Origin of the sequence: Actinokineospora terrae, assembly GCF_900111175.1 — a bacterium.
GTDB classification, from domain to species: domain Bacteria; phylum Actinomycetota; class Actinomycetes; order Mycobacteriales; family Pseudonocardiaceae; genus Actinokineospora; species Actinokineospora terrae.
This window is the reverse complement of the sequence record NZ_FOGI01000005.1, coordinates 226,200-341,542: the sequence shown is the minus strand read 5'-3', so window position 1 is coordinate 341,542 and position 115,343 is coordinate 226,200. Positions and strand designations below refer to the sequence as shown.

Below are 115,343 nucleotides of genomic sequence, written 5' to 3'. Positions count from 1 at the left end.
CAAGGCGAACAACACCCCCTACGGCCTCTCCGCAGGCGTGTGGACCGAGAAGGGCTCGCGCATCCTGTGGATGGCCGACCGGCTGCGCGCGGGCGTGGTGTGGGCCAACACGTTCAACCGCTTCGACCCGACCGCCCCGTTCGGCGGCTACCAGGAGTCGGGCTTCGGTCGCGAGGGCGGCCGGGCCGGGCTGGAGGCGTACCTCGATGTCTGACCGCGTGACGGTGTCCAAGACCTACAAGCTCTACCTCGGCGGGGCGTTCCCCCGCTCGGAGTCCGGCCGGACCTACCCGGTCACCGACGGCAAGGGCCGGTTCCTGGCCAACGCCGCGCAGGCCTCCCGCAAGGACCTGCGCGAGGCGGTGGTGGCCGCGCGCGGCGCGTTCGGCAAGTGGTCCGGCGCGACCGCGTACAACCGCGGCCAGGTGCTGTACCGGGTCGCGGAGCTGCTGGAGGGCAGGCGCGAGCAGTTCGCCGACGAGGTCGCCGCTGGTGAGGGCGTGCCTGCCAAGCGCGCGCAGGCGCTGGTGGACGCCGCGGTGGACCGCTGGGTCTGGTACGCGGGCTGGACCGACAAGATCGCCACCGTGCTGGGCGCGGCGAACCCGGTCGCCGGGCCGTACTTCTCGTTCTCGGTGCCGGAGCCGACCGGGGTGGTCGGGGTGCTGGCGCCGCAGCGCTCGTCGCTGCTGGGCCTGGTCAGCGTGCTCGCCCCGGTGCTGGCCGTCGGCGCGACCGCGGTCGTGGTGACCAGCCAGGACCGGCCGCTGCCCGCGATCACGCTCTCGGAGGTGCTGGCGACCTCCGACGTGCCGGGCGGGGTGGTCAACCTGCTGACCGGGCACACCGCCGAACTGGCGCCGTGGCTGGCCTCGCACGCCGACGTCAACGCCCTCGACCTGACCGGGGCACCGCCTGAGCTGCGCGTCGACCTGGAGAAGTCCGCGGCGGGCACGGTGAAGCGGGTGCTGCGGGTGCCGACCACCGAGCCCGACTGGACCGACCGGCCGGACATCGCCCGGCTGCGGGCGCTGGTGGAAACCAAGACCGTGTGGCATCCCATGGGCGTCTAGTACCGGTTGGGATGTCCCCGTCTGTTTCCCACCGGCTCGCCGCGTGCCATCGTGGGACCTCGATTATTGGTCTGGACCTTTGTCCTGCTTGAACGAGGGGATCGGGACATGCGCGGCAGCACGGTCTTACCTGGCACGCCCTGCAGACAGCCCCGCGGCGGGGAACTGCCGATGCACCGGCTCGAGGTGCCCGCGCCGACCGCGCTGCCGTTCGTGGTCGGCACCTTCGAGCAGGTCGGACCGCTGTCGCGGGCGTCGTTCCCGCACCGGCACACCTTCTTCGAGATCGTGCACGTCACCGGCGGCAGCGGCACGCACGTGCTGGACCTGGCCAGGCTGCCGCTGCGGCCGCCGCACCTGTGCGTGATCACCCCAGGTCAGGTGCACCACTGGGAGGACGCGCGGGACCTGCGCGGCTCGGTGGTCCTGTTCACCGACGACTTCCTGCTCGACCACCCGGCCGACCGGGACCGGCTGCGCAGGCTCAGCGAGCGGCCGTGGACCACGCTGAGCCCCGAGGAGGACGACTGCACCGGGCGGCTGATCGAGGAGCTGTCCGAGGAGTACCGCCGCGGCGACGAGGACTGGCACACCGTGCTGCGGGCCCTGCTGCACGTCCTGGTCGTGCGGGCGGGCCGGTTGCCGCAGACCCCGGCCGCGGCACCGGTCGTCCCCGCCCGCGCCGGGTCAGTCGCCGACGAGTTCACCAGGCTGACCAGCCGGGTCGACCTGGACCTGTGGTCGGTGCAGGCCTACGCCGAGCACATCGGCGTCAGCCCCGGCTACCTCACCGAGGCGGTGAAGGCGGCCACCGGCCGCACCCCGTCGGAACTGGTCCGGCAGTCGCGCGCCGCAGAGGCGAAACGGCTCCTGGCGCGCACCGACCTGACCGTGCGCCAGGTCGCCGATCGCGTGGGATTCGCCGACGCCGCGTATTTTTGTCGCTTTTTCCGGCGCGAGGCCGGGGTCAGTCCCGGTGATTTCCGGCGAAGTGGTGAGTCGGTCGAACGGCCGACCTGTGAATGATGAACATGTGAATGTCGGCAACTGTGGCAACAGCCACCCGTGGATTCACCACGTCCGGCCGCCTGAGTCCATCGTCGGCACCGAATCCCGAACGTAGGTTCGTGTTCATTCCCGGCCTCCCCACCCACAAGGAGCTAGGCATGGACGCGCCCCTGCACGGCGAAGGCACGAACGAGCAGCCACCGGCTGACGGCAAGCAGATCAGCCGCAAGGCGGTGCTGCGCGCGGCGCTGGCCGCCGGTGTCGCGGCCCCGATCGCACTGGTCGGCGTTCCGGCGCTGGCCCGCACCAGGGCCGAGGACGCCGCCAACGGCGCCCTCCTGGAACTGACCCCCGACTGCAACGACGGCGACGCGCCGACCATCGAGCAGACCGAGGGCCCGTACTTCAAGCCGGGTTCGCCGCAGCGGACCTCGCTGGTCGAGCCGGGCTACCCGGGCACCGCGCTGACCGTCAGCGGCTACGTGTTCGGCCGCCAGTGCCAGCCGCTGGCCAACGTGCTGCTGGACTTCTGGCAGGCGGACAACGGTGGCAACTACGACAACACCACCTACCGCTTCCGCGGCCACCAGTACACCGACGCCAACGGCCGGTACAGCCTCACCACGATCGTGCCCGGCCTCTACCCGGGCCGCACCCGGCACATCCACATGAAGGTGCAGAACCCCGGCGGCCGGATCCTCACCACGCAGACCTACTTCCCCGGTGAGCCGCGCAACAACACCGACACCATCTACGACCCGCGGCTGCTGATGGCCGTCCGCACGGTGGGCAGCGGCAAGGAGGCGACGTTCGACTTCGTCCTCAACGTCAACGGCGTGCCGCCGACCACCACCACCCGGCCGACCAGCAGCACCACCACGACCCGGCCGACCAACCCGACCACCACCACGACCACCGGTGCCCCCGGCGGCTCGTGGGCGGCGGGCACCAACTACGCGACCGGCGCCAAGGTCACCTACGGCGGCGTCAGCTACACCTGCCTGCAGGGCCACCAGGCCCAGCCGGGCTGGGAGCCGCCGAACGTGCCCGCCCTGTGGCGCGTGGGCTGATCCCGGTCAGCAGCAAGCCACCGCCTCGGTAGCCCTGTGCCGAGGACCAGGTGCCCCGGTGGGTCTTCCCCGACCCACCGGGGCACCGGCTCGTCCGGGCCAAGAACACAGCACCGGCATGTCCGGGCCAAGAACACAGCACCGGCCCGTCCGGTACGGCGCGTTCCGGGCTGGGCTAGGCCCTGCCGACGAGGGCGACGGCGAACTGGTCGGCCAGGGTGTCCAGTTCGCCGACCATGGCCGCGACACAGCCCGCGAGGTAGCGCTCGCGGTCGACGAGACCGAAGTCGACGCGCCACCCGGCGAACAGCGCCAACTGCCGGAAAAAGGCTCTTTGGGTCCGCCCATTGCCTTCGCGGAAAGGGTGGACGACGTTGACTTCGGCGAAGAAGTAGGTGAACCGCTCGAGGAACTCGGGTCGGGCGAGTCCGCCGAGAATCCGCTCGGCGCGCAACTTCGCGAACAAGTCGTCCAACGCCGGTTCCACGTGCCGCCAGTGCGCGAAAGGGGAACCGCCGCGGGTCAGGTCGACCCGTCTCGGTTCACCGGCCCACGCGTAGACGTCGCCGAAGAGGTGGCGGTGGAATGCTCGGAGGTGGTCGGCGTCCCAGGCACCCGGCAGCGGGAACCGCTTGAGTTCGTCGTCGCGCAAGAACGCCAGGTCGCGCTCGGCCTCGGCGAGCACCACGGCGTCGGTGATGTCGTGGATGTTGCGCAGGACCCCGGTGGTGGGGTCGACGTACGGGTCGGTCACGTGCGCGGCCCACACGGGCGCGGCGGGGATAACACCCGGGGAACTTCCTTGTGCTTCAGGCGGTGAGCAGTTCGCGCAATCGGCGCTGGACAGCCTCATCGGTGCTGATGGCGCCGCTGGCGACCGCTTCGGAGGCCGCCAGCGCGCTGGCGGAGACCTCCAGGCCCTCCAGGTGCGCGTTGGCCCTGGCCTCGGCGGTGGCCGTGTCCGGGTCGGTGATCATCCGGCCGAAGAAGCGGGCCATCACGGTCTCGGACAACCGGGCGCTGCTGGGGGCCGTGTCCGGGAGGTCGCCGCGGGCGGTGCGCCAGGGCTCTTCCTCGTGCGTCATGGCGCTGAGTTGGTGGCGGTCGAAACAGCCGTAGCGGTCGACCACGGTGTCGACCAGGTCGGCGTCGGAGGCGGTGAGCCGGTGCCCGTCGCCGTCCGGCCAGGCGGTGACCTCGCGCGACCCCTCGTGGCAGCGGTAGACGTCGGGCACCACCGGGCCCGCGGTCCACGCCTCGATCCGGTTGGGGAACAGCGGCTCGCCGGTGAGGCCGAGGTGCCAGCCCTGGGTGTAGTACAGGAGCTTCTGCAGCTTCATCGGCGACTCCGGACCGGTGCGGTCCAGGATCGCCGCCACCACGTCGTGCACGGACGCCACGCCCACGCTCCCTCGCCCCTCGCGGTTACCCCCCAATGATACGGCCTTTCCCCGGCGGATGGGTCCTGCTGTGGGCAACCGCCCGCCTGGGCGGCGGCTTTGTCCTAACCTGGGTCGGCAGTGGAGGGGAGCCGTTCGCGGGTGGCGCACGTCCGAGTGGTCGGCGGACGGAGAGGGGACAGGCATGGGTGGGGAGTCGGACGCGGGCGAGCGGGTGGTGACCTCGGGGTACCGGGGCGAGGAGGACGCGTTCCACGCCTACACCGCCGGGGTCCGACCGCTGGCCGAGCAGCTGCGGGAGTCAGCGGACCGGGGGTTGGCCGGTCCAGGCGGGTTCCCCGAGCACGCGTTCTCCAAGATCGGCAGCGAGGTCGGCCTGGCCGAGGCGCTGCGGGTGGCCACCCAGCGCCAGCTCGACGGCGCGCACGGGCTGGCCGACAGCCTCGGCGGCACCGCTGACGCCGTCCGCGCGACGTGGACGAACCTGGAGGCCACCGAGCACGACTCCGGCACGGCGCTGCGCCGGGCGGCGGGTGAGCCCGCGTGACCAGCTACGTCCGCGACCTGCTGGACCCGATGGTCCAGCCCGCAGCGACCGCCCAGCGCCACCTGGCCACCGACGACGACGCCATCGACCGCCTCGGCCAGGCGCACGGGGCCATGAGCAGCACGTTCGCCACCGTCGACCACGACGCCACCCGCTACGCGAGCTCGCTGCGCGAGGGGTGGACCGGCCAGGGCTCGGCCCGCCACCAGCAGGACGTGGTCGCGCAGCAGGCCGCGGGCGCCGACCTGAGCCAGTACGGCGCCGACGTGCAGCGCGCGGTGCGGGACGCCTCGGAAATCCTGAAGGTCGGCCAGCGGGTCAACCAGGCCCAGATCGACGAGTTCAACCGGGTCGCGGCCGGGCTGCTGCAAGCGGCGGCCGCGTTGCGCCGGGCCGGGGACCCTGCCGGTGCGCAGCAGAAGCTGACCGAGCTCGCGCAGTACGCGTCCAGGCTGACCGGCGACACGTCGACGAACCTGGACACCGTGATGACCCAGCTCTCCGGGGTCGTCACCACGCTGACCGGCGGCGGGGGCACGACCTCGGCCGCGAGCGCGCCTGCCACCGCTCCACCCCCGCCCGCCGCGTACAACCAGCAGCACAGCGGTGGTGGTGGCGGAGGCGGTGGAGGCGGCGGTTTCGCCGGTGGTGGCGGAGGCGGCGGGGGTGGCCGGGTCACCAAGCGGCGGCTGCCGGTCGCGATCCCGCCGCAGCCGGGCTCCGGGGTGGCGGTCAACCTGCCGGACGGCAGCACGGTGATGGCCCCGAACGAGACAGCGGCCCGTGCCGTGCGCGCGGCCCTCGGGCAGCTCGGCGTGCCTTATGTATGGGGCGGCACCTCGCCGGGCGTCGGCCTCGATTGCAGCGGGCTCACCCAGTACGCCTACGGCGAGGGCGGGCTCGACATCCCGCGCACCTCCCGCGAGCAGGACATCGGCGCCGAGGTGCCGTCGGCCGACCAGCTGCTGCCCGGCGACCTGGTGTGCTGGGAGGGCCACGTCGCGATGTACATCGGCGAGGGCCAGATCGTCGAGGCGGGCGACCCGGTGCAGGTGGGTCCGCTGCGCACGACCAACTCGGGGATGCCGTTCGTCGGCTTCTACCGCCCGACCGGCTGACGCGGGCCATGGACATCGATATCGACTACGAGCTCGACGCCGTCGCGCGCCGGGTCGAGCAGACCGACCAGCAGGCCGCCGCGCACCTGGACCGGGTCGGCCCGGTCACCGGCCAGGCCGCCAACGGCGCCGTCAGCGTCGAGGTCCGCCCCGGCGGGCAGCTCAGCGCCGTCCACCTCACCCCGGCCGCGCTCTCGGGCGGTGCCGAGGCACTGGCCGCGCAGATCATGGCGCTGGCCGCCCAGGCCACCAGGCGCGCCGGTGCCGCCATGCACCAGGCCCTCGCCCCGGTCCTGGGTCCGGACGGTGAGCGCCACCTCGCGTCCCTGGGCTACGAGCCCCTCGACAACGACTCGCCCGACATCGAGGACACCGTCTACGAGAGCCCGCTCGGGCCTCCCCCCAGGAGGCCCCGCCGATGACCGACCGCGTCCCAGTCGAGCGCACTACACGTCAGCTCATCGAGGACGGCCGAGCGCGACAAGAAGCCCTGGCCAACGTCGACACCATCCTCGCTTCGGTACAGGGCACGGCGTATGACAACTACGGCAGCGTCCGGGTCACCGTGGACGGTCGCGGGAAGCTGGTCGAGCTCTGGCTGCGGCAGGACGCGGTGCGGTGGGGGCCGGAGCAGTTGGGCAGCCTCATCGTCGCGGTCGCGGACGCGGCGCTCGCCCAGGCGACCCAGGCGGGCTACAACAAGCTCGGCCCGATCCTGGGGGACTCCATGACCCAGGCCATCGAGATGCTCTCCGGCCGAGCCGCGCCCGCGCGCACCGGCAGCGGGCCCGGGATCACCGCCGAGGAGTTCCAGCGCAGACGCGATGAGCGGATGCACGCGCAGTGGGATCGCTCCCCGGCCGGTGGACCGTCCACCGGGGACGGCGGCGGTCCGGCTGGACAGGACGCGCCCGGCGCGGGAACCATTGGCGGGCAAGCACATCCGGCAGCCGGGGCGGCTCCGGCGGGTGGGACGGCCAGCGCGGCCGCCCGGGCGGGTGACGGGCGCGGCGGGGACGCGGCGGACGACGGGTTCGACCCGGACGACCCGCTCTCGTTCGACCTGTCCTCCCTACGTTCCGACCGGTGATCCGCACCCCGTAGGCTTCCGACGCGCCGCGCGGGTGCGCGCGCACCGTACGCCGATGGCTGCGCGACCAGGAGGACCTCCAATGGCCCAGGACATCGTCCCGATCGAGCTGGGGTTGCCGCAGGGTGACGTCGTCACGCTGTGGGCACCGCGGTGGCGGGAAGACGGTGAGGAGTGGGAGGCGTTCCTCGGCCACGAGGACGACCTCTACGCCTTCCCCGACGCCGCGCACCTCGCGGCGTTCGTGCGCACCACCAGCGAGCACGACCTGTCCGACCACCCGGCCTGGCACCTGGTGCCCGCGCTGGCGGTGGCCGAGCTGATGCCGTCCGAGGACCACCAGTACGACCTGGTCGGCGTCCCGGAGCTGGTGGCCGAGGAGCCGGACACCTGGACCGTCGGCGAGCTCGCCGACATCGTCGCCATCGTGCGCGCGCTCGCCGACGTGTGCGAGCTCGACGAGGTGCACGAGGTGCTCAACTCCGCCGACGGGTTCGCCGTGCTCGAGCAGGGCACCTTCCCGTTCACCGGGCGCGACGGCGAGCGGCTGTGGACCGACATGGCCGAGACCATCTCCGAGCGCTGGGACGAGGTGCTCGACGCGCTGGACTCGGTGGTGACCGTCCCGGACGTGGACGAGGCCGCGCTGGAGAAGAGCGCCGAGGAGCTGGTGGCCTTCCACGCCGACGCCGCTGAGGCCGCCGCGGCCGAGGAGGACGACATCGAGCCGGTCGACGCCGAGGACGGCGACGCCGAGCAGGAGGCCCCGGTCGGCTTCTGGGGCGAGGTGGGCATCGACCCCATCAAGATCATCACCGGCGGCGCCGAGTACTACACGCTGCGCTGCTACCTCGACGACGAGCCGGTGTTCCTCGGCAGCGAGGGCCGGATCCTGACCTCGACCTCGGCGCGCGGCCTGGCCAAGCTGCTGGCCACCGCCGACCTGGCCGAGAACGACCTGGCCGAGGTGTCCACCTGGAACGACGTCGCCGTCAAGGCGACCGACGGCAGCCTGGACGTCGAGGTCGAGACCGACAACACCTACGTGCTGGAGGGCCTGGGCGACGATCTCGCCGAGGGCATCGACGCGGTCGACCCGGTGCAGCTCGACCTGGCCGTCGAGCTGCTCACCGACGCCGCGGACTGGGCTGGCGACGAGTCGGTCGCCGAGGCGCTCAACCAGTCCGAGTCGCTGGGCTGGCTGGTCAGCTTCATCCTCGCCCCCGACCCGACCCGGCTGCCGCCGAGCCCGCCGTTCACCGAGGACGCGGCCAAGTGGAACAAGCTGGTGCAGGACCTGCAGGACCGGATCAGCACCGAGAGCTGACCGCGAACACCGCGAAGGGGGCCACCTCGGTGGCCCCCTTCGCCGCGTCCGCGTGCGCTCAGAAGCCGAGCAGCTTGGCGTACCCGGGCTTGATGGTGTTGTCGATGATGTCGAGGCGCTGCTCGAAGTCGATGAACGCGGACTTCATCGCGTTGATGGTGAACCAGCGCAGGTCGACCCAGTCGTAGCCGAACGCCTCGACCAGCGCCGCCATCTCGCTGCTGACCGTGCAGCCGCTCATCAACCGGTTGTCGGTGTTGACCGTCACCCGGAAGCGCAGCGCGGTCAGCAGCCCGATCGGGTGCTCGGCGATCGAGGTCGCCGCACCGGTCTGCAGGTTCGACGTCGGGCACAGCTCCAGCGGGATGCGCCGGTCGCGCACGTAGGCGGCCAGCGGGCCGAGCACCGGGCCGTCCGGGGTGAGCGTGATGTCGTCGACGATGCGCACGCCGTGGCCGAGCCGCTCGGCGCCGCAGTGCTGGATGGCCTCCCAGATCGACGGCAGCCCGAACGCCTCGCCCGCGTGGATGGTGAAGTGCGCGTTCTGCTGGCGCAGGAACTCGAAGGCATCGAGGTTGCGGGTGGGCGGGAAGCCCGCCTCCGGTCCGGCGATGTCGAAGCCGACCACGCCCTCGGCGCGGTGCCGGACCGCGAGGTCGGCGATCTCCAGCGAGCGGGCGTTCTGCCGCATCGCGCACAGCAGCGTGCCGATCCGGATCACCCGGCCCGCCGCGGCGGCGCGCCGCTCGCCCTCCCGGAAGCCCGCCTGCACGGCGCCCACGATGGTGTCGAGGTCGAGCCCGCGCTCGGTGAACAGCTCGGGCGCGTACCGCACCTCGGCGTAGACGACTCCATCCGCAGCAAGGTCCTCGGCGCATTCGGCTGCCACCCGAACGAGTGCTTCTTGATCCTGCATGACACCGCAGGTGTGCGCGAAGGTCTCCAGGTACCGGACCAGCGAGCCGGAGTCGGCGGCGTCGCGGAACCACCGGCCGAGCGCTTCCGGGTCGGTCGTGGGCAGCGCGTCGTAGCCCGCCGCCGCCGCCAACTCGACCACGGTGGCGGGGCGCAGGCCACCGTCGAGGTGGTCGTGCAGCAGGACTTTCGGGGCGTCGCGGATGGTGTCGGCGGTCAGCGGCACCGGCTGGGGGGTGGCCATGCCGATCACGGTACCCATGCCCCCGCCTCCACCCGATCGGGTAGCGGGGTGGTCACGTAAGGTGGGTCTGGTCGTCCGCGTACCGCTGGATGGACGTCGACCGATCGGGCTAATCCGACGTGTCGGGACCGACTTACGAGCCACGGGTGGTGTATGGACGCGTTCTGGGACTGGCTAGGCTCCCCTGCGTCCGCCCCGACTCCCAGCACTGGCCCATCTCCCAGTCCCGTCCCCTCTCCCCTCCCCAGGACGAAGGTCACCTCCGTGAACGAAAACAACCCCACGGTGTCGTTCGACCGGATGCGCAACATGCTCACCCGCGCGGCCGAGATCCGTGAGAGCGAACAGCAGCAGATCTTCGACGCCCTGGACGAGATCCACGCCAGGCTCGCGCCGCTGGAGTCCATCGGGTCGGTGCGCAAGCGGCTCTCCGAGATGCCCGACCGCACCGAGGTCAGCGTGCTGGCCGAGCGGCTGGACGAGGCGATGGGCAAGCTCGACGCCCAGGACGCGGCGATCGCCTCGATCGGGCGCGCGGTGGAGAGCATCGTGGACAAGCTGGCGACGCCGTTCGCGCAGCTCGACGGGCGCCTGGACGGGGTGGCAGGCCGGTTCGAGGGGGTCGCCGGCCGGATGGACGGGTTGGAGGACAAGCTCTCCAGCATCCACCGGCGCATCGACGAGCTCGACAGCCACCTGGACAAGCAGGACTACCGGCTCGAGCAGGTGCCGAGCTCGGTGCACGGCCCGGTGCGGGAGCGCATCGAGATCCTGGAGACCGCGCTGCGCGGCCGCATCGACGAGGTCGACGAGGGCGTGCACGAGCACCTCGACGGCACCAAGGACGCGCTGGCGCGGGTCGTCGGTGAGCAGTCCGACGCGGTGCGCGCCGCGGTGACCGAGTCCGGCACGCAGGTGCGCGGCGCGGTGACCGAGTCGACCGCCACCGTGCGCGGCCTGGTGACCGAGTCCACCACCTCGGTGCGCACCGCGGTGGGCGAGTCGACGGCGGCGGTGCGCGAGTCCGCGGACTCCCTGCACGGCGCCGTCGCCGAGTTGCGCGGCGCGGTGGGCGACTCCACGAACGCGCTGCACGGCCAGGTCACCGAGACCTCGGACTCCTTGCACGCCAAGCACGACGCCGCCGCGACCGCCCTGGCGGAGCTGCGCGGCGCGGTCGGCGAGTCCGGTGACGCCGTGCGCGGCCGCCTGGACGAGGCCACCGACGCGCTGCAGGAGGCGCTGCGCGAGACCAAGGAGACCGTCGACGCGAGCGACCGGCTGGAGTCCCTGGCGCAGCGGTTGGAGAAGGTCACCGCGCGGCTCGACGAGATGGCCACCCGCCTCGACACCGTCGAGGACGGCTTCACCGCCCGCCTCGGCGAGCTGGGCACCGCGGTCGAGCGCGGCCTGAGCAAGGTCGAGGGCACCCTGTCGCACCGCCCCGACGCGGACTCGGTGGAAACCCTGGTCAAGCGCGGCAACGACGAGTCGGTCCGCCGCATCGGCGGCCACCTGGACGAGGCCATGGCCACCTTCGCCGAACTCATGCTCGGCGGCGGCCAGCCCACCCCGCCCCCGCCCACCACCCTCCCCCGCCAGGGCACCCGCCGCCGCACCAACGCCAAGGGCCCCCAGCCCACCGACAAGCGCGACGACACTTCCGAAGACAACGACATCGCCGCAGGCGCCTAATTTCTCCGCCGGATGGGGCCGCCCTCGGTTGAGGGTGGCCCCATCTGCTTTCCAGCCCCTGCCTGCTTTCCAGTCCCGCCCGCCTTCAGTCCCGCCTGCCTTTCAGCCCCGCATGCTCGATGGGGCGGACTTGTTTTGCGCGGGGTGGCGGCGTCCGTAAGCTCGCCGCGCGTGGGGAGGGCGCTTTCAGGCCCCGCCTTTGTGCTCTTCCCAGGACGCCGCAGGGGCCCCGCGCAAAACAAGTTCGCCCCATCGAGGGCCCCGCCCCCGCACAAAGCCAGTCCACGTCGAGCCCACCCGGTCAGGCTGCCGCTGCTTCCTTCTCCGTCACCGGGATGTGCCGCAGGGCGCGATAAGCGAAGACGGCCAGCAATGCTGCGACCGCAGCAGTAACGGTCGCGGTCACGGTTAACCCGTGGGTGAAGGCCTCCCGCGCCACCGCAACCAGAGCGGAATCCCCAGTAGCCGTAGCCTCCCCCAGCGTCGAAGGACCAGCCGGAAGATCCGCGTGGTAGATCGCCGCGCCGATGGTGCCGAGGATCGCCATGCCCAGTGCGCCACCGAGTTCACTCGCGGTCTCGGACACAGCAGAGGCGGCTCCCGCGTGCTCCGCAGGGGCGGCGGTGAGCATCAGGTCGGAGGTCAGCGACGTGGTCATCAGCACACCCGCGCCGACGCCGCCCGCGCCCAGCAGCACGAGCCACAGCGGGGACGACGGGGTGAGCTGGGTCAGCACGGCGAAGGCGGACGCGAGGACCACCAGCCCGGTGGCGACCAGCGCGGCGACCCGGACCCGGTTGGCGAGGATCCCGGTGACGGTCATCGCGACGATGATCAGCGGCATCGCGGCCAGCGACCAGAGCGCGGCGGTGAACGGGCGCATCCCGAGCACCAGCTGCAGGTACTGGGTGGTGAAGAAGGTCGACCCGATGAAGCAGAACATCGCCACCACGTTGACCACCACGGCCCCGCTGAACGCCCGCACCCGGAACAGCGCCACGTCCACCAGCGGTGAGCGGCCGGTGCGCTGCCCCTGCACGAACACCGCGCCCAGCAGCAGGCCGACCACGACGGCGGCGACCGGCACCGGGGCCAGGCCGTCCACCGCGAGCTTCTTGATGCCGTAGATCACCGCGAGCACGGCGGCCAGCGACAGCAGCGCGCCGCGCAGGTCGAACCGGCCAGCGGCGGGGTTGCGGTACTCGGGCAGCAGGAACGGGCCGATCACCAGCAGCAGCACCATGGCGGGCACGTTGATCAGGAACGCCGAGCCCCACCAGAAGTGGTCGAGCAGGAAGCCGCCGACGATCGGGCCGACGGTGGCGCCGAGGGTCAGGCCGCCGGTCCACAGCGCGATGGCGGTCTTGCGCTGCGCCGGGTCGTGGAACATGGCGCGGATCAGCGACAGCGTGGAGGGCATCAGGGTGGCCCCGGCGACGCCGAGCAGGCCGCGGGTGAGGATCAGCACCTCCGGCGACCAGGAGTACGCCGCGAGCACCGACGCGGCCCCGAACGCGGTGGCGCCGACCAGCAGCAGCCTGCGCCGCCCGATCCGGTCGCCGAGCGCGCCCATGGTGATCAGCAGCCCGGCCAGCGCGAACCCGTAGACATCCATGATCCACAGCTGCTCGGTGCCGCTGGGCTGCAGGTCGGCGCTGATGAACGGCAGTGCGAAGAACAGCACGCTCACGTCCATCGACACCAGCAGGCAGGGCAGGACCAGCACGGCCAACCCGATCCACTCGCCGCGCCCGGCACGTCCCTCGACCATGGCCAACCCCTCACTGTTTATCTCGTACGCACTTTCGTTTATGTTATACGCAGAGGTAGGGTGGGACGTCAAGCCGATCCAGGGAACGAGGACATGACCGATACCGGACTCCCGGCCAGCATCGAGGCGGCGTGGGGCGCGCAGCGCCCGACCCGCGGCCCCAAGCGCGCGTTGAGCCTCGACCGGATCGTCGCCGCGGCGGTGGCGGTCGCCGACGCCGACGGGCTCGACGCGCTCTCGATGAGCCGCGTCGCGGGCGAACTCGGCACCAGCGCGATGTCGCTGTACCGCTACGTCTCGGCCAAGGACGAACTCCTGACCCTGATGACCGACGCCATCTTCATCGACGCCGCCGCGGTCACCTCGTCGGACTGGCGCCCCGCCCTCACCGAACTCGCCTGGGGCTGCCTACGCGCCTACCGCGCCCACCCCTGGGCCGTCCGCATCCCCATCAGCGGCCCCCCGGTGACCCCGCACCAACTCCGCTGGCTGGAGACCGGCCTGGCCGTCCTCTCGCCGACCCCCCTGACCGCCGCCGAGAAGATGAGCACCCTCCTGCTGATCAGCGGCATGGCCCGCAACGACGCCACCCTCGCCAACGACCTGGGCGCGCAGGACAACCTCATGCCCACCTACGCCCAAACGCTAGGCAGAATCCTTCCCCCCCAAGACTTCCCACACCTCCTGGCCATCCTCACCACCCCCGTCATGACCCAGGACGACCACCCCGACGTCGAATTCGCCTGGGCCCTCGCCCGCATCCTCGACGGCCTCGCCGCGTTGATCACAACCAAGTCCGAGTAGCCCGTGGACGCCCGATCGCCTGCATGCCAAGGCCACCCGCGACGCCATCGCGTACTGGCATGAGAGGTCAGGGGCGGATGGTGTCGACGACCAGGGGGCGGGGGGCGGGGGCGGTGGTGCCGATGGTGAAGGAGCCCTCTAGAGACGCCAACGCGGCGGGGAGGGCTTCGGGGGTGTTGGTGTGGAGTTCGAGGATGGGGTCGCCCGCGCGGACGGGGTCGCCGGGTTTGGTGTGGCAGAGGATTCCGGCGGCGGGCTGGACGGGGTCTTCTTTGCGGGCTCGGCCCGCGCCCAGGCGCCAGGCGGCTACGCCTATGGCGTAGGCGTCCAGTGTGGACAGGGTGCCGTCGGTTTCGGCTACCACGGTGTGGACGTGGGTGGGGCGGGGTAGCGGGGCCGTGGGGTCGCCGCCCTGGGCGGTGATCATGCGGGACCAGACCTCGTAGGCCTGGCCGGAGGCGAGGACAGCCGCTGGGTCCACATGGGACAGACCAGCCATGGCGAGCATCTCGCGGGCCAGGGCCAGGGTCAGCTCGACGACATCGGAAGGGCCGCCGCCTTGGAGGACCTCGATGGACTCCGCGACCTCGACGGCGTTGCCGACCGCGCGGCCCAGCGGCACCGACATGTCGGTCAGCAGGGCCGAGGTGCGCACCCCGTGGGCGTGGCCGATGGACACCAGCGCGTCGGCGAGGCGGCGGGCGTCGGTGAGGGTCTTCATGAACGCGCCGGAGCCGAACTTCACGTCCAGCACCAGCGCCGACGCGCCTTCCGCGAGCTTCTTGCTCATGATCGAGCTGGCGATCAGCGGGATCGACTCGACCGTGGCCGTCACGTCGCGCAGCGCGTAGAGCTTCCGATCCGCGGGCGCCAGCCCCGTGGTCGCCGCGCAGATGACCGCGCCGACCTCGCTCAGCTGCCGCTGGATCTCGTCGACGGACAGCTGCGCGCGCCACCCGGGGATGGCCTCCAGTTTGTCCAGGGTGCCGCCGGTGTGCCCGAGCCCCCGCCCGGACAGCTGCGGGACGGCCGCACCGCACGCGGCGACCAGCGGCGCCAGCGGCAGCGTGATCTTGTCGCCGACCCCGCCGGTCGAGTGCTTGTCCACGGTCGGCCGGTCGACTTCCAGCGACAGCACCTCACCGGAGTCGACCATCGCCGAGGTCCAGCGCGCGGTCTCGGCCGCGTCCATCCCGTTGAGGTACACCGCCATCGCCAGCGCGGACATCTGCTCGTCGGCGACCACGCCCCGGGTGTAGGCGTCGACGACCCAGTCGATCTGGTCGTCGGTGAGCCGGTGCCCGTCCCGCTTCGCGCGGATGACGTCGATGGCGGTGAACATCAGGCCCCTTTCGCGGGCAGGTCGTGCGGACCGAACGCGTGCGGCAGGACGACGGTCATCGGCTGCGGACCGTCAGGTGTGTCGACCAGGCAGTCAGGGCCACCGAGCTCGTATATGACCTGACGACAGCGGCCACAGGGCATCAACAGCTCACCCGTGCCGCTACGACAAGCGAGCGCGACAAGCCGACCGCCGCCAGTCAGCCTCAACTGGCCAGCCAGGGTGCACTCAGCGCACAACGCCAGGCCGTAAGAGGCGTTCTCGACGTTGCACCCGGTGATGATCCGACCATCGTCGACCAGAGCTGCCGCGCCAACCTGAAGCCCCGAATAGGGGCAGTAAGCCAGCGCAGCCGCCGATACCGCTGACGCACGCAGTGAGTCCCAGTCGATCGTCATACCGCGTGCCCCTTCCGGTAGGGCTCACCGACGAACTTGGGCGGTCGCAAGCGCTGCGAGGCCAACCCGAGCACCAGCAGCGTCACCACGTACGGGGCCGCGCCGATCAACTCCGGCGGCACCTGGTCGCTGGTGAAGTACCACCACCCGAACAGCACGCCGATCACGGCCGCGACCCCGGACAGCACGTTGTGGCCCGACCGGTACTGCAGCACCGCGACGACCACCAGCGCGATCCCGAGCAGCAGCAAGAGCGCGTGCACGGCGTTAGAGCCGCGCAACGCCATCGCGTCGGTGTACCCGAACAGCCCGGCGCCGGTGGCCAGCCCGCCCGGCCGCCAGTTGCCGAAGATCATGGCCGCGAGGCCGATGAACCCGCGCCCACCGGTCTGCCCGTCCCGGAACTGCCCGGAGCTCACCGCGAGGAACGCCCCACCGAGCCCGGCGAACGCACCCGAGGCGGTCACCGCGAGGTACTTGTACTTGTAGACGTTCACGCCCAGCGACTCGGCGGCCGAAGGCGACTCGCCGCAGGACCGCAGCCGCAGCCCGAACGGCGTCCGCCACAGCACCCACCCGGTGGCGACGATCAACACTACGGCGAGCAGCGTGAGCAGCGAGATCTCCGTCGTAAGACCGCGCAGCACGCCCGCGAGGTCCGACACGAAGAACCACCTCTTGCCCTCGATAGTCCCCATCAGGTCCGAGAAGCCAGGCAGCGTCACCTTCGCCGCGTCTTCAATGCGCGGCGACTGCTTCTGACCGCCACCTGGCGCGTCAGCGAAGTACAGCTTCGACAGGAACAACGCGGCCCCTGGGGCCAAGAGGTTGATGGCGACACCGGAGATGATGTGGTCCACGCCGAAGGTGACAGTCGCGACCGCATGCAGCAGACCGCCGACGATTCCCAAGAACAGGCCGAACACCACGCCCGCCCACGGCCCCCACTGGTAGCCCGCGTAACCGGCGCCGAACGTGCCTAGAACCATCATGCCTTCGAGGCCGATGTTGACCACGCCCGCGCGTTCGGCCCAGAGGCCCGCGAGAGCGGCCATAGCGAGAGGTACCGCTGCCGTCAGCGCAGCTTGCACGGTCCCAGAGGACGTCAGGTCCGTCGCGCCGCTCAGGGCCCGCACGGCCGACAGCACAAGCAGGGCGCCCACCGCGACGAGCAGGTAGACCATGGGCGACAACCGCTTGCCGCGCCGCGTGGGGGTCGTCTCCAGCCCCACGGACAGTCCGCCGACGGTCATGCGGACACCTCCTCAAGCGTCTTGGTGCGACCGAGCGCCTTGCCCACGGCCTGTTGCTCAGCGCGGACCCGGTAGCGGCGAACCAGTTCGTACGCGACCACGACCGACAGCACGATCACGCCCTGCATGATCAGCACGATCTCGCGCGGCACCCCGGAGATGTCCAGCGCGTTGGCGGCGTTGTCCAGGAAGCCCCACAGCAGCGCGGCGACCATCATGCCCACCGGGTGGTTGCGCCCCAGCAGCGCGACAGCGATACCGACGAACCCCAGCCCAGGCGGGAAGTCCAGCGAGTACGTGTAAGAGGAGCCGAGCAACTGCGGCATGCCTACGAGCCCGGCGACCGCCCCCGACAGCAGCATGGAGATGACGACCATCTTCTTCACGCTGACACCGCTGGCCACCGCCGCGGACTCCGATAGCCCTGTCGCCTTCAGTTCGAACCCGAACTTCGTGCGCGACAACACGAACCAGTACACAAACCCGACGACCGCGGCCAGCACGACCAGCCCGAACACCTTGGTCGACGACCCCGACACCTCGATGCCCGGCACCTGGCCGCCCTCGGTGATCTTCGCGGTGCCGATGTTGTTGCTGCCCGGCGTGGTCTCGGCCAACCGGGCCGGGTTGAGCAGGTAGGACACCAGGTAGGTGGCGATGGCGTTGAGCATGATCGTCGAGATCACCTCGGACACGCCCCTGGTGACCTTGAGCAGCGCGGCGAGCCCGGCCCAGCCCGCGCCGACCAGCATCGCCACGCCGATGGTCAGCGCGATCCGCAGGAACGAGGGCAGGTTGTCCATGAACGCGGCACCGGCGAGCGCGGCGGAGAGCATCGCGGCGAGCCGGTACTGCCCGTCGACGCCGATGTTGAACAGCTTCATCCGGAACCCGATCGCGACGGCGACCGCGGCCAGGTAGTAGACGGTGGCGCTGTTGAGCGAGTTGACCAGGGTCCGCGGCCGCTGCGCCGCGGTGGCCATCGCGTCCACGGTGTCGATCGGCGAGTTCCCGGTGGCGGCCAGGATGATCCCGCAGACCAGGGCGGCGAACACCAGCGCGCCCAGCGGGGCGGCGAGCCCGAGCAGGACGGAGCGGGCGGTGAGGTTGCGCATCAGTCTTCCCTCCCCGCGCCGGTCATCGCGGAGCCGAGCTGCTCCGGGGTCACCGTCGCCGGGTCGTGGTCGGCGACGAACCTGCCGCGCAGGATCACCGACAGGGTGTCGGACATGCCGATCAGCTCGTCGAGGTCGGCGGAGATGAGCAGGACCGCGAGCTGCTCGGCGCGGGCGCGGCGGATGTGCTCCCAGATGGCGGCCTGCGCGCCGACGTCCACGCCGCGGGTGGGGTGCGAGGCGATCAGCAGCACCGGGGAGCCGCTCATCTCCCGGCCCACGATGAGCTTCTGCTGGTTGCCGCCGGAGAGCGCGGAGGCGTTGACGTCGATGCCGGGGGTGCGGACGTCGTACTCGTCGACGATGCGCTCGGTGTCGCGCTTGGCGCCCTTGCGGTCGAGCAGCGGCCCGCGCACGTTGGGGGCGCTGGTCTGGTGCCCGAGGATCCGGTTCTCCCACAGGGGCGCCTCCAGCAGCAGACCCTGGCGGTGGCGGTCCTCGGGGATGTAGCCGATACCGGCTTCACGGCGGTGACGGGTCGTCGCGCGCGTGATGTCCCGACCGGACAAGACGATCCTGCCGGTGTTGCACGACCTGATGCCCATAAGAGCCTCGACCAGCTCAGCCTGCCCGTTGCCCTCAACGCCCGCGATGCCAAGGACTTCACCGGCGTGGATCGTGAAGGACACGTTGTCGAGCACGGTACGGCCATCGGCGCCGACGACGGTAAGACCGCTGACAGTCAAGACAGCGTCATCGGTCACTGTGGACTCGCGCAGCTCCGGGACCGGGAGTGCGCTACCGACCATCAACTCGGCCAGCTTGCGCGCCGTGACCCCCTCGGGCGAGACGCTCGCGACCGTCGTCCCGCGCCGGATGACCGTGATGTCGTCGGCGACCGAGAGCACCTCGTCCAGCTTGTGCGAGATGAACAGGATGGTCAGGCCCTCGGCCTTGAGGTCGCGCAGGTTGCCGAACAGCTCGTCGACCTCCTGCGGCACCAGCACCGCGGTCGGCTCGTCCAGGATCAGCGTGCGGGCGCCCCGGTAGAGCACCTTGAGGATCTCCACCCGCTGCCGCTCGCCGACGCCGAGGTCGTCGACCAGCCGGTCGGGGTCGACGCCGAGGCCGTAGGCGGCGGAGATCTCGGCGATGCGGGCCCGCGCGGTGCCGAAGTCGAGCGCGACGCCCTTGCGCGGCTCGCTGCCCAGCACCACGTTCTCCAGGACGGTGAGGTTGTCCGCGAGCATGAAGTGCTGGTGCACCATGCCGATCCCGGCGCGGATGGCGTCGGCGGGCGAGGAGAAGCTCACCGGCGCGCCGTTGACGGCGATGGTTCCCTCGTCCGGCTGCTGCATGCCGTAGAGGATCTTCATCAGGGTGGACTTGCCCGCGCCGTTCTCCCCCACGATGGCGTGCACGGTGCCCGCCCGGACGGTGATGTTGACGTCGGAGTTGGCGACGACGCCGGGGAACCGCTTGGTGATCGCGGACAGCTGGACGGCTGGGGCGGGCGCACCGCCCGCTGGTGGCTCCGTTGACACGGCCGAATCCTTGTCGCTGTGGGGACGGGCTGGATAGCGCGACGGACCCGGGGCCGCTGGTGGGCGGGACCCGGGTCCGTCGGCGAGTGGGGCCCGCTTACTTGGTCGACGGGACCTTGATCTCGCCCGAGGTGATCTTGGCCTTGTACTCGTCGATCTTGGACTTGATGTCGTCGATCTTGCCGCCGCTGGTGGCGTAGTCGATGCCACCGGCCTTGAGGTCGTAGACCTTCTCGCCCTTGGCGAACTTGCCGTCCTTGACCGAGGTGATGAAGTCGTACACCGCGACGTCCACCTCCTTGATCATCGAGGTGATGATGACGTCCTTGACGTCGGCGAGCGCGGGCAGGTTGTACTGGTCGGAGTCGACGCCGATGCCGAACTTGCCGTTGGCCTTGGCGGTCTTGAACACGCCGTTGCCCGAGCCGCCCGCCGCCGCGTAGACGATGTCGGCGCCCGCGTCGAACATGCCCTTGGCCGCGGTCTCGCCCTTGGCCGGGTCGTTGAAGCCGGTGAAGTCCGGCGGCTGGGTCAGGTACTTGACCTGCACGGTCGCGTCGGCCTTGGCGGCCTTGACGCCCGCGGTGAAGCCGACCTCGAACTTCTGGATCAGCGGGACGTTGACCCCGCCGATGAACCCGACGTTGCCGGTCTTGCTCTTGAGCGCGGCGGCCACCCCGACCAGGAAGGAGCCCTCCTGCTCGGCGAAGGTCAGGTTCGCGACGTTGTCGGCCGAGGGGCCCGCGCTGTCGATGATGGCGAACTTGACCTCGGGGAAGTCCTTGGCGGTCTTCTCGACCGCGGTCTCGTAGGCGAAGCCGACCGCGATGATGGTGGTGTAGCCGCCCTCGGCGAGCTGGCGCAGCCGGTCTTCCTTCTGGGCGTCGGTCTCGCCAGCCGCCGCCTCCAGCTCCTTGACGTCGATGCCGAACTCGGACTTGGCCTTGTCCAGGCCGCGCGCCGCCGAGTCGTTGAACGACTGGTCGCCCCGGCCGCCGATGTCGTAGGCCAACCCGATCTTGAGCTTCGCGGCGGCCTGGCTGGTGCCGCCGCCCGTGGTGGTCCCACCGGAGCCGCTGTCGTTCTTGGAGCCGCAGGCCGCCAGGGTGAGCCCCAGCGCCATCAGGCCAGCCGCGAGACGAAGTCCCCGCATTCGGCGCAAGGCTTTCTCCTTCCGGATCTCCACGCGTCCTCGCCAGACGCTGTCGTTCCGCAGGACCGTACTCCCCGGTACAGACCTTTCCCCGGCACGACGCAGGGTGTGACCCAATTGTTGGTTGACACCACCCGGGGTGGCCACTCGGCGACCCGACCGGGTGGCGGGGCGGCTGGTCAGCGACCCCCCGCCGCCTGACCGGCGCCGTTGTCGGTCCTCAGTGGACGGATAGGGGTCGCCGGTAGGGGGCGGCGGCGGTGGAACAGGGGTGGGCCGGAATCGATTCAGCACCACTCGGTCCGCAACCGGGCGGCGCTCGCCACGCTGCGTCACCGGATCCGCCGAGCGGCCCGGGCGCAGTGGCCCCACCAGCGGGGGACGGGGCTCGGGTGCGTGTCTCGTCCGTCACAGAGGGGATCGGCGGGTTGGGTGCGCTCCGCTCGTCGGGTCTAGCATCCGTTGGGTCAAGGCCCGTTTCGTGTGGAGTCCCCACACGCCGCGGCACACCACCAGCAAGTCCATCAGCGATGTTGGAGGCCTGCTACCGATGTCCGACTCGGCCATCGCCACCGAGCAGGTGTCGCCGCGCGGGTCCCGGCGCACCGGGACGCTCTACCGAGGCGACCCGGGCATGTGGTCCTGGGTTGCGCACCGGATCACCGGGGTGCTCACCTTCTTCTTCCTCTTCGCCCACGTGCTGGACACGGCGCTGGTGCGGGTCTCGCCGAACGCCTACGACGAGATCATCGAGACCTACAAGACCCCGGTGGTCAACCTCCTCGAGGTCGGCCTGGTCGGCGCGGTGCTCTACCACGCGCTCAACGGCCTGCGGGTGCTGCTGGTGGACTTCTGGAAGCACGGCCCCCGGCTGCAGAAGCCGATGCTGTGGACGATCCTGGGCATCTGGGTCGTGGTGATGGCCCCCGGCGCCTACTTCATGATGGAGCGCACCGTGCGCGAGATGTTCGGGGGCAACTGACATGGCGCTCGCCCTGGACAAGCCGCGCGCACCGCGCCGCCCCGCCGCCCGCCGCGGCAACTTCGAGCTGGTCAGCTGGGTCTTCATGCGGGTGTCCGGCCTGGCGCTGATCGTGCTGGTGCTCGGCCACCTGCTGATCATGAACATCCTCGACGGCGGCGTGCACCGCATCAACTTCGCCTTCGTCGCCGGGCGCTGGTCGAGCCCCTTCTGGCAGGTGTGGGACCTGCTGATGCTGTGGCTGGCCGAGATCCACGGCGGCAACGGGTTGCGCACGGTCATCAACGACTACGCGCGCAAGGACAGCACCCGGTTCTGGCTGAAGATCATGCTCTACGTGTCGATGGTGCTGATCCTGTTCCTCGGGACCTACGTGATCTTCACCTTCGACGCCACGATCCCGACCACGCACTGAGTGCGCGCCCACCACACCCGAGTCGGAAGAAGCGGTTGACCCATGCAGTTCCACAAGTACGACGTGGTGATCGTCGGGGCAGGTGGCGCGGGCATGCGCGCGGCCCTGGCGGCGGCCACCGAGGCCGGGCACGCGCCGCGCACCGCGGTGCTGACGAAGCTGTACCCGACCCGGTCGCACACCGGCGCGGCGCAGGGCGGCATGTGCGCCGCGCTGGCCAACGTCGAGGAGGACAACTGGGAGTGGCACACCTTCGACACGATCAAGGGCGGTGACTACCTGGTCGACCAGGACGCCGCCGAGGTCATGGCGAAGGAGGCCATCGACGCCGTCCTCGACCTGGAGAAGATGGGCCTGCCGTTCAACCGGACGCCCGAGGGCCGCATCGACCAGCGCCGCTTCGGCGGGCACACCCGCAACCACGGCGAGGCCGCCGTGCGCAGGGCCTGCTACGCCGCGGACCGCACCGGGCACATGATCCTGCAGACCCTGTACCAGAACTGCGTCAAGCACGGCATCGAGTTCTTCAACGAGTTCTACGTGCTCGACATCTGCATCACCGAGACCGAGACCGGTCCGGTCTGCACCGGCGCGGTGGCCTACGAGCTGGCCACCGGCGAGATCCACGTGTTCCAGGCCAAGGCCATCGTGTTCGCGACCGGCGGCTTCGGCAAGGTCTTCAAGACGACGTCCAACGCGCACACCCTCACCGGTGACGGCATGGGCATCATCTTCCGCAAGGGCCTGCCGCTGGAGGACATGGAGTTCTACCAGTTCCACCCGACCGGCCTGGCCGGGCTGGGCATCCTGCTCACCGAGGGTGCCCGCGGCGAGGGCGCGATCCTGCGCAACGCCTCCGGCGAGCGGTTCATGGAGCGCTACGCCCCCACCATCAAGGACCTCGCGCCGCGCGACATCGTCGCCCGCTCGATGGCCCTGGAGGTGCTGGAGGGCCGCGGCGCGGGGCCGAACAAGGACTACGTGCTGCTCGACTGCACCCACCTGGGCGCCGAGGTCCTGGAGACCAAGCTGCCCGACATCACCGAGTTCGCCCGGACCTACCTCGCGGTGGACCCGGTGAAGGAACCGGTGCCGGTGTACCCGACCGCGCACTACGCGATGGGCGGCATCCCCACGAACATCCACGGCGAAGTGCTGCGGGACAACGACAACGTGATCCCCGGCCTCTACGCCGCCGGTGAGTGCGCGTGTGTGTCCGTGCACGGTGCGAACCGGCTCGGTACGAACTCGCTGCTCGACATCAACGTGTTCGGTCGCCGCGCGGGGCTCGCCGCCGCCGCTTACGCCGCCAACCACGACCTGGTCGACCTGCCGGAGAACCCGACCACGGTCGTCGAGAACCAGGTGTCGTTGCTGCTGTCGGACCACGGCCGCGAACGCGTCGCCGACATCCGCACGGAGCTCCAGGCCACGATGGATGCCAACGCCTCGGTGTACCGGACCGAGGAGACGCTCAAGCAGGCGCTGCACGACGTGCAGGCGCTCAAGGACCGTTACGCCCACATCTCCGTGCAGGACAAGGGCAAGCGGTTCAACACCGACCTGCTTGAGGCTGTCGAGCTCGGGTTCCTCCTCGAACTGGCCGAGGTCCTGGTCGTAGGCGCGTTGGAGCGCAAGGAGTCCCGCGGCGGCCACGCGCGCGAGGACTACCCCAACCGCGACGACACGAACTACATGCGGCACAGCATGTTCTACAAGCAGGGCGACAGTCTCAAGAGCGAGATCCGGCTGGACTACAAGCCCGTGACCTTCACCAGGTACAAGCCCATGGAGCGGAAGTACTGATGACTGCGGCCACTGTGGACCGGGAGACCTCTGGAGCACGGGGAGATCAGCCGCCGGTGCCCGACGGTGCGATCACAATCACCGTGAAGATCATGCGGTTCAACCCGGAGGTCGACTCCGAGCCGCGCTGGGAGTCCTTCGGGGTGCCCGCGCTGCCCACCGACCGCGTGCTGAACCTGCTGCACTACGTCAAGTGGTACCTCGACGGCACGCTCACCTTCCGCCGCTCCTGCGCGCACGGCATCTGCGGCTCGGACGCCATGCAGATCAACGGCGTGAACCGGCTGGCGTGCAAGGTGCTGGTCAAGGACCTGATGTCCGGCGGCGGCAAGCACACCACGATCACCGTGGCGCCGATCAAGGGCCTGCCGGTGCACAAGGACCTGCTGGTCGACATGGAGCCCTTCATGGAGGCGTTCCGCGCGGTCAAGCCGTTCCTCATCACCTACGGCAACGAGCCGACCCGGGAGCGGATCCAGTCCGCCGCCGACCGCGAGCGCTTCGACGACACCACCAAGTGCATCCTGTGCGCCTGCTGCACCACGTCGTGCCCGGTGTTCTGGAACGAGGGCAGCTACTTCGGCCCCGCCGCCATCGTCAACGCCCACCGCTTCATCTTCGACTCCCGCGACGAGGGCTCCCAGGAGCGCCTCGACATCCTCAACGACGCCGAGGGCGTGTGGCGCTGCCGCACCACCTTCAACTGCACCGATGCCTGCCCGCGCGGCATCCAGGTGACCAAGGCGATCCAAGAGGTCAAGCGCGCGCTTCTCTTCCGCCGCTGAGTGCTTGTCGCTAGAGGCCGCGTCCCTCGGGGCGCGGCCTCTTTCATTTCCGGAGCTTGGGCACCACAGACTCGGCCAGCGCGCGGGCGCCTTCTCCGGACACTCTTAGGTCTACGGGCACGTCGGGTCGGATTCGGACGGAGACTGTGGATCCACTGATGAGCGCCGGGCGGCCGCCTACGTGGTCCGCGTAGTTGGAGTCGTCTTGAAGGGTGGCCGTTAGAGCTACCTCGTTGCGGCCCACGACGCACTTGTCCTCACCTGGCGCGCCTCTAGTGAGTTCGCAAAGCCGCGCCGTCCGCTCCGACTTGGGCAGATCCACGATGTCGGCGCCCGTGAGGTCGACAGGCGCGGTGAGGACCGGCCGCAACGCCGCCAACACCTTGTCCTCCATCGCACTGTCCGAAGGCTCCACGGTCACGTTCACCGAAGTGGCCCCCAGATCCAACCCAGGCCCCCCGAGCCGCACCGTGACGACCCGATCCCCACCCCGCAGCAAACACGCCCCAGCGACCGTCACAGACCCCTGGACCGGCCCCACAACATCCCCCCACGGCAACGCATGGCACAACACCTGCCCAGCCGTCTCGGGAAACACCTCACCCAACGCGTCCCCGCTGACCAGGTGCACCGGCCGCAGGTCGTACTCCCCCAACACCATCCCGGGCTCCTCGGCCGCGGGCGTGGAACACCCCGCCACCACGAGGAACACCGCCAGCAGCACCTTCCGCATACCGGTGACGCTACTCACGATCAGGTGAACCCGCACCGATGCGTACTCCCCGCCCTGGTGGGACTGCCAGTCTCCGGCACCGGGGAGAGGAGATCCATGGGGAGACCTGATCAACCACGCGGACGCGACGGGAAGTGGATCCCGAGGGGCGCGGGCGCGGGTGTGACCGCAGCGGCCGTGGTGGCGGGCTTCGCGATCGTCGGAGGCGGGGGCGGGGGTGCGGCAACTGCCGGGGGCGCGGCCGCCCGGGCCAATGTCGCGGTGCGCCCGGACGCGGCGGCCAAGCCGAACCGGGGTGCCCGCAAGACCAAGGCGGATGAGAACTGGCGCAGGCTGCGGCTGCGGCAGGTGCGGGAGGCCACGGAGAACGCGCTCGACTGCGCCGTCAACTCCTACGGCCAGGTCCGCGACTTCTTCCTCCGCAACCCGTGCGCCGACCTGGACCGCACCCTGTTCACCCTCGCCGATCCCGCGGGCAACACCTTCGTCGTGTCCGTGTCCTGGGTGCGCATGCGGTCCAAGTCGGACGTGCGGCCGCTGAAGGAGCTCATCGACACCGATGGCACCGGCAGCGTCAAGACGGTCGGCTTCGACCTGCTCAAGAGCCAGGGCGTGCGGTTCACCGGCACGCCGTTCCGCTCGCGGCAGACCAAGGACGTCTTGGTCGTCGCCGAAGGCGCTGTGGTGTCGGGCAAGCCGGACCCCGTGCTGTTCGAGCAGACGGTCGACATCGCGGCGGAGTTGCCGCGGTGAGTCAGGTTCGGACGGCTCTGGAGACGGTGCGGAAGGTGATGCCTGCGGCGGTCAGGCGGGTGGTGAGGGCTTCGCCCATGGCGGTGGCGGTGGTCACCTGGCCCGCGGTCGGGGGGAGGTCGTCGGTGGCGAGGCAGAGGGCGGATTCGGCGAGCATCTTGGCGGTCTCGTCGTAGCCGGGGTCGCCGCCGGTGATCTCGGTGTGGACTCGGGTGTCGGCGCCGGTGCCGATGAACGTGGCCTTGAACCAGGAGCGTTCGCGTTGGGCGGGGGTGGGGCCGTCGCCGGGGGGTTTGCGGTTGAGGAGCCAGGTGCGCAGGGGGCGGACCTGGGAAGCCGCGATGAGGCCCGCGGCGCCGCCCGCGACCGCGAGGGCGGTGGGCAAGCGTTTGACAGCCAGGTGGTGGCCGTAGGTGAACTCGGGTCCGTACTGTTCCAGCGCCCGCGCGGACCGCAGCACCACCTGCGGGTCGATGGTCGGTAGCGGTACCGCCCAGATCCCGAGGTCCGCCACCTTCCCCGGCCGCGCCCGGCCCCGCACCCGCCGCACCGGCCTGGGTTCCACCTTGCGGCGTTCCGCGGCCGCCTTCTGCATGTCCCGCAGCCGGGAGAACGCGTTCACGGCCGATTGGAACGTCCCGCCAGAAACCGAAGCCGACACGGTGATGTAACCGTCGACAGTGAGCGGTACGTCGGCTGGGAGCTGGTTGACGGTGTAGAGCACGCCGAGGTCGTAAGGGATGGAGTCGAACCCGCAGCAATGGATCAGCCGCGCGCCCGTTTCGACCGCCTTCGCGTGGTGGCGCAGGTAAGTCCGGTCGACGAACTCAGGCTCACCGGTGAGGTCGACGTAGTCAGTGCCAGCGACCGCGCACGCACCTACCAGCGGATCGCCGTAGGTGATGTAAGGGCCGACGGTGGTGATGACGACCCGGGTCGCCTCCGCGATAGCGGTAAGCGACGCCGGGTCGTTGACATCAGCGGTCAGTAGTTCGAGGTCGTCGATACCGAGGCGTTCACGTACCGCGGCCAGTTTCGCCGGGTTTCGGCCCGCTAGCGCCCACCGCAGGCCGAGCGGCGCGTGTTCCGCGAGGTACTCGGCGGTCAGCCCGCCCGTGAACCCGGTGGCACCGAACAGCACGACGTCGAACCTGCGACCGGTAGGCATGACCACACCTTACCGGCCGGTAACCCGAATGCTCAGCTCCAGAAGACGGCGAGTCCCACGTTGAGCACCACGAGACCGCCCAGGGTCGCGGGCAGCCAGCGCGGGTTGGACTTCTTGGCGATGAACGCGAACGCCAGCCCGAGGATTACCACGACCACCAGCAACTTGATGCCGAGCTTCATGTGGTTGTACTCAGCTCCGGTGAACGGCGCCAACACCATCAGGGCAATCCCGGTGACCAACTGCAACCCCGCACCGTGCAACCAGCCCTTGTTCACCTCTTCGGGGGTGCGGAACTGCAGCAGCAGCGCCCCGATCAGCGCGCCCATGCCGAGCAGGTGCAGGAAGACGAGCAAGTGCCGGACGAACTCCACGCCTAACTCCTTCTCCAGGCCCGCCAGCCGATGACGCCGATCATGGTGCCGAACAGCAGCGAGGCGGCGGTCAGCAGGGCGTGCACGACGAAGAACCCGGTCGGCCCCGGCGCGAACGAGCGCGGGTCGACCCAGATGTTGCGCAGGAACATGGGCCAGATCACCCACGACCACACCCCGAAGCCCACCAGGAACAACGCCGACCGCCGACTCATACGGGCAGTATCCAGCGCCCGGGACCGGCACCCACGTGTGGGTGACAGGCCGGATCGTGGCCGGATCGTGACAGGCCCTACCCTGCAGGGGTGCGCTTCGCAGCCCGCAGGACCGTGACCGCCTTCGTCGTCCCGCTGTGCGCCCTGCTGTTCGGGGCGCTGCTCGCGACCCCGGTCGCCGCGCAGCCGGTGCTCCGCAAGGGCCAGCAGCAGACCACGGGGACCCAGGCGCAGCCGCAGAACAGCGCCCAGTGCCAGAACCACGACCGGCCGCCGCCCCCGGTGGACACCTCGGAGGAGCCCAAGCCGGGCCAGCCGACCCCGGAGCCGCTCCCGGTGCCCAAGGAGCCGGTCGGCGGCACCCGGATGGGCGAGTGCGGCCTCGTGGTGCCCAACGGCGCCAAGGCCGCCATCGCCGGTGACGTCACCTCGGCGTCGTGGGTGATCTCCGACCTCGACACCGGCGAGGTGCTGGCCGCCAAGGACCCGCACGCCAGGGAGCGGCCTGCCTCGCTGATCAAGACGCTGCTCGGGGTGGTGGTCATCCGGGAGCTGCGGCTCGACGAGGTGGTCACCGGCACCGAGGAGGACGCGAACCAGGAGGGCACCAAGGTCGGCATCGGCCCCGGTGGCCAGTACACGGTCCGCCAGCTGCTGTTCGCCCTGCTGATGCGCTCGGGCAACGACGCGGCGCACGCGCTGGCGGCCAAGCTCGGCGGCGTGCCCAGGGCGCTGGAGAAGATGAACGCCCTGGCCAAGGAGCTCGGCGCGTTCGACACCAGGGCGGCGACCCCGTCCGGCCTCGACGGCCCCGGGATGAGCACCTCGGCGTACGACCTGAGCCTGGTGTTCCGCGCCGCGATGAAGCACAAGGAGTTCGCCGAGGCGATCGCGACCAAGTCGCTCGACTTCCCCGGCTACGGCGCCAAGCCCGGCTACAAGGTCATCAACGACAACAAGCTCCTCGGCCGCTACCAGGGCTTCACCGGCGGCAAGACCGGCTTCACCGACGACGCCAGGCACACCTACGTCGGCGGCGCCAAGCGCGGCACCGCCCGCATCGCGGTCGTCCTGCTGCGCGGCGAGCTGAACCCGAACCCGCTGGCCGAGCAGGCCTCCCGGCTCCTGGACTACGGCTTCGCCCTCGCCGCCGAGAACTCCAAGGCCGTCGGCCAGCTCGTCGACCACGCCCCCGAGGCCCAGCCCAAGCAGGACACCGGCCTCGGCACGACCTCCACCAACGACCCCCAGCAGCCCCAGGGCACCCCCGCCCCGGACGCCGCCCTGCCCCCGGACGCCCAGCGCTCCGCCTTCGGCAACTTCGGCGCCCCCCTGGTCGGCCTGGCAGGCGTCGCGATCCTCATCTCGTTCGCCCTGTGGTTCCGCCGCAAACGAGCCCGAGCCGCCCGCGCCCGCCGCGTCGCCGCAGGCTGACCCGCGTTTTCTCGGCCCCGTCCGGCTGCTGCACGCTGCCGGACGGGGCCTTGTGCTGTGTGGCCCCTTGCTCGGCGTGGCCATTCGGTGGGCACCGACTACCTGCCGGGCCCTCAGCGGCTTGTCCAGCCGCCGGGCGTCCTCAGGACAAGCGGGCCTGTATCGCCCTACTGGGCGAACTTCTCCCCCTCACCTCACCCCCGACCGCCCTCCGCCCAGGTCGCCGCCATCCACAACGCCCCAGTTGTCCACAGATCCCGCCAACCCACCCCGTCCCCCCTTGCCACCCGATAGACTGGCGTCGGGGCCGCCCCCCGGAGAGGGTGGGGGCTGGGGTCGGTGATCTTGGTCGGCGCGGCGGAACTGGGGAGCGTCTCCGCGGGGCAGCGACTCGGCGGGGCAGGGGCGGTCAGGCCAGGTGGGGCCGCCAGGGGTGGTCTGCGGGGAGTGCGGCCGCGAGCCAGTGGCGCTGGGTCTCGGTGAGGACGGGCAGCACGGCGGTGAAGTCGGTCCAGTCCTTGGAGCGGGGAGCCTGGGACTTGTAGAACAGCTGCACCTCCGGCGCGAGGTACGGAATGCCGCGCGCGTCCAGCGCCCCCAGAGTGGCGATGGGGCGGCGTAAGCGCGGGTCGCGGCGGGAGGTCCAGTCGGCGGCTGAGGACTCGTCGATCATTAGTTGGAGTTGCCATGGGCCTTCGCCGCGGCGGCACCAGATGTCGTGGACCGTGGTCGGCAGGGACTGTCCCGACAGCCACGGTCGGAGAGTGCCCGGTGGGTCAGCGGCCCACAGTTCCCAGCCCTCTAAGACCTGCTGCACGGCGACGTGGTCTCGACGCAGCAGTAGGACATCGACGTCGTCGTGTTCGCGTACCGGCCGCTCTAGCGCCAGTTCGATCGCATAGCCCCCAGCGATCCACCAAGGAGCCTCGAACGCCGCGAACAGTCGAGCGACTTCCGTGACGGGCAGAGGCTCCCAGGTCACTTGCGGCGGCGCCAAGCCAGGCCCAACAGCGCGCCGACGCCGACGAGGCCGAGGGCTTCGCGGGCGCGCGGGGCGCGAGCGACCTCCACCACCGGCCGGATGACGGCGGGCGGGGGTGCGGCCACGGGTTCGGTGATGATGTTCTCCTTGGCCGTCGCGGTCCAGGCCGTGACGAGCAGGAGGAATCGGGAGACGAGGTTCGCGAACACGAGCAGACCCACGATCGGGCCGATGATCGCGCCCAGCGGCCCGCCCAGCACAACGTTCAGGTACAGCGCGCCGACCAGCTTCAGGATCTCGAACCCGATGGCGGCGGCAAGAGCCCCGCGAACCGCGCTCTTCACGCTCACCGGCTTACGGGGCAGCCGCGCGATCACCCACAAGAACACGAGCCAGTTAGCGCCAATCGACAAGATAGTCGCGACGATGAACAGCACGACCTTGGCCCACCCGTAGCCGCCTAGCCCTACCGCATCCAACAGCGTGTCAGCCAGACCGCTGCCGATCGCGCTAAGACCGAACGACACGGCCATAGCGGCGCCCAAGCCAAGCAGCGCCAACAGGTCCATCAGCATCCCCTTGAAGAACGGGGGCTGCACGAACTTTTGTCCCCACTGCGCGGTGAGCGCGTCGCGCAGGTTGCTCATCCAGCCGAGGCCGGTGTAAGCGGCGGTGAGCAGGCCTATCACGCCGACCTTGCCGCGTTCGTTGATGGCGGTATCGACGAGGCTGTTCAGCGTTTCGCGGATGCTCGTGGGGGCCGCGTTCACGATGCTCTTGCGCAGCTCTTCCAACGTGTCCGGCTGCCCGGTGAGGACAAAGCCGAGGACGGCGACGCCGATGAGCGTCAGCGGGAACAGCGACAGGACGCTGAAGTAGGTGATCGATGCGGCGAAGTGGTTGCCGTACCGCTCGGTGAACGCGTCGAAGGCCCGGATCAGGTGGTCGATGGCTGGCCGCCTGGCGCGCAGCCGGGTCAGCGCCGACTCGTTCTCGGTCACCACGGGAACTCTAGCCGCCCAGGCCACGGCCGCAACGCGAAAGATCTTCACTCGGGCGGGTTTCGGACCAGACCATAGCCCGAACGGGGACAGTTGGGCGGAGATCGGGTGATGATCGTTCACCACGGGCGGGCCGAAGCCCTAGCGTCGGCGGAATCCGTCTCTGCACCGATCACGAAAGGCCACCATGACGCACACCCTCCAGGGCGTCGACGTCGCCGACCTGGTTCCGTCGCTGGGCGCCCAGCACTCCGTCGCCGTGACCAACCACTCCACTGTGGACGGTCGCAACGCCGTCCTGTTCCAGGGCTCGCCGTCGCTGCCGGACAACGCCGTCCCGCTCGCGTGGCTGGCCAGGCTGTCCCGGCCCGGCACGACCGTCACGCTGGAATGGAGCTTGAACTACTGCTTCGTCCACGGCAGGCAGGGCAACCTGCACGACGGCGTCGACTACGGCGGCGCGGGCGTGCTCGATGCCCGACTCGCCCGCTACAACGTGGCCGGTTTGTCCTACCGCGCCGGAACGTTCGGTTTCCGCCGCGAACAGGGCGACCACCCTGACGGCGTGCTGGCGATCTTCCAGGACGACACCGTCCCCGGCCGCGGCGCGTACCGGCGCGGCTGCGTGGGCATCGGCATGGACGGCGCCGCCACCTTCGTCGCCGCCACCGAGCCCGGGGTCGACCTGACCTTCGACCCGCACCCCGAGTACTGGCTGACCCTGGCCCGCTACGCCGCGGGCGCCGTCGTCGACCCGGCCGCGATCCAGGCGGTGCGGCTGACCTTCCCCGGCGGCAAGACCAGGGCGCACGCCACCTTCACCGGCACGACCTGGACCGTGGACTACCGCTAGGCCAGGAACCCGACCTTGTCGTAGACCCGCGCGAGCGTGGCCGAGGCGACCTCTCTGGCCCGCTCAGCGCCCGCGCGCAGCACCTTGTCCAGCTCGGCCGGATCATCCAAATAGGACTTGACCCGGTCGCGCACCGGCGTGGCGAACTCGGCGACGACCTCGCCGAGGTCCTTCTTCAGGTCGCCGTAGCCCTTGCCGTCGTAGGCCGCCTGCAGGTCGTCGACCGTGCGGTCGGTCAGCGCGGAGTAGATGCCGAGCAGGTTGCTGACCCCGGGCTTGGTCTCGGGGTCGAACACGACCTCGCGGCCGGTGTCGGTGACGGCGGAGCGGATCTTCTTGGCCGAGACCTTCGGGTCGTCGAGCAACTCGATGATGCCGTTAGCGCTAGAGGCCGACTTGCTCATCTTCGCCGTCGGGTCCTGGAGGTCGTAGATCTTGGCGGTGCCCTTGAGGATGTAGGGCTCCGGCGGCGTGAACGTCTTGCCGAACCTGGAGTTGAACCGCAGCGCGAGGTCGCGGGTCAGCTCCAGGTGCTGGCGCTGGTCCTCGCCGACCGGCACGTACTGCGGCCGGTAGAGCAGGATGTCGGCCGCCTGCAGCACCGGGTAGGTGAACAGCCCCACGCTGACCACGCCCTGCTTGGCCGACTTGTCCTTGAACTGGGTCATCCTGCTGGCCTCGCCGAACCCGGTCAGGCACTGCATGACCCAGCCCAGCTCGGCGTGCTCGGGCACCTGGCTCTGCACGAACAGGGTGGCCTTGGCCGGATCGAGACCCAGCGCCAGCAGCTGCGCGGCGGAGACCCTGGTGCGCTTGCGCAGCAGCTTCGGGTCGTGCTCCACGGTGATCGCGTGCAGGTCGGCCAGGAAGTAGAAGGCGTCGTGCGTGTCCTGCAGCGCCACCCACTGGCGGACGGCACCGAGGTAGTTGCCGAGGTGGAAGGAGTCGGCGGTCGGCTGGATGCCGGACAACACGCGCGGCTTGCGCTCCGGTGCCTGGCTGCTGTCGGTGGACACGGCTCCCAGTGTCTCAGGCGCGGCCCCCGCCACCCGCGCTGGCCCAACCGGCGGATTGTGCCCACCGTCCCAAGGTGACAGGTTCTGCGCAGGCCATGCCAGGTGCGTGTGCGCCCGACCGGCGTAGGCAGGGCCTCCCGATCCCCGACCTGGAGGTTCCCCCAGTGCAGAGACGTTCCCGAATCCGCCTGCTCGGCGCCGCGGTGGTGCTCGCCACCGCAGCGACCGGTCCGGCGACCGCCGCGGGCCAGGCCACGGCCGCGCAGCCCGCAACCCCGGCCGCGTCGGCGGCGGGTGGGGCGCACTTCGTCGTCCTCGGTGACGAGCACCGCGGCCTGGCGCAGGTCGAGCGCGCGGTGCGCGACTCCGGCGGCACCGTGGTCAAGAGCTGGCCGCAGATCGGCGTCGTCATCGCGACCTCGACCAGCGCGGACTTCGCCACCGTCGTGCGCCGCAAGAACGGCGTGCGCGGCGCGGGCGCGACCCGCAACCTCGCCGAGCTGGCCACCACCCCGCCCGCGGCGCGCATCGCGGCCGGGGCGGACGCCAAGTCGCTCGAGGCCACCGAGGCCGTCGTCACCAACGGCGGCAAGGGCAAGCCGACCGACCCGGGCGACCCGCTGAGCGTCAACCAGTGGAACCTCGGCGCGATCAAGGCCGACCAGGCGCACGCCCGCTCCGGCGGCAGCCCCAACGTCGTCGTCGGCGTGCTCGACTCCGGCATCGAGGCCACCCACCCCGACCTCGCGGCCAACGTCGACGCGTCCCGCTCGGTCGGCTGCACCAACGAGGGCGTCCCGGACACCGCCCCGGCCGCCTGGGCGCCGACCACCAGCGACCACGGCACCCACGTCGCGGGCATCATCGCCGCGGCCAAGAACGGTGTCGGCGTCGTCGGCGTCGCCCCGAACGTCAAGCTGGCCTCGGTGAAGGTCGTCGACGACGAGGGCTTCATCTACCCCGAGTACGCGATCTGCGGGTTCGTGTGGGCGGCCGAGAAGGGCATCCACGTCACCAACAACTCGTACTTCATCGACCCGTGGTTCCTGTGGTGCCGCACCGACGCCGACCAGCGCGCCGTGATCACCGCCGTGACCCGCGCGGTCGACTACTCGGCCCGCCGCGGCGTGGTGAACGTCGCCGCGCTCGGCAACAGCAACTGGGACCTCTCGCACGACATCACCGACTCGGGCAGCCCGAACAACGGCACCCCGACGACCCGCGAGACCGGCCCGGAGTGCTTCAACCTGCCCAGCGAGATCGACGGCGTCGTCGGGGTCTCCTCGACCGGCGTGAAGAACGAGAAGTCCTACTTCTCCAACTACGGCATCACCGAGACCGACGTCGCCGCCCCCGGCGGTGACCGCATGCAGGTCCCGAGCACGCCCGACGCCAACGGCCGCATCCTCTCGACCGTGGTCGGTGGCGCGTGGGGCTACAAGCAGGGCACCTCGATGGCGTCCCCGCACGCCGCCGGTGTGGTCGCGCTGATCCGCTCGACGCACCGCTACTGGCCCGCCCCGGTCGTCATCGGCGCGCTGCACGTCGGCGCCGACAAGCTGCCGTGCCCGCCCGGCGTGTACGACCCGGACGGCACCGGCGTCTGGGCGGCCACCTGTGAGGGCGGCAAGTCCGGTCGTGGCTTCTACGGCTCCGGCCTGATCGACGCCCTGGCGGCGGTCCGCTAGCACTGCCCTGGCGGCGGTCCGCTAGCACTGCCCTGGCAGCGGTCAGGTAGTTCTAAAGGCTGGTTCTGACGACAAGAGGCCCCCCGCTTGTGGCGGGGGGCCTCTTGCGTGCTCTGGATCAGGCCGGGTTGTCGGCCTGCGAACGCCTCGGCGCGGGCACCTTCAACGGCGCGACCACCACGGGCGTGACGGGCGCCTTCGACGCCTTGCGCCTGCGCAGCAGACCCACCGCGAGCCCACCGGCCCCCACCGCCACCGCCGCGATCCCGACCGGACCGGCCACGGTGAACGGGACACTGCTCTCGACCGTCCCCCCGGTCGCCGCCGACGCACCCTGCGCGGACTCGACCAGGAAGACCGCGGCCACCGACCCGGCGACCGCCACGCGCGACCCCAGCGAGCGCGCAGACCACACGCTCACGAATCGACACCCTTAGACACTGCTGTACCGTCCCTCGATTGGACTAGCACCATCGGCCTGGTCCCCGGAACCCGCGACCGATCGTGGCGGTCAAGACCGCACGTTCGGCTGACGCGAGCGAGACTATCCCCCTCCCGTACCCCTCGCGGCACGGGGTAGTCGATCACCAAACCGCCACCTGGCTGCCCGCCGCGTGTCCCCGCTCACAGCAAGCGCACCCCGACCTGCGGAACACCCAGTGCCCGCCCGACCGCACCTCGTGACCCACAGTCCACCCACAAGAGTGACCCCCGCTCCGGCGCGCCGCGGCCCGCCCGCTCACTCGGCGGGCGGCCAGTCGTAGACGGCGGTGACGGGGGCGTGGTCGGTCCAGCGGGCGTCGTAGCTCTCGGGGCGTTCGACGGTGATGGAGTGGGTGCGGGTGGCCAGGCGCGGGGTGGAGACGTGCAGGTCGATGCGCCAGCCGGAGTCGTTGTCGAAGGCCTTGCCGCGGTAGGACCACCAGGTGTACGGGCCCGGCCCGTCCGGGTGGAGCTGGCGCAGGACGTCGCGGTAACCGGCCTCGTCGAAGACCCGGGTCATCCAGGCGCGTTCGCCGGGGGTGAAGCCCGCGTTCTTGCGGTTGGCCTTCCAGGCCTTGAGGTCGATCTCCTGGTGCGCGATGTTCCAGTCGCCGCAGACCAGGACCTCGCGGCCGTCGGTGGCGGCCTTGGCGCGGAGTTCGACGAGGTAGGGCAGGAAGGTCGCCATGAAGCGCTCCTTCTGGTCCTGCCGCAGCGTGCCGACCTCGCCGCTGGGCAGGTACACGCTGGCCACGACCAGGTTCGGGAACCAGGCCTCCACGTACCGGCCGCTGGCCTCGAACTCGGGGACGCCGAAGCCGACCCTGGTGGCCTCCGGCTCGGCCCGCGAGTACACGGCGACACCGTTGCGGCCGCGCAGCAGGGTGGACTCGGCGTGCACGGCGTGCCAGCCGTCGCTGAGCTCGCCCGGGAGCTCCTCGACGGGGGCGCGCACCTCTTGCAGGCACACGACGTCGGCCTCGGTGGTCGCCAGCCAGTCCAGGAAGCCCTTCTTGGCGGCGGCGCGCAGGCCATTCACGTTGACAGTGGAGACAGTCAGCACGCGAACACCCTAGTGACCGGGCTACCGCCTACCCGCAGTCGCGCCCGTCGAGCGGCTTGAGGAACTCCGTCGCCGCCCACCGGTTCTCGCCCAGCTTCCGGAACCCGTTCTGCACGACCTTCTCGGCGTCGGTCTCCGCCCCGGTCTTGAACTTCCCGACCACCGCCGCAGCCGCCTCAGGAGCAGCCCGCACATTCAGAACGTCAGCGGTCACCGCCACCCGACACCCCCCAACCCCACTGGCAGGCGACGACTGACCACTCGGCGGATCGACCCCCATCGAATAAATGATGGCCACAGCGACGATCCCACCACCGACGAGCAGGGTCCCCTTGGGCAACAACACGACTCACACTCCACAGCGCGCGGACGGCTCTCCCCCACGGTCCCGCACCCCACCACACCAGCGCCAGTGCCAAACACCCGAACCACCCACTGGAGCCAACCCCCAGCACCGACAGTCACAACCCCCGCCCCTCGTGAACGTTGGTCCGAACGGGCCCCAAACAACGTTGGCCCACACCCGCCCCTCACAGGCGCTGGCCCCCAGCGCGCTCCCCTGCAGCATTGGCCTGACGTGCCCCTCTACGACGTTGGCCACCAACCGCTCCTCGGAGTCGCTGGTGCCAACCCGGCTCGATGGGGCGGACTTGTTTTTGTGTGGGGGAACGGCACCCGTAGCGTCGTTCGCGGACAGGGCCACGCTTTTCGGCCCCTGCTTTGCGGTCCTGCCACGGGTGTCGTAGGGGCCCGCACAAAACAAGCTCGCCCCATCGAGCAAAGCTCGAAACTCGCGCCCCCACGCAATGCCGAAGGCGAGCCGTTGACCGTCGACGCCGCAGGCGAGCACGAGAGCCGGACACCCCCCAGCTCAAGATCAAACCCACCACAGCAGCCCCCGATACACAGCTTACCGGCGGCCACCGACAAAACAGGCGCAGCAAGCAGCCACCCTGTGGACAACCCCCGAAAAGCAAACGGCCCCCGCGCCGAAGCGCGAGGGCCGTCTCCACAAACACTCAGCCCGCAGCCTTCTGCAGGTTCTCATCCAGCGTGGCCAAGAAGTCCTCAGTCGTCTGCCACTCCTGGTCCTTGCCGACCAGCAGTGCCAGGTCCTTGGTCATCTTGCCGCTCTCGACGGTTTCGATGACGACGCGCTCGAGGGTCTGGGCGAAGCCGGTGACCTCGGGGGTGTTGTCGAGCTTGCCGCGGTGGGCCAGGCCTCGGGTCCAGGCGTAGATGGACGCGATGGGGTTGGTCGAGGTCGGCTTGCCCGCCTGGTGCTGGCGGTAGTGGCGGGTGACGGTGCCGTGGGCGGCCTCCGCCTCGACGGTGCGGCCGTCCGGGGTGGACAGGACGGAGGTCATCAGGCCGAGGGAGCCGAAGCCCTGCGCGACGGTGTCGGACTGGACGTCGCCGTCGTAGTTCTTGCAGGCCCAGACGTAGCCGCCCTCCCACTTGAGCGCGGCGGCGACCATGTCGTCGATGAGCCGGTGCTCGTAGGTGAGGCCCTTGGCCTCGAAGTCGGCCTTGAACTCCGCCTCGAACACGGCCTGGAAGATGTCCTTGAAGGCACCGTCGTAGGCCTTGAGGATGGTGTTCTTGGTCGACAGGTAGACCGGGTACTCGCGCTGCAGGCCGTAGGAGAACGACGCGCGGGCGAAGTCCTCGATCGACTTGTTGTAGTTGTACATGCCCATCGCGACGCCGCCGTCGGGGCCGTAGTTGGCCACCACGTGCTTGATCGGCTCGGAGCCGTCCTGCGGCGTGAAGGTGATGGTCAGCTCACCGGCGCCGGGGACCTTGAAGTTGGTGGCCTTGTACTGGTCGCCGTGGGCGTGGCGGCCGATGATGATCGGCTTGGTCCAGCCGGGCACCAGCCGGGGGATGTTGGAGATGATGATCGGCTCGCGGAACACCACGCCGCCGAGGATGTTGCGGATCGTGCCGTTGGGCGAGACCCACATCTTCTTCAGGCCGAACTCCTCGACCCGCGCCTCGTCCGGGGTGATGGTGGCGCACTTGACGCCGACCCCGTGCTGCTTGATGGCGTTGGCGGCGTCGATGGTCACCTGGTCGTCGGTGGCGTCGCGGTGCTCGATGCCCAGGTCGTAGTACTCCAGGTCCACGTCCAGGTAGGGGTGGACCAGCTTGTCCTTGATGAACTGCCAGATGATCCGGGTCATCTCGTCGCCGTCGAGTTCGACGACCTTCCCCTGGACCTTGATCTTGGCCATGAGCCGCGGTGCTCCTCTCGCCTTTTGCGCCATAAAACGGTACAAGCGTACTGCTATCCGGGCGCGCGGTGCCTGTGGGCACGGTCACCCGAAGGGTAGGTCCGTCAAGGTATCTTGACAGTCATGGACGACATGGACCTGCCGGGTCACCAGGGCACTATCACCGACCTGAGGCCGCACTGCGACTGCGGCTGGGTGGCCGACCGCCACTTCGCCACCCGCGACGAGGCCGTGGCGCACTGGTTGCGCGGCCACGCCCTGCCCGCCGTCGAGGCCGAGCCACCGGGGTGGCTGCTGGTCAAGTCGGACGTGCTGCGCGAGCAGGTGGAGGTGCTGATCAAGACCCGGCCCGACGTCGCGCTCAAGTTGCTCACCGAGATCGAGTCCTGGCACCGGCCGCTGACCCAGCGCGCCGTCGCCGCGGCCCGCACCGGCGGTGCGTCCTGGAACGAGGTGGGTCAGGCGCTAGGCGTCACCCGGCAGGCCGCGCACGAACGGTTCCGTGGTCTTAGCTGACTCCCACTCGCTGGCGAGCATCGCGTAGACAGCTTCATCGGCCCACCGACCGCGGACGTACTCGTTGCGCACAAAGTGGGCCTCTTTTCGCATACCCAGCCGTTCGAGTAACCGCGACGAGGCAGTGTTAGCGGCGTCGAGTCGCGCTACCACCCGGTGCATGTCGAGGTGGTCGAACGCGATGCGCACCAACTCTGCGGCAGCCTCCGTGGCGTAACCGTGGCCTGCGTGGTCCGGGTGGAAGATGTACCCGATCTCCGCTGTCCGGTTCTCCCTGCTCACCAGGAACAGGGTCAGATCGCCCACTAGGACCCCGGTCTCGGCCAACTCGACCGCTAGCACTACCCGGTCGCCATCGACGGACAGCGCCGTTAGCCCAATCCGCTCAGCCAGCGCCTTCTCGACCTCTTCGCGCGTCCGCGGCCCCCAGTAGAGGTACCTGGTCACGTCCTCGCGCGACTGGACGGCGTGCAGCGCGTCGAGGTCGTCGGCGGCGTAGCGGCGGAGAACGAGTCGGCGGGTCTTGATCGGAAACGCGGGGAGCGGCACCCCCTGGATCCTAGAGTGGGCGGGGTTTGTCGGCTTTCGAGTTTCCTGGGGGTACACCGGTGTCGACCGGTCCTACGCACGCGATGAGCGGGCTGGCCGCATGGGCCGCGGTCACCGCGCTGGCCGAGGGCCACAACCTCGGCAGCCTGTCGGCCAAGGGCTGGCTGGTCGGCGCGGTCCTGGCCACCGGCGCGGCGCTCTTACCCGACCTGGACCACCCCGAGTCGACCGTCTCCTCCACCTTCGGCCCGGTCACCCAGGCCGCCTCCAAGGTGTTCAACAGCATCAGCCACGGCGTCTACCGGCTGACCCGCACCAAGCGCGACTCCAACCGCGACGGCGGGCACCGCGGCCTCACCCACACCCTGGTGTTCGCGCTGGTCGCGACCGTGGTGACCACGGCGATCATCCAGACCAGCCGGTCGTGGGCGCTGCCGGTGCTGATGTTCTTCTTCAGCGGGCTCGCGGTGCGCGGGATCATGCACAAGTGGTGCCCGCGCAACGACGCGCTGTGGATCACCGGGTCCGCCCTGCTGCTCACCTACGCCTGCCTGAAGTGGACCGACCAGACCACTGCGGACGCGGCGGCCTGCGGGGTCGCGGTCGGCATCGGCTGCGTGGCGCACTACCTCGGCGACGCGATCACCGAGCAGGGCTGCCCGATCCTGTGGCCGGTGCCGATCGCCTGGAAGACCTGGTTCCCGGTCGCGCCGCCGAAGATCATGCGGATGCGCACCGGCGGCCGGGTGGAGATGACCCTGGTCGGCCCGGCGCTGACCGTGCTCGCGCTGTGGATGTCGGCGATCGCGCTGCACCGGACCGGGGTGCTGCCGATGCTCGACGGGATACCGCTGGCCCCCTGGTCGACCTGACCGACCCGATCGCCTGCGGTGAATCCGGCCGGACAATCGCCACCCGCGAATCCGTCCGGCGGTGACAAGTTGTTTCGGAGCTCGGCGGCGGCATTGCGTCGAACTGCGCGGCGGCTGTTGCACTCACCCTGCCCGCGCTCCAGGGCTGCGGTCCGCCGACCCCGCTGCCCAGCGGCCTCATCACCGGACCGGGCAACACCCTCAAGCCCCGCACCCCCGGCGACCCGGCCCCACCACCCCGCGCGGTTGGGGCCGGGCCTGCCTCACCCGGGATGCGTCCCCACGGCGTCCCGAATCCGCGCCCCCAACCGGTCGTCGACGGACCGGGCGCAGTGCGCGCAGCAGTAGAAGCGCCCCTCCACCTCGACCCCGTGCCCCAGGATCCGGCACGAGCAGTGCTCGCACACCGGCGCCAACTTCGTCGCCGCGCACTCGAAGCAGTCGAACGTGTAGACCTGCCCGCTGACGGTCCGCACCTCGAACGCCATCCAGTAGTCATTCCCGCAGGTGTCGCAGATCGCCATTCGGACTCCTCTCCTCCCCCGCACCCTGCGCCCCAGCCCGGTCGCGGGCAACCCGGAACCCCCGTCCTCGCCCCAACCCGCACGATCGAGTGGATGTCGCGGAGGCGAGTGGACCGATCCTGATACACCGAGCCGCCTACCGACGACCTAAACCATGGTCATCAGTCGAGGAGGGTTCGTTGACGGCGGTACGGGGTGGGCGAGTGCCCATGACAGCCACGTTCTTGTTGTTGGTCCTGCTGGCGTTCAGCGACGAGTTCCTGAGCGCGGTGGCGGACGCGACGCAGGTGCCCTACGCGATGGTGCACTGGACCCTCATCGTGATCGACACCTTGCTGCTCGTCCTGGTAGCGCAGTTCAAGCGCCGCTTTCGCCTGCGGGTCAACGGAGAGCCCGGGCGCGGGATCATGGCCTGGTGGTTGTTCGGCGCCACGCTGACGCTCACCACTGACGCGTTGGCGATCTGGGTGGTACCGCCACGAACGCTCTGGTTCGACCTGGTGTCCGCGCTCATCTACGCGCTTGGACTGGCGATGCTCGTCAGCACGACTATCGACACCAAGCCAATGCTGCTGGTGAGCGCCAAGACGCGTGAGGCGCTGGTTGACGAGTGGAGCCGCCTGCAGGCAGCCGTACCGCTGCTCGTTGGCACCACTGGCGCATACCTCGCCACGGTCTGGTGGGAGTACATGTTGCAACCAACCAGCGGTGTCGAACAGGAGTTCTTCGCACAGATGAGCCAGGTCATCCCTCTGCTGATCGTCGCGTTGGGACTAGAGGCCCGGTTCTACCATGACACTCTCAACGATCCCACGATCGCGATGTTCTCTCTCGCCATCCTCTGCTTCGGCGAGGTGTTTGCGCTCTCCGCACTCGTGCCGAACACCCGTGCCATCTACGACTGGCACAGCTACGTGGCGTTCTTGGTCACCGTGGAAGCCTGCTTCGTCGCCCTGGTGACGTTGGTGTGGGTGCTCGTGGTGCGAGACGGCGAGAGGCCCGCCGCAGTTCCTGGGGCTCCACCCGCGACGCCAGCCGTTCCACCCGCGCAACCGGCCAGAACAGGCTCGGCCACTGGCGCCGTTGTCGGGGCCGCTGTGGTCGCGGCCGCCGTCGTCGGTTGGGTGTTGCGGCGGCGGTGATCAGCCCTTGCGGGCTTGGGCGAAGTCGTCGATCTTGAGGGTGCCGTCCTGCTGGGTGAAGACGTAGATGTAGGGCTCTTGGGAGGCTTTGCCGTTCTTGCGGGTGAACTTGATCTGGGCGGCTACCCGGTTGCCCTCGGCCTTGGCCTCGACGAGTTCCACGGCGGTCAGGGTGTCGTAGAACTTGGTGAACTTGTCGTAGCCGCCGGACTTGTCGCGGGCCTTGTCGGTGAGCAGGTCCCAAGCGGCCTTCGTGTTCGCGGGCAGGAATGCGTAGTAGTTCCGCAGTGCGCCTTCCACTTCCGCTGGCGTCGGAGCGGCCGACGGTGGCGGAGGCGGGGTCGTCGTCGCAGTGGGGCGCGGCGGGGTGGTGGTCGTGCGGGGGGCGGTGCTGGTGGTAGTCGTGGGCGCCGCTGTCGTGGTGGTGGACAGGCCGCCGCTTGCCTGGGGGGAGTTCTTGGTGGTGAACAGGCTCGCGACCAGGATGCCGATGAGCGCCGCCGCGACGATGGCCAAGACCGTCAGCAGGACCGACCGGACGTCGTGCTTCTTCTTGCGCTCCGGGGCCGGGGGCTGGCGGACAGCGCCACCGGGGGGCGTGCGGGGGCCGTAGTTGCGCGGCGGCTGCTGTGGTTGGGGGACCGCGGGCTGGCGCATCGGGCCGGACGGGTTCGGCTCCGCGAACGGGTTGACGTCCAGGCGGGTTCCGCTGACCGGGGGCAGGGTCTGCGGGCGGGGCGCGGGGACGGTCCGCTGGTTCAGCATGGCCACGGCGGGCAGCGGCTTGCCCGCGGCGACCGCGGCGAGGGCTTCCTTCGCCGCCGTCATCGTCGGTCTTTCCTTCGGGTCGGCGCGCAGCAGCTGCATCAGGAGAGCCGTAAGAGGCCCTGCCTGGCGCGGGGGCGTCACCTTGCCTGCGGCGACCGCGTACAGCAGTGCGAGCGTGTTCTCCGATAGCCCGAACGGCGAATGTCCTTCTACCGCCGTATAGAGCGTCGAACCCAGCGAGAACACGTCCGCGGCAGGCGTAGGCGCCTCGCCCTTGGCGACCTCAGGCGCCAGGTAGGCCGGTGTACCCGCAAGCATGCCGGTGGCGGTAACCGTGATGTCGCCAGTGGCCCGGGAGATGCCGAAGTCGGTGATCTTGACAGTGCCGTCGTCGCCGAGCAGGACGTTGGCGGGCTTCACGTCGCGGTGCACGATCCCGGCCGCGTGCGCGGCGACCAGGGCGGCCGCGATCTGGGTGCCGATCCTGGCCGCCTCGACCGGCGGGAGCACCTCGCGCTCGGTGAGCGCCGTCGCCAGGCTCTTCGACGGCAGGTACTCCATGATCAGCCACGGCTCGTTGTCGTGCTCGGCCACGTCGTAGACGGTGATCGCGTTGGGGTGCGCGAGCCTGGCGGCGATCCGGCCCTCGCGCATGGCGCGCTGGCGGGCCTCCTCGGCCTGGTCGGCGCTGAGCCCCGGCTGGGAGAGCAGTTGCTTGACCGCGACGGTGCGGTGCAGCCGCTCGTCCTTGGCCTGCCAGACCACGCCCATGGCGCCGCTGCCGATGCGCGCGCCGAGCCGGTAGCGCCCGGCCACCAAGGTCTGCTCGCTGGTCATGTGCTGCCGCTCCTGGCTCACTGGGTAGTGGTCGGGGTCGCGCTCGAGTTGTTCGGGTCCTGGGTGGTCGTGGTGACCTGCGTGCTGGTGGTGGTCGGCACCGACGGGGTCGTCGTGGTGGTCGGCACCGACTGCGTGGTCGTGGTGGTCACCACCGTCGTCTGCCTCGGCTGGTTCGTGGTCGGCACGACGACCTTGGTCGTCGGGTCGACCTCGGGCTTGTCGTCGCTGGTGGTGGGCAGCACGACCGAGGGGGACGGGTTGTTGACGGTGTCGGGCTGGTTGGACGGCCCGACGCTGTTGTCCTTGTTGAGGATGAAGAACGTGCCGACGGCCAGGATCGCGGCCAGCCCGACCCCGGCGACCACGAGCGGCATCCGCGAGCGCGGCGGCAGCGGCGGCGGGGCGACCTTGGCCATCCCCTGCCTGCTCGGGGTGCGCCCGCCGACCGGGATCGGGGCGCCTGCGGCGATCAGCCTGGTGCGCGAGTCGGACGCGGTGGGCACCGGCGGCACGTCCGGGTCGTCGCCCCTGGCGACCGCCATCAGCATGTCGCGGGCCTTGGCCGCGCTCGGCCGCGCCTCGACGTCGGAGGCGAGCAGCGCCACCAGCACGTCGGTCAGCGGGCCGGACTGCGACGGCGGGTTGATCTTGCCGGAGGCGACCGCGTGCAGCAGGCCGAGGGTGTTCTCCGACAGGCCGAACGGCGGCTCGCCCTCGGTGGCCGCGTAGAGCGTCGAGCCGAGGGAGAACACGTCGGAGGCGGCCGAGGGGTCGCGGCCGATGGCGACCTCGGGGGCCAGGTACGCGGGGGTGCCCGCGATCAGGCCGGTCTTGGTGACGGTGACGTCGTCGGTGGCCCGGGAGATGCCGAAGTCGGTGATCTTCACCGAGCCGTCGTCGCCGAGCAGGATGTTGCCCGGCTTGATGTCGCGGTGCACGATCCCGGCCGCGTGCGCGGCGGCCAGCGCGGCGGCCACCTGGGCACCGATCGCGGCGACCTCGGCCGGGGCCAGCGGGCCGCGCTCGGTCAGCGCGATCGCCAGGCTCACCGACGGCAGGTACTCCATGATCAGGCAGGGCGCGCCGTCCTCGTCGGCCACGTCGAACACCGCGATCGCGTTCGGGTGGTGCAGGCGGGCGGCGATGCGGCCCTCGCGCTTGCACCTGGCCACCGCCTCCTCGGCCTCGTCGACCGGCAGGCCGGGGGGCAGCAGCAGCTTCTTGATCGCCACCGTGCGGTTGAGCCGCTCGTCGACGCCCTGCCAGACGACGCCCATGGCACCGCTGCCGATGCGTCGCTCCAGCCGGTAGCGCCCGGCGACCAGCCGGCCCTCGTCGCTCATCCCGACCGGAACCTCCCTCACCCGCGAAGCGCTTCGCGGGCTGTTCGTCAACGGCGCGGGTGCGCGCCACCGGAGCGCACCCCGGCACCGGCGTCACCGGTGCGGATCCGGGGTTGGCCGACCGGTCCAGGCTAGGCGTTCACGCAGCGCGCACGAACGCAGTCCCACCACCACGGGGGCGCCACCGGTGACCGCTACATACTGTCACAATCATCCCCGAACGGGGGCAACCACACCGGACCTCAGTCCTGCTGCGCGGAGACCAACTCGGCGTCGACGATGCGCTGCGGCACGGTCTTGGTGACCGTCAGTAGCTGCTGCACCCGCAGGTGGACACCGTCGCGCAGGTGGATCCGGATTACCGCGAGCACTCCGTCGCGCCGCTCCACCACGTCGAGCACCTCGATCCGGCTGACCTCGGTCCACGAACCGAGGAACTCGCCGAGCGTGGTGCCCAGCACGTCGCCCGCGATGAGCTCGAAGGCCGACCGCGGGTTGACCTCGATCAGCCGGTAGTACTCCAGCACCAGTTCGCGGCTGGAGGTGAGCGCCCGCTGGCCGCGCTCGGAGCGCGCCGGGTTGGTGTCCCCGGTGCCCCTGCGCTGGCCGGAGCCCGCCACCGGTGGGCGGCTGGTGGTGCTCGCCGGTGGGCTGATGCTGGCCGACGCCGCGCCGGTGGACTGGGACACCACCTGGGCGTCGACCTGCCCGTCACCGGCCACGACCCGGCCGAGTTGGTGCGGGAGCAATGCGCGCTCGCCGGTGATCTGGCTGCCCGCCACGGCCGAGCCGCGGCCGGAGTCGCGGTCACGGGCCACGACGGTCGCCGCGGCGACCGCGCCGCAGAGCGTGACCACGGCCACGCCGAGACCCGTGAGCTTGGCCAGCCGCGCGGTGCGCGAGGCCGGGTGGCCCGGTTCGCCGACCTCGTGCCCTGGCACCAACCGCACCGACTGGGTGTCCACCGTCGGGGTGAACGCCTCGGGGACGTCCACGGGGTCGGGGCCGGGCTCCGGCTGGCGCCGGATCAGGTCTGCGACGCGAACCGACCCGGAGCGCACCCGGCGCTTACCGGTCGTCGGACGATCCACTGCCGCTTTCCTCCGCCTGACTCGCTCGTCGGGGCAACTCGTACCGTGCTGCCGGGTGCTCACACCACTCTTTCTCGGCGCATCACCCGATCGAGGCGATAGGCGGCGACCAGATTCACTCGAAAAGAGCAGTGGTGACACACGGCTCCGACCGGAACCCGCTGGGTCGGGTGCGATCGGACCAACACCGGGGGCCGCGCGGTCCATCACCTCGGCCCCACCCCGCCCATCATGCCTGACCAGGCGCAAGAGGTGAACCACCCGCCCGCCACGGCTAGTCGGCCACCTTGTCGGCGGTGATGAGCGGGTCCTCGCCGTAGGAGAAGGTCAGCTCCCGCTCCTCGCTGACGACCGTGCCGTCCTTGCGGAAGACCTTGAGCACCGACCGGGTGCGTGCCCTGGTCGGGTCGATCACGATCCGCTCCACCTCGACCCGGCTCACCCCGGCGTAGCGGCGCTGGATCTGCTCCTGGCCCTGGCGGCGCAGGGAGCCGCTGGTCATCGCGTAGGCCGCGTCCGGGTCGGTGACCACGTGCCGGTAGTAGTCCTCGGTGCGGTCGCCCATCGTCTTCGGGTCGTTCGGCGGGACGACCAGCATCGGGGTGACCACGGTGCTGCGCGGTGCCGCGCTCGGCGGCTCGTCGGTCTCGAAGAACGGCCGGGGGGCGCTGGTCGACTGCACGAGCGCGGAGGACCCCGGCCCGCCCGCGGTGGGCGGCGCCTCGGTCGGCGGCGGGGCGAGCGGACCCGGCGCGGGCGAGTCCGCCGTCGTGGTCGTGGGCGCCGGGGACTCCCGCCGCTGGTCCGGGGTCGAGGTGAGGCCGGACGGCGCGTCGGTCAGCGGGCGGGGGAACTGGCTGGGCAACCCGGGCAGCGCCTCGATCACGTCCGGGCGGCGCGGGCCGGACATCAGCGTCGCCGCCGCGTAGGTCAGGCCGATCACCACCAGGATCGCCGAGGTCACCGCGAACCACGCCGCGTGCCGCCAGGAGCGGGGCGGGGTGACCGAGGCCGGGATGCTGCCGAGGTCGAACTTGGCCAGGCCGGTGGCGGGCCGGTCGACCCGGACCGTGGCGCCGATGACCGGGAGCACGTCGGTCTCGTCGGCGGCGCGGGCGGCGCTGCTGAGCGCGTGCGCCCCGGCCCCCCGCACCCGCCGCGCGCGGACCCCGTACGCCCGGTGCTTGCCCTGGCTGTCGTCGGCACCGTCAACGCTGTCGGCGCAATCGGTGTCGTCGGTGTCGTCCTTGGTGTCTCGGTAGAGCGCGTCGGTGTCGGGGGTGTCTTCGTCCTGGCCGTCACTGGGGGCCATCGTGCGTACGACTCCTCTTCGGCGTCTCAGCCGGTGTTGACGACCTGGAACTCCTCGGCAGGCCGCCCCTTGGGCAGGCCGTACCCGGCGGCGGTGTCGGTGAAGTGGGCGCGCGTCCGGGCCGCGGGCTCGGTGCCTGCACCGATCCGGGAGGCGTGGCAGCGCGGCGCGGGCATCCGGCGCTCGAAGGAGCCGGTGGTGTCGCGCAGGTGCTCGGGCGCGCCGAGCGCGCGGTGGTCCGGGTGGGCGGCGGGCACGTGGTCCCGGTTGATCTCGGGGGACCGGCCCGGCACGCGCTGCGGGCGGATGACCCTGGTCGGGTCGGGGCGCGGGGCGGTGGTGGCCTCGCCCCCGGCCGAGGTCCAGCTCGCGACGGTGCCCGCGGCGCCGGAGTCGGCGTCGTCGGGGGGCGCGCAGACCACCGTGGCCCGGCGCACGTCGTCGCGTGGGGTAGATCCGATCACGCGGAGAAGACTATGCGGTTACGCGCTGTTGTCTCGCCTGCGCCGACATCGCCCGACCCGCGCCACACGTTCGCGTGACGCGCGGGCCGGAAATGCGCGCTGGGTTCACCTATCGGTGCGGTAGCGCTCCATCGTGCGGGACAGTTCTTTGCCCGCGACCGCGCCGGAGCCCGCCGCGATCAGGATCGCCACCACGTCGAGGAACCCGCCGCCGCTGGTCAGCAACCAGGCGAGCGCGGCTCCCGCGGTGGTGATCCCGGCGACGGGCCACCTGCTGCGGACGTACGTGGCGACGGCGTTGCCGCTCGCCCCGCGTTTGCGCGCCGCCGAGTTCAGCAGCGCGAGGTACCCGACCAGGCCGAGTGCGGCGACCAGGGCGATGACGGCGACGAGGACCGCGATGAGATCCACCATGGTCCCAGTCTGCCCCACCCCCGCCGTGCGGAAATGGGGGATTCCCCCTAGTCCACCCCTGGTTCGGCCGGGTCAGCGGCCGAGCTTGCCCCGGCTGAGGTCCAGCAGGGCCAGCGCGAGCGTGCGACCGGCCGGGCCGAGCTCGCGGTAGCGGGCGAGCACGTCCATCTCGCGGTTGACCACGATCCGGGGGCCGCCAGCGGCCATCCGGGACGCGCCGATCGCCTTGGACACCTCGGCCCTGCGCTTGACCAGGCGCAGGATCTCCTGGTCGAGGAAATCGATCTCCTTGCGCAGCTCGGCCACTTCCTCCGGCGCGGGCAGTTCGACACTCGGCTTGGCTGATTCGGGCTTGTTCTCGGTGATCGGGCTCATCATCTTCCCTCGGTGATCTCTGGCACCAGGTCACGTTCCCGAGACAACGGAAGCCCCGGGTCCGGTGGACTCGGGGCTTCGCGGTGGTCTGCTGTGTGCGCCTACACCACTACGGGAGCCGGAGTCCGGTTCCCGTAGAAAAACTCGTAGCAGGTCAGCACCAGACGAGCATGGCACACGGCGGGCGCGGGGGTCGAGCGGTTGCGTGAATTCCCGAAGACGATCACGGGGCAGGCGGTGGCGGCGCCGGGGTGTCGGTGACCCCCGGTACCGTGGTCGCCACGATGGAAGCTCTCTTCGACCTCCCCGCCCCCGATCCCGGTCCGGCCCCCGCGCGCCCGGCCAGGGTGGCCGCGCTGATCGACGACCTCAACGACCAGCAGCGCCGCGCCGTCGAGCACGCCGGGACCCCGCTGCTGGTGGTGGCCGGTGCCGGTTCCGGCAAGACCAGGGTGCTCACCAGGCGCATCGCCTACCTGCTCGCCGAGCGGGACGTGCACCCCGGTCAGGTGATGGCGATCACCTTCACCAACAAGGCGGCCGCCGAGATGAAGGAGCGGGTGGCCGACCTGGTCGGCCGCCGGGCGAACGCCATGTGGGTGTCGACCTTCCACTCGATGTGCGTGCGGGTGCTGCGCCGCGAGGCCAAGTCGCTCGGGATGGGGTCGAGCTTCTCCATCTACGACGCCGACGACTCGCGGCGGCTGCTGACCCTGGTGGCCCGCGACCTCGACCTGGACCCGAAGCGGTACCCGGCGCGGACGCTGTCGGTGCACATCTCGAACCTGAAGAACGAACTGGTCGACGCCGAGACCGCGGCGCAGAACGCGGGCAACGACCTGGAGCGCCGGGTCGCCGAGGTGTACGCCGAGTACCAGCGCAGGCTCACGCAGGCCAACGCGATGGACTTCGACGACCTGATCATGCGGACGGTCGAGCTGCTGCAGGCCTTCCCGGACGTCGCCGAGTACTACCACCGCCGGTTCCGGTACGTGCTGGTCGACGAGTACCAGGACACCAACCACGCGCAGTACACGTTGGTGCGGGAGCTGGTCGGCAAGGGCAACGACGGGCTGCCACCGGCAGAGCTGTGCGTGGTCGGTGACGCAGACCAGTCCATCTACGCCTTCCGCGGCGCCACGATCCGCAACATCGTCGAGTTCGAGCGGGACTACCCGAACGCGACGACTGTCCTATTGGAACAGAACTACCGCTCCACGCAGAACATCCTCACGGCGGCGAACGCGGTCATCTCGCGCAACCCGAACCGGCGGGACAAGCGGCTGTGGACGGCCATGGGCGACGGCGAGAAGATCGTCGCCTACGTCGGCGACAACGAGCACGACGAGGCCAACTTCGTCGCCAACGAGATCGACCGGCTGGTCGACTCCGGCGCGGCGAACAACAGCGACGTCGCGGTGTTCTACCGCACCAACAACCAGTCCCGGGTGTTCGAGGAGATCTTCATCCGGCTCGGGCTGCCGTACCGGGTGGTCGGCGGCGTGCGGTTCTACGAGCGCAGGGAGATCCGCGACGCGCTGGCGTACCTGCGGGTGCTGGCCAACCCGGACGACACGGTCAGCCTGCGCCGGGTGCTCAACGTGCCCAAGCGCGGCATCGGCGACCGGGCCGAGGCCTGCGTGTCCGCCTACGCCGACCGCGAGCGGGTCTCCTTCGCCGCGGCGCTGCGCGCGGCCACCGAGGGCAAGGTGCCGCTGCTCAACCCGCGCTCGCAGCGGGCGATCTCCGGGTTCGTCGAGCTGGTGGACGGCCTGCGCCGGTTCGTCGACGACGGCCAGGACGTGGCCGAGGTGCTCGACGCGGTGCTGGAGCAGACCGGGTACCGGGCCGAGCTCGAGGCCAGCGACGACCCGCAGGACGCGTCCCGGCTGGAGAACCTCAACGAGCTGATCACCGTCGCCAGGGAGTTCACCGAGGCGCCCGAGGTGATGGCGCCCGACGACGCGCCCGAGGGCATCGAGCCGGTCGAGCAGACCGGACCGGCCGCCGGGTCGCTCGCGGCGTTCCTCGAACGGGTGTCGCTGGTGGCCGACGCGGACTCCATCCCGGACGCGGAGGACACCGGCGGGGTGGTCACGCTGATGACCCTGCACACCGCGAAGGGCCTGGAGTACCCGGTCGTGTTCTCCACCGGCTGGGAGGACGGGATCTTCCCGCACATGCGCGCGCTGAGCGACCCGGTCGAACTGGCCGAGGAGCGCAGGCTCGCCTACGTCGGCATCACCCGCGCCCGCGAGCGGCTGTACCTGTCGCGGGCCATCGTCCGCTCGGCCTGGGGCCAGCCGATGACCAACCCGGCCTCCCGCTTCTTCGACGAGATCCCCCCCGACCTCCTCGACTGGCGCCGCCTCGGCCCGGAGCGCTCGATGCCCACCAGGGCCACCACCTGGGGCAGCCGCTCCAGTGAGTCGGTCCAGGCCAGCAGGCAGCGCTCCTCCCCGACCCGGGGCTGGCAGGACGCCCCCTCCCTGTCGCTGTCGGTCGGCGACCGCGTCAACCACGACAAGTACGGCCTGGGCACGGTCATCGCCTCCGAGGGCCAGGGCGCCCGTGCCACCGCCACCATCGACTTCGGCACCTCCGGCACCATCCGCCTGATGCTCATCGGCGGCGTCCCCATGGTGAAGCTCTAGCCGGGACTGGTCTTCGGCGGACCCCGGCCTGCGGGCCGGGGTCTTTCTGGCTCGGGTCTTCCGGCGTTTCCGCAGCTCCCTGGCTTGGTCTGGCTGGGGCATCGCCCTGGCCTCGCGCCGCGCTCCCGCGCCGAGTTCACCCGGTTCAGCGACAGAAGTTATCCACATGTGGATCTTCGGCGGGCTGTTTCAAGATCGTCTGTCGGTGGGTGCCGATAGACTGGCACTGGGACGCCCCCCGGTGTGGGTGGGGGCTGGGCAGGGTCGGGACCGCGTGCGCGCGAAGCAGTTGCGGTGGGGGAATCTGCGGCTGGTGGGAGCACCTGCGGCCGGTTGGGTTGCCTGTTGTCGACTGGGACGACTTGGGCGGATGGGTTGTCGGGCGCGTGGGTGGGCGCCGGGCCGGGGACCTGGTGGAGTGGCGGTCCTGGGGCTGGGTCAGTCGAGGGCCTGGTAGGCGGAGGTCAGGAAGTCGGAGTAGATCTTGGGGCCTGCTGGGGAGGTCCAGGCCTGTTGGGTGAGCAGGATGGTGACGAGGTCCTCGGTCGGGTCCACCTGGCCGGAGGTGCCCAGGCCGCCTTCCCAGCCGTAGCGGCCGGGGGTTTTGTGGAGGTCGTCGCGGGTGGTGACGATGCTGACGCCGAAGCCCCAGGTCGAGGTGTCGAAGAAGCCGTCGACCAGGCCGCCGCCCGCTTTCTGGGCGCTGGTCAGCTGGTCCGAGGACAGGGTCAGCACGGACGGGCGGGAGAGCACCGGGGCGCCGCCGCGGCGGAGCATGGTCAGGAAGGCGCGGTAGTCGGCGGCGGTGCTGACGAGGCCGCCCGCGCCGGAGTGGAAGGCGGGCGGGGTGCTCCACTGGCCGCCCTCGGCCGGGTCGTAGACGGCGCGGTCGCCACTGTCCGTGGTCGTGTACGCGGTGGCCAGCCGGGCGATCCTGTCCGGTGCGACGTGGAAGCCGGTGTCGGGCATGCCGAGCGGGGTGAAGATCCGTTCGGCGAGGAACGCGCCCAGCTCCTGCCCGGTCGCGCGTTCGATGAGGACACCCAGAACGTCATAAGCCGTGTCATACCACCACCTCTCGCCGGGGTGGCTGAGCAGCGGGAGTGTCCCGAGTAGCCGGACGACCTCGTTTGAGTCCGGTGTGGACGCCGGGTTCGGCGGTCCCGGTTCGAACCCGGCCGCGGCGATGGCGGCCTGGACGGGGTGGGTGCCGGGCGCCGCCATGAGCACGCCGTGGCCGAAAGTGCTGGTGAGCAGGTGACGCAGGGTGATGGGGCGGCGGGCCGGGACGGTGTCGTCGACCGGGCTGTCGAGCGAGCGCAGCACCCGCGGCGCCGCCAACTCCGGGATGAGCTCGCCGATCGGGTCGTCGAGCCGCAGCACGCACTCCTCGACCAGCACCAGCGCGGCGACGGTCGTCACGGGCTTGGTCATCGACGAGATGCGGAAGATCGTGTCGGCACCGGCCGGGAGGTCGCCCAGGACGCTCACGTGGGCTTCGCCGCGGTGGTCGAGCAGCGAGACGACCCCGGGCACGGCCCCGCTGTCGACGTGGCGCGCCATGACGTCCCGGTGCCGGGTCAGCCTCACCTGGTCCATGGCCGCCAACCTAGCCGCGGCCCCGGAATTGTCGTACCCCTGCGGTTCACTTCTCCCATGGCCATCACCGCGGTTGAAACGTCGGATGGGAACACGGTCGGGTGAAAAAGGGTTTCGTCGGACGCAGGAGGGGGCATTCTGCTAATGGACGGTGAGCAGCAGCGCACGGTGACGGCCGAGCGCCACAACTGAACAGCGCCGAGCAAGACGCCACGCCAGCCGCGGTGGTCATGCCCCGTCGGTCGATACCGGACCGAGGGCGACGAGCAGCGGTTCGGGTTGCTGAGCAGCCTGACCAATTACAGCGCGATCCCGCGCGAGGCCAGCCACGGGGTGGGGTTCATCTTGCGCCCGTCCGTGTCCCAGATCTCGAAGTGCAGGTGCGGGCCGGTGGACTGACCGCGGTTGCCGATGTGCGCGATCAGCTGACCGGCCTTGACCTTCTGGCCCTCGCGCACGACGTAGTCGTTGACGTGGCCGTAGACCGAGATGGTGCCGTCAGCGTGCTGCACGCGGACCCAGAGGCCGAAGCCGCTCGCGGTGCCCGCCTCGATCACGACGCCGTCCGCGACGGACAGGATCGGGGTGCCGATGCGGTTGGCGATGTCCACGCCGTAGTGGGTGACGCCCCAGCGGGCGCCGAAGCCGGAGGTGAAGGTGCCCACGGCCGGGCGGACGTACTTGGGCCGGGCCGCCTCGTCCTGCTGCGCCTTGAGCGCGGCGGCGCGCTCGGCCTTGGCCTGGGTGAGCCGCTCGGTGGTGGCCATCTTCTGGGCCTCGAGCGTGCCGTCGGCCTGACTGGCCAGCGCGAGCAGCTCGGGAGCGGCGGGGGCGTCCCCGCCCATGCCCATCGAGGCGGAGGCCTGGCGGACGCCCGCGACCGGGACGATCTCGTCGGCGGCGGCACCGGTGCTGCCACCGTCGCCGGAGACGGCGTGGATCGTCTGCCCGGCGGCAGCGGCGGCGAAGGCGCCGACCGCGACAGCGGCGACGACCACGCGACCGCGCAGGGCGGATGACGGTGGGGCGATCCGGTGAGCACCCTTCGCGCGGCGGGCGCCGCGGTCGAGCGCTTCGTCGAGCGTGGCGAACTCGTGTTCGCCACCGGTGGAGCGATGTCGGGACAAGACCTAGCCTTCCGCCTTCGGGGAGTTCGATCGCGTCGACACCTGCTCGCCGGGGAGACGGGCGTTGGTGCGGGGCGTACCGGGCGGGGGACCCGGCTGAGGAGGTTTTCCGACTGGATTCCTCCCCGGCCCTATTCGTGACCGGACTGTGACAACGGACCCGGGGACAGTAACGGGGCGGCAGCGCCGCAGGCAACATCGGTCACCCGGATCTCATCGGACGCCCTACGGGCAGACCGCGACACCCAGCGGTAATTACGCAAAGTTAACCCGAAGTCACACCCTTAGTGTGAGCTGCGTCTCCGTTCAATCGGCCATCCGGGTGGCAACCCGTTTTCCGGCCGCCCCCTCGACCGGTCGCCCCAGGTCACGGCCGGTGACACCGCGCAGCGGCAGCCCCGCGTTCACCCACATGCGCTCCTCCAGCCCCACGGAGGCCAGCGGTGGCGCTCACTAATTCTGTGTACGCACCGCACACGCCGAGACAGGCGGCAGAGCGGACAAAAAGGACAGCACCGCCGCGGGCCCGGCAGCACGCTGGGCCGCGCCGGAACGATCTGCTTGCTAGCGTTGCCCGCGATGACTCTGCGGATCACCACCCCGCCCGCCGCCGACTCGGCCGCCGACGCCAGCCCTGGTCCCCGGATCGGGTGGGCGGAGAGCCCGTCCCGGCTGCGGCTCGCCTTCGCGGTGGCCGCGGCGGGTGCGGTGGCCCAGGTCGCGGGCCCCCTTATCGGCCTGGTCGACGCTTCCCCGGCCGCGGCGTTCGCCTCCATCCCGCTGCTGGTCCTGCTGGCGGTGCTGCCGCCGGTGGTGGCGACGGCGCTCGCGGTCGCGGGCAGGCCGATCGTGGCGGCCGGGGTGCTGGTCGGCGCGGCACTGCTGACCCCGGGCCGGTTCCTCGGCGACCTCCAGTTCCTCCTCGACCCGCTGGTCGTGTCCCGCCCGGAGGTGATGGTCCCGACGAGCCTCGCCCCGCTGCGGGCGGGCGCCGGGCTCTGGGTCCTGCTCGTCGGCCACCTGCTGGTGATCGCGGCCGGGCTGATGGCGGCCAACCGCGCGGGCGCGCCCTACGGGACCCCTTACGCCGCCGAGCTCGACGACGAGGTGCGGCAGCGTTCCGCGCCCCTGGGTCTGGTGGCCGGGGTCGTGGCCGCGTTCGGGCTCCAACTGCCCCCGTTCACCTCGGGCAACGCCTTCCTGCTGGCCGAGGGCCTGATCGACAGCCCGTGGCTGCTCCGGTTCGCCCTGCTCGCCGCGGGCGCCGGTGTGGTCGCGGCCGCCCTGGTCGGTGCCGGGTCGCGGCCGTCGGTCGCGCGCGGGGTGAGCGTCGGGGCGGCGCTGGGCGTGCTCGCGATCACCGCTCCGCAGATCGCCGCCGGGCTGTGGGTGGCCCTGCTCGACGCGGCGCCGGGGCCGTACGTGGCCCTGCTGGCCGCAGCGGGACTGGCGGTGTCCTTGTGGGTGACCACCCGGGCGCACGGCCGGTCGGAGCCGGTCCGGATCGCGGGCGTGCTCGGTCTCCTCGCGGGGCTGGCGGGCATCGCGGCGGGCACCACCACCGTGATCGCGGTCAACGGCGTGGCCCAGGAGACCTACTCGAACCGGCTGTTCCTGCCCGCGGGCATCCTCGTCGCCGCGTTGGCCCTACCTCTTCTCTTCAGCAAGACAGCGACCGCGCTGCGACCGGCCTTCGCCGCCGCGCTCGCCGCCATCCCGCTCGCGGGCATGTCCACATTGGACGCGGTGGTGACCGCGACCGCGGTGGACGCCACGGTCGGCACCGGCGCGGCGGTCTGGTTCACCGCGGCAGCAGGCGCGCTCGCCGCGGCCGCCGCCGTGGTCGCGCTGGTCGCGGGCAACGCCGAACGCGGTGAGGTCGAGGAGCGGCCGCTCGACCTGGTGCTGGTCGCCCCGCTCGCGGTCGCCGGACTGCTCGCCATCGGCGCGTTCGGGCTGCCCGTGGTCAAGGCGACCGGCCTGGTCCCGCCGGGCATCTGGACCGAGTTCCGGCTGGCCTCGCTCGGCCTGCTGCTCGCCGCGCTCACCGTCGTGGTCGCGGTGGCGCTGACCCCGCTGTCGCGGCCGCACCGGGCGGGCGCGCTGCTGCTCGGGTGCGCGGGCCTGGTCGGCGTGCGCGTCCTGGAGTACCCGCTGACCGCCGCGCGCGCGGCCGGGTCGGTGCCCGGTCCTGGCCTGTGGCTCTCGCTGGCCTGCACGGCGGCACTGGTCGTCGCCGGGTTGATGGTGCTGAGCCGCCGGTGAGGATCGTGCTGGTCAGCGACAACAGCGCCATAGTCACCTCTATCGCGACGCAGCTAAGAGACCACGGCGTCGAGGTCATCTACCTGGTCGACACAGACCCAACTGGGCTGGTGCGCACGGCAGTGCAAGAGGACGCCGACGCGATCGCGGCACCGGCCGCTCTAGGAGCGATCACCGCCCTGTTGGCGGAGAATGGTGCCGCCGACATCGCCGTGGTCGGCGTGGACTCGATCGTGTCCTGGGTGGTCGACACGGCCGGTGAGTGACGTCACCACCGGTCGTGACGGACCTCACCGGATGCGAAGTGTCAAGCCCCATCCCACGTCGCTAGGGTTCCCGTGTCGTGGCGGCAGCGCGAAGCCAGGCAAGCCTGTCGCCCCTAAGCAGCAGCACGTCGACACCGTAAGTCAGGAGACTGTCGAGTGGACCTGTACGAGTACCAGGCGAAGGATCTCTTCGCCGCCCACGGGGTCCCGGTCCTGCCGGGCGACGTGGCAAGCACCCCCGAGGAAGCACACGCGATCGCGCAGCGCCTCGGGCAGACCGTCGTCATCAAGGCGCAGGTGAAGACCGGCGGCCGCGGCAAGGCGGGCGGGGTCAAGCTCGCCGACGACGCCGATGGCGCCAAGGAGAAGGCCGAGGCGATCCTCGGGCTCGACATCAAGGGCCACATCACCCGCAAGGTGCTGGTGACCGTCGCCTCCGACATCGCCGAGGAGTACTACTTCTCGTTCCTGCTCGACCGCGCCAACCGCACCTTCCTGGCGATGGCCTCGGCCGAGGGCGGCATGGAGATCGAGCAGCTCGCGGTCGAGCGCCCGGACGCGCTGGCCAAGGTGCCGGTGGACGCCATCAAGGGCGTCGACCTGGACACCGCGCGCGACATCGCGACCCAGGCGAAGATCCCGGCCGAGGTGCTCGAGCAGGCCGCCGAGGTCATCGTCAAGCTGTGGGAGACCTTCGTCAGCGAGGACGCCACGCTGGTCGAGGTCAACCCGCTGGTGCGCGACCCGCAGGACAAGGTCATCGCCCTCGACGGCAAGGTGACCCTGGACGAGAACGCGTCCTTCCGCCAGCCCGGCCACGCCGAGCTGGTCGACAAGGAGGCGGAGGACCCGCTGGAGGCCGCGGCCAAGGCCAAGGACCTCAACTACGTCAAGCTCGACGGCCAGGTCGGCATCATCGGCAACGGCGCGGGCCTGGTCATGTCCACCCTGGACGTCGTCGCGTACGCCGGTGAGAAGCACAAGGGCGTCAAGCCGGCGAACTTCCTCGACATCGGTGGCGGCGCCTCGGCCGAGGTGATGGCCAACGGGCTGCACATCATCCTGAACGACCCGGACGTGAAGTCGGTGTTCGTCAACGTCTTCGGCGGCATCACCGCCTGCGACGCGGTCGCCAACGGCATCGTCGCGGCGCTGCAGATCCTGGGCGACGAGGCCACCAAGCCGCTGGTCGTGCGCCTGGACGGCAACAACGTCGACGAGGGTCGGCGGATCCTGGCGGAGGCCAACCACCCGTTGGTGACCGTCGTGGACACGATGGACAACGCTGCCGACAAGGCTGCCGAGCTCGCGGCTGCGGGGGTCTGATCATGGCTATCTTCCTGACCGAGAACAGCAAGGTCATCGTCCAGGGCATCACCGGCTCCGAGGGCACCAAGCACACCGCGCGGATGCTCAAGTCCGGCACCAACGTCGTCGGCGGGGTGAACCCGCGCAAGGCGGGCACCAAGGTCGAGATCGAGGGCCAGTCGCTGCCGGTGTTCGCCACCGTCGCCGAGGCGATCGCCGAGACCGGCGCGGACGTGTCGGTCATCTTCGTGCCGCCGAAGTTCGCCAAGGACGCCGTCCTGGAGGCGATCGACGCCGAGATCGGCCTCGCGGTCGTCATCACCGAGGGCATCCCGGTGCACGACTCCGCCTACTTCTGGGCGCACGCGGTCGCCACCGGGCACAAGACCCGGATCATCGGCCCGAACTGCCCCGGCCTGATCAGCCCCGGGAAGTCCAACGCGGGCATCATCCCGGCGGACATCACCGGCCCCGGCAAGATCGGCCTGGTGTCCAAGTCGGGCACGCTGACCTACCAGATGATGTACGAGCTGCGCGACATCGGCTTCTCGTCGGCGGTCGGCATCGGCGGCGACCCGATCATCGGCACCACCCACATCGACGCGCTCGCCGCGTTCGAGGCCGACCCCGAGACCGAGCTGATCGTGATGATCGGCGAGATCGGTGGCGACGCCGAGGAGCGGGCCGCGGCCTACATCAAGGAGAACGTGACCAAGCCGGTCGTCGGCTACGTCGCGGGCTTCACCGCCCCCGAGGGCAAGACGATGGGCCACGCCGGCGCCATCGTCTCCGGCTCGGCGGGCACCGCGCAGGCGAAGAAGGAGGCCCTCGAGGCCGCCGGGGTCAAGGTCGGCAAGACGCCGTCGGAGACCGCCGCCCTCGCCAGGGAGTTGTTCACCGCGCGCGGTTAGTCCGCCGCGGTGGGTCGTGGGGCCGGGCGCTGGTAGCGTCCGGCCCCACCTCGTTTCACCTGTTCGGGAACCGGCACCGACCGGCCGACGTCGAACGGGCCGGGATGGGCTAGCGTTTTCGCTGGCTCTGATGTTTCTTCGTCGCTGAGGAGAGCACGCGATGACCTACCCAGGTGCGCCGGGCGGATACCCGGGGCCGGGACAACCGCAGCCCCAGCCGCAGCCGGGCTTCGGACCGCCGCCGGTCGGCAGCAGGTTCACCCTGGCGCAGACGCTGAACCTGGTCGTCATCGGGCTCGGCGCGCTGAACCTGTTCCTCGGGTTCGCGCCAGTCGCGGCCTCGATCAGCTTCTACGAGGGCGGCCTTGGCTGGGTGCCGGGGCTGCTGTTCGTCGGCGCCCTGCTGGCCCTGCCCGCGGTGCTGCCCGGGGACAAGAAGGTCGGTGTCCAGTCGGTCGCCGTCGTGCTCGGCGCGGCGCTGGCCTACCTGTTCACCGTGTTCGCCAGCAGCGGTGAGCTGAAGGCGGGCGGCATCATGGTGCTGATCTTCGGCCTGGTGCAGGCGCTGCTCTCGGTCGGCGCGTTCCTCTACGAGGCCGAGCTGCTCAAGCCGCCCGCGCCGCGCCAGCACCACGGCCACTTCGGCCAGCCGGGCGGGTACAACCCGAACCCGCCGTCCGGGCAGTTCCAGCAGCCCTACGGCCAGCCGCCGGTGCAGCAGCAGCCACCGCAGCAGCAGCAGCCGGGCGGGCAGACCACCTTCGCCCCGCAGCAGGGCCAGTTCGGCCAGCCGCCGCACGCGCCGGGCACGCCGCCCGGCGGGTACCCGCAGCAGGGCTGACACACCTCTTCGCCGGACGGGCGGGGTGGCACGGGGAACCGGCCGCCCCGCCCGTTCCGCGTTCCCGGGTCACACCGGCGCTCACCGGATGGGGTCACGGCGGCGTGCCTGACCCGATCGGAGCAACCCGGATGTCAGAGTTGGCGGCATGCCGCACACCGACCTGCTGGAGGCCGAGGACGAGGACCGGGTCGAACTCCCCCGGTCGCTGCGGGTCCGGGTGCTCGCGGTCGCGGCGGTGGGACCGCTGCTCACCGGGTACGCCGCGGTGGCCGCGGTGTTGGCGCTGGTCACCGCGATCGCGCCGCGGGCGCTGTTCACCACCTCCGGGGTGTTGGCGGCGGCGGTGCCCGGCTGGCTCGGCGCGCACCAGGTGCCGGTGCGGATCGAGGGCCACGAACTGGGCGCGTTGCCCCTGCTGCCCACGCTGCTGGTGTTGGTGCTGGCGTGGCGGACGGCGGCGGCAGCGGCGGACCGGTTGTCGGTCGAGACGCCTCGTGAGGCCGGTCAGGTCGTAGGGGCCATCGTCGGCGCGCATGCTGTGGCGGGGTTGTCGTTGGCGTTGTTGTGTTCCGATGGCACGGTCACGATCGATCCGTTGGCGGGGTTGTACTACCCGGCGCTCTTGTCCGGTATCGCTGCTGTGGCAGGTGTGTTGCCGCGCGCGGGGTTGTCGCACATGTTGTCCGACCGGATGGACGCGATAGCGCTTAGAGGTCTCCGGGCCGGTTTGCTCGCCGTGGCGGCGTTGTTGGCGTCTGGCGCGGTTGTCCTGACTCTGGCGTTGGCACTGTCTTTCCCGACCGTGAAACAACTGTTCGCGGTCGAGGGCATCGGCGGCGGCATCGGCATGTTGTTGCTGTCGTTGGGTTACCTGCCGAACGCGGTGGTAGCGGCTACGGCGTTCTCGGCGGGGCCTGGGTTCTCGCTCGGCTCGGTCGTCGTGTCGCCGGTGGACTTCCACGGTGGCGCCGTCCCGCCGCTGCCGCTGCTCGGCGCCCTGCCGGAGCACGGGCAGGCGTGGTGGCTGCTGCTGTTCGCGTTCCCCGCCGCGGTGGGCACGCTGGTCGGCTGGGTGCTGCGGGAGGTCGACGAGTCGCCCGCGGTGCGGGTGCGGGCGGTGGTGGTCGCCTCGGTCGTGGTGGCGATGGCGTTCGCGGTGCTCGGCGGCGCGGCCGGTGGCGCGCTCGGCGGTGGCCCGTTCCACCCGCTCGACCTGCGGGCGGCGTGGCTGTCGGTGGCGCTGGTGGCCTGGGTCGCGCTGCCCGGCGCGGTGGTCGCCTGGACCGCGGGGCCGCAGCCGGTCCGCGCGGAACCGGTGCCGGACGAGGACTCCGACCTCGACGACACCGTGGAGTCTTCGGAGTCTTCGGAGTCCGAGGACCCCGAAGCCGAGCCGGACGACGCCGAGGACGCCGACGGACTCGAGACCGCTGACGGCGAGTCGGCGGAGGTCGAGGACGTGGCGGACCCCGACACCGACCCGACCGGCCCCGATCCCGACCCGGCTGACGACGGCGAGGACCGGGGCGGCGCCGAGGAGCCCGTGGCGAGCGCGGACACCGGGGACGAGCAGGCATCGGGGCGCTGACCAAGATCGACTGCGCACGGCTTACGCTGGGCACACCCCGTTCCGGCCGTCGCAGGAGACCACGCTTGAGCGTTCACCACCCGCCCACCGCGCCTGCCAGGGTCGTCGTCCTGGTCTCCGGTTCCGGCACCCTGTTGCAGGCCCTGCTCGACGAGTGCGCGCGCCCCGGGTACCCGGCCGCCGTCGTCGCCGTGGGCGCTGACCGCACCCGCATCGAAGGGCTGGCCAGGGCCGAGCGCGCGGGGATCGCGACGTTCACCGTGCGCACCCGCGACCACGCGGACCGCGACGCGTGGGACACCGCGCTGACCGAGGCGGTCGCGGCGCACGAGCCGGACCTGGTGGTGTCGGCGGGCTTCATGAAGATCCTGGGGTCGGCGTTCCTGGCCCGCTTCGGCGGCCGGATGATCAACACGCACCCCGCGCTGCTGCCCTCGTTCCCCGGCGCGCACCCGGTGCGCGACGCCATCGAGCACGGCGTGCTGGTCACCGGGGCGACCGTGCACCTGGTCGACGGCGGCGTGGACACCGGGCCGATCATCAGCCAGGAGCCGGTGCCGGTCGAGGTGGGCGACGACGAGGCGGCCCTGCACGAACGCATCAAGGCGGTGGAGCGGCGGTTGCTGGTCGACGTGGTCGCCAGGATGACCGCAGAGGGCTACACCGTGGACGGACGAAAGGTGAGCATCCCGTGACCGTTACCGAGGTCGAGCGGCGGCCGATCCGCCGCGCGCTGATCGGCGTGTCGGACAAGACCGGCCTGCTGGAGTTGGCGACCGGCCTGCACGCGGCCGGGGTGGAGATCGTCTCCACCGGGGGCACCGCGAAGACCATCGCCGACGCCGGGGTCCCGGTGACGCCGGTGGAGGAGGTCACCGGGTTCCCCGAGTCGCTGGGCGGCCGGGTCAAGACACTGCACCCGAGGGTGCACGCCGGGCTGCTGGCCGACATGCGCGACCCCGCGCACGTCGCGCAGCTCGACCAGCTGGAGATCGCGCCGTTCGACCTGCTGGTGGTCAACCTGTACCCGTTCGTCAAGACGGTCGCCTCGGGCGCGTCGCCGGAGGAGTGCGTCGAGCAGATCGACATCGGCGGACCCGCGATGGTGCGCGCGGCGGCGAAGAACCACGCCAGCGTCGCCGTCGTCGTCGACCCCTCGCGCTACTCGTGGCTATTGGAGCAGGTCGGCGCGGGTGGCTTCACCTTGCCCGACAGGCAGTCCCTCGCCGCGGCGGCGTACCGGCACACAGCGTCCTACGACGTCGCGGTGGCCTCGTGGATCGGCAGCACGCTCGCGCCGGACGACGAGGGTTCCGGCTTCCCCGGGTGGGTTGGCGCTACCTGGCAGCGCAAGAACGTGCTGCGGTACGGGGAGAACCCGCACCAGAGCGCCGCGCTGTACGTGCAGGGTGACGGTTCGTCCGGGTTGGCGACGGCGACGCAGCTGCACGGCAAGGAGATGTCCTACAACAACTACGTCGACGCTGACGCTGCCTGGCGCGCGGCGCACGACCACGCCGCGGCGTGCGTGGCGATCATCAAGCACGCCAACCCGTGTGGCATCGCGGTGTCCGACGTGGACATCGCCGAGGCGCACCGCAACGCGCACGCCTGCGACCCGACCAGCGCGTTCGGCGGCGTGATCGCCAGCAACCGCGAGGTCAGCCTGGCGATGGCCGAGCAGGTCGCGGAGATCTTCACCGAGGTGGTCGTCGCCCCCGCCTACGCCGACGGCGCGGTGGAGGTGCTGACCCGCAAGAAGAACATCCGGGTGCTGCTCGCCGAGCCGCCGCGCAGGCTGGGCGCCGAGCTGCGGCCGGTGTCGGGCGGGCTGCTCGTGCAGACCATCGACACCATCGAGGCCGAGGGCGACGAGCCCGCCAAGTGGACGCTGGCGACCGGGCCCGCGGTGGACGACGCCACCCTGGCCGACCTGGCCTTCGCCTGGCGGGCCGTGCGGGCGGTGAAGTCCAACGCGATCCTGATCGCCAAGGGCGGCGCGACCGTGGGCGCGGGCATGGGCCAGGTCAACCGGGTGGACGCGGCCAAGCTGGCGGTGGCCAGGGCCGGGGACCGCACGGTGGGCGCGGTCGCCGCGTCCGACGCGTTCTTCCCGTTCCCGGACGGCCTGGAGGTCCTGGTCGAGGCCGGGGTCAAGGCGATCGTGCAGCCGGGTGGCTCGGTGCGGGACGCGGAGGTCCTCGCGGCCGCCGAGGCGGCCGGGGTGTCGGTGTACCTGACCGGGACCAGGCACTTCGCGCACTGACGCTGTGGTGGGGGCGGGGATGTGCCCGCCCCCACGGTCAGCCCTGGAGGATGCGGCGGGTCTGGCGGCCGGTGGCGACGAGTTCGCCCGCGCGGTTCCACACCTCGCTGGCATCGACGCACCAGCCCGCGCTCGCGTGTTCGGTGTGGATGCGCGCGAACGCCCACTCGTTGGCGTCGAAGGTGTGCGCCGCCTCGGTGAAGTGCACGGCCAGTTCGACCGTGGGGATCGGCACCGGGGTCGTGCGTGTGGCATAGAGCGCGGGAGCGAGTACGTCCAGCAGTACCGTCGCCGCTGACTCGGGTCGAGCGGGCGGGGCGACGAGACGGACCCAAGAGGTCAGGACAGGACTGTCACCGCCGCTGAGCGGAACGCCGCCTACCGGCCGGAACTCGATGTGCTGCGCGAACGGCACAAGACCCGGCGGCAGCGTGAACGGCGCCAAGGTGTCGACATCAGGGACATCCGGCAGTGAGATGGCCGGACTGCCTGGCCCGTTGTCCCCGCCGCCGAAGGTAGCCGTGGCGAGCAGGGCGAGCTTCTCGCCTGCTTGCAGGCGCGCGATGACGGTCGAGCTGCTGCGGCCTGCCTTGACGAGGTCTGCCGATACGTGAACCTCGTCGGACCGCACTGCCGACAGGAACGACACGTGCACGGCTCGGGCCGGTAGCCCCGAGACCAGCCTCCCCGCGTGGTCGAGCGCTATGCCCGCCAAGAGGCCGCCGTGGGCACCGGTCCACGAGCGCCAACTCTCGTCGACGCGTTCGACATCGGCCAGGACGCTCATGGCGGCACACCTCGTGGTCAGTGGTTTTACGCAACCGACCATAGTGCGAGGTAGGGGGTCGGTGCGCCGAGATCTACGTCATGCGCGACCCGCTCCGGACCGGTTTGACAGCGGGTCCGGGTGGGGTATTCTTCGGATGTCGAACACCTGTTCGACTCGGGCGACTGGAGTCGAGGCCGGTCGCCCGGAAAACCGCCGTCTCCCCACGGCAGACCACGCGCGAGATGAGCGGCGCGCGCGGTGGACCCGTGGGAGGTATCGCGGTGTGGTCGCTACCTGGTCCCGGCGCGGGGAAGTACTCGGGAACAGGTAGCGACCACTTTTCATTTCCCGGCGTGCCCACCACGGCACGCGTCACCTCGCGACACCTGACCGGTCCGTCAGCGCTATCGGCGCGCAGCGGTCCTAGAACCCTTCAAGCCCCAACGCGCCCACGGCGCGCTTGCCTCACCCCGCGGCGGCTGAGCATGTCGGCGCACTCGAGCCCACAACCCTTTCGCGTCGAGCCGGGCACTCTTGCCGGTCCGCGCGTTCTCCCTGTCCACCAAGGTTTGTCGAGCCTGTTCCCCTGGGGCGGCTTGCGGCGCGGTGGCACGGTCTCGGTCCAGGGGTCGTCCGGGCTCTTACTCGCTTTGCTCGCAGAGGCAAGCTCACAGGGGTCTTGGACTGCCGTCGTGGGTATGCCCAACCTCGGGATGTTGGCCGCCGCCGAGGCAGGTATGGCTGTCCAGCGCATCGCCCTGATACCGCAACCTGGCGCGGATCTCGCCGCGGTCGTCGCGGCGCTGCTCGACGGGTTCGACATCGTGGCGGTGGCCGCGAACCGGATCGGCGACCAACTCGCGCGCAAGCTGTCCGCGCGCGCCCGCAGCCGGGGCGCGGCGCTGATCGCGGTCGGTCCGTGGCCGGGCGCCGAGCTGGAGCTGACCGTGGCGCACGGGCGCTGGTCGGGCCTGCACGACGGCCACGGGTACCTCGACAGCCACCTGGTCGAGGTGCGCGCCAGGGGTCGCGGAGCGGCTGCCCGACCTCGGCGGACCACGTTCACCTTGCGGGGTGAGACGCCCTTGACGGCACCCTCGTTCGAACATATGTTCGACCACAGCAGCGCTGCCATCAGCGACGACACCGCTATCAGGAGAACACCGTGACCCGCCTGCTCGTCCTCTGGTGCCCGGATTGGCCGGTCGTGGCCGCGGGCATGGCGGCGGGGCTGTCGGCGGACGCGCCCGCCGTGGTGGTCTCGGCGAACCAGGTGGTCTGCGCGAACGCCCAGGCGCGCCGCGAGGGCGTGCGCCAGGGCCTGCGCCGCCGGGAGGCGCAGGGCCGGTGCCCGGACCTCGCGGTGCTGCCCACCGACCTCGACCGGGACGCGCGGCTGTTCGAACCCGTGGCCGCCGCGGTGGAGGAGTTGGCGGTCGGCGTCGAGGTGGTCGCCCCCGGGGTGGTGGCGGTGCCCGCGCGGGGGCCGTCGGGGTACTTCGGGTCGGAGGAGTCGGCCGCCGAGCGGGTGATCGACCAGGTGGCGACCCGCACCGGCGCCGAGTCCCAGGTCGGCGTGGCGGACGGGTTGTTCGCGGCGACGCTGGCCGCGCACCGGGGTCTGGTCGTGCCGCCGGGTGAGAGCGCGCGGTTCCTCGCACCGCTGGACATCCGCGAACTCGCCGACCGCCCCGACCTGGTGGACCTGTTGCGGCGGTTGGGGATCTACACCCTGGGCGCCTTCGCCGCGTTGTCCCACAACGACGTCACGTCCCGATTCGGCGCGGACGCCGGTTACGCCCACCGCCTCGCCAGCGGCTTGGAACAACGGCCCCCTTCGCGCAGACGACCGCCGGTAGACCTATCGGTCACACTCAGCCCTGACCCGCCGATCGACCGAGTCGACGCTGCCGCCTTCATCGCCCGCACCTTGGGCGAGAAGCTGCACAACCTGCTTGCTTCGCACGGCCTGGCCTGCACCCGCCTGGCCATCCACGCCAGCACCGCCAACGGCGAGGAGTTGACCCGCCTCTGGCGCTGCGCGGATCCTCTTACCCCGTCCGGCATCTCTGACCGCGTCCGCTGGCAACTGGACGGCTGGCTCCGCAGCCCCACCCGCCCGTCAGCCGGAATCACCCTGCTACGCCTAGAGCCCGAGGAAACCGTTGACGGCCACGCCCTCCAACTAGGCCTTTGGCAAGGCGGCAACGACGAACAAACCTCCCGCGCCTCCCGAGCAATGATCCACGTCCAAGGCCTCTTAGGCCAAGAAGGCGTCCTCACCCCCACCCTCACCGGCGGCCGCTCCCCCAGCGACCAGGTAACCCTGACCCCTTGGGGCGACGAACAAACCCCCACCACCTCCCCCGACCTCCCCTGGCCCGGCCGATTACCCAGCCCATCACCGGCAACGATCCCCACACAGCGCGTCCCGGCAACAGTGCTGGACCGCGATGGCGGGGAGGTAGGGGTAACCGGGCGATTCACGCTTACCTCGCAACCGGACGAGGTAGCGGTTGCGGGGAGCACTCGGCGGGTAATCGCGTGGGCGGGGCCGTGGCCTGCGGACGAACGCTGGTGGGAGAAGGACAACGGGAGGCGACGGGCGCGGCTGCAGGTGCTGCTGGCCGAGCAGTCCGAAGTGGACAACCAGGATGCGCTGCTCCTGGTACGCGAGAACGAGAAGTGGTCCGTGGAAGGAATCTACGACTGATGTCCCCGACTGACCCGATTCTGGATGAGTGGCTTGATCTGTTCGACCTGGCTGAGTTGATTCCGGTGCAGCGGAGGTCGCCGGAGGAGACGAGGGCGGAGTGAGGGGTGGAGTTGTCCACAGGCTGGTCGCTCGTTCGGCCCGTTCTGGTGGTGTGTCCCGGTAGGCTGTGTATCGGGGGCTGCTCTGGGCGGTTTGATCTTGAGCTGGGGGTGGGCGGCTCTCGATCTCGGCTGCGCCATCGACGGACAGACCTCGCCTTCGGCATTGGCCTGGGCGCGAGTTACGAGCTTTGCTCGATGTGGCGAACTCATTTTGCGCGGGGCCCCTGAATAACCCGTGGCAGAACCGCAAAGCAGGGGCCGAAAAGCAGGCCCTGCCGCGAACGACGCTATGGGCCATTCTCCCCCGCACAAAACGAGTCCGCCACATCGAGCAGTTGGCACCAGCGACTCCGAGGAGCGTGTGGGGGCCAACGTTGTAGCGGGGCGCGTGGGGCCAACGTTGTTCGGGGGTGGGTGGTTGGCCAACGTCTGTGAGGGCCGGGTGGGGGCAACGTGTTTGGGGGCCTGGCAGGGATGCAGAGGAGTTGGGGTGGGGTGGAGTAATCCTCCGGTTCGGTGGTCGGAGTTGGAGAGGATTCTGTCCGGGCGGCCGCCTGTGGTGGGGGATGGTGGGGATAGTCCGGCGTGGACGCGGCATCGGGAGCGGTTTTTCTCGTCGGTGGGGGAGGTGGTCACCGATAGCAGTGGCGGGGAGGAGCGGGTTCCGTACGCGGAGTTGCACTGCCACAGCAACTTCAGCTTTCTGGACGGCGCCTCGCACCCCGAGGAGTTGGTGGAGGCCGCCGCGTTGCTGGGGCTTGATGCGGTCGCGATCACTGATCATGACGGGATGTACGGGGTTGTTCGCTTTGCCGAGGCGGCGCGGGAAGTGGGGGTCAGGACGGTCTTTGGTACTGAGCTCAGCTTGGGGTTGACGGCGCCGCAGAATGGGGTGGCTGATCCTGAGGGGGAGCATCTCCTGCTCCTCGCGGCCGGGCAAGAGGGTTACCACCGGCTGTGTCGGGTGCTCACTACGGGCCATCTCGACGGTGAGGAGAAGGGCAAGCCTCTCTATGACCTGCGGGCGGTAGTGGAAGAGACGCGGGATCACTGCGTTGCTCTCACGGGTTGCCGCAAGGGGGCTGTTCGCAAGGCGCTCAGTGAAGGTGGTCCTACCGCAGCGTTTGAGCAGTTGCGACTGCTCAAGGTCGCTTACGGCAAGGACCGCGTCTTCGTCGAGTTGGTCGATCACGGCTACCCCAAGGACTCCGCGCGCAACGACCTTCTCGCGGGTATGGCGACTGACCTAGGCCTACCGACCATCGCGACCAATGCTGTGCACTACGCGCATCCCGGGCGGGGGCGGTTGGCGGCGGCGATGGCGGCTGTGCGGGCGCGGCGGAGTCTGGATGAGTTGGAGGGGTGGTTGCCGCCCGCGCCTACGGCTCATTTGCGTACGGGGGCGGAGATGTCGGCGCGGTTCGAGCGGTATCCGGGGGCGGTGCAGCGCGCGGCGGTGTTGGGTGTGGCGTTGTCGTTCGACCTAGAGGTGGTGGCGCCGAAGTTGCCGCCGTTCACCGTGCCGGATGGGCATGACGAGGTGACCTACCTGCGTGAGCTGGTGCACCTGGGCGCGGCCGAGAAGTACGGGTCGGCGGCGGAGGCGCCGAGGGCGCACGCGCAGATCGCGCACGAGCTCGGGGTGATCGAGGAGCTCGGCTTCCCCGGCTACTTCCTGGTGGTGTGGGACATCGTGCGGTTCTGCCGGTCCAGCGGGATCCTCTGCCAGGGCCGGGGATCGGCGGCGAACTCGGCGGTCTGCTACGCGCTGGGGATCACCAACGTGGACGCCGTGCGGTGGGAGCTGCTGTTCGAGCGGTTCCTGGCGCCCGCGCGGGACGGGCCGCCGGACATCGACCTGGACATCGAGTCCGACCGCAGGGAGGAGGCGATCCAGTACGTCTACGCCAAGCACGGCAGGCGGCACGCGGCGCAGGTGGCGAACGTGGTCACCTACCGGGCCAAGTCGACGGTGCGGGACATGGCGCGGGCGCTGGGGTACTCGCCGGGCCAGCAGGACGCGTGGAGCAAGCAGATCGACCGGTGGGGGCCGCTGACCAGCACCGTCGGCGACAACCACCTGGACGTGCCGGACGCGGTGCTCGAGCTGGCCGGGCAGCTGGAGGACTTCCCCCGGCACCTGGGCATCCACTCCGGCGGCATGGTGATCTGCGACCGGCCGGTGAGCGAGGTGTGCCCGGTCGAGCCGGCGCGGATGGCCGACCGGACCGTGCTGCAGTGGGACAAGGACGACTGCGCCGCCGTCGGGCTGGTGAAGTTCGACCTGCTGGGGCTGGGCATGCTGTCGGCGCTGCGCTACATGGTGGAGATGGTGCGCGACCACCACGGGAAGGACGTCGACCTCGGTGCGCTCGACCTGGCCGACGCGGGCGTGTACGAGATGTTGTGCCGGGCCGACTCGGTCGGTGTGTTCCAGGTGGAGAGCCGCGCGCAGATGGCGACGCTGCCCCGGTTGCGGCCGGAGGAGTTCTACGACCTGGTGGTGGAGGTGGCGCTGATCCGGCCCGGTCCGATCCAGGGCGGGTCGGTGCACCCGTACATCCGGCGCAAGAACGGCAACGAGGAGGTCACCTACGACCACCCGCTGCTGGAGAAGGCCCTGCACAAGACCAAGGGCGTGCCGCTGTTCCAGGAGCAGCTGATGCAGATGGCCGTCGACATCGCCGACTTCACCCCGGCGGAGGCCGACGAGCTGCGCCGCGCGATGGGCGCGAAGAGGTCCACCCGGCGGATGGAGCGGCTGCGGGAGCGGTTCTACGCCGGGGCCGCCGCGCACGGGATCGACGAGGAGCTGGCCGGGCGCATCTACGCGAAACTGTTGGCGTTCGCGAACTTCGGCTTCCCGGAGAGCCACGCCCTCAGCTTCGCTTACCTTGTCTTCGCCAGCGCCTGGTTCAAGCTCTACTACCCAGAGGCCTTCTGCGCCGCCTTGTTGCGTGCGCAGCCGATGGGGTTCTACTCGCCTCAGTCCCTGGTAGCCGACGCACGCCGCCACGGGGTAACAGTGCTCGGGCCGGACATCAACGCCAGCATCTCTTATCCCATCCTCGAACCGGCGGGTGAACGACCTGCCATCCGTCTTGGCCTAAGCACCATCCGCAACATTGGCGAGAAACTGGCCACCCGCATCGTCGAAGCCCGCAGCGAAACCCCCTTCACCGACATGACAGACCTAGCGCGCCGCGTTGAACTGACCCGCCCCCAGATAGAGGCCTTGGCCACCGCGGGCGCCTTCAGCTGCTTCACCCCTCACCGGCGGGAAGCCCTATGGACCGCAGGTGCCGTTGTCTCCGAAGGGAAGGGCTACCTCCCCGGCACGGTCGTCGGCGCTAACGCCCCCACCCTGCCCGGCATGGACACCCTGGACCAAGCCATAGCCGACGTCTGGGCCACCGGCATCTCCCCCGACAGCTTCCCCACCCAGTTCATCCGCCCCTACCTGGACCGCATAGGCGCCCTCTCCGTGACAAAGCTGTCCACAGTAGACAACGGCACCCGAGTCCTCCTGGGCGGCGCCGTGACCCACCGCCAACGCCCCCAGACCGCGGGCGGGGTGACCTTCCTGAACATCGAAGACGAAACCGGCATGCTCAACGTCGTCTGCTCCCCCGGCCTCTGGACCCGCTACCGCCGCATAGCCCGCACCAGCGCAGCCCTCCTAGTCCGCGGCACCCTGGAGAAGAGCGAAGGTGTGATCAGCCTCTATGCCGACCACCTCCAGACCCTGCACATGCGCATAGAGGCCAAATCCCGCGACTTCAGGTAGCAGGGAACCTCTCCACCCAGCGCTTCTGCCATGGGGTTTCGACTGCACGGGGAAGGTAGTGCTGTCGTGTCCAGGCAACCGCCTCAGTCGGCGCTACACCGCTCAGGATGGCCAAGCACGACAGGACTGTCCCCGTTCGGCCGACTCCGCCGCCGCAGGCGATTTCCACGAGGTCGCCGTTTGCCGCGCGGGTGTGGGTGGTGCGGATCAGGCGGATGGCTTCCTGGCGGTCTCGGGGGAGGAGGAAGTCGGGCCAGTCGATCCAGGAGTGGGGCCAGGTGAGGGTTGGTTCGTGGCGGCGGAGGCGGGAGCCGCCGAGGTAGAGGCCGAAGTCGGGGGTCGTGCCGGTGCGGGGGCCGGTGCGCAGGCCCCTGGCTTCGACGGTGACGCCGTCCGGGAAGGTGATCGAGCTGGTCATCCAGTACGACTACCAGAGGATGACCAGCTCGACAAAAACCATTACAGGTCGATCCCGGACAGGACCATCACCTGTTCCTCGGTGAAGTCGTCCATCGCCGAGCGCAGGCCCTCGCGGCCGGTCCCGGAACCCTTCACGCCGCCGTAAGGCATCTGGTCGGCCCGGTAGGACGGGACGTCGCCGATGACCACGCCGCCCACTTCCAGGTCGGCGGAGGCCTGGAACGCGGTTTGCAGGTCGCGGGTGAACACGCCCGCCTGGAGCCCGTAGTCGGTCCCGTTCGCGACCTCGAACGCCTCCGTCACCGTGTCCACGACGGTCACCACGAGCACCGGCCCGAAGACCTCCTCGCAGGACACCTTCTCCGCCGCCGGAACACCACTGAGGACGGTGGGCTCGACCGTCGCCCCGGTGCGCTTGCCCCCGGTCAGCAGCGTCGCCCCGGCCGCGACCGCCTCGGACACCCAGGTCTCGACGCGTTCGGCGTTGCGCTCGTCGATCAGCGGGCCCACGTCGACGTTCGGGTCGTGCGGGTCGCCGGTGCGCAGGGCCTCGACCTCGGCGACCAGCTTGGGGATGAACTCGTCGGCGAGCGAGCGGTGCACCACGACCCGCTGGACCGCGATGCAGGACTGCCCGGCCTGGTAGTTGCCGAAGGTGGCGATCCGCTTGGCGGCGAAGTCCAGGTCGGTCCAGTCGGGGCACAGGATGGCCGCGCTGTTGCTGCCCAGCTCCATCACCACGTGCTTGCGCGGGGCGGCCGCGCTGATGCCGTGGCCGACGCCGGTGGAGCCGGTGAACGAGATGACCGGCAGCCGGGGGTCCTCGATCAGCGTCGCCATGTCCGCGCCGCGCACCGGCAGCACCGAGAACGAGCCGGCGGGCAGGTCGGTCTCGGCCAGGATCTCGCCGAGCAGCAGCGCGGACAGCGGGGTGGCCGACGCGGGCTTGACGATCACCGGGGCGCCGACCGCCAGCGCCGGGGCGACCTTGTGCGCGACCAGGTTGAGCGGGAAGTTGAACGGCGCGACGGCCAGCACCGGGCCGCGCGGGCGGCGCCGGATCAGGCCGAGGCGGCGCTCACCGGCGACGTCGGTGTCGAGCCGTTGCAGCTCGCCGACGTGCCTGCGGGCCTCCTCGGCGGCGAAGGTGAACACCGACACCGCCCTCGCCACCTCGATGGTGGACCACTTGAGCGGCTTGCCGTTCTCGGCGGTGATCGTCTCGGCGATCTCCTCGGTGCGCGCGGCCAGCGTGTGCGCGACGTGCGCCAGCGCGCTCGCCCGCACGTGCGCGGGCACCGAGCGCAGCGGCTTGGCCGCGGCGGCCGCGGCGGCGATGGCGGCCTCGACGTGCTCGGGGCCGGGCACCGACACCGTCGCCACGTCGGTCCCGTCGTAGGGGTGGCGCACCTCGATGGTGTCATCGCTGCTGTGCGGTCTGCCCGCCACCCAGAACGGGCGCGGCTTGGCGACCACGGCGTCTTGTTCGTCGGTCATGCCTGCAACGGTAGGCCGCGTCCGGGTGCGGGGCTTGGCCGAGAACGCCCCGGGTTAGGATGTCGGTGGCTGACCGACGGTGGTGACTAGGGTTCCGCCGCGCCTGACCAGGCGCGGGTCTGGTTCGAGCGTCACGGAAAGCCCGCGCGGACAGGTGCGCGGGCAGGCATCTCCGGGAGAGAAACCCAGGGAGGGACCGGTCGGCGCACGGTCATGGACGCCGTGCGCCGATGTGGGGACCCCCCGTCTCGGTGCTCCGGCTTCCGCGCCAACGGAAGGTGCACGTCGATGACAGACAGTCAGCGCCCGGTCCTCGTGGTGGACTTCGGTGCCCAGTACGCGCAGCTGATCGCGCGCCGGGTGCGGGAGGCGCAGGTGTACTCCGAGGTGGTCCCGCACACCACCCCGGTGGCCGACCTGCTCGCCAAGGACCCGGCGGCGATCATCCTCTCCGGCGGTCCGTCGAGCGTGTACGCCGACGGCGCCCCCTCGGTCGACCCCGCCCTGTTCGACGCCGGTGTCCCGGTGTTCGGCATCTGCTACGGCTTCCAGGCGATGGCCCTGGCGCTGGGCGGCACCGTCGAGCACACCGGCACCCGCGAGTTCGGCCGCACGGACCTGGCCGCGGCCGAGGGCGTCCTGCACGACGGGCTCCCCCGGCGGCACCCGGTGTGGATGAGCCACGGCGACTGCGTGACCAAGGCCCCCGAGGGCTTCGCGGTGACCGCGGGCAGCGAGGGCGCGCCGGTCGCGGCGTTCGAGGACACCGAGCGGCGCTTCGCGGGCGTGCAGTACCACCCGGAGGTGCACCACTCGCCGCACGGCCAGGAGGTGCTGCGCCGGTTCCTGCACGACATCGCCGGGGTGCGTCCGCAGTGGACAACGGCGTCGATCGTCGACGAGCAGGTCGAGCGGATCCGCGCCCAGGTCGGCGACGGCAAGGCCATCTGCGGGCTCTCCGGCGGGGTCGACTCCGCGGTGGCGGCCGCCCTGGTCCAGCGGGCCATCGGCGACCGGTTGACCTGCGTGTTCGTCGACCACGGGCTGCTGCGCGCCGGCGAGCGCGCCCAGGTGGAGCGCGACTACGTGAGCGCCACCGGGGTCCGGTTGGTGACCGTGGACGCCCGCGAGCGGTTCCTCGCCGCGCTGGCCGGGGTGACCGACCCGGAGGAGAAGCGCAAGATCATCGGCCGGGAGTTCATCCGGGTCTTCGAGCAGGCCGAGCTGGACCTGCAGGCCGAGGCGGGCGGCGACAAGTACCGGTTCCTGGTGCAGGGCACGCTGTACCCGGACGTGGTCGAGTCCGGCGGCGGCGCGGGGGCGGCCAACATCAAGAGCCACCACAACGTGGGCGGGCTGCCCGACGACCTGGAGTTCGAGCTGGTCGAGCCGCTGCGCGCGCTGTTCAAGGACGAGGTGCGCCGGGTCGGCACCGAGCTGGGGCTGCCGGAGACGATCGTGCAGCGCCAGCCGTTCCCGGGACCCGGCCTGGGGATCCGGATCATCGGCGAGGTCAACGCGGTGAACCTGGAGATCCTGCGCGCGGCCGACTCGATCGCCCGCGAGGAGCTGACCGCGGCCGGGCTCGACCGCGACATCTGGCAGTGCCCGGTGGTGCTGCTCGCCGATGTCCGCAGCGTCGGCGTGCAGGGCGACGGCCGCACTTACGGTCACCCGGTCGTGTTGCGCCCGGTGTCCAGTGAGGACGCGATGACCGCGGACTGGACCCGGTTGCCCTACGACGTGCTGGAGCGGATCTCGACGCGGATCACGAACGAGGTCGCGGAGGTCAACCGAGTGGTGTTGGACGTGACCAGCAAGCCGCCGGGCACCATCGAGTGGGAGTAGGGCGGGCGGGATAGGCGCAGTGTGGGAGTAGGCGTTAGAGGCCGCGTTGGCCTAGACAGGCTGTGACACGCGAAGGCCCGGCTGGTTGTCCCAGCCGGGCCTTCGTCGTGAGTGGCGTCGTAGTGGCTACTTGCGGCACCGGTTCCTGCCGCGGAGGGTGCCGCCGAGCAGCAGCAGCCCCACCAGGACGGCGACGCCCGCGATCATCCAGCGCGGGTCGAGCGACGGCAGCCAGATCCGGCCGTCGGTGAGCACGTAGGCCGAGGCGGCCAGGGTGGCCAGGCCCGCGATCAGGGCCAGCGGGTCGAACCCGCGGGGAGTCTTGGTCTCGTCAGCCACGGAGCACCTTCACAGTTCCCGGTCCATTGACCTCGGCACGCAGTTCGATCTTGAGCCCGCCCTCGCCGTCCGGGCCGAGGTCGGTGCGGTCGACGGCGGTGTCGGTGCCGCCGCGCTGCTCGCCGAGGCAGTCGACGTCGCCGATGCCCGCCTCGCAGAACACGGTGACGTCGGCGTTCTCCGGCACCATCACGGTGACGTCCCCGATGCCGACCTCGGCGACGGTGCTGATCGAGCCGCTGGTGGGCAGCTGGGTCAGGTCGACGTCGATGGAGCCGATGTCGCGGCTGTAGGTGTCCTGGACCTCGACGAAGGTGCGCGGGGTCGCCTGGATGTCGCCGACGCCGTTGGCCTTGAAGCCGTCCGGCCAGACCACGGTCATCGCGATGCCGAGCGCCGCCAGCGGCAGTGCCAGCCCGATCAGGCCGCGGCCGCCCCTGGTGAACCCGCCGATGACCATGCCGGCGCCGAGGACGCCGAGCACGACGCCGATGATGTGCCGGACGCTGAACCAGTCACCGGAGTGCGGCTCGATGACGATCGCGGTGCCGACGAACAGGAACGCGACGGCGAGGGTGACCGCGCCGATCTTGGAGCGGCGTCGGACGGCCGGGGGTTCCGGGTCCGGCATGGCCGCCGCGGGCTCGGGCAGGTCCCAAGCGAACGGGGCCGCACCCAGCGGGTCCCACGCGGGGGGCTGGTTGGGGTAACCGTAGTCAGGTGGGGTGTTCAGGGGCGTTGTCTCGGCCCCGGAAGGTGGCGCTGTCATCGGCGATGGCACCTCCGTCGTCGTGGCTACCGGGACGGTCATCAGCGGGACCGACGTGTCGTAGTCGGACGTGGGCCCTACCGGCCGGTTCAGGTGCCCCCGGCTGCGGTGCAGCAGGAACATCAGCGCCGAGATGACGAGCAGGCCGAGGAAGCCGTTGAAGTCGAAGCCGACGCTGAACGACACGATCACGGCGACGATCAGGCCCACCGTGAAGTGCGTCGAGCTGGAGCTGCGGCCGCGGCCGATCAGCGCCTCGGCAGGCGCCGACTCGTCGTCCTGCTCTGGGAACAGCAGCCAGCCGAAGAGGTAGAAGATGACACCGGCGCCCCCGTAGAAGGTGGCGACGGCGAGGGCGACCCGGATGATGACCGGGTCGACGCCGTAGCGGTTGCCGATGGCCGCCGCGACGCCCGCGACCTTGCGACCCTGCCTCGGTCGCCGCGGTCGGGACGCCCAGAAGTCCTTGAGCGTCTCCTCGACGCCCGCTGCGCCGGGGCGCGTCTGGTTCGTTGTGCCACTCACGAGGACAAGAATGGCCCGTTACCTGCGCGTTCTGCATCGGGGAACGACCCTGACTTCGCGTTCAGGGTCAAACCCCGATGTGGCGCCGGGGGCCCCGTGTGAGCATTCTTGACGTGACGGCTGTACTGCGTGAGCGCGAGGCGGAGGCGGACATCGAGCGGGCGGTGACGAGCGTCGACCGGCAGGTGGCGGTACCCGGGGACACCCGGGTGTACCGGCGCCGGTCCGGCCGTGCCGTCGCCGGGGTCGCCGGGGGCATCGCCGACCACCTCGGCATCCCCGTGCTGTACGCGCGGGTGGCGTTCACCCTGCTCGCGGCGCTCGGCGGGGCCGGGGTGGTGGCCTACGGACTGCTGTGGATCTTCGTGCCGCAGGTGTCCTCGGACGAACCGGCGCCGGAGATCACCGGCCGGGAGCGGCAGCAGGCGTTCGGCCTGGTCGCGCTCGGGGTCGGGCTGGCGATCGGCGCAGGCACGCTGGCGGGCACGGTCAACGGCTGGGTGGCCGGGTCGACCAGCGTCGCGCTGGTGGGTGCCGCGCTGGTCTGGCGGGAGGCCGACCAGGGGCAGCGGCGGCGGGTGCGCGGCGCGGTGTTCGGCGGCGGCGGGCGCTCGGCGGTCATCCGGGTGCTCAGCGGGGCCGCCCTGGTCGCCGCGGGCATCATCATCTTCCTGATCAGCAGCATCGGCCTGGACCAGGTGCAGTTCGCGCTGCTGGCGGTGGTGGCCGCGCTGGTCGGCGTCGCGGTGATCACCGTCCCGTGGTGGCTGCGGCTGGTGCGCGACCTGGGCGAGGAGCGGCGGGCCAGGATCCGCACCGAGGAACGCGCCGAGATCGCCGCCCACCTGCACGACTCGGTGCTGCAAACGCTTGCGCTCATCCAGAAGCAGGCCGAGGCGCCGCGCGAGGTGCTGCGGCTGGCCCGCGGCCAGGAGCGTCAGCTGCGCAGTTGGCTCTACGGGCCGTCGGGCTATGGGCGAGGCGCTGCGGACGGGAGGGCTGGTGGAGGAGTAGGTACAGGCCTGGCGGGCGGGTCGCTGGCCGAGGCGCTGGCCAGGGCGGCAGGCGAGGTCGAGGACACCTTCGCGATCAAGGTCCAGCACGTGGCCGTCGGCGACTGCGAGCTCGACGACAAGCTGGTCGCGGTGGTCATGGCCGCCCGCGAGTCGATGGTCAACGCGGCCAAGCACGCCGGGGTCGCCGAGGTGTCGGTGTACGCGGAGGTCGAGCCGGAGAAGGTCACCGTGTTCGTGCGCGACCGGGGCAAGGGCTTCGACCCGGAGGCGGTCCCCGACGACCGGCACGGGCTCGCGGACTCGATCCGGGGGAGGATGGAGCGCAACGGCGGTGAGATCACCCTGCGCACCGCCCCCGGGGACGGGACAGAGGTACAGCTGCACATGCCGCGTGCGAAGGTGACCACATGAGTGAGAAGCGCTTGGTCCGGGTCTTCCTGGTCGACGACCACAGCATGTTCCGCGCCGGGGTGCGCGCGGAACTCGACACCCTCACCGACGACATCGAGGTGGTCGGCGAGGCCGGGACGGTCGGCGAGGCCGTCGCGGGCATCGGGCACCTGCGGCCGGACGTGGTGCTGCTCGACGTGCACATGCCCGACGGCGGCGGCGCCGAGGTGCTGCGGCAGGCGCGCAAGGCGTTCCCCGAAGTGGTGTTCCTGGCCCTGTCGGTGTCCGACGCCGCCGAGGACGTCATCGCGGTGATCCGGGCCGGTGCGCGCGGGTACGTGACGAAGACGATCTCCAGCCAGGAGCTGGTGACAGCGGTGATCCGGGTCAACGACGGCGACGCGGTGTTCTCGCCACGGCTGGCCGGGTTCGTCCTGGACGCCTTCGCCGACCGCCCGGGCGCGGCACCGATCAGCGACCCGGAACTGGACCTGCTGACCCCCCGCGAGCGCGACGTGCTGCGTTTACTGGCCCGCGGGTACGCGTACAAGGAGATCGCGTCGGAGCTGTTCATCTCGGTGAAGACAGTGGAAACGCACGTGTCGAGCGTCCTGCGCAAGACCCAGCTGTCGAACCGCTACGAACTCTCCCGCTGGGCCTCAGACCGCCGTCTCGTCTAAGGGGCCTTGGCTAGGACGGCGGTCGGGTCCTCGGCCACTACGGGCGAGGGCGTCTTCTTCTGCCATCGGGTCATACCGACGCCGATGAGCACTACGAGCATGCCTGCGATGACGCGCAGGTTGATGCCCTCGCCGAGGAACGCGGCTCCTAGGAGCACGGAGACGACCGGGAGCAGGTAGCCCACAGTGGTGGCGTTGGTGGGGCCTTCGTCGGCGATCAGGCGGTAGTTGATGGCGAAGGCGAACCCGGTGCCGAAGACGCCGAGCACGCCGATCGCGACAAGGACCGTCGGGTCCAGGTCGACGGTCGCGAACCCGCCGATCGGGAGAGCGAAGATGCTCAGGCCGGTAGCGGTAACGAGCTGGGCCGCCGACAGGGCTATCGGGGCGACACCGCGACCGGACAGGGTCTTGCCGATGTAGGTGTAGCTGACGGCGTAGCTCGCGGCGGCGGCGAGGATCATCAGCGAGCCCCAGCTGGCGACCCCGGCCTGGTGCCAGGGCGCGAAGATCAGCAGGGTGCCGACGAAGCCGAGCAGCAGGCCGGTCAGCCGGACGGGCTTGAGGGCGCGCTCGGTGCCGATGAGGATGCCGATCAGCAGCGCCCACAGCGGGGTGGTGGCGTTGAGGACGCCCGCGACCCCGGAGTCGACGGTCCGCTCGCCCAGGGCGAACAGCGCGAACGGCAGCGCGTTGCCGAAGAAGGCGGCCACGACCAGGTGACCCCAGACCCGGCGATCCCGGGGCAGCTTGTGTCGCGCTGAGTAGCAGAGCACGACCACCACGAGCGCCCCGAGCGCGCACCGGGCGATGGTGATCTGGACCGGGTTCAGACCGTGCAGCGCCAGCTTGATCCAGAGGAAGCTGGACCCCCAGAGCAGCGCGAGCACGCCCATCCGGACAAGTGTGCCTCGACCGCCGCTGATCACTCGGTTCCCCTCCCCATCGGGTCGTCCCCCTGGCAACCATGACGAAGAGCTTCGTCCAGGACAAGTGAAATGTCCTGCATGGACCGTTAAGCTGGGCTTCATGCTTGATGTGCGTCGGTTGCAGGTCCTGCGCGCCGTGGTCACCAGCGGTTCGGTGACGGCGGCGGCCACCAACCTCGGTTACACACCGTCAGCGATCAGCCAGCAGATCGCGGCGCTGGAGAAGCAGGCGGGCATCGCCCTGCTCGAACGCGTCGGCCGCGGCGTCCAGCCGACCGCGGCGGGCAGGCTGCTCACCGAGCACGCGGCGATCATCTCCCGGCACGTCGCCGAGGCCGAGACCGCGCTGGCCGACCTGCGCGCAGGCCGGACCGGCAGGCTGGCGGTGCGCTACTTCGCCACCGCCGGGTCCGCGCTCGTCCCACCGGCCCTGGCCCGGCTGCGCGCCGTGCACCCCGGCGTCCAGGTGGACCTGAAACTGGTCGACCCCGGCGACCCGCTCCCCGAGATCGCCCAGGGCCAAGCCGACCTCGCCATCGTCGTCCACCCCCGCGAAGCCCCCCGCGGCGTTCACATGACCCACCTCTTGGACGACCCGTACCGGGTAGTCCTACCTCGCGGCCACCGCCTCGCGAGCAAACGCGTCATCGACCTGGCAGACCTGGCCGACGAACCCTGGGTGGGCGAGTGGCCTATAGGCGGCCCCTGCTGGGGAATCATCCTCGACGCCTGCGCCGCCGCCGGTTTCACCCCGAACGTCACCGTCGAGAGCGAGGACTACACCAACGCGCAAGGCTTCGTGGCCGCGGGCCTGGGCATCAGCCTCATCCCCGTCATGGGCCTCTCCAACCCCCACCCCGCCATAGTCGTCCGCCGAATAAGAAATCCAGAACCCATCCGAGAAATCCACGCCGCCGTCCGCGAAACCGCCCTCGACAACCCGCCCCTGGTCGAACTGATGACCGCCCTCCGCCAAGCCGCCCACCACGCCGTCCACGGCAAGCACCCCTCGTAACCCCACCCCCCGTCTCGTCCGACGCACCGCCCGCACCCCGTGTCACCGTGTGCCCCATGACACCCAAACTCTGCATCGCCCAGGACTCGGAAGCCGGCGCCCTGCTGGAAGAGAGCCCGCCGGCCTTGTTGATCGGGATGCTGCTTGATCAGCACACCGCCTGATGATGCGTTAGTTGTTCGGTTCGATTGACAGGGCGTCAACCGAACAACTCAGCTCAAGTTGTTCGGTACAGTTAGTCGACCGCCAACCGCACAACTAGGAGCAGGGGCATGGCTGGACGCCCAAGTCGAGCAGCCGTCTACCAGCGGCTCGACGACGCCGTCGCCGAGCTGCGTGATCGCCTCGGCGGCTTGCCCGCGCCCGCGGAGGCGGACGACATCTGGTCGGACATCTGGCACCACGAAGCGCACAACAGCACAGCGATCGAAGGCAACACCCTGGTCCTGCAAGAAGTCGAGCGCTTGCTGGACGAGGGTAGGGCTGTCGGCTCGAAGCCCCTCCGGGACTACATGGAGGTCCAAGGCTACGGAGACGCCGCCAAATGGGTCTACGGCGAGGCCATCCACCCAGGCGACTTGGCCGGCGGCGACCTGATCACCCTGCAAGAGGTCCGGCACATCCACCACCTGTGTATGACCCCGGTATGGACTGTCGCCCCGCATCCGCACGCCACCGACCGCGAAGGCCCGGGCAACTTCCGCGAACACGAGATCGCCACGTTCCCCGGAGGCATGAAACCGCCAACCTGGCCCGACATCGACGCACTGATGCGAACGTGGGTCACCAAGGTCGACGACTTGCGCACCCCTCCGACCCCACTGCCGGAGGCGCTGGCGGAGGCGCACAACGAGTTCGAACGCATCCACCCGTTCCTCGACGGCAACGGCAGAACCGGACGTCTTGTCCTCAACCTCCTCCTGGGACGACTCGGGTATCCGCCCGCGATCATCTTCAAGCGGGACCGGGAGCGATACCTGTTGGCCATGCGCAAAGCAGATCAGGGCGAGTTCGGCCCCTTGGGCGAACTGATCGCCCGGAGCGTCACCGCCAACCTGTACAAGTTCGTGATGCCCGCGGTCGCAGGCCCGGTCAAACTGGTCCCCCTGGCAGCCCTCGCCACACCCGACCTCTCAGAAAACGCCCTACGCGTGGCGGCCAGCCGCAACAGGCTGCAGGCAGTCAAGGGCGACGACGGCCACTGGCGCAGCAGCAAGAAGTGGGTCGCGGAGTACCGCAAGACCCGCCACCAACGCTCCAAGTGAACTCCATGTCACCATGTGCTTCATGACACCTAAGCTGTGCATCGCCCAAGATCCTGAAGCGGACGCGCTCCTGGCGGAGAACCCGTTGGCGCTGTTGATCGGGATGCTGCTTGATCAGCAGGTGTCTTGATGTATGACTAGTGGATGACCACCGCTGACCGGGTACAACGCGCTCACTGGGGCGACCTGAGCGGGCTCAACATCGCCGGGTTGGTCCGACTGTCGTTCGAGCTGGATCAGACCGCGCCCACGCAAGTGTTCGCCGGCAAGGACATCCGGGGCCGCGACGAGCAGGAGAAGGACTGTCGCGCCTACGTCGAGTCCCGGGGTGGCACCTACGCCCACACCTACATCGAGCCGGACACCTCCGCCTGGAAGCGCAAGCGCGTCCGCCTCCCTGACGGCCGCACCGTCTACCGCGTCATCCGGCCCGTGTTCGACGGCGCCCTAGAGGACCTCAAGCGCGGCCACACTCCAGATGGCACGCCCATCGACGGCCTGATCGTCTACGACATCGACCGCCTCACGCGCGACAACCGCCACCTGGAAGACGCCATCGAGGTAGTCGAGCACTTCCGCCGACCCATCATCGACATCACCGGCACGCTGGATCTGCTCACCGACAACGGCCGCACCGTCGCCCGGATTGTCGTGGCCACCAACAACAAGCAGTCCGCCGACACCTCCCGCCGCGTCAAGCGCAAGCACCGCGCCTTGGAGCAAGCCGGAATCCCCACCGGAGGCCGCCGCCCCTTCGGCTGGAACGACGACAAGCGCACCCTCAACCAGCACGAAGCCGACCTGATCCGCGAATCCGCCCAGCGCATCATCAAAGGCGCCCCCTTGGGCGCAATCACCGTCGACTGGAACAACCGCGGCTTCACCACCACGCTGGGCAACCGCTGGTTGAACCAGACCGTGAAGGTCGTCTTCCGCAACCCCCGCCTCTGCGGCTACCGCTCCCGCAACGTCCGCGAAACCGACCCGAACACCGGCTTCGACACCTTCCGCACCGAAACCGTGCTCGACCCCGACGGCAACCCCGTCATCGGCCAGTTCGACCCCATCCTGACCGTCGCCGAATGGGAAGCCGTCACAGCGATCATCGGCGCCAACGCCAAATCCGGACGCGGCACCAACGCCCGCGTCTACCTCCTTACCGGCACCTTCCGCTGCGGCAAACCCGACTGCGAAGGCAAGCTACGCGGCCAAAAAGCCCACCAATCCCGCGTCAAGGACCCCAACCGCTTCTACTACACCTGCGCCGCCAAACAACAAGGCGGCTGCGGCGGAGGCGTCAGCATCCCCGGCAACGAGACGGACGAGTGGGTAACCGCCGCGATCATCAGCAAGTACGAACTGGAAGCCCAACGCCGCAACGCCCAGACCGAGCCCGAACCTTGGCCCCAGGAAGCCGAACTTGCCGAAGTCCGCGCCGACCTGGAAGAACTCTCCAAGGCCCGCAAAGACCGCCGCATCACCGCAGCCCGCTACTTCGCCATGCTCCCCGACCTAGAAGCCCAAGAACAGGCCCTCCTAACCGAACGCACCCACTGGCTAGCCCGAACCGCCCCAAACCCCACACACGCCACCATCCGCGAAGACTGGCCGACCTACCCTCTCGCCCATCGCCGCGCCCTGGTCAAGGAAGCCCTCGCCGCCATCCTGGTCCACCCAGCCAACGGCCGTCGAGGCTTCACCCCTGACCGCCTCGAACTCGTCTGGCGCGACGACTAGCCCAAATCGGTGAACCCGGCGGCAGTGATTTGATCCGACGGCCCCCGACACAGCTACCGTGCTTCTCGGAGCGCATGGCGAACTGGGGGATGGACAAAAGATGGACGACTGGGACGACGAGGACGAGCCCGGACGCACTTACAACACCCATTCGGGGTGGTCGCACAACGTCGTCCAAGCGGGGGATATCCACGGCGAGATCCACCTGTATCAAGCCGACGATCGCGAGTACTGGCCCGCGATGCACTGGGGCTACACGGCCGCGGCGTACGCAGCGCTGTTCCTGGTCGCGAGCGCCTTCGGCTACACCACAGCGGCAATCGATCTGGCGTTCTGGGACTGGGTGAAGCTGTTCGCCAGCTTGGTGGTCTTCATCCCGGTGTTCTTCGCGACTGAATACCGGCTCCAGGGTGACGCGTTCATGCCCTTGCGCTTCTTGGCGATGGTCATCTTGATCGCCATCGGGGTCAGCCAGGGCGCGGCCACAGAACAACCAACCGGCCTGGAGGAAACCTTGGGCGGATGGTTGATCTGGAGATTCTGAAGCGTTCCTAGGCGCGCATCAGCGCGTACGCCTGCTTGATCGGCTCAGTGACCGCCTTGGCGACGGGGTCGTTCGGGAACAGTCGCTCGGCCTCGGCGCGGAGTTCGTCGGCGACCATGGCCAGTGAATCGAACGACTTGCGTTCGGCAGCCAGTGCCGTCGTCGTCCACTCCGCTGCTTCGGCGACATCCCCTTGGCGCAGCGCGACAACAGCCAGCGTCAGGCGTGCTTCGGTAGCTCGCATGGGACTCCGGTCAGATCCGTCTGGCCGCCGCGAGATTCGCAGGACTTCTTGGGCGTGTTCCGCCGCGCGCCGGTCCTCGCCCACGATCCGGTAGCAGTCCATCGCGTAGAAGTCCCACTTGGTGGGGTCGATGACGAAGTGGTTGTCCGGCCGCGTCGGGCGCTCGTGCTGACCGAGGAGTCGGTAGCCCTGATCGAGGATCTTGGTCACCGAGTCCCGCTGACCCATCCGAGCAGCAGCCTTGGCAGCCTGCGCCGACAACTGCACCGCCACCGACGAGTTAGGCGCCGCAGCCGTGCCAGCCTCACAAGCAGGGCCGACCGCGTTGAGTCGTCCCTGGGTGAGCGCGAACCACGCACTCATCTCGAACGCCCACGCGATGATCTCCCCGTGCCCGGTCTCCTCGCCCACGCGGAACGCCGCTGACCGGTCGAGCTCGGCCTGCCGGTAGTTGCCCATGTCGTACTCGATGCACCCGGTCAGCAGCATCAGCCACCCAGCGGTGACCAGCAGCTCCCGATGCTCCACCAGCGTGCACGAGCCAGACAACAGGGTGGAGATGCCCTGCAAGCACCGACGGGCCTCAGCCTTCAACTCCCCCGCATCACGCCACGCGTACTCGCAGCACAGCTCCTCAGTGAAGATCTGAAGCTGCTCGACCGTCCTAGGCCCGACATCCGACCGGTTCAGCCCGCGCACCAACTCGTCCCACGGAGTGTCCGAGTCCGCCCCGACCTGGGCAGACACCTTCCCGAGCTGGAACCACAGATGCGGTTGCGGGATGTGCAACGCCCGCGCCCAGGCTTCGAGCTTGTTCAGGTCGTGGACAGGCGTACGTGACGACTCCAACCGGCTGACCTGCGGCTGCCCCAGACCCAACCAACGGCCCACCGCAGCCTGCGTCAGGACCGGTCGGTGCTCCAGGCGATAGGCGTTGATGACGTAGCCGATGTGCTTGGACCGCAGAGCCTCACGCAGCGCAGGTCGGCGCCAGAACTCATCCGGCTTCTCCTCGGCGGGTGAGGCTTGGACCGACCTGCGGGCGCAGGGTGTGCAGAGCCTTCCACTGTTGTCCGAGGCCATCGGGCGCCGGCACGTTTCGCACGCCTTCAAGATCCACCTCCCGCGCGGTCGTCTACCCGAGTGTAGAGCCGTTGGAGGGCGCGCAACGGCGAATATGCATGGCGCGCATATGTTCGCTGGCGAATTAGATGCGCAAGGCGCATATTTCAGTGTCGCACAGCCATGGGTGTCAACGGTCGGCGTTGTCACGGTGGAAACACCACCCAAGTAGTCAACACCGGCAGGACACCCAAGTGACGCCCGTTCCTTACATCACCAAGTGGAGCACCGAAGTCCCGGACAGCTCCGTCTTGTCCGCAGTCGGCGCGGCGGTTTTGCCTACGCGGACGAGACAGCCAGCGACCGTGACGCCCACGGCACGTTGTGGGTCCGGATGTCGTCCTCACCAGGAGAAGGTCGTCCTGACTTCGGCATCGTCCACACGCCTCGGCAGCGCCGCGCCATGCAGGAGTTGCTGTGCCAGGTCTGCGGTGGACCAGCCGACACCTCGGACGACGGTGTGCTGTGGCTGCTCAAAGACCACCGCGACGACTGGTCTGGCTGGCCGGATGGCATGGGCGTGACCGAGCCACCGGTATGCCTGACCTGCGTGGACGTCTCGACCAGCGCGTGCCCGGCCCTGCGCAGGGGCTACGCGGTGATTCGCGCCAAGACGTACCCGGTCGCGGGGGTCCTCGGGGTCAAGCCGAGCGGTCCGGGCGGCCCCGATCTTGTTCCTTTCGGTGACCCTCGACTGCCGTGGGTGCTCGCGCTCGAACTGGTCCGACAACTGGGCCAGTGCACGATCCTCAACTAGCCACTCCGGCGGGATCGCGACACAACTGAACAACGCTGCACTCAAACACAAAAAGCCAGCCTACGGGCTGTGGCCATTGAGAGCCACGAAAACACTTCCATTCATGCTACGGCATCGCAGCGAACCGCTTTTGCGCTCTGTCGCGACTCCGCCGCCAGCATGAATGGAAGTGTTTGCGGTGGAAGACGAAGACCTGTGGACCTGGGCCGCCCGCGAAGCCCGGTCCGCACCTCTGTGGACCGACGAACGCTGGGAGCGCGCCAACGCGATCCTCGGCAACCGCGTCGTTGAGCCTGCCTCTGACCGTGTCGAGTGGTCGGAGGCCGCGTGAACGAGCTGCCTCAGTGGATGAAGCACCTAGGCGAACGTGCTTCCGCTCCGGACTTCGAGCGTTGGCGACAGATGGTCACCAACGTCGGAGGCTGCACTCACCCGATCCGGCTTGCTGGCGAGAGCACGACTGTCGACCCGGCCACGGGTGAAGTGCTCGGGACCTACAACACGCGCGACGAGCCGACCGGCTACATCCTCACCGCTTGCGGGAACCGACGAGCCAGCCGCTGCGAACCCTGCTCCCGCGTCTACGCCGACGACATCTTCCACCTGATCCACTCCGGCCTGGTCTCCGAGTGTCCGCGCGTGTTCACCACCTTCACCGCCCCATCGTTCGGCCCGGTCCACACCCGGGTGCTGGTTGGCGACCGCGTCCGCCCCTGCCATCCGCGCGACACCGGTCCGTCCTGCCGCTTGCGCCACTCCTCGGACGATCCGCGACTAGGTCAGGCCATCGACTCCGACAGCTACGACTACACCGGGGCTGTGCTGTGGAACCACCACGCCGGGAAGCTCTGGCACACGTTCACCGTCTACTTGCGCCGTCACCTGGCCGAGCTGGTCGGTGTCCCACGCTCCAGGCTTGGTGACGTGCTGCGAGTCGAGTACGCCAAGGTCGCCGAGTACCAGGCACGCGGCTTGGTCCACTTCCACGCCGTCATCCGCCTGGACGGCCCATTCGGCGTCGACGTCCTGACCGAGGCCATCACTAGCGCAACGCTCGCGACCCGTGTGTCTCTGCCTGACCGCTCACTGCGGTGGGGCGCCCAGCTCGACATCCGCCCTATCGAGACCGGCGGTCACTGGACCGACCAGCGAGTCGCGCGCTACATCGCCAAGTACGCGACCAAGGGCGCCGAGGCCGCAGGCACCGTCAACCGTCCACTCCGCAACATCCGACACCTCGAGCGCATCCGAGGGCTCACCCCACACGCCCGCCGCATGATCGAACACTGCTGGCAGCTCGGCCTGCGCGATTGGGCGCATATGCTCGGGTACGGCGGTCACTTCTCGACCAAGAGCCGCCGCTACTCGGCCACCCTCGGAGCCATGCGCGCCGCCCGCGCCCGCCATCGGTTGGACGAGGCCCGCGCCCATGAGGGACTACCTCCGCTGCCGCCAGGCCCGCTAGCCCGGGTCGGGTCTTGGCAGGTCATCGGCACCGGCTACCGCACGCTCGCCGAGGAGACCTGGGCCGAGACCATCCGCTCTGCATGACCCGGTTCAAACTTTCTTCTCCCTCTTCAAGCGCGCCGCTGCGCGGCGCGGCAGGTCACCGCGGCTTGCTCGCTGCTCACAGGTAGAAGGACACGCCACGGGCGGGCTCCCGCTCCGCTCCGCCCGCCCGGGCGGGCCTCTCCCGCCCTCTTCGTCCTCGCCGGACCAGCAGATCTCCGGGATGGTCCCGTGCCATCCCATCGACCTCCCCCAGGGCTATCAGGCTGGGCAGGGGCCGCAAGCCTGGCACCCACCCTCCCGTTTGATCACCACGTTGCGCCCCCTCCCCACCCTGATCGGGCTACGCCAGGTCGACGGGATGGCACTCACACGCCGATATGCTCTTAGCTCATGACCCCAAAGATCTGCATAGCCCAAGACCCCGAGGCCGACGCCCTCCTCGAACGCTCTCCCTTGGCCCTGCTCTTGGGCATGCTTCTAGATCAACAAATACAAATGGAAATCGCCTTCAAAGGCCCCCACAAACTCTACACCCGCCTAGGCAACAAACTAGACATCCACGAAATAGCCACCTACGACCCCGACGCCTTCATCACCCTAGCCACCACCCCACCCGCCATCCACCGCTACGGCGCCTCCATGGCCAAACGAGTCCAAACCCTCTGCCAATTCATAGTAGAAACCTACGACGGCGACCCCACAGCCATCTGGACCCGAGACACCCCCACCGGCCCCGAAGTCCTCAAACGCCTAAAAGCCCTCCCCGGCTTCGGCGAGCAGAAGGCCAAGATATTCTTGGCACTTCTCGGCAAACAACGGCACGTCACCCCGTCAGGCTGGCGTGCCGCCTCTGGAGAATACGGGCTTCAATACGCAAAGCGATCAGTCGCTGACGTAGTTGATGCTCAATCACTAAGCGAAGTCCGCAGCTTCAAGAAAGCCGCGAAGGCGGTCAAGGAATAGGCGGTCCCGGATCAACGAGACTCCCGAGAACCGAGGCCCAAAGAAGCGCGCCACAGATAATCTTCAAGTTCCGCATGCCTAAATTTGTAACCAGCGACGGTTGATCGCATTAGACCCGCACCCTGAGCCCAGGATAGAAATCCATGAAACCTGATAGCCATCTTCCACTCTTGCGCTCCAAAGAATACCGCTACCAGGTACCGCACATAGACTGAGCAACAAACGCGGCCAACGAATGCCATCAGGCCGAATGTCAGACCTATGGTTGGGCCATACGTCTGATCAAAGTAGATGCCCACCCAAACTCCGTACAGGACGCCAGTAACAAGCGCAACATTTCGATCACCCCTGATGACCTGGAGGGGACTCAAAGAAGCATGCGGCAGGGCTGGTATGGCGCACAGCAACACCAGAATGATCGCAGTAGAAACAGCCGCGTTCAATAGCGCAAACAGTGGATAGTAATCAAACAGGATGTAAGAGATCCCCCATGTCAGTACCACAAAGAGTGACGTCAGCGAGATAAGCTGCCACCCTAGAGTATGAAACTTCTTTATCAGCTCGAAGCTAAAGCGGGACGGGTTACGATCCTTAAGAGAACCGAGAACCGAGAACCGAGAGATAGTAGATAGTAAACTGGTTGGCCATGACCGCAATTACAAGCCATATTCCCGACAGACCACCCTCCTTGATCGGCCCTAGATCCAGGTAGGAGACAACCCAGGGATAGTGGACTGCTGCAAATGTGAGCCACGCATGACGCCTTCGAATCTTCGATTCCCCCAACATTCTCCACCACTGCGGCAAATAGATCTCGCCACCGAACATCTTACCTCTCCTCCTTTCAACCAATAAGGCAGCCAGGCTGGCAAGTCGTCTCAAGTCCCGCAAGGCACTCTTGTCATCACGCGATGAGCTCGCCACTCGGTACGAGATAAAGTTGCCCGTAAGCAGATCTCGAACTCGCCCCTGATGTTGCCTGCGCGACTCACCTCCGTGACTAGCACTCCCCGGAGAAGGGAGCAGCTCTCCCGGGTCTCCCCCGCCTCGGTAATACGCAACAGCCGAGGTCATCTGCCATGGCGTCTTTAGAACTCCCAAGAGTGCTTCATTTCCGGACCGGATTGCTTCCGCAATCTGACTCCAATTGCGCCTGTCTGCCCCATCAACGAGATGGGTCTCAAGAAATTCGAGCATCAGCCCCGGATCCGGATTCTCGATCGACATGATCTGCACTTCCGGAAGTCGGCGAAGCAAGTTTAAGTACACTCCCCCCGAACGGCAGGTGATGAGAATCCGAACCCTCGGCGTCTGCGCGACATAGTCAGCTATCCCGCGAACCGCAAGTTTCGCTTGGCCCTTCGTCAACTCGCCGTCTATCTCATCCAGCCCATCTAAGATAAGGATCAGGCGATGATCTCTCAGAAGCGAAGACGCCACCGAGGCGTCCACATTCATAGCTGCAGCAGCATCGCCAGCGACCCAAGCGTCGAACTGGGCAACATTCGGATTCCATCCAGCAATCGACAAGACGACGGCGATCTGGCCAGTTTCCCGGTGTAGGTCGTTTAGAACTTGCGCGCACTCCATCGCGAGCACTGTCTTTCCCGACCCCGGCACCCCTTGAATTGCCAAACAGGTGGTTGGTGCACCTATCATGTGCGCAACCAACTCATCCCTGCCGAGGAGCTTCCCACTACGGCGATCAACGGGCGATGTTTGCTTCACCTGCAAGCTGATTGACCGAAACTCAGGCCCTTCGACAGCGAGCAGTTGAGCAAGCGAGCGTTTGTAGGTACGGCTAGCTTGCGCTGCAAGACGACTGACATCTGCATCCACAAGATCGGGCCTTTGATACTGTTTAGACGCCTTTTCGAAAATTAGGATAAGTAGTCCAATTGCGCCTACAGGGAGCGCCATCACGTTGGCCCAACCAACTAATTGATCAAAGCGGCCCGAATCGCCCTGGGAAAACCAGGCATTATAGGGGATTGCCGCCGCCGGAAAGGCGATTGCTAGCGCAACAAGGAGATAACCGGTCGTGCCTATCATGCGAACTCGCATCAGACCACCTGTGAACTCTGGAACTCATCTACGACTGAACCCCGCGGCCTTGCTCGGATGATCTTCCAGCAACTGCCTAGACGGATCCGCCTGCCCCGCCTAGTTCACCCTTTCGGGGTATCTATACATACATTCGGTGATGTGTTGCGATCAGCAGATTCAGATGGAGATCGCGTTCAGGGGGCCGTACAAGCTCTACACGCGGCTGGGGAACAAGCTCGACGTGCACGAGATCGCCGAGTATGAGACGGAGGCGTTTGTTGAGATGGCTGTCACGCCGCCTGCTATTCATCGGTATGGGGGATCTATGGGGAAGCGGGTGCAGGTACTTTGCCAGTTCATCGTTGAGAAGTACGACGGGGACACGGCGGCTATTTGGACTCGGGGAGGTCCCGGTGGGGCCGAGGTCCTGAAGCGGCTCAAGGAACTGCCGGGGTTTGGAGAGCAGAAGGCCAAGATCTTTCTTGCGTTGTTGGGGAAGCAGCGGGGGGTCACGCCGAAGGGGTGGCGGGAGGCTGCTGGGGATTACGGGCTCAAGAACTCCCGACGGTCGGTCGCGGACGTGACCAGCGCGACCAGTCTTGGTGAGGTGCGGGAGTTCAAGAAGGCGGCCAAGGCGGCAGCGAAGAGCCAGGGCTAGAGGGTGGCTACGTAGACGATGTCTGGTTCGCCGCGGGGGACGGGGGTTGGGTGGGTTTCTACTGATTGGAAGTGGGCTCTTAGGGCGGCTTCGAAGGTGGGGCTGGCGGCGGCGCTCCAGGTTGTTAGGACGCCGGTGGGGGTTAGGTGGGAGCGGAGTAGGGATAGGCCTGGGGCGGAGTACAGGGTGGCGTTGTCGGCGGAGAGGGTCCAGTCGGGGCCGTTGTCGATGTCTAGGCAGATGGCGTCGAAGCGGTCGGGGGTGTTGTGCAGCCAAGAGATCAGGTCTGCCTGAACGCAGTGGGTTAGGGCGTCGGCGTTGCCCAGGTAAGAGGCGTTCCACTTGATAACCGCGGGTTCGCGTTCGACGACGACTACATCGGTCAGGCCGAGGGAGAGGGCCTCGCGGAGGGAGAAGCCGACGCCGAGGCCGCCGATGAGCATGCGGGGGCCGGGCATGCGGGACGCGGCGGCGCGGATCAGGAGGCGTTCCGACTCGCCCGCGCGGGTGTCCATCAGGAACATGCCGTCGGCGATGATCTCGTAGTGGTGGCCCGCGCGGCGGAGCACGAGCTCGCCGCAGGCGCCTTGGACCGTGTCGATGATCGTGGGTGAGTCCATCGCCGCACACCATAGAAGTACATTCGCCCCGTGCACGTGACACCCCGCCCACCGACGATCCCCGGACTGACCCTCGCGGGACCACTCGGCCAAGGCGGATTCGGGACCGTCTTCCTCGCCCGCCAGGACCGGCTGCACCGCGACGTCGCCGTGAAGGTCGACAACCGGGTGCTGCAAACCGATCGCGACCGGGACCGGTTCCTCCGCGAAGCCCGTGCGGCAGCCCGACTGTCAGGGCACCCGCACGTCGTGAACGTCTACGACGCCGGTGTAACCGCCGACGGTAGGCCTTACATCGTCATGGAGTTGTGCACGGGCGGTTCGCTCGCGGACGTTCTGGCGCAGCGCGGGCGGTTACCCATCCCGGAGGTCACGGAGATGGGCGCCAGGCTCGCAGACGCACTCGCGCAGGCGCACCAGGTGGGCATCCTGCACCGCGACATCAAGCCCGCGAACATCCTGGTTAACGCGTTCGGCGCCGTTAAGCTCGCCGACTTCGGTCTGGCCGCGATCCTCGACGCACACGCGGAGAGCACCGTCACCGTTGGCGCCCTCAGTCCCTACTACGCCGCACCGGAAGTCTTCGCGCACGCCGCACCTAGTGCCGCAGGTGACATCTACTCGCTAGCGGCGACCCTCTACACACTCGCGACAGGGAACCGTCCCCGCGACATCCCGTGGCCCGCGCAATCCCTCGACGGCCTGATCGCGGCTCTTCGTGCGCCGGTGGCACCGATCCAGGACGCGCCCCCGGCATTCAACGCCGCACTCCTCAACGCTCTTGCCTCCGACTCGTCGCGGCGGACAACGGACGCGCGGCAGCTAAGAGACGAACTCGACGGCCTACGCCCCATCAGGCCGCTCCCCCATGTTGCGACCAACCGCGCTCGCGGAGTACGGATCGCCGCCGCTGCGGTAGCCGTACCGGCGCTCGTGGCCGCAGGGTTCTTCGGTAGCACTCTCACCAGCACCGGACAGCAAGCCCAACAGCAACAGCCATCACAGACGCAGAGCACTCCGCAGGCAGCGGCTGTGCCACCGGGCATGAAAGCGTGCGCGGAGAGCGAGAAGAACGGCTTCTGCGTCGAGGACAAGTGCTTCGGCGGCCTGGTGAACATCGCCGACGTCGACATCAAGGCCAAGCCGCTCGACTGCGGCGGCGAGCACAGCTGGCAGGCGTTCACCGGCACCTGGCTACCGGCTGGCGCAGCGGACATGACCGGGACCGACATCGCCGCGTTGCCCGAGGTCAGCGGCATCTGCACGGCCGAGGTGATGGCCGCGCGGACCCTGCCGGGCAAGGACACCAAGGGCTGGCAGATCGAGATCTTGCCCAGCAAAACGGGCAGCCCGGACCGGCTCTACCTGTACTGTTTGGCCCGGCCCGCGGACGGCGAGCCGGGCGGGAGCGTCTTCGCCACCGGCTAATCCGACAAACCGGATATCCTGGCCACCAACCCACTCTCCCCAGGGGGCACAGTGCGACACCGGCTGACCGCGGCGCTCAGCGCCGCGGCCCTTCTCGGCACGCTCACCGCGTGCGACACGGTCCGCGAGGCCACCAGCTCGGCGTCCAACGCGGCCGACAAGACCAGCATCTGCATCGAGGCGGTCCGCCTGGCGGGCTTCACCCCGAGCACGCAGAACCTGGAGCAGACCGCCGAGGACGCCAAGAAGACCTCGGACGACCTCACCAAGCTCGCCGACCGCGCCGCGGACACCACCGTGCGCGACGCCATCAACGGCATGGCCGACCAGATCGCGACGCTGGACGTGCCGAACCTGGACCCGGCGACGGTGGCCGGGTGGACCAAGCAGAAGCTCGACGCGTTCAACACGCTGACCCAGGCCTGCCTCTAGGAAGACCGACGGCCGCCTGGTGCGCAGGCGGCCGTCGGCTCCGTTATCGGTACTGGGTTCACCGGCCACCCCCTCAGTGATCCGTCCACGTGGGTCAGGGTTGGCGGGGTGGCTCAGACGTTGGTGATCTCCTCGATCAGCGCGTCGATGTCGAAGAAGTCGGCCTCGCCGCCCAGCGGCACCATGGCCGTGGTGGTGGCGAAGAACGACTGCACCGCGGCGTGGTCGAGCTCGAGCACGGCGTGCCCGTCCGGGGACTCGATCTCCAGCGCCAGCTTGGCGGTACCGCCGGTGGTCACCGGGGCCAGCCGCACGTCGCCGTCACCGGCGGCGCGGACCAGGCCCTCGGCGAGCAGGTCGCGGCCGAAGATCCACTCGACCCAGCGGTCGGCGTCGGCCTGGAAGGCGGCGACGACGGTGTACGGCTCGTTGGCCCGGTAGGTCCAACGCGAGCGGACAGGAGTAGTCCCGCCGTAGTGCGAGATGATCTGCTCAGAGTGCTCGGCGTCGTTGGTCATCTCGTAGCCTCCTGTCCTGGTGTTCGCGCGTCGGCTGTGGCGAACCTTCAGCAGGGAAACGCATTTGGCGGCAGCCCGTGATGCCATTGGCCCGACGTTCACGCTATCGGGGCATACAGCCCCGTTCGGGCCACGATTTGACCGGCTTTTGGCACCCGTCTCTGTGTAATCGGATGACGCCATCACCCGTCGGTGAACTCAGGTCTTCTGCTCCGGCCTCAGTGGACCGTCCGCACCGGAGAACGAGACCGCCCAGCCCCGCGGTCATGACGCCTTCCGACGAAGGGATCTGCCTACTGGCAGAGCGGGATCTCGACGTCGGTGGGGTGGAAGATGACCTCGGTGGGCTTACCCGCGATGGTGGCCTGGTCGACCTTGAAGCGGAGGGTCCGGTCGTCGAGTAGGACAACGCGGCCGGTTATGTAACCGTCGTTGGTGACCTTGCCGTCCGGACCGGGTAGACGTTCCGGGTCGGGCCAGGTGTGCTCGGCGACCCAGTTCTGGCCTGCGAAGGTGGCGTACTTGATGCCGCAGTGGGTCAGCAGGCGGTAGGGGAAAGACTCGCCGATCTGGACGAACGGCACTGGGGCGCCGTGGGCACTGAAGGCGTTGGAGATCGAGTGAGGGTCAGGCGTATCAGGTAAGGGAGCCGCCTCCGGGGTGGTGCAGGCAGCGAGTACGAGGCCTACCCCAATCACGGCGCATCTAGCCCGAGCGGCCATCGGTACCCCCATCGGTCAGTCCCTGCCGCTCCAGCGTCTCATAGGGCTTCACCTCACCCCAGGACCGCCTCCGCGAGCTGGTCGGCCAGCGCCGAGGTGGCGGCCGCGATGCCTGACCAGCGGCGGGTCAGGTCCGGGTCGAAGTCGAGGGGCCTGCCGTGCGCGTCGATCACCGCGCCACCGGCGGCGGGCACGAGCACCAGCGCGGCGGCCAGGTCGACGATGCGCAGGGTGTCCGACCCGGGGTCGGCGAACGCGTCCACCGAGCCCTCCGCGACCAGGGCGGTCTCCAGGCAGGTCGTGCCCAGGATCCGCAGCCGACCGGCGCGGGCGGCCACCCGCTGCCAGGCGTCGCCGTTGTTGCGCTTGGGCCGCAGCAGCGACACGGCGGCGCCATCCAGGGTGGTGCGACCGGTCGTGCGGTACGGGGTGGACTGGCCGACGCGGGCCCACCAGACGCGCCCGGTGTCCAGCCACACGGTCACGGCCTCGACCGCTATGGAGTCACGGGTCAACACGCCGGAGAAGCACGACAGCGGTACCCCGGACGCGGCGTTGGCCGAGCCGTCCAGCGGGTCGATGACAAGAGTCGTCGACGAGCCGTTGTCGAGGAAACCCGCCTCTTCGGACAAGAGGTTCACGCGGTTGGCCTGCGCGGACTCGGCGATGGCGTCCTCGACCAGCGAGTCGACGCGCATGGTCGGGGTGCCGTCTGCTCCCATCGCGACCTCTTCGGACAGCTCCGGCCGGGTGAGCATCTGGCGCGCGGTCCGGTAGGCGGCCGCGGCGGCGTTGGCCGCGTCGGCCAGGACAGAGTTGACGCTCGCCGGTAAGTCCGGCTCGGGGATCGGCCACGCGATGAAGGTCACCAGTGCACCGTAAAACACAGCGGCGGCCCCCACCGTGGAAACAGCGGGTGCCGCCGCGCATCTACCGAGCCGGATAAGACCGGATCAGATGAGGTCGAGCGCCTTGACCGCGTCGCGCTCCTCGACCAGCTCGGCGACCGAGGCGTCGATGCGGGCGCGGGAGAACTCGTTGACCTCCAGGCCCTGCACGATCTGGTACTCGCCGTTGGCGGTAGTCACCGGGAACGACGAGATGATGCCCTCGGGGACGCCGTAAGAGCCGTCCGACGGCACTGCCATCGAGGTCCAGTCGCCAGCCGGGGTACCGAGCACCCAGTCGTGGATGTGGTCGATGGCCGCGTTGGCCGCCGACGCCGCCGAGGACGCGCCGCGGGCCTCGATGATCGCCGCGCCGCGCTTGGCCACGGTCGGGATGAAGGTGTCGGCCAGCCACGCCTCGTCGTTGAGCAGCTCCGCGACGGACTTGCCGTTGACCTCGGCGTGGAACACGTCCGGGTACTGGGTCGCCGAGTGGTTGCCCCAGATGGCCAGCTTCTTGATGTCCGCGACGGACACGCCGAGCTTGGTGGACAGCTGCGAGATGGCCCGGTTGTGGTCGAGCCGGGTCATCGCGGTGAAGCGCGCGGCCGGGACGTCCGGGGCGTGCTGCTGGGCGATGAGCGCGTTGGTGTTGGCCGGGTTGCCCACGACGAGCACCTTGATGTCGGACGCGGCACCGGCGTTGATCGCCTCGCCCTGCGGCTTGAAGATGCCGCCGTTGGCCGCCAGGAGGTCACCGCGCTCCATGCCCTTGGTGCGGGGGCGGGCGCCGACGAGCAGCGCGACGTTGGCGCCGTCGAACGCCTTCTTCGCGTCGTCGGTCACCTCGATGCCCGCCAGCAGCGGGAACGCGCAGTCGTCCAGCTCCATCGCGGTGCCCTCGGCGGCCTTGACAGCCTGCGGGATCTCCAGCAGCCGCAGGTTGACCTTGGTGTCGGGGCCGAGCAGGGCACCAGAGGCGATGCGGAACAGCAGGGCGTAGCCGATTTGGCCTGCCGCGCCGGTGACTGTGACGTTGACGGGTGCCACTTGGCGGATCCTCCCGGGAAGACGGATTGAGTCAGCGGGGAGGTCACGCGGCAGTCAGTTTGTGCCCTGTCGGCGACGTCGCCCGGCACCGCGCAGGCTACCAAGCCGGGGTGCGCGGGGGCCGCGTCGGTGACCAGGGTCTCGACCCCTTCGGGTGGACTTGGTCCGACAAGGTCCCCTACCTGTGGGTATGGGACCGCACCCGGCCGGATCATGGCCGGGTGACGCTGCACACCGCGGACACCACCGTCCGGCTAGAACTGCTCGGGGAGGAACTGCGCCGACACCGCGAGACCGCGGGGATGAGCCTGGCCGAGGTGACCGCGAAGACCGGGATCAGCACCTCGAAGCTGAGCAGGCTGGAGAACGGCCGCCGACCGCACAAGCTCGACGACGTCGAGGCGCTGCTGTCCATCTACGGCGTGCGCGACGCCCGCCGCGACGACCTGGTCGCGCTGGCCCGCGACGCCACCGAGCCGACCGCGTGGCCGGAGCAACGGCCGTCGGCGACGCTGCGCGTGCTGGAGTCGAAGGCGGAGATGCTGGTCGACTACCAGGCGATGCTGGTGCCCGCGTTGCTGCAGACCGTGCCGTACGCGCAAGCGGTACTGCGTGAGGTGGACATGGTCGAGGAGCCCGCGATCGAAGACAGGGCTACCGAGCGCATCCGACGACAAGCGATCCTGCGCAAGCCGCAGCCGCCTCGCTACTACGCGATCCTGACCGAGACAGCGCTACGCACGGTCGTAGGCGGCCGCGAGGTCATGCGCGGGCAGTTGCGCTACCTGGTCGAGGCCGGGACGAAGCCGGACGTGACGATCCGGGTGGTGCCGCGGCTCGGCCACGGCCACCCCGGGCTGCGCGGGTCGTTCCGGCGGCTGCAGTTCCACGGCCGCGGCGCGCTGGTGCTGCTGGAGAACCGGACGTCGAGCCTGTTCGTCGAGGACCCGACCGAGGTCAAGCGCTACGACCAGGTGGTGGTGGAGCTGCTCAGCGTCGCGCTGGACGAGGCGGCGTCGACCAGGATGATCGCCGAGCTCGGCGGCCTCAACGACTGAGCCAGCCACCCTCGATGGTCAGCGCGACCGCGATCACCATCACCCCGAACAGGCCGTAGAGCAGCACGTCGACCGCCCGGCCGCGGATGGCGACCAGCCCGGCCTGCTCGTCGCGCAGCAGCACCCGCAGCCCGGCGGCGAGCAGCAGGGCGAGGCCGATCCACACGGTGCCCTCGCGCCAGGAGAACTGGATGATCCGCACCAGGCCGAGCACGACGACCGCCATCACCATGGCGAACGGCAGGTGCACCAGCGCGGGGTGCTTGCCGCCCCGCTGCGGGCCGTCGTTCACGCGCGCAGGCCCCGCTCCGCCGCCTCGACGGTGTTGCGCAGCAGCATCGCGATGGTCATCGGGCCGACCCCGCCCGGCATCGGCGCCAGCCAGCCCGCGACCTCGCGCACGTCCTCGTGAACATCGCCGACCAGGCCCGCCTCGGTGCGGGTGACGCCGACGTCGAGCACGGCGGCACCGGGCTTGACCATGTCGGCCGTGATGAGGCCCGCGTTGCCCGCGGCGGCGACGACGATGTCGGCGCGGCGGACCTCGGCGGCGAGGTCCTTGGTGCCGGTGTGGCAGAGGGTCACGGTGGCGTTCTCGCTGCGGCGGGTCAGCAGCAGGCCGAGGGGACGGCCAACGGTGACGCCACGGCCAACGACGGTGACGCGCGCGCCCGCCAGCGGTACGTCGTAGCGGCGCAGCAACTCGACAATGCCGACGGGGGTGCATGGCAGCGGGCCCGCGTCACCCAGGACGAGCTTGCCCAGGCTGACCGGGTGCAGGCCGTCGGAGTCCTTGGTCGGGTCGATCCGCTCCAGCACGCGGCCCTGGTCGAGGTGACCCGGTAGCGGCAACTGCACGAGGTAGCCGGTGCAGTCGCGGTTGGCGTTCAGCTCGTCGATGACGGCTTCGAGCTCGGCCTGCGTGGTGTGCGCGGGCAGGTCACGGCGGATCGAGTTGAGCCCGATCTTCTTGCAGAAGTTGTGCTTGCTGCGCACGTAGGCGTGGGAGCCGGGATCGTCGCCGACGAGCACAGTGCCCAGCCCGGGGACGACGCCGCGCTCGGCGAGGGCGGCGACCCGGACGCGGAGCTCGTCGAGGATCGCGTTGCGGGTGGCCTTGCCGTCAAGGATCGTCGCGGTCACGGCGGTCATCCTCTCACTGCGCCGCCGGTTCTTTCCGGGGACGCCCACTGGGCAGCGACGCCACCCCCGCGGCCAGGAGCGTGACCACGACACCGACCACCGTGGCGGGTTCGATACCGGGCCCGGTCAGGTCGAACAGCACCGCGCCCGCGATCTGTCCGGAGATCATGCCCAGGCTCACCATGAGCACACCGATGTACCGGACGGCGAAGACGCTCGCGGAGACGCCGATGACTCCTAGCGCGCCACCGACGTAGAGGATCGGGTTGGACGGTAGGCCTGCCGGGAGTCCTCGCACGAGTACCTCAACCACGCAGGCCAGGGCTAACACGGCGGTGCCGACCCCGAAGTTGACCAGCGTGGCGACGCTGACGCTCCCGCAGGCTGCCCGGACCCGCCCGTTCACGGCCTGCGCCCAGCCGAGTCCTAGTCCTGCCGCTGCCGGGATCAGGGACAGCCAGAGCCGCGACGGCGAGTCGAACTCGTCGGACACGGCTGCGGTGACCGCGACGACCGCGAGCACGGCACCGACTGCCCTGGTCGGGGTGATCGGTCGGGGACCGCCCGGTCCGACGCCCGCACGGTCCATCAGCAGTCCGCTGAGGACCTGCCCGGACACCGCGGCCACGGTGAACATCGCCACGCCGAGGGCCGCGACGGTCAGACCCTGCGCGGTCACGAACATGGCACCGGCCGCGCCGCCGAGGACCTGCCATGGCCGTAGTCGACGCTCACGGACGGCCTGCGCGACCTTCGGAACCGCCGCCCGCGCCTTCGGGGCGACGAACACACCTACGGCCAAGATGACGAGGCCGACCAAGAAGGAGATCAGGGCGGCGACAAGACCGTCCCGCAGGTGGGCGCCGAGTTGGCCGTTGACGCGGCTCTGCGTGGCGAGCCCGACTCCGCCTAGGACGGTGACCAGGACTGCCGCCGCGCGGGCCGCCACGGGCCGGTTGGCTAGATCCATCGGTGGCGCACTGCGTGAACGGCCAACTGGAACCGTGAGGTCGCGCCAGCGTGGTCCATCAGGCGCTGGAGGTGGCGGAAGACGGTCCTACGACTGACCCCGAGCTGGCGGGCAATGGAGTCGTCGTTGGCGCCTGCCGCGAGTAGACCCAGCAGGCGCTGCTCTATGGGTTGGACAGGCGACGGGGCTCTCGCGCCAGCGTGCAGCGGTACCGCCAACCGCCACGACGCCTCGAACAGTCCGATTAGGGCCGACAGGAGACTGCTCGGCCGGACGACTAAGAGCGAGCGGTTCACATCGGCCTCCGCGACCGGTAGAGACACCGTGGCGAACTGCTGGTCGACGATCGTCAGCTTCACCGGCACCTCTGGCAGCACCCTGGCCTGCTCCCCTGCGGCAACGCAGGGCTGGACGTTCTGCGCGTACCGGCCCGGGTCCTCTATGGCCGCTCGCGCGTAGACGACCTTGTACGTCACGTCGCCGCGCGCGAGCTGTTCGAGCTCGGCGTTGTTGACGTGCCCTTCGGTGAAGTACGGCGGCGAGTCGAGCCTGCGGATCTCCTTGCGCGCGCTCAGCTCCATCTGCTGGATGCGCTGGGCGATAGCGGTACCGGTGACCACCTCGATGAGGTCGTCGGTGCGCTGTGGGGACACCGCGCGCCGGAACGTGTCGTAGGCGTTGAGGGTTGCTACCCGAGCCTGCTCCAATTCGGACTCACGGCGGCGGCTGAGGATCTGCAGCCCGCTCGCGGGTGGGACCGGAGTCACAATCCGGCCATCGACACCGCCGGTCCCGACCAGGCCCGCGTCCACCAGGGTGCGCACGGCGGGGGTGACGAGGTCGATGGGTTCCGCCAGGCCGATGGAGACCTGGTCGATCGTGGACGGACCGGTGCGCAGCAGGTAGAGGTATGCGCGGATCTCGTCGTCCGGCAGGCCGAGCCTGCTCAGGTGCGGCGCGAGGTCGCCGTCGGACATGGTGGTTCCTCCCGGTGGGGCCGCAGCAGGTTGGCACAGATGAGACGTTGACACAAATGTCACGCCGCGCTCGCCTGCCTGCTGGGATCCGGCACCGCCACGGCGAAGCCCGCGGCCACCAGGGCCAGCACCGCGGCCGCGCCCGCCGCGGCCGCCGGACCGATGTGGTCGAGCAGCCACCCGGCGACCGGCAGGGTGACCGCCGAGCCGAGCGTCGACGCCGTCATCACCCAGCCGAACACCTCCGCGGTGCGACCTGCGGGCGCCAGTTCGCCGATGCGCACGTTCGACGCCGCCAGCGCGGGCGCCACCGCGATCCCGCCGACCGCGAGGACCAGCCCGATCAGCCACGTCGACCCGCCCGTGACCGGCGGCAACACCGGGACCAGCGCGACGAACCCCAGCGCCATGAGCACGATCCGCAGCGCCAACCGCGGCGGCGCGGAGCTCGCACCGGCGGCGAAGCCGCCCACCAGCGACCCGACCGCCCAGACCGCGATCAGCACGCCCGCCGCGGCGGGGGTGGCGAAGTCCCGCGCCCACGCGACCACGGCCATGTCCAGGATGACCAGCGGGGCGACGACGCAGAGGCTCATCGTCAGCGCTGCCCGCATGCCGTGAGCTCTTAGCACCGACCCCGGCGTGCGGTGCTCTTGCTGCAAGGGCACGCGCAGGCCGACCTGGTGCAAGGCGAACGCGAAGCCGCACGAGCCCACCAGCGCCAGACCTGCGCAAGTGAGCATGCCCGCCTTACCGCCGCCGAAGGCCACCACGACGGCAACGAGTACCGGGCCGACTACCCACAGCAGCTCCTGGAGAGTGGCCTCAAGTGTGTAGAGCGACCTGCGCGCGGCCGGGTCTTCGGTCAACCTCGGCCAGGCAGCCCTAGCGATCTGCGTCACTGGCGGCTGGGCTAGTCCGGTCACCAAAGCGACCACGGCGGCTATCGGCCACCACGTCGCCCCCACCAGCGAGGGGGCGAACGCGAGCGCCGTGAGTCCCAACGCGTAGGCGAGTGAAATGGCGATCAAGAGGCGCGCCGGGTCACCCTGGTCGGCAGATCTACCACGCAATGGGCCACCAACGGCTACACCCACGGTGTAGAGACCCCCGACGACACCCGATGCGATGTATGAACCAGTCCACCCGGCGACGAGGAAGGTGGTGGCCAGAGGAGTGCCAGGTAAGTGCAGCCTGCCCAGGAGTGACCAGACGAGCACGCTCGGCAGTCTGCGGACTGTCAGGAGTTGACGATATGGACCCAGCACGTGGGCAACTGTGCCCCACACCCCCGACTGGGGGATAACGGTATGTCATTGTCGCTGGCAGACCGGTACCGCACGATCCACCGTATGCCGAAGGCATGCACCCAGGAGAAGATGTGACCGTGGCACTACCGACGCAGCTGAACCCGACCGAACAGGACGCCCTGGTCAAGCAGATCGGGCTGGCGTTGCTGCGGGGCGCCCCGCAGCGGTGGGCGTCGATCGTGGTCGAGTACCGCGCCATCGGCCGGTACATGGAGACCGTGGGCCAGGTCACGGTGCAGGACCAGGAGGGTGCGGCCGACCTCCCGGTGTCCCAGGACATCACCATGCTGTTCAGCAGGCTGCGCGCGGGCATGTACCGGGAGGGCAGGGGCACCTGGTTCAATGCGCGCTACCAGCTCGACCAGCCCTCGGCCTACAACCTGGAGTACGACCGCGACGAGCCGACCTGGATCCAGCCGCCCCCGCCGCCCGCCTTCGCCGACGACCTGCGGATCTTCCCCAGGGAAGAGGAGAACGTGCCGGAGTGGCTCGCGCGCAGGCTCGCCGCGCTGAAGCCGCCGTTCCGGGTCGCCCGCATCTTCGACGGCAAGGGCCCCAACGGCCGCCCGCTGGTCAACCGGCCGCAGGTCGTGGACGCCGAGCGCGAGTCGCTGCTGCGCTTCCTGGACGAGGCGCCGTTGGCGCTGCCGCACCGCGGGCTCGACACCGACCACCTCGACGACGAGGGCCGCCAGAGCGTGCCGGTGGCCTTCCACACCGACGGCAACTGGATCTGGCCCGCCGCGGTCAACTACTACCTGCGCGCGCACGGCGTGGCCCCCGAGCCGGAGCTGGTGGACCACATCCGCCGCTCGGAGTTCGCCCTACCCGAGGTCGAGGAGCACGTCAGGGCTAACGCAGCCGCCTTCCTCAACCGTGGCCGTCCGCCCCGCCCGGTGCCGGTCAATGGCACGGCGCCGGTCGAGGCCGAGGTACCCCGGCTCCCTGACCCGCGCGCAGTACAGCCCAAGGTCGCGGCGGTAGCGGTACCTGAGCCGGATGTCGCCAACGCGTTCGCCAACGCTGCGGTCGCCGCGCCCAAGGAGGAGATGGGCCCGTTCGGCACCACCTTCGACGCGTTCAGCCCTGCGCCGGTGAACCTGGAGACCCCACCGCCGTGGTCCCGCACCCCGGCCGAGGTGGAGAAGCCGGACTCGCCGTGGGCGCCCAAGGGCGAGGACTCGGCCGAGGGGCCGCGCAACGGGCACTCGCACGCCCCCGAGCAGGCGCCGTGGGAGCGCACACCGGACGCGTCCGAGCCGGAGGACACCGCGAAGGGCATGCAGCCAGTAGCGGAGAAGTCCCCGCTCGAGGACACCGCGCCGTGGCAGCCCGAGGTCGACGAGACCGTCCCGACGCCCCCGATCAAGGCTGAGACCGACACGCCGTGGGCTCCGCAGGCCGCAGAGGCACCGGCGGCTGCCGAGGCACCGTGGCAGCGCACGCCGGAGGTAGAGGAACCGGTCGAGTCCGCGGAGCCGTGGCGGCAGGACGTGCCTGCTCGTCGGAGTGAGGCCACGCAGGCTTGGCAACCGGACGCGCGTAAGCAGGACGAGGTAAGCCCCGCCTGGCAGCCGGTTGAGTCCGACAAGGGCCAGACCAACGCGCCATGGCAGCAGCAACCGACCGCAGCGGACAGCGGCCAGCCGAGCCCTCCCTGGCAGCCCCAGGCACCTGAGACGGCTAGCGCGAACGGCCAGGCAGGCCCTTCGTGGCAGGACCGCGCCGCTGACGCTGGGGTGCAGGCAAGTCCCGCTTGGCAGCCTCAGGTGGCCGATAGCGATAGTGGCCAGGCCGGCGCCCCGTGGCAGCAGAACCCGGACGCCGGAACGCGTCAGCAGGACGAGGCAGGCCCCGCCTGGCAGCAGCGGACCGCCGAAGACGCCCAGGTCAGCGCGCCGTGGCAGCAGGATCGCGCCGCTGACGGTGGGGCGCGGGAGGCAGGTCTGGCTTGGCAGCAGCAGCCTGCCGAGGCAGCTAGTGACAGCGGTCAGGCCAGTGCCTCGTGGCAGCAGAACGCTGGGGCACGTCAGCAGGACGAAGCTGGCCCCGCCTGGCAGCAGCGATCCGCCGAGGACGGCGCGCCTTGGCAGCAGGACCGCGAGGCCGACGCGGGAGCGCGCCAGCAGGACGAGGACAGCGCATCTCGGGCCGGATCACGTCAGCAGGGCGATGCGAGCCCGGCCTGGCAGCAGACGGCCGCGACCGAGGACGCTCAGGCCAGTGCGCCGTGGCAGCAGGGCCGCACGGCCGACGCCGAGGCACGCCAGCAGGACGAAGCAAGCCCCACTTGGCAGCAGCAGCCGGCCAAGACCGACGACGGCCAGGGCAACGCGCCGTGGCAGGGCCAGGCGGCTGAGGCCGGGGCACGCCAGCAGGACGAGGCAAGCCCCGCCTGGCAGCAGCAGCCGGCCGCGACCGGCGACGCACAGGGCAACGCGTCCTGGCAGCAGGACAGGGCAGTCGACGCTGGGGCGCGTCAACAGGACGAGACAGGTCCTGCGTGGCAGCAGCAGTCAGCCGACACGGATAGCGACAACAGCCAGGCCAGCGCCCCTTGGCAAACCTCGGACACCGGAACGCGTCAGCAGGAACATGCGGCTGACGCTGGGACCCGGCAGCAGGTCGAGGCGAGTTCTTCCTGGCAGCCTCAGGCAGCTGACGCGACCAGCGACAACAGCCAGGCCGGCACTTCTTGGCAGCAAACCCCGGACACCGGGACTCGTCGGCAGGACCGCGCAGCCGACACCGGGGCACGCCAGCAAGACGAGGCGAATCCTGCCTGGCAGCCCCAGGCAGCTGACGCGACCAGCGACAACAGCCAGGCCGGCACCTCTTGGCAGCAGAACCCGGACACCGGGACTCGTCAGCACGACCGTGCGGACGACACCAGCACGCGCCAGCAGGATGAGGCGAGTCCTGGCTGGCAGCCTCAGGTAGCTGACGCGGCCCAGGCCAGCGCCCCTTGGCAGCAAACTCCGGACACCAGCGCGCGTCAGCAGGATGAAGTGAGTGCTGGCTGGCAGCCTCAGGTGGCTGACGCGGCCGGTGACAACGGTCAAGGCAGTGCGTCTTGGCAGCAGGAGCGGGCGGGCGACGCCAGCGTGCATAGTCAGGGCGAGGTTGCTTCGGCCTGGCAGCAGGGGGAGACGGCGAGCGCACCGTGGGATGGTGGCGCGCGCGACCAGGGCCAAGCAGACCAGTCAGCCGCCGCGCCTTGGCGGCAGGACGGGACTGCTGACGCCGGTGAGCAGGTTGCGCCTGCTTGGCAGCAGGACCGCGCGGGTGACACCGGGGCCGAGACATGGCAGCAGCCGGCCAACAACGATCAGGCCGCCGCGCCGTGGCAGGAGCGGGCGACCGATGCCGGGGCTGGTCAGCAGGACGAGGCCGCGCCGTGGCAGTCGGATAGTGCTGCGGACAAGCCGGCTTGGCAACCTGGTGGGCACGCTGAGCAGGCGACGGCGCCCTGGCAGCCCGGACCGGCCGACACGGCCGAGCAGGCGCCCTGGCAGCAGGCTGAGGTGCCGGAACAGGCAAGAGCCCCGTGGCAGCCCGAGCCGGAGCAGGACACCCCCTGGCAGCCGCAGGCACAGGAGTCCAGCCCGACCTGGCAGCAGGGCACTTCCCCCGAGCAGCCCGAACAGAACGCGGACGCGACCTGGCAACCCGCGCCCGAGGCCCTGCCTGTCAGGCAGCCGAACGCGCCGTGGCAGGCGGCTGAGCAGGCACAGCCGGTTGCTCCGTGGCAGCCCGCCGCCGAACAGCAGAAATGGCAGGACACCCCCGAGGCCGACGTCGCGCACAGTGCCGCGCCGCAAGAGGCAGGACTGACTCGCGGCCAAGCGGCCATCGCCGAGCAGGCCGGGGTAGACCTACCTGCACCCCCGCGCGAACCCGCCACGAAGGACATGCGGACCCCGCCCGCGGCCGCACTACCGTCGCAGGGTCCCGCCGCTGACGTGGTGGCTCGGTTGCGAACGCGGCTGACCGAGCTAGGCGTCTCCCCGTCGCGCTACCGGATGGGGTCGCCGTCCGAGGCCGCGTGGACGATGGAGCAGACCGGCGAAGGTTGGCGTGTCGGCTGGTTCGACGACCGGTACGTGGCGCCCGCGGTGTTCGAGGACGTCGCGGACGCGTCGGCGTTCCTGCTGGGCAAGCTCCTGCTCGACTCCGGCGCCACGCCCGCGCCCGCGGTCATCCCGCAGGACCCCGGCCCATCGACCGTGCAGGCGTCGCTGGCCGAGCTGGAGGCGGAGCGGTCCGCGGACCTGTTCACCCCGCCGAGGCGTCCGGAGCCGAACGCCACCGTCGCCGCGCCGACCCCGGTGTTCGACGACGATGACGACGACTTCACCCCGCGCAGGCCCCAGCAGCGGCAGTTGCCGCGCAAGCCGGAGCCCGCCGTGCGCCGCCAGGAACCGGCCCGCCAAGAGCCCGCCCGCCAGGAGCCGGTCGTGCACCGGACCGAGCCGACCGGCCGCAAGCAGCAGGAGTGGCCGATCCAGCCGAAGCCGGGCGAGCCGCCGCTGACGCTGTTCCGCGGCAAGCAGCTGATGGAGCTGCCCCCCGGTACCGAGATCGACCGCTACGGCGAGCCCGCGGGCAACCTGACCTACGCGGCCGGGACGCCGTTCGAGCGGCGTTCGCTGGTGCCGGAGTGGGTGAACCGCCCGTACCGCGCGTACCGGGTGGTCAAGCCGACCGAGGCGCTGACCGGGGTCGCCATCCCGTGGTTCGACCAGCCGGGTGGCGGGGTCGCGTACCTGCTCAAGCGGTCCATCGGCGAGCTGCTCGACCACGGGCACCTGGTCGAGGTCGACGACAGGGACGCGCCGACGCTGCCCTAGCCGCGGTGCGCCGCCGCCCACCCGGTCAGTCGATGACCAGGCCGTGGGCGGCGGCGAACGCGATGGCGGTGTCCAGGTCGACCTTGGCGCCGCGCAGGGAGGCCGCGACCAGGCCGTTGGCGTCGAGCCGGGCGCCGCGCAGGTCGGCCTTCTCCAGCCGGGTGCCGGTCAGCCGGGCGCCGCTGAGGTCGCAGTCGCGCAGGTCGGCTTCCTTGAGGTCCGCCTCCATCAGGTTGGCCTCGCGGAACCGCAGCCCGCGCAACGTGGTCTTGGGCAGTGCGGCGCGGGCCAGGCTGACCAGGGTGAGGTCGGTGTCGCGCAGCGTGATGGGGCGGAACCGGACGTCGACGAAGGTCGAGCCGATCAGCGAGCAGCCGGTGAACTCGCTGTCGGTGAGGGTGGTGCGGTCGAACACGCAGGTGCGGAACGCGGACGTGCGGTGGACGGACTCGCCGAGGTCGGCCCGGGTGAACGTGCAGTCCACGAACACGCAGCCGACCGTGGTGACACCGCGCAGGTCGGCACCGGTGAAGTCGCACGCGGTGAAAGTCCGCTGCTCCCAGTGCTGCTCATGCAGGTCGGTCTCGCTGAAGTCCTCGCCGATCGTCTCCACGGGCTCAGCGTGTCACGGCACTACGACAACTGGCCGCGCGGCATCGGCGATGAGGGTTCGCGTGACGCGACCGTGGCGGGAACGCCCTACTACGACGCAATCCGCGCCCGCTTGTTCGGCTGCGGACTCTATGCCGCGCGCGGGATCCCCACTGACGTGCACAACCTCCCAGGACACGCCTATCGGGTCCAGGTAACGGGTTGCGTCCAAGCGGAGCTCGTCGGCGTATGCCTCGGCGGCTTCACGTGCGCCGGTGATGCCAACGCCAGTCCAGTAGGCAGGATTGGCCAACTGCTCTACGTAGACGAGCACGAGCCGGGCATGTTCACGGCGGGCCAACCCGGCCGCCCAGGCGAACGCGTTGAGCGACGCCTGGGTGCCGTCGACCCCGACGACGATGGTCGTGAGCCCGTCCTTCACACCTGTAGATCGTAGGGGGGTTGTCGTTGACTTGGCCGGTTTTCAGGCGCGGTGGATCGACTGGGCGAAGCTGAAGACCGCGTCGGGGTCGTAGCGGCGGGCAACGCTGTCGAGCCTGCTCAGGTTCGGCCCGTAGTACGCGGTGCCCCAGTCGGGCATGGCGGTTTCGATGTAGTTGACGTACCCGCCTCTAGCACCGATCCGGCCGAGCGCGTCGCGGACCTGTGCGACCGATCTAGCCGCTTCCTCGCGCTTGTCCACTGTGGTCTTCTGGTAGATCTGGATGGTGCCGAGCGCCTTGCGGTGCGGGAACGCGGTTGCCGCTGGGTCCACTCTGGACACAGCGCCACCGAGTGAGTCGAGTAGCAGGTCCATGTCGGTGCGGTCGTCGAGGAGGTCGACCAGGGCGGCCGGGTCGGCGACGGGCTCGGACAGGATCCGCGACGAGGCCGCGAAGGTGGCCCGCGGCGAGGTCTCCGTGCCGCACTCCGCGCGTTGCGCACACCCCGCGAAGAAGCGCATGGCGTCGAGGTACGACTTCTGCTGCACCAACCGGGTGCTCGGCTTGCCCGCGGCGGCGGTGAACTGCTCCAGCAGCGGGGTGAGCCCGGACTGCGGGCCGATGAAGCAGCCGGTGAGCCTGGCGGTCGGCGTGCGGCCACCGGTGACGACGACCGTGGACCACAGCTCGTCCGGTGCCTTCGCGGTCCACTGCTGCCACGCACCGACCACGGCCGCCGCGCCGTCTGCGAAGCCGAGTTGGAAGACCGTCACCGAGGGGGCAGGCTCGGTGGAGAAGGTGAACGAGGTGGCGATGCCGAAGTTGCCGCCACCGCCGCCGCGCAGCGCCCAGTAGAGGTCCTGCTCGTTGTTGGGGGTTGCCGTGCGGACCACGCTGTCGGCGGTGATGACCTGGGCCGAGAGCAGGCGGTCGCAGGTCAGCCCGTACTTGCGGGTGAGCACGCCGAGACCGCCGCCGAGGGTCAGCCCGGCGATGCCCACGGTCGGACAGCTACCCGCGGGGAGGCAGCGGCCCGCCGCGGCCAGGGCGGTGTAAACGTCGATGAGGCGCGCCCCAGCACCGATCACCGCGGTCCCGTCAGGCCGGACATCCACTACGGACATTCCACGCAGGTCGACGATAAGACCGCCATCAGGCGCGGAGTACCCGGCGTAGCTGTGCCCGCCACTACGAGCCGCGATCGGCAAGTAGGAATTCCTGGCTAGAGCGACGCAAGCCTGTACGTGGTCGCTAGTGGTGCACAACGCCACCGCGGCCGGGGTGCGCTTGTCGTAAGCGGGGTTGAACGAGCGGCGCGCCAGGTCGTACCCCTTGTCGCTGGCTTGCAGCAAGCCGCCGCCGAGCCGTTTGCGCAACCCGTCGAAGTCAGGGGGAACCGCGGCCGGGCGCACGCTAGTCGGGGCGATCGGTGTGCTGGTGGTGGTCGGTGATGGCGCTCCCCCTTGCTGTCCGCTCCCCGAACACGACACGGCCGTGGCCGCTACCCCGACACCCGCCGCCCGCAGAAAGGCCCTCCTGCTGAGCACTCCCCGACCTCCCAAGTGTTCCCGATCACACCCGCTGATCACACCACTCCTGCGCCCATCCCGCATAGCTCTACCAGGCACGACCTGTTCCCAGTAGACACTGGGCCCGCGGCGAAACCCAGCCCCGGAGCCGCATTGTGATCCACGCTGGTCCAGACCAGGCACGCACAACCACCCGACTTGTCCACAGGTCACCGCAGCCCCTGTACCCGGGCGCCGCCCGGTGGCAGGGTGGCGATCGTGACAAAGGCATTCGCATCCAGCGCCGACCTCGAGCGCAAAGTCGAGACCTTCACCGAGCTGGCGGACGGCGTCTACGCGCTGACCGCGGAGGGCGACCCGAACGTCGGCGCCATCGAGGGCGAGGACTTCCTGGTCTGCTTCGAGGCGAGGGCCACCCCGGTCGCCGCGCGCCGCTGGCTCGACCAGCTGCGGGAGCGCACCGGCAAGCCCGTGCGCTACCTGGTGCTCAGCCACTACCACGCGGTCCGGGTGCTCGGCGCGAGCGCGTTCGACGCCCAGGAGATCGTCACCCACGAGACCACCAGGACGCTGATCGCCGAGCGCGGCGAGGCGGACTGGGCCAGCGAGTTCGGCCGGATGCCGCGGCTGTTCGAGGAGCCCGACAGCGTTCCCGGCCTGACCTGGCCGACGCTGACCTTCACCGACCGGCTGGTCATCCCGCTCGGCGGCGACCGGGGCGACCTGGTGCTCGCCTACTGCGGCCGTGGGCACACCGCGGGCGACATCGTCGCCTGGCTGCCCAAGCACAAGATCCTCTTCGCCGGTGACCTGGTCGAGGCCAGGGCCGCGCTCTACACCGGCGACGCCTTCCACGACGACTGGGCGACCTCCACTTTGGACACCGTGGCGAGCTTCGACGCCGAGGTGCTCGTCGGCGGCCGGGGCGCGGTCGCGCGGGGTAAGGACGAGGTGGCCGCGGCCATCGCGCAGAGCCGCCACTTCCTCGACGAGCTGCGCCGCCTGGTCGGCGAGGTGCACGGCAGGGGCGGCACGGTGGCCGAGGCGTTCCGCGCCACGCACGCCGCGCTGGAGCCGGAGTACGGCCGGTGGCCGATCTTCGAGCACTGCCTGCCCTTCGACGTGCAGCGGTACTGGGACGAGCTCGACGGCACCGACTGGCCGGTCATCTGGACCGCCGAGCGCGACCGCGAGGTCTGGGCCGCGCTCCAGGAGGACGGCGACGACAAGGACGGACAGCAGGAGGCCGGGCGGTGACCGAGCCGGTCCTGGTGGTGGGGGCGGGCCCGGTCGGCATGACCGGGGCCCTGGTGCTGGCCAGGCACGGGGTGCCGAGCGTGGTGGTCGACGCCCTGCCCGGGCGGCTGCTGGAGGGCAGCCGCGCTATCTGCGTGCAGCGCGACGTGCTCGACGTGCTGGAGCGGGTCGGCGCAGGCCACGACGTCGTCGGCCTGGGCGTCACCTGGTACTCGGGGCGGATCTTCTACCGGGACCACGAGGTGTTCTCGATGGAGCTGCCCGAGCCCGCGCCGGGGCACTTCCCGCCGTTCGTGAACACACCGCAGAACAGCATCGAGCACGTGCTGGAGCGGCGCGTGCTGGCCGAGCCGCTGATCGACCTGCGGTACAGCACCAGGGCCGTCGCCATCAGCCAGGACGACCACGGCGTGACCCTGCAAGTGGAGGGTCCAGACGGTGAGTACGAACTGCGCGGCACGCACTGCATCGCCGCGGACGGCAACCGGTCCACGATCCGCAAGCTGCTCGGCATCCCGTTCGAGGGGCACTCGTTCGGCGACAAGTTCCTGATCACCGACATCCGGGCCGAGTTCGACTTCCCGGTGCCCGAGCGCCGGTTCTACTTCGACCCGGAGTGGAACCCCGGCCGCCAGGCCCTGCTGCACCCGCAGCCGGACTCGGTGTGGCGCATCGACTGGCAGGTGCCCGACGAGTACGACCTGGCCGCCGAGCAGGGCAACGGCGACCTCGACAAGCGCATCCGCACCGTCATCGGCGACATCGACTACGAGCTGGTCTGGGCCTCGCTCTACCGCTTCCACCAGCGCCGGGTGCCGCGGATGCGGCTCGGCCGGGTCCTGCTGGCAGGCGACTCGGCGCACATCATGAGCCCGTTCGGCGCGCGCGGCATGAACTCCGGCCTGGCCGACGTGGAGAACGCCGCCTGGAAGATCGCCGCCACCCGGCGCGGCTGGGGCGGCCCGACCCTGCTCGACAGCTACGACCTCGAGCGCGGCCCGGCCACCGAGGAGAACCTGCGGGTCACCAGCACCACCATGCGCTTCCTGTGCCCCGCCGACGAGGACGAGTGGACCCGCCGCCGCGACATCCTGGAACGCAGCATCACCGACCCGGCCGCCCGCGCTCAGATCGACTCCGGCAAGTTGTCCGAGCCGTTCTGGTACCTGGAGTCGCCGCTGACGACCCGGGCATCGGAGGAGGAGATCGCTCGGTTCCCGCGGGAGGCTGGGGTTGTGCGGCCGCCGTTGCCCGGGGTGCTGTGCCCGGACTTTCCGTTTCCGGATGGGAGTCGGTTGCGGGATCACCTGGGGGTGCGGTTCACGGTGTTGGTGGCGGAGGAGGTGGAACCGGCGGAGGTGTTGGATCCTGCGGATCCGGCTTATGGGGTGGAGGTTGTTGTCTTACCCGTCGGCCAGACTGCGCTGGAGATTCCGGCGGGTGGGGCGGTGGTGGTGCGGCCGGATGGGTTCATTGCGGCGGTGCTGACTGACGAGTCACCGCACGACGCCATCCGACGAGCGGCTGGGTGGGTGGTCGAGAAGGTGTGAGGGGGCTGCTCGGCTGCGCCATCGCGGGGGTCGGCTCGCCTTCGGCATTGCGAGGGGGCGCGAGTTTTGAGCTGTGCTCGATGGGGCGAACTTGTTTGCGCGGGGCCCCTGCGACCTCCTGGGAAGAGCACAAAGGCGGGGCCTGAAGAGACGGCCCTCCCCCGCGCAGCGAGCTTACGGACGCCGCCACCCCACACAAAACAAGTCCACCCCATCGAGCCGGCCTGGCACCAGCGGATCCGAGGAGCGGTTTCGGGCCAACGTCGTAGAGGGGCGCTTGTCGGCCAACGTTGCATAGGGGCACGTTGAGGCCAACGACCGAGAGGGGCACGTGGGGACCAACGACTGAGAGGGGCGCGCTAGGGCCAACGTGTAGAGGGGCGCGTGGGGCCAACGATCATGAGGACGGGCTTGGGCAAACGACCTTGGCGGGCGCGTGGGGCCAACGGTGTCGGCTCAAGGCGCAAGAGGGAAAGGGTGCGCGGTCGACTGATCGCGGTTAGGGGGATGGGCGTAGGGCGGCGGGGGCTGTGGGGGGAACTGCGGGGTGGGTGGGGGCGGTTGGGGGGATGGGGCGGTAAGGAGTGCCTTGGGGTGGGCGCGGGTCTGCGGTGCCGTTGTTGGGCCAGAGGGAGAAGGCGCGTTCTGCCTGGGCGGTGATGGTGAGGGAGGGGTTCACGCCGAGGTTGGCGGTGATGGCGGAGCCGTCGACCACGGAGAGGCCGGGGTAGTTGTGGACTCGGTGGTAGGGGTCGAGGACGCCGTCCTCGGGGGTGGTGCCGATGGGGCAGCCGCCGATGAAGTGGGCGGTGAGGGGGATGTTGGCCAGGTCGCCCCAGGTGCCGCCGGGCATGCCGCCGATGTGCTTGGCGGTGAGCTGGTTGGCCTCGTAGCCAGCGGGGATGAACGACGGGTTGGGTTCGCCGTGGCCCTGGCGGGAGGTGTACTTGCGGCGGCCGAACAGGCCGGGGCGGGTGTAGGTGGTGATGGAGTTGTCGAGGCTCTGCATCACCAGCAGGATCACCGTCCGCTCGCTCCACCGGTAGCCCTGCAGCAGCCGCGCGGTCTGGATCGGGTGGCGCAGTGCGAAGCGGAGGGCTTGGCGGTAGCGCGGCACCGGCAGCGAACCGTCGGTCGCCAGGGTTTGCAGCAGGCTCATGGCGTTGCTGCCCTTGCCGTAGCGCACCGGCTCGATGTGGGTGTTCTCGTCGGGGTGGAACGACGACGTGATCGCGACGCCCCGGCTGTAGTCGTGCCGCGGGTCCACTGTGGTGCGTCCGGCGCCGACGATCGACTCCGAGTTCGTCCGCGTCAGCTCACCCAGCCGAGGCGAGAGTCGCGGTAGGGCACCGGAATCGCGCATCGAGTGCAAGAGGTTCTGCGTGCCCCAAGTGCCCGCGGCCAGCACAACCTGCCCGGCTGTGATCGTCGTGCGGAACTCCCGTGACCGCCGCCCGGTCTTGCGCAGCTCCAACTCGAATCCCCCGTCCCGGCCGGGACGGACAGCGGTAACCGTCGTCAGGGGAATGACCTGCGCGCCGTTCTTCTCCGCCAGGTACAGGTAGTTCTTCACCAGCGTGTTCTTAGCCCCGACCCGGCAGCCGGTCATGCACGAGCCGCACTCGGTGCATCCCACGCGCGTGGGGCCTTCACCGCCGAAGAACGGGTCCTCAACGGTCTTACCCGGAGAACCGAAGTACACCCCCACCGGCGTCGGGTGATAGCTGTCGGCGACCCCCATGTCGGCGGCCACCTTCTGCATCACCTCGTCCGATGGCGTCACGGTGGGGTTCGTGACTACACCCAACATGCGCGTCGCCTGGTCGTAGTGCGGCGCGAGTTCCGCTTCCCAGTCGGTGATGTGCGCCCACTGCCGGTCTTGGTAGAACGGCTTCAACGGCCGGTACAGGGTGTTCGCGTAGACCAAGGACCCGCCGCCGACGCCCGCGCCCGCTAGCACCAGGACGTCCTTGAGCAGGTGGATGCGTTGGATGCCGTAGCACCCCAACTGCGGCGCCCACAGGTAGTTGCGCACGTCCCACGACGTCTTGGCGAACTCGTCGTCGGCGAAGCGGCGGCCTGCCTCGACCACCGCGACCCGGTAGCCCTTCTCGGTCAGCCGGAGCGCGGCGACGCTGCCGCCGAAGCCCGAACCCACCACCACGACGTCGTAGTCCGGCAAGTTACCGGCGAGTTGCGCGCCCATGGCGCCAGGCTAGGCCCAGTCCCGGGCGCCCGGCTAGAGCCAGGCCCAAGTTTTCTGTGACCGCCGGTAACACACCTCGTCAGGCGACGTCGGTCCGCAGGACGCCGTAGAGCACCATGTCCCTGCGTTCGCCGCCGCGCAGCTGCGCACCGCGCGCGACGCCCTCGCGCAGCAGCCCGGCCCCGGCCAGCGCCCGCTGGGCAGGCACGTTCGACGCGTCGGTCGAGGCCTCCAGCCGGTCCAGGTCGGTCGTCGCGAAC

General features: G+C 70.0%; 106 protein-coding genes and 1 pseudogene (2 of these 107 cut by a window edge). 52 read left to right on the top strand and 55 right to left on the bottom strand.

The window, feature by feature from the left end:
• The 4 genes from BMY07_RS13100 to BMY07_RS13085 all read left to right on the top strand — a co-directional run.
• A protein-coding gene (locus tag BMY07_RS13100) for an aldehyde dehydrogenase family protein (RefSeq protein ID WP_092777966.1) crosses the window boundary here: on the top strand, positions 1-214 show its 3' end. Its footprint begins 1,217 nt before the window's first position; only the last 214 of its 1,431 coding nucleotides appear in the window; the start codon falls outside the window, past its left edge; it ends in the stop codon at positions 212-214.
• Entirely contained in the window at positions 207-1,073 is an 867-nt protein-coding gene (locus tag BMY07_RS13095; RefSeq protein ID WP_092777964.1) for an aldehyde dehydrogenase family protein, read from the top strand. The genes BMY07_RS13100 and BMY07_RS13095 overlap by 8 nt, the downstream gene beginning before the upstream one ends.
• Positions 1,074-1,244: 171 nt before the next feature.
• Positions 1,245-2,099 (top strand): helix-turn-helix transcriptional regulator, encoded by an 855-nt coding sequence (locus BMY07_RS13090; protein WP_092777962.1) that lies wholly within the window; start codon positions 1,245-1,247, stop codon positions 2,097-2,099.
• Positions 2,100-2,239: 140 nt separating this feature from the next.
• Positions 2,240-3,151 (top strand): dioxygenase family protein, encoded by a 912-nt coding sequence (locus tag BMY07_RS13085; RefSeq protein WP_092777960.1) that lies wholly within the window; start codon positions 2,240-2,242, stop codon positions 3,149-3,151.
• Between the two features lie 175 nt (positions 3,152-3,326).
• On the opposite strand, the gene BMY07_RS13080 is transcribed toward BMY07_RS13085, so the two are convergent.
• Both BMY07_RS13080 and BMY07_RS13075 read right to left on the bottom strand, forming a co-directional pair.
• A complete protein-coding gene (locus BMY07_RS13080; protein WP_092778353.1) occupies positions 3,327-3,905 on the bottom strand; it encodes a Fic/DOC family protein in 579 nt (192 codons plus the stop codon).
• A gap of 55 nt (positions 3,906-3,960) precedes the next feature.
• A complete protein-coding gene (locus BMY07_RS13075; RefSeq protein WP_092777958.1) occupies positions 3,961-4,551 on the bottom strand; it encodes a Panacea domain-containing protein in 591 nt (196 codons plus the stop codon).
• A gap of 184 nt (positions 4,552-4,735) precedes the next feature.
• Between BMY07_RS13075 and BMY07_RS13070 the strand changes: the two genes are divergently transcribed.
• From BMY07_RS13070 to BMY07_RS13050, 5 genes are all read left to right on the top strand, one after another.
• Positions 4,736-5,098, top strand: coding sequence for a hypothetical protein (locus tag BMY07_RS13070; RefSeq protein WP_092777956.1), 363 nt, complete (start codon positions 4,736-4,738; stop codon positions 5,096-5,098).
• On the top strand, positions 5,095-6,216 hold the full coding sequence (locus BMY07_RS13065) for a C40 family peptidase (RefSeq protein ID WP_245782352.1): 1,122 nt from the start codon (positions 5,095-5,097) through the stop codon (positions 6,214-6,216). The genes BMY07_RS13070 and BMY07_RS13065 overlap by 4 nt, the downstream gene beginning before the upstream one ends.
• An 8-nt stretch (positions 6,217-6,224) precedes the next feature.
• Positions 6,225-6,638: a YbaB/EbfC family nucleoid-associated protein gene (locus BMY07_RS13060; protein ID WP_092777954.1), complete on the top strand. Its 414-nt coding sequence runs from the start codon at positions 6,225-6,227 to the stop codon at positions 6,636-6,638.
• Positions 6,635-7,306, top strand: coding sequence for a YbaB/EbfC family nucleoid-associated protein (locus BMY07_RS13055; RefSeq protein ID WP_092777952.1), 672 nt, complete (start codon positions 6,635-6,637; stop codon positions 7,304-7,306). The genes BMY07_RS13060 and BMY07_RS13055 overlap by 4 nt, the downstream gene beginning before the upstream one ends.
• Before the next feature lie 82 nt (positions 7,307-7,388).
• On the top strand, positions 7,389-8,633 hold the full coding sequence (locus tag BMY07_RS13050) for a primosomal protein (RefSeq protein ID WP_092777950.1): 1,245 nt from the start codon (positions 7,389-7,391) through the stop codon (positions 8,631-8,633).
• A 58-nt stretch (positions 8,634-8,691) separates the two neighbouring features.
• Here the strand turns inward: BMY07_RS13050 and BMY07_RS13045 are convergent, their stop codons facing one another.
• Entirely contained in the window at positions 8,692-9,792 is a 1,101-nt protein-coding gene (locus BMY07_RS13045; RefSeq protein ID WP_092778349.1) for an adenosine deaminase, read from the bottom strand.
• Positions 9,793-10,056: 264 nt separating this feature from the next.
• Here BMY07_RS13045 and BMY07_RS13040 point away from each other — a divergent pair, with 264 nt between their 5' ends.
• Complete coding sequence (locus BMY07_RS13040) at positions 10,057-11,487, top strand: coiled-coil domain-containing protein (RefSeq protein WP_092777948.1); 1,431 nt, start codon at positions 10,057-10,059, stop codon at positions 11,485-11,487.
• 301 nt (positions 11,488-11,788) lie between these two features.
• Here BMY07_RS13040 and BMY07_RS13035 read toward each other — a convergent pair whose 3' ends face one another.
• Positions 11,789-13,258 carry an MFS transporter gene (locus BMY07_RS13035; protein WP_092777946.1) on the bottom strand — a complete coding sequence of 490 codons (1,470 nt, stop codon included), beginning with the start codon at positions 13,256-13,258 and terminating at the stop codon, positions 11,789-11,791.
• Positions 13,259-13,351: 93 nt separating this feature from the next.
• Here BMY07_RS13035 and BMY07_RS13030 point away from each other — a divergent pair, with 93 nt between their 5' ends.
• A complete protein-coding gene (locus tag BMY07_RS13030) occupies positions 13,352-14,062 on the top strand; it encodes a TetR/AcrR family transcriptional regulator (protein ID WP_092777944.1) in 711 nt (236 codons plus the stop codon).
• 67 nt (positions 14,063-14,129) lie between these two features.
• Here BMY07_RS13030 and BMY07_RS13025 read toward each other — a convergent pair whose 3' ends face one another.
• The 6 genes from BMY07_RS13025 to BMY07_RS13000 all read right to left on the bottom strand — a co-directional run bounded on the left by BMY07_RS13025 (position 14,130) and on the right by BMY07_RS13000 (position 20,867).
• Positions 14,130-15,404, bottom strand: a complete 1,275-nt coding sequence (locus tag BMY07_RS13025; RefSeq protein ID WP_092777942.1) for a thymidine phosphorylase — start codon at positions 15,402-15,404, stop codon at positions 14,130-14,132.
• Complete coding sequence (locus BMY07_RS13020; RefSeq protein ID WP_092777940.1) at positions 15,404-15,802, bottom strand: cytidine deaminase; 399 nt, start codon at positions 15,800-15,802, stop codon at positions 15,404-15,406. Before BMY07_RS13020 ends, BMY07_RS13025 begins: the two co-directional genes overlap by 1 nt.
• Positions 15,799-17,055, bottom strand: coding sequence for an ABC transporter permease (locus BMY07_RS13015; protein ID WP_092777938.1), 1,257 nt, complete (start codon positions 17,053-17,055; stop codon positions 15,799-15,801). The genes BMY07_RS13020 and BMY07_RS13015 overlap by 4 nt, the downstream gene beginning before the upstream one ends.
• A complete protein-coding gene (locus BMY07_RS13010; protein WP_092777936.1) occupies positions 17,052-18,170 on the bottom strand; it encodes an ABC transporter permease in 1,119 nt (372 codons plus the stop codon). Before BMY07_RS13010 ends, BMY07_RS13015 begins: the two co-directional genes overlap by 4 nt.
• Complete coding sequence (locus BMY07_RS13005) at positions 18,170-19,714, bottom strand: ABC transporter ATP-binding protein (protein WP_092777934.1); 1,545 nt, start codon at positions 19,712-19,714, stop codon at positions 18,170-18,172. Before BMY07_RS13005 ends, BMY07_RS13010 begins: the two co-directional genes overlap by 1 nt.
• 97 nt (positions 19,715-19,811) lie before the next feature.
• Positions 19,812-20,867 (bottom strand): BMP family lipoprotein, encoded by a 1,056-nt coding sequence (locus tag BMY07_RS13000; RefSeq protein WP_177215571.1) that lies wholly within the window; start codon positions 20,865-20,867, stop codon positions 19,812-19,814.
• Between the two features lie 550 nt (positions 20,868-21,417).
• Between BMY07_RS13000 and sdhC the strand changes: the two genes are divergently transcribed.
• Genes sdhC through BMY07_RS12980 form a run of 4 tightly spaced genes read left to right on the top strand, consistent with a single transcriptional unit; the run spans position 21,418 to position 24,855 of the window.
• Positions 21,418-21,849, top strand: a complete 432-nt coding sequence (gene sdhC / locus BMY07_RS12995) for a succinate dehydrogenase, cytochrome b556 subunit (protein ID WP_092777932.1) — start codon at positions 21,418-21,420, stop codon at positions 21,847-21,849.
• Between the two features lies 1 nt (position 21,850).
• Positions 21,851-22,264, top strand: a complete 414-nt coding sequence (locus BMY07_RS12990) for a succinate dehydrogenase hydrophobic membrane anchor subunit (protein WP_092777930.1) — start codon at positions 21,851-21,853, stop codon at positions 22,262-22,264.
• Positions 22,265-22,306: 42 nt separating this feature from the next.
• Positions 22,307-24,070 carry a succinate dehydrogenase flavoprotein subunit gene (sdhA, locus tag BMY07_RS12985; protein WP_092777928.1) on the top strand — a complete coding sequence of 588 codons (1,764 nt, stop codon included), beginning with the start codon at positions 22,307-22,309 and terminating at the stop codon, positions 24,068-24,070.
• Entirely contained in the window at positions 24,070-24,855 is a 786-nt protein-coding gene (locus BMY07_RS12980) for a succinate dehydrogenase iron-sulfur subunit (RefSeq protein WP_092777926.1), read from the top strand. The genes sdhA and BMY07_RS12980 overlap by 1 nt, the downstream gene beginning before the upstream one ends.
• Positions 24,856-24,898: 43 nt before the next feature.
• Here BMY07_RS12980 and BMY07_RS12975 read toward each other — a convergent pair whose 3' ends face one another.
• Positions 24,899-25,588 (bottom strand): hypothetical protein, encoded by a 690-nt coding sequence (locus BMY07_RS12975; protein ID WP_143073459.1) that lies wholly within the window; start codon positions 25,586-25,588, stop codon positions 24,899-24,901.
• A gap of 162 nt (positions 25,589-25,750) precedes the next feature.
• Here BMY07_RS12975 and BMY07_RS12970 point away from each other — a divergent pair, with 162 nt between their 5' ends.
• Positions 25,751-26,341: a hypothetical protein gene (locus BMY07_RS12970; protein ID WP_092777922.1), complete on the top strand. Its 591-nt coding sequence runs from the start codon at positions 25,751-25,753 to the stop codon at positions 26,339-26,341.
• Position 26,342: 1 nt separating this feature from the next.
• Here the strand turns inward: BMY07_RS12970 and BMY07_RS12965 are convergent, their stop codons facing one another.
• From BMY07_RS12965 to BMY07_RS12955, 3 genes are read right to left on the bottom strand one after another with little or no spacing between them, the layout of a single operon-like run.
• Complete coding sequence (locus BMY07_RS12965; RefSeq protein WP_092777920.1) at positions 26,343-27,509, bottom strand: saccharopine dehydrogenase family protein; 1,167 nt, start codon at positions 27,507-27,509, stop codon at positions 26,343-26,345.
• A 32-nt stretch (positions 27,510-27,541) separates the two neighbouring features.
• Positions 27,542-27,883, bottom strand: coding sequence for a hypothetical protein (locus BMY07_RS12960; protein WP_092777918.1), 342 nt, complete (start codon positions 27,881-27,883; stop codon positions 27,542-27,544).
• Between the two features lie 2 nt (positions 27,884-27,885).
• Positions 27,886-28,098: an SCO4848 family membrane protein gene (locus tag BMY07_RS12955; RefSeq protein WP_092777916.1), complete on the bottom strand. Its 213-nt coding sequence runs from the start codon at positions 28,096-28,098 to the stop codon at positions 27,886-27,888.
• Between the two features lie 90 nt (positions 28,099-28,188).
• Between BMY07_RS12955 and BMY07_RS12950 the strand changes: the two genes are divergently transcribed.
• Positions 28,189-29,532, top strand: coding sequence for a D-alanyl-D-alanine carboxypeptidase family protein (locus BMY07_RS12950; protein ID WP_245782351.1), 1,344 nt, complete (start codon positions 28,189-28,191; stop codon positions 29,530-29,532).
• A 409-nt stretch (positions 29,533-29,941) separates the two neighbouring features.
• Here the strand turns inward: BMY07_RS12950 and BMY07_RS12945 are convergent, their stop codons facing one another.
• Together BMY07_RS12945 and yhjD are read right to left on the bottom strand one after the other, a co-directional pair.
• Positions 29,942-30,514 (bottom strand): nucleotidyltransferase domain-containing protein, encoded by a 573-nt coding sequence (locus tag BMY07_RS12945; RefSeq protein ID WP_143073458.1) that lies wholly within the window; start codon positions 30,512-30,514, stop codon positions 29,942-29,944.
• Entirely contained in the window at positions 30,511-31,518 is a 1,008-nt protein-coding gene (gene yhjD, locus BMY07_RS12940) for an inner membrane protein YhjD (RefSeq protein WP_425426275.1), read from the bottom strand. The genes BMY07_RS12945 and yhjD overlap by 4 nt, the downstream gene beginning before the upstream one ends.
• 184 nt (positions 31,519-31,702) lie before the next feature.
• Between yhjD and BMY07_RS12935 the strand changes: the two genes are divergently transcribed.
• A complete protein-coding gene (locus BMY07_RS12935) occupies positions 31,703-32,368 on the top strand; it encodes a hypothetical protein (protein WP_092777912.1) in 666 nt (221 codons plus the stop codon).
• Here BMY07_RS12935 and trpS read toward each other — a convergent pair.
• A complete protein-coding gene (trpS, locus tag BMY07_RS12930; RefSeq protein WP_092777910.1) occupies positions 32,365-33,384 on the bottom strand; it encodes a tryptophan--tRNA ligase in 1,020 nt (339 codons plus the stop codon). The two genes, BMY07_RS12935 and trpS, sit on opposite strands and share 4 nt — an antisense overlap.
• A gap of 164 nt (positions 33,385-33,548) precedes the next feature.
• Between trpS and BMY07_RS12925 the strand changes: the two genes are divergently transcribed.
• A complete protein-coding gene (locus BMY07_RS12925; RefSeq protein ID WP_245782349.1) occupies positions 33,549-35,072 on the top strand; it encodes a S8 family peptidase in 1,524 nt (507 codons plus the stop codon).
• Between the two features lie 118 nt (positions 35,073-35,190).
• Here BMY07_RS12925 and BMY07_RS12920 read toward each other — a convergent pair whose 3' ends face one another.
• The 4 genes from BMY07_RS12920 to BMY07_RS12905 all read right to left on the bottom strand — a co-directional run bounded on the left by BMY07_RS12920 (position 35,191) and on the right by BMY07_RS12905 (position 38,855).
• Positions 35,191-35,493, bottom strand: a complete 303-nt coding sequence (locus BMY07_RS12920) for a hypothetical protein (protein ID WP_143073457.1) — start codon at positions 35,491-35,493, stop codon at positions 35,191-35,193.
• Between the two features lie 318 nt (positions 35,494-35,811).
• Complete coding sequence (locus BMY07_RS12915) at positions 35,812-36,618, bottom strand: exodeoxyribonuclease III (RefSeq protein WP_092777904.1); 807 nt, start codon at positions 36,616-36,618, stop codon at positions 35,812-35,814.
• Between the two features lie 28 nt (positions 36,619-36,646).
• Positions 36,647-36,832, bottom strand: coding sequence for a hypothetical protein (locus BMY07_RS35345; RefSeq protein WP_245782348.1), 186 nt, complete (start codon positions 36,830-36,832; stop codon positions 36,647-36,649).
• 805 nt (positions 36,833-37,637) lie between these two features.
• Positions 37,638-38,855, bottom strand: coding sequence for an NADP-dependent isocitrate dehydrogenase (locus BMY07_RS12905; protein ID WP_092777902.1), 1,218 nt, complete (start codon positions 38,853-38,855; stop codon positions 37,638-37,640).
• Between the two features lie 123 nt (positions 38,856-38,978).
• On the opposite strand from BMY07_RS12905, the gene BMY07_RS12900 reads away from it, so the two are divergent.
• Positions 38,979-39,371 carry a hypothetical protein gene (locus BMY07_RS12900; protein ID WP_092777900.1) on the top strand — a complete coding sequence of 131 codons (393 nt, stop codon included), beginning with the start codon at positions 38,979-38,981 and terminating at the stop codon, positions 39,369-39,371.
• Here the strand turns inward: BMY07_RS12900 and BMY07_RS12895 are convergent.
• On the bottom strand, positions 39,321-39,920 hold the full coding sequence (locus BMY07_RS12895; protein WP_092777898.1) for a GNAT family N-acetyltransferase: 600 nt from the start codon (positions 39,918-39,920) through the stop codon (positions 39,321-39,323). The genes BMY07_RS12900 and BMY07_RS12895 overlap by 51 nt on opposite strands.
• Before the next feature lie 59 nt (positions 39,921-39,979).
• Here BMY07_RS12895 and BMY07_RS12890 point away from each other — a divergent pair, with 59 nt between their 5' ends.
• Positions 39,980-40,792: a metal-dependent hydrolase gene (locus BMY07_RS12890; protein WP_177215559.1), complete on the top strand. Its 813-nt coding sequence runs from the start codon at positions 39,980-39,982 to the stop codon at positions 40,790-40,792.
• A gap of 263 nt (positions 40,793-41,055) precedes the next feature.
• Here BMY07_RS12890 and BMY07_RS12885 read toward each other — a convergent pair whose 3' ends face one another.
• Complete coding sequence (locus BMY07_RS12885) at positions 41,056-41,316, bottom strand: Prokaryotic metallothionein (RefSeq protein ID WP_092777894.1); 261 nt, start codon at positions 41,314-41,316, stop codon at positions 41,056-41,058.
• Positions 41,317-41,525: 209 nt separating this feature from the next.
• Between BMY07_RS12885 and BMY07_RS12880 the strand changes: the two genes are divergently transcribed.
• Positions 41,526-42,458, top strand: coding sequence for a hypothetical protein (locus tag BMY07_RS12880; protein WP_143073456.1), 933 nt, complete (start codon positions 41,526-41,528; stop codon positions 42,456-42,458).
• Here the strand turns inward: BMY07_RS12880 and BMY07_RS12875 are convergent, their stop codons facing one another.
• The 7 genes from BMY07_RS12875 to BMY07_RS12845 form a co-directional block, all read right to left on the bottom strand.
• Entirely contained in the window at positions 42,459-44,063 is a 1,605-nt protein-coding gene (locus tag BMY07_RS12875) for a serine/threonine-protein kinase (protein WP_092777890.1), read from the bottom strand.
• A 17-nt stretch (positions 44,064-44,080) separates the two neighbouring features.
• Positions 44,081-45,409, bottom strand: a complete 1,329-nt coding sequence (locus BMY07_RS12870; protein ID WP_092777888.1) for a serine/threonine-protein kinase — start codon at positions 45,407-45,409, stop codon at positions 44,081-44,083.
• Between the two features lie 242 nt (positions 45,410-45,651).
• Positions 45,652-46,500, bottom strand: coding sequence for a hypothetical protein (locus tag BMY07_RS12865; protein WP_143073455.1), 849 nt, complete (start codon positions 46,498-46,500; stop codon positions 45,652-45,654).
• A 274-nt stretch (positions 46,501-46,774) separates the two neighbouring features.
• A complete protein-coding gene (locus tag BMY07_RS12860; protein ID WP_092777884.1) occupies positions 46,775-47,812 on the bottom strand; it encodes a hypothetical protein in 1,038 nt (345 codons plus the stop codon).
• Positions 47,813-47,838: 26 nt separating this feature from the next.
• Positions 47,839-48,276 carry a hypothetical protein gene (locus BMY07_RS34300; RefSeq protein WP_177215558.1) on the bottom strand — a complete coding sequence of 146 codons (438 nt, stop codon included), beginning with the start codon at positions 48,274-48,276 and terminating at the stop codon, positions 47,839-47,841.
• Between the two features lie 105 nt (positions 48,277-48,381).
• The gene (locus tag BMY07_RS12850; RefSeq protein WP_092777880.1) at positions 48,382-48,690 is read right to left on the bottom strand and encodes a hypothetical protein; all 309 of its coding nucleotides are present in this window, start codon (positions 48,688-48,690) and stop codon (positions 48,382-48,384) included.
• Positions 48,691-48,762: 72 nt separating this feature from the next.
• Entirely contained in the window at positions 48,763-49,065 is a 303-nt protein-coding gene (locus BMY07_RS12845; RefSeq protein WP_092777878.1) for a chorismate mutase, read from the bottom strand.
• 284 nt (positions 49,066-49,349) lie between these two features.
• Here BMY07_RS12845 and pcrA point away from each other — a divergent pair, with 284 nt between their 5' ends.
• Positions 49,350-51,719: a DNA helicase PcrA gene (pcrA, locus tag BMY07_RS12840; protein ID WP_092778339.1), complete on the top strand. Its 2,370-nt coding sequence runs from the start codon at positions 49,350-49,352 to the stop codon at positions 51,717-51,719.
• A gap of 438 nt (positions 51,720-52,157) precedes the next feature.
• Here the strand turns inward: pcrA and BMY07_RS12835 are convergent, their stop codons facing one another.
• Together BMY07_RS12835 and BMY07_RS12830 are read right to left on the bottom strand one after the other, a co-directional pair.
• Positions 52,158-53,318, bottom strand: coding sequence for a serine hydrolase domain-containing protein (locus BMY07_RS12835; RefSeq protein ID WP_092777876.1), 1,161 nt, complete (start codon positions 53,316-53,318; stop codon positions 52,158-52,160).
• Positions 53,319-53,617: 299 nt separating this feature from the next.
• Positions 53,618-54,445: a M23 family metallopeptidase gene (locus BMY07_RS12830; protein ID WP_177215557.1), complete on the bottom strand. Its 828-nt coding sequence runs from the start codon at positions 54,443-54,445 to the stop codon at positions 53,618-53,620.
• 579 nt (positions 54,446-55,024) lie between these two features.
• On the opposite strand from BMY07_RS12830, the gene BMY07_RS12825 reads away from it, so the two are divergent.
• The 8 genes from BMY07_RS12825 (at position 55,025) to purH (ending at position 63,893) form a co-directional block, all read left to right on the top strand.
• Positions 55,025-56,710 (top strand): hypothetical protein, encoded by a 1,686-nt coding sequence (locus BMY07_RS12825; protein WP_092777874.1) that lies wholly within the window; start codon positions 55,025-55,027, stop codon positions 56,708-56,710.
• On the top strand, positions 56,707-56,976 hold the full coding sequence (locus tag BMY07_RS12820) for a hypothetical protein (RefSeq protein WP_092777872.1): 270 nt from the start codon (positions 56,707-56,709) through the stop codon (positions 56,974-56,976). The genes BMY07_RS12825 and BMY07_RS12820 overlap by 4 nt, the downstream gene beginning before the upstream one ends.
• Before the next feature lie 156 nt (positions 56,977-57,132).
• Positions 57,133-58,302: an ADP-forming succinate--CoA ligase subunit beta gene (sucC, locus tag BMY07_RS12815; protein WP_092777870.1), complete on the top strand. Its 1,170-nt coding sequence runs from the start codon at positions 57,133-57,135 to the stop codon at positions 58,300-58,302.
• A 2-nt stretch (positions 58,303-58,304) separates the two neighbouring features.
• On the top strand, positions 58,305-59,195 hold the full coding sequence (gene sucD / locus BMY07_RS12810; RefSeq protein ID WP_092777868.1) for a succinate--CoA ligase subunit alpha: 891 nt from the start codon (positions 58,305-58,307) through the stop codon (positions 59,193-59,195).
• 160 nt (positions 59,196-59,355) lie between these two features.
• Complete coding sequence (locus BMY07_RS12805; protein ID WP_092777866.1) at positions 59,356-60,036, top strand: DUF5336 domain-containing protein; 681 nt, start codon at positions 59,356-59,358, stop codon at positions 60,034-60,036.
• Positions 60,037-60,184: 148 nt separating this feature from the next.
• Entirely contained in the window at positions 60,185-61,627 is a 1,443-nt protein-coding gene (locus tag BMY07_RS12800) for a cell division protein PerM (protein WP_092777864.1), read from the top strand.
• A 65-nt stretch (positions 61,628-61,692) separates the two neighbouring features.
• Complete coding sequence (gene purN / locus BMY07_RS12795) at positions 61,693-62,322, top strand: phosphoribosylglycinamide formyltransferase (protein WP_092777862.1); 630 nt, start codon at positions 61,693-61,695, stop codon at positions 62,320-62,322.
• The gene (gene purH, locus BMY07_RS12790; RefSeq protein ID WP_092777860.1) at positions 62,319-63,893 is read left to right on the top strand and encodes a bifunctional phosphoribosylaminoimidazolecarboxamide formyltransferase/IMP cyclohydrolase; all 1,575 of its coding nucleotides are present in this window, start codon (positions 62,319-62,321) and stop codon (positions 63,891-63,893) included. The genes purN and purH overlap by 4 nt, the downstream gene beginning before the upstream one ends.
• A gap of 37 nt (positions 63,894-63,930) precedes the next feature.
• Here purH and BMY07_RS12785 read toward each other — a convergent pair whose 3' ends face one another.
• Positions 63,931-64,680 carry an acyl-CoA thioesterase gene (locus tag BMY07_RS12785; protein ID WP_177215556.1) on the bottom strand — a complete coding sequence of 250 codons (750 nt, stop codon included), beginning with the start codon at positions 64,678-64,680 and terminating at the stop codon, positions 63,931-63,933.
• Between the two features lie 680 nt (positions 64,681-65,360).
• Here BMY07_RS12785 and BMY07_RS12780 point away from each other — a divergent pair.
• From BMY07_RS12780 to BMY07_RS12770, 3 genes are all read left to right on the top strand, one after another.
• On the top strand, positions 65,361-65,831 hold the full coding sequence (locus BMY07_RS12780) for a hypothetical protein (protein ID WP_092777856.1): 471 nt from the start codon (positions 65,361-65,363) through the stop codon (positions 65,829-65,831).
• 50 nt (positions 65,832-65,881) lie between these two features.
• The gene (locus BMY07_RS12775) at positions 65,882-67,375 is read left to right on the top strand and encodes a DNA polymerase Y family protein (protein WP_177215570.1); all 1,494 of its coding nucleotides are present in this window, start codon (positions 65,882-65,884) and stop codon (positions 67,373-67,375) included.
• A 594-nt stretch (positions 67,376-67,969) separates the two neighbouring features.
• Positions 67,970-71,266 (top strand): error-prone DNA polymerase, encoded by a 3,297-nt coding sequence (locus tag BMY07_RS12770; protein ID WP_092777854.1) that lies wholly within the window; start codon positions 67,970-67,972, stop codon positions 71,264-71,266.
• Here BMY07_RS12770 and BMY07_RS12765 read toward each other — a convergent pair.
• Both BMY07_RS12765 and BMY07_RS12760 read right to left on the bottom strand, forming a co-directional pair.
• Positions 71,259-71,684 (bottom strand): protein-tyrosine phosphatase family protein, encoded by a 426-nt coding sequence (locus BMY07_RS12765; RefSeq protein WP_092777852.1) that lies wholly within the window; start codon positions 71,682-71,684, stop codon positions 71,259-71,261. The two genes, BMY07_RS12770 and BMY07_RS12765, sit on opposite strands and share 8 nt — an antisense overlap.
• A 41-nt stretch (positions 71,685-71,725) precedes the next feature.
• Positions 71,726-73,183, bottom strand: a complete 1,458-nt coding sequence (locus BMY07_RS12760) for an aldehyde dehydrogenase family protein (protein WP_092777850.1) — start codon at positions 73,181-73,183, stop codon at positions 71,726-71,728.
• Between the two features lie 288 nt (positions 73,184-73,471).
• Here BMY07_RS12760 and guaA point away from each other — a divergent pair, with 288 nt between their 5' ends.
• Positions 73,472-75,031 carry a glutamine-hydrolyzing GMP synthase gene (gene guaA / locus BMY07_RS12755; protein WP_092777848.1) on the top strand — a complete coding sequence of 520 codons (1,560 nt, stop codon included), beginning with the start codon at positions 73,472-73,474 and terminating at the stop codon, positions 75,029-75,031.
• A gap of 126 nt (positions 75,032-75,157) precedes the next feature.
• Here the strand turns inward: guaA and BMY07_RS12750 are convergent, their stop codons facing one another.
• Together BMY07_RS12750 and BMY07_RS12745 are read right to left on the bottom strand one after the other, a co-directional pair.
• Positions 75,158-75,370, bottom strand: coding sequence for a hypothetical protein (locus BMY07_RS12750; protein ID WP_092777846.1), 213 nt, complete (start codon positions 75,368-75,370; stop codon positions 75,158-75,160).
• Positions 75,363-76,664, bottom strand: a complete 1,302-nt coding sequence (locus BMY07_RS12745) for a PspC domain-containing protein (protein WP_092777844.1) — start codon at positions 76,662-76,664, stop codon at positions 75,363-75,365. The genes BMY07_RS12750 and BMY07_RS12745 overlap by 8 nt, the downstream gene beginning before the upstream one ends.
• A gap of 113 nt (positions 76,665-76,777) precedes the next feature.
• Here BMY07_RS12745 and BMY07_RS12740 point away from each other — a divergent pair, with 113 nt between their 5' ends.
• Together BMY07_RS12740 and BMY07_RS12735 are read left to right on the top strand one after the other, a co-directional pair.
• The gene (locus BMY07_RS12740; protein ID WP_425426274.1) at positions 76,778-78,091 is read left to right on the top strand and encodes a PspC domain-containing protein; all 1,314 of its coding nucleotides are present in this window, start codon (positions 76,778-76,780) and stop codon (positions 78,089-78,091) included.
• Positions 78,088-78,750 (top strand): response regulator, encoded by a 663-nt coding sequence (locus BMY07_RS12735; protein ID WP_092777840.1) that lies wholly within the window; start codon positions 78,088-78,090, stop codon positions 78,748-78,750. The genes BMY07_RS12740 and BMY07_RS12735 overlap by 4 nt, the downstream gene beginning before the upstream one ends.
• Here BMY07_RS12735 and BMY07_RS12730 read toward each other — a convergent pair.
• Positions 78,747-79,646: a DMT family transporter gene (locus BMY07_RS12730; RefSeq protein WP_092777839.1), complete on the bottom strand. Its 900-nt coding sequence runs from the start codon at positions 79,644-79,646 to the stop codon at positions 78,747-78,749. The two genes, BMY07_RS12735 and BMY07_RS12730, sit on opposite strands and share 4 nt — an antisense overlap.
• A gap of 133 nt (positions 79,647-79,779) precedes the next feature.
• Here BMY07_RS12730 and BMY07_RS12725 point away from each other — a divergent pair, with 133 nt between their 5' ends.
• From BMY07_RS12725 to BMY07_RS12705, 4 genes are all read left to right on the top strand, one after another.
• Positions 79,780-80,694 carry a LysR family transcriptional regulator gene (locus tag BMY07_RS12725; protein WP_092777837.1) on the top strand — a complete coding sequence of 305 codons (915 nt, stop codon included), beginning with the start codon at positions 79,780-79,782 and terminating at the stop codon, positions 80,692-80,694.
• A gap of 272 nt (positions 80,695-80,966) precedes the next feature.
• A complete protein-coding gene (locus tag BMY07_RS36165; protein ID WP_092777835.1) occupies positions 80,967-81,959 on the top strand; it encodes a Fic family protein in 993 nt (330 codons plus the stop codon).
• A 144-nt stretch (positions 81,960-82,103) separates the two neighbouring features.
• Positions 82,104-83,696, top strand: a complete 1,593-nt coding sequence (locus tag BMY07_RS12710) for a recombinase family protein (RefSeq protein ID WP_092777833.1) — start codon at positions 82,104-82,106, stop codon at positions 83,694-83,696.
• A 100-nt stretch (positions 83,697-83,796) separates the two neighbouring features.
• Entirely contained in the window at positions 83,797-84,240 is a 444-nt protein-coding gene (locus BMY07_RS12705) for a hypothetical protein (protein WP_092777831.1), read from the top strand.
• A 7-nt stretch (positions 84,241-84,247) separates the two neighbouring features.
• Here the strand turns inward: BMY07_RS12705 and BMY07_RS12700 are convergent, their stop codons facing one another.
• The gene (locus BMY07_RS12700; RefSeq protein ID WP_245782347.1) at positions 84,248-85,567 is read right to left on the bottom strand and encodes a helix-turn-helix domain-containing protein; all 1,320 of its coding nucleotides are present in this window, start codon (positions 85,565-85,567) and stop codon (positions 84,248-84,250) included.
• Positions 85,568-86,009: 442 nt separating this feature from the next.
• On the opposite strand from BMY07_RS12700, the gene BMY07_RS12695 reads away from it, so the two are divergent.
• The 4 genes from BMY07_RS12695 (at position 86,010) to BMY07_RS12685 (ending at position 88,838) form a co-directional block, all read left to right on the top strand.
• Positions 86,010-86,363 carry a hypothetical protein gene (locus tag BMY07_RS12695; protein ID WP_218150656.1) on the top strand — a complete coding sequence of 118 codons (354 nt, stop codon included), beginning with the start codon at positions 86,010-86,012 and terminating at the stop codon, positions 86,361-86,363.
• 178 nt (positions 86,364-86,541) lie between these two features.
• Positions 86,542-86,694: a hypothetical protein gene (locus BMY07_RS34295; RefSeq protein WP_177215555.1), complete on the top strand. Its 153-nt coding sequence runs from the start codon at positions 86,542-86,544 to the stop codon at positions 86,692-86,694.
• On the top strand, positions 86,691-87,914 hold the full coding sequence (locus BMY07_RS12690) for a replication initiator (RefSeq protein WP_218150655.1): 1,224 nt from the start codon (positions 86,691-86,693) through the stop codon (positions 87,912-87,914). Before BMY07_RS34295 ends, BMY07_RS12690 begins: the two co-directional genes overlap by 4 nt.
• A gap of 351 nt (positions 87,915-88,265) precedes the next feature.
• The gene (locus tag BMY07_RS12685; protein WP_092777827.1) at positions 88,266-88,838 is read left to right on the top strand and encodes an HhH-GPD-type base excision DNA repair protein; all 573 of its coding nucleotides are present in this window, start codon (positions 88,266-88,268) and stop codon (positions 88,836-88,838) included.
• A 591-nt stretch (positions 88,839-89,429) separates the two neighbouring features.
• Here the strand turns inward: BMY07_RS12685 and BMY07_RS12680 are convergent.
• Positions 89,430-90,902, bottom strand: coding sequence for an NACHT domain-containing protein (locus BMY07_RS12680; protein WP_092777825.1), 1,473 nt, complete (start codon positions 90,900-90,902; stop codon positions 89,430-89,432).
• A gap of 139 nt (positions 90,903-91,041) precedes the next feature.
• On the opposite strand from BMY07_RS12680, the pseudogene BMY07_RS12675 reads away from it, so the two are divergent.
• A pseudogene (locus tag BMY07_RS12675) lies at positions 91,042-91,542 on the top strand (HhH-GPD-type base excision DNA repair protein); the annotation flags it as partial.
• Here the strand turns inward: BMY07_RS12675 and BMY07_RS12670 are convergent.
• Complete coding sequence (locus BMY07_RS12670; RefSeq protein ID WP_092777823.1) at positions 91,539-92,162, bottom strand: spermidine synthase family protein; 624 nt, start codon at positions 92,160-92,162, stop codon at positions 91,539-91,541. The pseudogene BMY07_RS12675 and the gene BMY07_RS12670 sit on opposite strands and share 4 nt — an antisense overlap.
• A 30-nt stretch (positions 92,163-92,192) precedes the next feature.
• On the opposite strand from BMY07_RS12670, the gene BMY07_RS12665 reads away from it, so the two are divergent.
• On the top strand, positions 92,193-93,590 hold the full coding sequence (locus BMY07_RS12665) for a serine/threonine-protein kinase (RefSeq protein ID WP_245782346.1): 1,398 nt from the start codon (positions 92,193-92,195) through the stop codon (positions 93,588-93,590).
• 51 nt (positions 93,591-93,641) lie between these two features.
• Positions 93,642-94,022 (top strand): bacteriophage spanin2 family protein, encoded by a 381-nt coding sequence (locus BMY07_RS12660; protein WP_092777819.1) that lies wholly within the window; start codon positions 93,642-93,644, stop codon positions 94,020-94,022.
• A gap of 113 nt (positions 94,023-94,135) precedes the next feature.
• Here BMY07_RS12660 and BMY07_RS12655 read toward each other — a convergent pair whose 3' ends face one another.
• From BMY07_RS12655 to BMY07_RS12640, 4 genes are all read right to left on the bottom strand, one after another.
• Positions 94,136-94,540: an SsgA family sporulation/cell division regulator gene (locus BMY07_RS12655; protein ID WP_092777817.1), complete on the bottom strand. Its 405-nt coding sequence runs from the start codon at positions 94,538-94,540 to the stop codon at positions 94,136-94,138.
• A 293-nt stretch (positions 94,541-94,833) separates the two neighbouring features.
• Positions 94,834-95,124, bottom strand: coding sequence for a hypothetical protein (locus BMY07_RS12650; protein WP_092777815.1), 291 nt, complete (start codon positions 95,122-95,124; stop codon positions 94,834-94,836).
• Positions 95,125-95,315: 191 nt separating this feature from the next.
• Positions 95,316-96,131 (bottom strand): inositol monophosphatase family protein, encoded by an 816-nt coding sequence (locus BMY07_RS12645; protein ID WP_342741536.1) that lies wholly within the window; start codon positions 96,129-96,131, stop codon positions 95,316-95,318.
• Between the two features lie 84 nt (positions 96,132-96,215).
• Positions 96,216-97,199: a malate dehydrogenase gene (locus tag BMY07_RS12640; RefSeq protein WP_092777813.1), complete on the bottom strand. Its 984-nt coding sequence runs from the start codon at positions 97,197-97,199 to the stop codon at positions 96,216-96,218.
• 221 nt (positions 97,200-97,420) lie between these two features.
• Here BMY07_RS12640 and BMY07_RS12635 point away from each other — a divergent pair, with 221 nt between their 5' ends.
• Positions 97,421-98,257 carry a helix-turn-helix domain-containing protein gene (locus tag BMY07_RS12635; protein ID WP_143073454.1) on the top strand — a complete coding sequence of 279 codons (837 nt, stop codon included), beginning with the start codon at positions 97,421-97,423 and terminating at the stop codon, positions 98,255-98,257.
• On the opposite strand, the gene BMY07_RS12630 is transcribed toward BMY07_RS12635, so the two are convergent.
• From BMY07_RS12630 to BMY07_RS12610, 5 genes are read right to left on the bottom strand one after another with little or no spacing between them, the layout of a single operon-like run.
• A complete protein-coding gene (locus BMY07_RS12630) occupies positions 98,247-98,549 on the bottom strand; it encodes a DUF3017 domain-containing protein (protein WP_245782345.1) in 303 nt (100 codons plus the stop codon). The genes BMY07_RS12635 and BMY07_RS12630 overlap by 11 nt on opposite strands.
• The gene (locus BMY07_RS12625) at positions 98,546-99,400 is read right to left on the bottom strand and encodes a bifunctional methylenetetrahydrofolate dehydrogenase/methenyltetrahydrofolate cyclohydrolase (RefSeq protein ID WP_177215554.1); all 855 of its coding nucleotides are present in this window, start codon (positions 99,398-99,400) and stop codon (positions 98,546-98,548) included. The genes BMY07_RS12630 and BMY07_RS12625 overlap by 4 nt, the downstream gene beginning before the upstream one ends.
• A 13-nt stretch (positions 99,401-99,413) precedes the next feature.
• Positions 99,414-100,370: a DMT family transporter gene (locus BMY07_RS12620; RefSeq protein WP_092777807.1), complete on the bottom strand. Its 957-nt coding sequence runs from the start codon at positions 100,368-100,370 to the stop codon at positions 99,414-99,416.
• The gene (locus tag BMY07_RS12615) at positions 100,361-101,347 is read right to left on the bottom strand and encodes a helix-turn-helix transcriptional regulator (RefSeq protein ID WP_092777805.1); all 987 of its coding nucleotides are present in this window, start codon (positions 101,345-101,347) and stop codon (positions 100,361-100,363) included. Before BMY07_RS12615 ends, BMY07_RS12620 begins: the two co-directional genes overlap by 10 nt.
• 59 nt (positions 101,348-101,406) lie before the next feature.
• Positions 101,407-102,378, bottom strand: a complete 972-nt coding sequence (locus BMY07_RS12610) for an MFS transporter (protein WP_245782344.1) — start codon at positions 102,376-102,378, stop codon at positions 101,407-101,409.
• Between the two features lie 350 nt (positions 102,379-102,728).
• Here BMY07_RS12610 and BMY07_RS12605 point away from each other — a divergent pair, with 350 nt between their 5' ends.
• Positions 102,729-107,507, top strand: a complete 4,779-nt coding sequence (locus BMY07_RS12605) for a glycohydrolase toxin TNT-related protein (protein ID WP_092777801.1) — start codon at positions 102,729-102,731, stop codon at positions 107,505-107,507.
• Positions 107,508-107,532: 25 nt separating this feature from the next.
• Here the strand turns inward: BMY07_RS12605 and BMY07_RS12600 are convergent, their stop codons facing one another.
• From BMY07_RS12600 to BMY07_RS12590, 3 genes are read right to left on the bottom strand one after another with little or no spacing between them, the layout of a single operon-like run.
• A complete protein-coding gene (locus tag BMY07_RS12600; protein WP_092777799.1) occupies positions 107,533-108,120 on the bottom strand; it encodes a pentapeptide repeat-containing protein in 588 nt (195 codons plus the stop codon).
• 12 nt (positions 108,121-108,132) lie between these two features.
• Complete coding sequence (locus BMY07_RS12595) at positions 108,133-108,540, bottom strand: universal stress protein (protein WP_092777797.1); 408 nt, start codon at positions 108,538-108,540, stop codon at positions 108,133-108,135.
• A gap of 42 nt (positions 108,541-108,582) precedes the next feature.
• Positions 108,583-109,953, bottom strand: coding sequence for an FAD-binding oxidoreductase (locus BMY07_RS12590; RefSeq protein ID WP_342741535.1), 1,371 nt, complete (start codon positions 109,951-109,953; stop codon positions 108,583-108,585).
• 372 nt (positions 109,954-110,325) lie between these two features.
• On the opposite strand from BMY07_RS12590, the gene BMY07_RS12585 reads away from it, so the two are divergent.
• Together BMY07_RS12585 and BMY07_RS12580 are read left to right on the top strand one after the other, a co-directional pair.
• The gene (locus tag BMY07_RS12585; RefSeq protein ID WP_092778323.1) at positions 110,326-111,327 is read left to right on the top strand and encodes an MBL fold metallo-hydrolase; all 1,002 of its coding nucleotides are present in this window, start codon (positions 110,326-110,328) and stop codon (positions 111,325-111,327) included.
• The gene (locus BMY07_RS12580; RefSeq protein WP_092777793.1) at positions 111,324-112,877 is read left to right on the top strand and encodes an FAD-dependent monooxygenase; all 1,554 of its coding nucleotides are present in this window, start codon (positions 111,324-111,326) and stop codon (positions 112,875-112,877) included. The genes BMY07_RS12585 and BMY07_RS12580 overlap by 4 nt, the downstream gene beginning before the upstream one ends.
• 499 nt (positions 112,878-113,376) lie before the next feature.
• Here the strand turns inward: BMY07_RS12580 and BMY07_RS12575 are convergent, their stop codons facing one another.
• Together BMY07_RS12575 and BMY07_RS12570 are read right to left on the bottom strand one after the other, a co-directional pair.
• Positions 113,377-115,083: a GMC family oxidoreductase gene (locus BMY07_RS12575; RefSeq protein ID WP_092777791.1), complete on the bottom strand. Its 1,707-nt coding sequence runs from the start codon at positions 115,081-115,083 to the stop codon at positions 113,377-113,379.
• A gap of 79 nt (positions 115,084-115,162) precedes the next feature.
• On the bottom strand, positions 115,163-115,343 hold the 3' end of the coding sequence (locus tag BMY07_RS12570; protein ID WP_092777789.1) for a GNAT family N-acetyltransferase. The gene runs 320 nt beyond the window's last position; 181 of the gene's 501 nt are visible here — the last part of the coding sequence; the start codon falls outside the window, past its right edge; it ends in the stop codon at positions 115,163-115,165.

Coding starts and splice junctions, on each gene's coding strand:
- pcrA (WP_092778339.1), top strand. CDS start 49,350: ATGGAAGCTCTCTTCGACCTCCCCGCCCCCGATCCCGGTCCGGCCCCC.
- BMY07_RS12780 (WP_092777856.1), top strand. CDS start 65,361: ATGCCCAACCTCGGGATGTTGGCCGCCGCCGAGGCAGGTATGGCTGTC.
- BMY07_RS13045 (WP_092778349.1), bottom strand. CDS start 9,792: ATGGCCACCCCCCAGCCGGTGCCGCTGACCGCCGACACCATCCGCGAC.
- BMY07_RS12935 (WP_092777912.1), top strand. CDS start 31,703: ATGACGCACACCCTCCAGGGCGTCGACGTCGCCGACCTGGTTCCGTCG.
- sucD (WP_092777868.1), top strand. CDS start 58,305: ATGGCTATCTTCCTGACCGAGAACAGCAAGGTCATCGTCCAGGGCATC.
- BMY07_RS13030 (WP_092777944.1), top strand. CDS start 13,352: ATGACCGATACCGGACTCCCGGCCAGCATCGAGGCGGCGTGGGGCGCG.
- BMY07_RS12845 (WP_092777878.1), bottom strand. CDS start 49,065: ATGAGCCCGATCACCGAGAACAAGCCCGAATCAGCCAAGCCGAGTGTC.
- BMY07_RS12695 (WP_218150656.1), top strand. CDS start 86,010: ATGCAGGAGTTGCTGTGCCAGGTCTGCGGTGGACCAGCCGACACCTCG.
- BMY07_RS12730 (WP_092777839.1), bottom strand. CDS start 79,646: ATGGGCGTGCTCGCGCTGCTCTGGGGGTCCAGCTTCCTCTGGATCAAG.
- BMY07_RS13025 (WP_092777942.1), bottom strand. CDS start 15,404: ATGTTCACCGCCATCGACGTCATCCGCGCGAAGCGGGACGGGCACCGG.
- BMY07_RS12800 (WP_092777864.1), top strand. CDS start 60,185: ATGCCGCACACCGACCTGCTGGAGGCCGAGGACGAGGACCGGGTCGAA.
- BMY07_RS12655 (WP_092777817.1), bottom strand. CDS start 94,540: ATGACCAACGACGCCGAGCACTCTGAGCAGATCATCTCGCACTACGGC.
- BMY07_RS13020 (WP_092777940.1), bottom strand. CDS start 15,802: ATGACGATCGACTGGGACTCACTGCGTGCGTCAGCGGTATCGGCGGCT.
- BMY07_RS13015 (WP_092777938.1), bottom strand. CDS start 17,055: ATGACCGTCGGCGGACTGTCCGTGGGGCTGGAGACGACCCCCACGCGG.
- BMY07_RS12850 (WP_092777880.1), bottom strand. CDS start 48,690: ATGGTGGATCTCATCGCGGTCCTCGTCGCCGTCATCGCCCTGGTCGCC.
- BMY07_RS12725 (WP_092777837.1), top strand. CDS start 79,780: ATGCTTGATGTGCGTCGGTTGCAGGTCCTGCGCGCCGTGGTCACCAGC.
- BMY07_RS13035 (WP_092777946.1), bottom strand. CDS start 13,258: ATGGTCGAGGGACGTGCCGGGCGCGGCGAGTGGATCGGGTTGGCCGTG.
- BMY07_RS13085 (WP_092777960.1), top strand. CDS start 2,240: ATGGACGCGCCCCTGCACGGCGAAGGCACGAACGAGCAGCCACCGGCT.
- sdhA (WP_092777928.1), top strand. CDS start 22,307: ATGCAGTTCCACAAGTACGACGTGGTGATCGTCGGGGCAGGTGGCGCG.
- BMY07_RS12900 (WP_092777900.1), top strand. CDS start 38,979: ATGGACGACATGGACCTGCCGGGTCACCAGGGCACTATCACCGACCTG.
- BMY07_RS12680 (WP_092777825.1), bottom strand. CDS start 90,902: ATGCGAGTTCGCATGATAGGCACGACCGGTTATCTCCTTGTTGCGCTA.
- BMY07_RS12975 (WP_143073459.1), bottom strand. CDS start 25,588: ATGCGGAAGGTGCTGCTGGCGGTGTTCCTCGTGGTGGCGGGGTGTTCC.
- BMY07_RS12710 (WP_092777833.1), top strand. CDS start 82,104: ATGACCACCGCTGACCGGGTACAACGCGCTCACTGGGGCGACCTGAGC.
- BMY07_RS12705 (WP_092777831.1), top strand. CDS start 83,797: ATGGACGACTGGGACGACGAGGACGAGCCCGGACGCACTTACAACACC.
- BMY07_RS12615 (WP_092777805.1), bottom strand. CDS start 101,347: ATGTCCGACGGCGACCTCGCGCCGCACCTGAGCAGGCTCGGCCTGCCG.
- BMY07_RS13090 (WP_092777962.1), top strand. CDS start 1,245: ATGCACCGGCTCGAGGTGCCCGCGCCGACCGCGCTGCCGTTCGTGGTC.
- BMY07_RS12825 (WP_092777874.1), top strand. CDS start 55,025: ATGACTCTGCGGATCACCACCCCGCCCGCCGCCGACTCGGCCGCCGAC.
- BMY07_RS12620 (WP_092777807.1), bottom strand. CDS start 100,370: ATGGATCTAGCCAACCGGCCCGTGGCGGCCCGCGCGGCGGCAGTCCTG.
- BMY07_RS12760 (WP_092777850.1), bottom strand. CDS start 73,183: ATGACCGACGAACAAGACGCCGTGGTCGCCAAGCCGCGCCCGTTCTGG.
- BMY07_RS12685 (WP_092777827.1), top strand. CDS start 88,266: ATGACCCCAAAGATCTGCATAGCCCAAGACCCCGAGGCCGACGCCCTC.
- BMY07_RS12980 (WP_092777926.1), top strand. CDS start 24,070: ATGACTGCGGCCACTGTGGACCGGGAGACCTCTGGAGCACGGGGAGAT.
- BMY07_RS13055 (WP_092777952.1), top strand. CDS start 6,635: ATGACCGACCGCGTCCCAGTCGAGCGCACTACACGTCAGCTCATCGAG.
- BMY07_RS13000 (WP_177215571.1), bottom strand. CDS start 20,867: ATGCGGGGACTTCGTCTCGCGGCTGGCCTGATGGCGCTGGGGCTCACC.
- BMY07_RS13010 (WP_092777936.1), bottom strand. CDS start 18,170: ATGCGCAACCTCACCGCCCGCTCCGTCCTGCTCGGGCTCGCCGCCCCG.
- BMY07_RS12835 (WP_092777876.1), bottom strand. CDS start 53,318: ATGGACCAGGTGAGGCTGACCCGGCACCGGGACGTCATGGCGCGCCAC.
- BMY07_RS12775 (WP_177215570.1), top strand. CDS start 65,882: ATGGCGGCGGGGCTGTCGGCGGACGCGCCCGCCGTGGTGGTCTCGGCG.
- BMY07_RS12700 (WP_245782347.1), bottom strand. CDS start 85,567: ATGGCCTCGGACAACAGTGGAAGGCTCTGCACACCCTGCGCCCGCAGG.
- BMY07_RS12785 (WP_177215556.1), bottom strand. CDS start 64,680: ATGAGCGTCCTGGCCGATGTCGAACGCGTCGACGAGAGTTGGCGCTCG.
- sdhC (WP_092777932.1), top strand. CDS start 21,418: ATGTCCGACTCGGCCATCGCCACCGAGCAGGTGTCGCCGCGCGGGTCC.
- BMY07_RS36165 (WP_092777835.1), top strand. CDS start 80,967: ATGGCTGGACGCCCAAGTCGAGCAGCCGTCTACCAGCGGCTCGACGAC.
- BMY07_RS12870 (WP_092777888.1), bottom strand. CDS start 45,409: ATGAGCGACGAGGGCCGGCTGGTCGCCGGGCGCTACCGGCTGGAGCGA.
- BMY07_RS13060 (WP_092777954.1), top strand. CDS start 6,225: ATGGACATCGATATCGACTACGAGCTCGACGCCGTCGCGCGCCGGGTC.
- BMY07_RS12735 (WP_092777840.1), top strand. CDS start 78,088: ATGAGTGAGAAGCGCTTGGTCCGGGTCTTCCTGGTCGACGACCACAGC.
- BMY07_RS12990 (WP_092777930.1), top strand. CDS start 21,851: ATGGCGCTCGCCCTGGACAAGCCGCGCGCACCGCGCCGCCCCGCCGCC.
- BMY07_RS12860 (WP_092777884.1), bottom strand. CDS start 47,812: ATGGCCCCCAGTGACGGCCAGGACGAAGACACCCCCGACACCGACGCG.
- BMY07_RS12965 (WP_092777920.1), bottom strand. CDS start 27,509: ATGCCTACCGGTCGCAGGTTCGACGTCGTGCTGTTCGGTGCCACCGGG.
- BMY07_RS12905 (WP_092777902.1), bottom strand. CDS start 38,855: ATGGCCAAGATCAAGGTCCAGGGGAAGGTCGTCGAACTCGACGGCGAC.
- BMY07_RS12765 (WP_092777852.1), bottom strand. CDS start 71,684: ATGACCAGCTCGATCACCTTCCCGGACGGCGTCACCGTCGAAGCCAGG.
- BMY07_RS13095 (WP_092777964.1), top strand. CDS start 207: ATGTCTGACCGCGTGACGGTGTCCAAGACCTACAAGCTCTACCTCGGC.
- BMY07_RS12805 (WP_092777866.1), top strand. CDS start 59,356: ATGACCTACCCAGGTGCGCCGGGCGGATACCCGGGGCCGGGACAACCG.
- BMY07_RS12875 (WP_092777890.1), bottom strand. CDS start 44,063: ATGACCAGCGAGCAGACCTTGGTGGCCGGGCGCTACCGGCTCGGCGCG.
- BMY07_RS12955 (WP_092777916.1), bottom strand. CDS start 28,098: ATGAGTCGGCGGTCGGCGTTGTTCCTGGTGGGCTTCGGGGTGTGGTCG.
- BMY07_RS12880 (WP_143073456.1), top strand. CDS start 41,526: ATGACAGCCACGTTCTTGTTGTTGGTCCTGCTGGCGTTCAGCGACGAG.
- guaA (WP_092777848.1), top strand. CDS start 73,472: ATGACAGACAGTCAGCGCCCGGTCCTCGTGGTGGACTTCGGTGCCCAG.
- BMY07_RS13070 (WP_092777956.1), top strand. CDS start 4,736: ATGGGTGGGGAGTCGGACGCGGGCGAGCGGGTGGTGACCTCGGGGTAC.
- BMY07_RS13050 (WP_092777950.1), top strand. CDS start 7,389: ATGGCCCAGGACATCGTCCCGATCGAGCTGGGGTTGCCGCAGGGTGAC.
- BMY07_RS12575 (WP_092777791.1), bottom strand. CDS start 115,083: ATGGGCGCGCAACTCGCCGGTAACTTGCCGGACTACGACGTCGTGGTG.
- BMY07_RS12670 (WP_092777823.1), bottom strand. CDS start 92,162: ATGGACTCACCCACGATCATCGACACGGTCCAAGGCGCCTGCGGCGAG.
- BMY07_RS12885 (WP_092777894.1), bottom strand. CDS start 41,316: ATGGCGATCTGCGACACCTGCGGGAATGACTACTGGATGGCGTTCGAG.